At 57.5% G+C, this 98,382-nt stretch carries 86 protein-coding genes; 46 read left to right on the top strand and 40 right to left on the bottom strand.

Annotation, left to right across the window (positions count from 1 at the left end; translation table 11 throughout):
- Positions 1–132 precede the first annotated feature (132 nt).
- Complete coding sequence (locus tag JAO32_RS13170) at positions 133–621, top strand: hypothetical protein (protein ID WP_334241106.1); 489 nt, start codon at positions 133–135, stop codon at positions 619–621.
- A 6-nt stretch (positions 622–627) separates the two neighbouring features.
- On the opposite strand, the gene JAO32_RS13165 is transcribed toward JAO32_RS13170, so the two are convergent.
- Entirely contained in the window at positions 628–1,665 is a 1,038-nt protein-coding gene (locus JAO32_RS13165; protein ID WP_334241104.1) for a hypothetical protein, read from the bottom strand.
- On the opposite strand from JAO32_RS13165, the gene JAO32_RS13160 reads away from it, so the two are divergent.
- Genes JAO32_RS13160 through JAO32_RS13130 form a run of 7 tightly spaced genes read left to right on the top strand, consistent with a single transcriptional unit; the run spans position 1,664 to position 8,296 of the window.
- Positions 1,664–2,353: a response regulator gene (locus JAO32_RS13160; protein ID WP_334241103.1), complete on the top strand. Its 690-nt coding sequence runs from the start codon at positions 1,664–1,666 to the stop codon at positions 2,351–2,353. The genes JAO32_RS13165 and JAO32_RS13160 overlap by 2 nt on opposite strands.
- Before the next feature lie 41 nt (positions 2,354–2,394).
- A complete protein-coding gene (locus JAO32_RS13155; protein WP_334241100.1) occupies positions 2,395–3,108 on the top strand; it encodes a response regulator transcription factor in 714 nt (237 codons plus the stop codon).
- Between the two features lie 32 nt (positions 3,109–3,140).
- Positions 3,141–4,412 (top strand): signal recognition particle-docking protein FtsY, encoded by a 1,272-nt coding sequence (gene ftsY / locus JAO32_RS13150; RefSeq protein ID WP_334241098.1) that lies wholly within the window; start codon positions 3,141–3,143, stop codon positions 4,410–4,412.
- Positions 4,413–4,415: 3 nt separating this feature from the next.
- Positions 4,416–4,823: a hypothetical protein gene (locus JAO32_RS13145; RefSeq protein ID WP_334241095.1), complete on the top strand. Its 408-nt coding sequence runs from the start codon at positions 4,416–4,418 to the stop codon at positions 4,821–4,823.
- A gap of 36 nt (positions 4,824–4,859) precedes the next feature.
- Positions 4,860–6,080 carry a bifunctional diaminohydroxyphosphoribosylaminopyrimidine deaminase/5-amino-6-(5-phosphoribosylamino)uracil reductase RibD gene (ribD, locus tag JAO32_RS13140; protein WP_334241093.1) on the top strand — a complete coding sequence of 407 codons (1,221 nt, stop codon included), beginning with the start codon at positions 4,860–4,862 and terminating at the stop codon, positions 6,078–6,080.
- 9 nt (positions 6,081–6,089) lie between these two features.
- Positions 6,090–6,755: a riboflavin synthase gene (locus tag JAO32_RS13135; RefSeq protein WP_334241090.1), complete on the top strand. Its 666-nt coding sequence runs from the start codon at positions 6,090–6,092 to the stop codon at positions 6,753–6,755.
- Positions 6,756–6,805: 50 nt separating this feature from the next.
- On the top strand, positions 6,806–8,296 hold the full coding sequence (locus JAO32_RS13130; RefSeq protein ID WP_334241087.1) for an alginate export family protein: 1,491 nt from the start codon (positions 6,806–6,808) through the stop codon (positions 8,294–8,296).
- A gap of 54 nt (positions 8,297–8,350) precedes the next feature.
- Here JAO32_RS13130 and JAO32_RS13125 read toward each other — a convergent pair whose 3' ends face one another.
- From JAO32_RS13125 to JAO32_RS13105, 5 genes are read right to left on the bottom strand one after another with little or no spacing between them, the layout of a single operon-like run.
- Positions 8,351–9,679: a phosphatase PAP2 family protein gene (locus tag JAO32_RS13125; protein ID WP_334241085.1), complete on the bottom strand. Its 1,329-nt coding sequence runs from the start codon at positions 9,677–9,679 to the stop codon at positions 8,351–8,353.
- Positions 9,680–9,722: 43 nt separating this feature from the next.
- Positions 9,723–10,364, bottom strand: coding sequence for a thymidine kinase (locus JAO32_RS13120; protein WP_334241083.1), 642 nt, complete (start codon positions 10,362–10,364; stop codon positions 9,723–9,725).
- A 51-nt stretch (positions 10,365–10,415) separates the two neighbouring features.
- Complete coding sequence (locus tag JAO32_RS13115; protein WP_334241081.1) at positions 10,416–10,898, bottom strand: cupin domain-containing protein; 483 nt, start codon at positions 10,896–10,898, stop codon at positions 10,416–10,418.
- Between the two features lie 21 nt (positions 10,899–10,919).
- Entirely contained in the window at positions 10,920–11,321 is a 402-nt protein-coding gene (locus JAO32_RS13110; RefSeq protein WP_334241079.1) for a VOC family protein, read from the bottom strand.
- An 11-nt stretch (positions 11,322–11,332) separates the two neighbouring features.
- Positions 11,333–11,671, bottom strand: coding sequence for a YbjQ family protein (locus JAO32_RS13105; RefSeq protein ID WP_334241078.1), 339 nt, complete (start codon positions 11,669–11,671; stop codon positions 11,333–11,335).
- Between the two features lie 54 nt (positions 11,672–11,725).
- On the opposite strand from JAO32_RS13105, the gene JAO32_RS13100 reads away from it, so the two are divergent.
- Genes JAO32_RS13100 through JAO32_RS13090 form a run of 3 tightly spaced genes read left to right on the top strand, consistent with a single transcriptional unit; the run spans position 11,726 to position 14,781 of the window.
- Positions 11,726–12,073: a hypothetical protein gene (locus JAO32_RS13100; protein ID WP_334241076.1), complete on the top strand. Its 348-nt coding sequence runs from the start codon at positions 11,726–11,728 to the stop codon at positions 12,071–12,073.
- Positions 12,074–12,128: 55 nt separating this feature from the next.
- A complete protein-coding gene (locus JAO32_RS13095) occupies positions 12,129–14,279 on the top strand; it encodes an outer membrane protein assembly factor BamB family protein (RefSeq protein ID WP_334241074.1) in 2,151 nt (716 codons plus the stop codon).
- Positions 14,280–14,331: 52 nt separating this feature from the next.
- The gene (locus JAO32_RS13090) at positions 14,332–14,781 is read left to right on the top strand and encodes a hypothetical protein (RefSeq protein WP_334241072.1); all 450 of its coding nucleotides are present in this window, start codon (positions 14,332–14,334) and stop codon (positions 14,779–14,781) included.
- A gap of 36 nt (positions 14,782–14,817) precedes the next feature.
- On the opposite strand, the gene JAO32_RS13085 is transcribed toward JAO32_RS13090, so the two are convergent.
- The 3 genes from JAO32_RS13085 to JAO32_RS13075 form a co-directional block, all read right to left on the bottom strand.
- On the bottom strand, positions 14,818–16,236 hold the full coding sequence (locus JAO32_RS13085) for a PepSY-associated TM helix domain-containing protein (RefSeq protein ID WP_334241071.1): 1,419 nt from the start codon (positions 16,234–16,236) through the stop codon (positions 14,818–14,820).
- A 75-nt stretch (positions 16,237–16,311) separates the two neighbouring features.
- Positions 16,312–16,698 carry a DUF2946 family protein gene (locus JAO32_RS13080; RefSeq protein WP_334241070.1) on the bottom strand — a complete coding sequence of 129 codons (387 nt, stop codon included), beginning with the start codon at positions 16,696–16,698 and terminating at the stop codon, positions 16,312–16,314.
- A gap of 153 nt (positions 16,699–16,851) precedes the next feature.
- A complete protein-coding gene (locus JAO32_RS13075) occupies positions 16,852–18,297 on the bottom strand; it encodes a DEAD/DEAH box helicase (protein ID WP_334241068.1) in 1,446 nt (481 codons plus the stop codon).
- A gap of 122 nt (positions 18,298–18,419) precedes the next feature.
- Here JAO32_RS13075 and JAO32_RS13070 point away from each other — a divergent pair, with 122 nt between their 5' ends.
- Positions 18,420–18,659, top strand: coding sequence for a hypothetical protein (locus JAO32_RS13070; protein WP_334241066.1), 240 nt, complete (start codon positions 18,420–18,422; stop codon positions 18,657–18,659).
- Between the two features lie 315 nt (positions 18,660–18,974).
- Here the strand turns inward: JAO32_RS13070 and JAO32_RS13065 are convergent, their stop codons facing one another.
- The 8 genes from JAO32_RS13065 to JAO32_RS13030 all read right to left on the bottom strand — a co-directional run bounded on the left by JAO32_RS13065 (position 18,975) and on the right by JAO32_RS13030 (position 27,870).
- Entirely contained in the window at positions 18,975–19,877 is a 903-nt protein-coding gene (locus JAO32_RS13065) for a TIGR03435 family protein (RefSeq protein ID WP_334241064.1), read from the bottom strand.
- Positions 19,878–19,945: 68 nt separating this feature from the next.
- Positions 19,946–20,770 (bottom strand): glutamate racemase, encoded by an 825-nt coding sequence (murI, locus tag JAO32_RS13060; protein ID WP_334241062.1) that lies wholly within the window; start codon positions 20,768–20,770, stop codon positions 19,946–19,948.
- Between the two features lie 300 nt (positions 20,771–21,070).
- Entirely contained in the window at positions 21,071–21,742 is a 672-nt protein-coding gene (locus tag JAO32_RS13055) for a GerMN domain-containing protein (protein WP_334241060.1), read from the bottom strand.
- Positions 21,739–22,545: an N-acetylmuramoyl-L-alanine amidase family protein gene (locus tag JAO32_RS13050; protein ID WP_334241058.1), complete on the bottom strand. Its 807-nt coding sequence runs from the start codon at positions 22,543–22,545 to the stop codon at positions 21,739–21,741. The genes JAO32_RS13055 and JAO32_RS13050 overlap by 4 nt, the downstream gene beginning before the upstream one ends.
- Before the next feature lie 218 nt (positions 22,546–22,763).
- The gene (locus tag JAO32_RS13045) at positions 22,764–23,873 is read right to left on the bottom strand and encodes a VWA domain-containing protein (protein ID WP_334241056.1); all 1,110 of its coding nucleotides are present in this window, start codon (positions 23,871–23,873) and stop codon (positions 22,764–22,766) included.
- A complete protein-coding gene (locus tag JAO32_RS13040; RefSeq protein ID WP_334241053.1) occupies positions 23,857–24,888 on the bottom strand; it encodes a VWA domain-containing protein in 1,032 nt (343 codons plus the stop codon). The genes JAO32_RS13045 and JAO32_RS13040 overlap by 17 nt, the downstream gene beginning before the upstream one ends.
- A gap of 81 nt (positions 24,889–24,969) precedes the next feature.
- Positions 24,970–26,241, bottom strand: a complete 1,272-nt coding sequence (locus JAO32_RS13035; RefSeq protein WP_334241051.1) for a hypothetical protein — start codon at positions 26,239–26,241, stop codon at positions 24,970–24,972.
- A gap of 54 nt (positions 26,242–26,295) precedes the next feature.
- On the bottom strand, positions 26,296–27,870 hold the full coding sequence (locus JAO32_RS13030) for a DHA2 family efflux MFS transporter permease subunit (RefSeq protein ID WP_334241049.1): 1,575 nt from the start codon (positions 27,868–27,870) through the stop codon (positions 26,296–26,298).
- Positions 27,871–28,007: 137 nt separating this feature from the next.
- Here JAO32_RS13030 and JAO32_RS13025 point away from each other — a divergent pair, with 137 nt between their 5' ends.
- The 3 genes from JAO32_RS13025 to JAO32_RS13015 are packed head-to-tail and all read left to right on the top strand — an operon-like array spanning position 28,008 to position 31,744.
- Positions 28,008–29,450, top strand: coding sequence for a DUF1015 domain-containing protein (locus JAO32_RS13025; RefSeq protein ID WP_334241047.1), 1,443 nt, complete (start codon positions 28,008–28,010; stop codon positions 29,448–29,450).
- Between the two features lie 10 nt (positions 29,451–29,460).
- Positions 29,461–29,898, top strand: a complete 438-nt coding sequence (tsaE, locus tag JAO32_RS13020; protein ID WP_334241045.1) for a tRNA (adenosine(37)-N6)-threonylcarbamoyltransferase complex ATPase subunit type 1 TsaE — start codon at positions 29,461–29,463, stop codon at positions 29,896–29,898.
- A 40-nt stretch (positions 29,899–29,938) separates the two neighbouring features.
- Entirely contained in the window at positions 29,939–31,744 is a 1,806-nt protein-coding gene (locus tag JAO32_RS13015) for an ABC-F family ATP-binding cassette domain-containing protein (protein ID WP_334241042.1), read from the top strand.
- Positions 31,745–31,872: 128 nt separating this feature from the next.
- Here the strand turns inward: JAO32_RS13015 and JAO32_RS13010 are convergent, their stop codons facing one another.
- The 6 genes from JAO32_RS13010 to JAO32_RS12985 form a co-directional block, all read right to left on the bottom strand.
- Positions 31,873–32,088, bottom strand: coding sequence for a hypothetical protein (locus JAO32_RS13010; RefSeq protein WP_334241040.1), 216 nt, complete (start codon positions 32,086–32,088; stop codon positions 31,873–31,875).
- The gene (locus JAO32_RS13005) at positions 32,085–33,350 is read right to left on the bottom strand and encodes a metal-dependent hydrolase family protein (protein WP_334241038.1); all 1,266 of its coding nucleotides are present in this window, start codon (positions 33,348–33,350) and stop codon (positions 32,085–32,087) included. Before JAO32_RS13005 ends, JAO32_RS13010 begins: the two co-directional genes overlap by 4 nt.
- Positions 33,351–33,397: 47 nt before the next feature.
- A complete protein-coding gene (dgt, locus tag JAO32_RS13000; protein WP_334241036.1) occupies positions 33,398–34,501 on the bottom strand; it encodes a dGTP triphosphohydrolase in 1,104 nt (367 codons plus the stop codon).
- A gap of 56 nt (positions 34,502–34,557) precedes the next feature.
- The gene (locus tag JAO32_RS12995; protein ID WP_334241034.1) at positions 34,558–36,624 is read right to left on the bottom strand and encodes a tetratricopeptide repeat protein; all 2,067 of its coding nucleotides are present in this window, start codon (positions 36,622–36,624) and stop codon (positions 34,558–34,560) included.
- Positions 36,625–36,819: 195 nt separating this feature from the next.
- Positions 36,820–38,406: a bifunctional phosphoribosylaminoimidazolecarboxamide formyltransferase/IMP cyclohydrolase gene (gene purH, locus JAO32_RS12990; RefSeq protein ID WP_334241032.1), complete on the bottom strand. Its 1,587-nt coding sequence runs from the start codon at positions 38,404–38,406 to the stop codon at positions 36,820–36,822.
- A 2-nt stretch (positions 38,407–38,408) separates the two neighbouring features.
- Positions 38,409–38,597 carry a HepT-like ribonuclease domain-containing protein gene (locus JAO32_RS12985; protein WP_334241030.1) on the bottom strand — a complete coding sequence of 63 codons (189 nt, stop codon included), beginning with the start codon at positions 38,595–38,597 and terminating at the stop codon, positions 38,409–38,411.
- A gap of 284 nt (positions 38,598–38,881) precedes the next feature.
- Here JAO32_RS12985 and JAO32_RS12980 point away from each other — a divergent pair, with 284 nt between their 5' ends.
- Positions 38,882–39,118: a hypothetical protein gene (locus JAO32_RS12980; protein WP_334241028.1), complete on the top strand. Its 237-nt coding sequence runs from the start codon at positions 38,882–38,884 to the stop codon at positions 39,116–39,118.
- Here the strand turns inward: JAO32_RS12980 and JAO32_RS12975 are convergent.
- Together JAO32_RS12975 and JAO32_RS12970 are read right to left on the bottom strand one after the other, a co-directional pair.
- Positions 39,115–40,020 carry a dihydroorotate dehydrogenase gene (locus JAO32_RS12975; RefSeq protein WP_334241027.1) on the bottom strand — a complete coding sequence of 302 codons (906 nt, stop codon included), beginning with the start codon at positions 40,018–40,020 and terminating at the stop codon, positions 39,115–39,117. The two genes, JAO32_RS12980 and JAO32_RS12975, sit on opposite strands and share 4 nt — an antisense overlap.
- 11 nt (positions 40,021–40,031) lie before the next feature.
- Positions 40,032–41,711, bottom strand: coding sequence for an alkaline phosphatase family protein (locus JAO32_RS12970; protein WP_334241026.1), 1,680 nt, complete (start codon positions 41,709–41,711; stop codon positions 40,032–40,034).
- A 214-nt stretch (positions 41,712–41,925) separates the two neighbouring features.
- Between JAO32_RS12970 and serS the strand changes: the two genes are divergently transcribed.
- The 4 genes from serS (at position 41,926) to JAO32_RS12950 (ending at position 45,652) form a co-directional block, all read left to right on the top strand.
- Positions 41,926–43,245 carry a serine--tRNA ligase gene (gene serS, locus JAO32_RS12965; protein ID WP_334241024.1) on the top strand — a complete coding sequence of 440 codons (1,320 nt, stop codon included), beginning with the start codon at positions 41,926–41,928 and terminating at the stop codon, positions 43,243–43,245.
- Positions 43,246–43,249: 4 nt separating this feature from the next.
- Positions 43,250–43,630: a hypothetical protein gene (locus JAO32_RS12960; RefSeq protein ID WP_334241022.1), complete on the top strand. Its 381-nt coding sequence runs from the start codon at positions 43,250–43,252 to the stop codon at positions 43,628–43,630.
- A 158-nt stretch (positions 43,631–43,788) separates the two neighbouring features.
- Positions 43,789–44,457 (top strand): LolA family protein, encoded by a 669-nt coding sequence (locus tag JAO32_RS12955; protein WP_334241020.1) that lies wholly within the window; start codon positions 43,789–43,791, stop codon positions 44,455–44,457.
- Positions 44,458–44,542: 85 nt separating this feature from the next.
- Positions 44,543–45,652, top strand: coding sequence for a TIGR03435 family protein (locus tag JAO32_RS12950; protein ID WP_334241018.1), 1,110 nt, complete (start codon positions 44,543–44,545; stop codon positions 45,650–45,652).
- A 26-nt stretch (positions 45,653–45,678) separates the two neighbouring features.
- On the opposite strand, the gene JAO32_RS12945 is transcribed toward JAO32_RS12950, so the two are convergent.
- Positions 45,679–46,551 carry an amidohydrolase family protein gene (locus JAO32_RS12945; RefSeq protein WP_334241016.1) on the bottom strand — a complete coding sequence of 291 codons (873 nt, stop codon included), beginning with the start codon at positions 46,549–46,551 and terminating at the stop codon, positions 45,679–45,681.
- A gap of 143 nt (positions 46,552–46,694) precedes the next feature.
- Here JAO32_RS12945 and JAO32_RS12940 point away from each other — a divergent pair, with 143 nt between their 5' ends.
- From JAO32_RS12940 to JAO32_RS12930, 3 genes are all read left to right on the top strand, one after another.
- Positions 46,695–47,465 carry an RNA polymerase sigma factor gene (locus JAO32_RS12940; protein WP_334241014.1) on the top strand — a complete coding sequence of 257 codons (771 nt, stop codon included), beginning with the start codon at positions 46,695–46,697 and terminating at the stop codon, positions 47,463–47,465.
- Between the two features lie 165 nt (positions 47,466–47,630).
- On the top strand, positions 47,631–48,596 hold the full coding sequence (locus tag JAO32_RS12935) for an anti-sigma factor family protein (RefSeq protein WP_334241013.1): 966 nt from the start codon (positions 47,631–47,633) through the stop codon (positions 48,594–48,596).
- The gene (locus tag JAO32_RS12930; RefSeq protein WP_334241010.1) at positions 48,583–49,521 is read left to right on the top strand and encodes a PDZ domain-containing protein; all 939 of its coding nucleotides are present in this window, start codon (positions 48,583–48,585) and stop codon (positions 49,519–49,521) included. The genes JAO32_RS12935 and JAO32_RS12930 overlap by 14 nt, the downstream gene beginning before the upstream one ends.
- A gap of 72 nt (positions 49,522–49,593) precedes the next feature.
- Here JAO32_RS12930 and JAO32_RS12925 read toward each other — a convergent pair whose 3' ends face one another.
- Positions 49,594–51,186 carry a DHA2 family efflux MFS transporter permease subunit gene (locus JAO32_RS12925; protein ID WP_334241008.1) on the bottom strand — a complete coding sequence of 531 codons (1,593 nt, stop codon included), beginning with the start codon at positions 51,184–51,186 and terminating at the stop codon, positions 49,594–49,596.
- Positions 51,187–51,284: 98 nt separating this feature from the next.
- On the opposite strand from JAO32_RS12925, the gene JAO32_RS12920 reads away from it, so the two are divergent.
- Both JAO32_RS12920 and JAO32_RS12915 read left to right on the top strand, forming a co-directional pair.
- Positions 51,285–51,725, top strand: coding sequence for a MarR family winged helix-turn-helix transcriptional regulator (locus JAO32_RS12920; RefSeq protein WP_334241006.1), 441 nt, complete (start codon positions 51,285–51,287; stop codon positions 51,723–51,725).
- Positions 51,726–51,771: 46 nt separating this feature from the next.
- Positions 51,772–53,004 carry a threonine ammonia-lyase gene (locus JAO32_RS12915; protein WP_334241004.1) on the top strand — a complete coding sequence of 411 codons (1,233 nt, stop codon included), beginning with the start codon at positions 51,772–51,774 and terminating at the stop codon, positions 53,002–53,004.
- A gap of 100 nt (positions 53,005–53,104) precedes the next feature.
- On the opposite strand, the gene JAO32_RS12910 is transcribed toward JAO32_RS12915, so the two are convergent.
- Positions 53,105–53,905, bottom strand: a complete 801-nt coding sequence (locus JAO32_RS12910) for an SDR family oxidoreductase (RefSeq protein WP_334241002.1) — start codon at positions 53,903–53,905, stop codon at positions 53,105–53,107.
- A 26-nt stretch (positions 53,906–53,931) separates the two neighbouring features.
- A complete protein-coding gene (locus JAO32_RS12905) occupies positions 53,932–54,546 on the bottom strand; it encodes a MarR family winged helix-turn-helix transcriptional regulator (protein ID WP_334240998.1) in 615 nt (204 codons plus the stop codon).
- On the opposite strand from JAO32_RS12905, the gene JAO32_RS12900 reads away from it, so the two are divergent.
- The 3 genes from JAO32_RS12900 to JAO32_RS12890 all read left to right on the top strand — a co-directional run bounded on the left by JAO32_RS12900 (position 54,545) and on the right by JAO32_RS12890 (position 57,242).
- Positions 54,545–55,180 (top strand): RNA polymerase sigma factor, encoded by a 636-nt coding sequence (locus tag JAO32_RS12900; RefSeq protein WP_334240996.1) that lies wholly within the window; start codon positions 54,545–54,547, stop codon positions 55,178–55,180. The genes JAO32_RS12905 and JAO32_RS12900 overlap by 2 nt on opposite strands.
- Before the next feature lie 127 nt (positions 55,181–55,307).
- Positions 55,308–56,900, top strand: coding sequence for a phosphoglycerate dehydrogenase (gene serA, locus JAO32_RS12895; RefSeq protein ID WP_334240994.1), 1,593 nt, complete (start codon positions 55,308–55,310; stop codon positions 56,898–56,900).
- A gap of 24 nt (positions 56,901–56,924) precedes the next feature.
- Entirely contained in the window at positions 56,925–57,242 is a 318-nt protein-coding gene (locus JAO32_RS12890) for an FmdB family zinc ribbon protein (RefSeq protein ID WP_334240992.1), read from the top strand.
- 72 nt (positions 57,243–57,314) lie between these two features.
- Here JAO32_RS12890 and JAO32_RS12885 read toward each other — a convergent pair whose 3' ends face one another.
- The 3 genes from JAO32_RS12885 to gatB all read right to left on the bottom strand — a co-directional run bounded on the left by JAO32_RS12885 (position 57,315) and on the right by gatB (position 60,827).
- Positions 57,315–57,710: a DUF6496 domain-containing protein gene (locus JAO32_RS12885; RefSeq protein ID WP_334240991.1), complete on the bottom strand. Its 396-nt coding sequence runs from the start codon at positions 57,708–57,710 to the stop codon at positions 57,315–57,317.
- Between the two features lie 53 nt (positions 57,711–57,763).
- Positions 57,764–59,233, bottom strand: coding sequence for a hypothetical protein (locus tag JAO32_RS12880; protein ID WP_334240989.1), 1,470 nt, complete (start codon positions 59,231–59,233; stop codon positions 57,764–57,766).
- Positions 59,234–59,345: 112 nt separating this feature from the next.
- Positions 59,346–60,827 carry an Asp-tRNA(Asn)/Glu-tRNA(Gln) amidotransferase subunit GatB gene (gatB, locus tag JAO32_RS12875; RefSeq protein WP_334240987.1) on the bottom strand — a complete coding sequence of 494 codons (1,482 nt, stop codon included), beginning with the start codon at positions 60,825–60,827 and terminating at the stop codon, positions 59,346–59,348.
- A gap of 176 nt (positions 60,828–61,003) precedes the next feature.
- On the opposite strand from gatB, the gene JAO32_RS12870 reads away from it, so the two are divergent.
- The 3 genes from JAO32_RS12870 to JAO32_RS12860 are packed head-to-tail and all read left to right on the top strand — an operon-like array spanning position 61,004 to position 65,041.
- Positions 61,004–62,356, top strand: coding sequence for a DUF3857 domain-containing transglutaminase family protein (locus tag JAO32_RS12870; protein ID WP_334240985.1), 1,353 nt, complete (start codon positions 61,004–61,006; stop codon positions 62,354–62,356).
- Positions 62,290–62,997, top strand: a complete 708-nt coding sequence (locus JAO32_RS12865; RefSeq protein ID WP_334240983.1) for a hypothetical protein — start codon at positions 62,290–62,292, stop codon at positions 62,995–62,997. The genes JAO32_RS12870 and JAO32_RS12865 overlap by 67 nt, the downstream gene beginning before the upstream one ends.
- A gap of 34 nt (positions 62,998–63,031) precedes the next feature.
- Complete coding sequence (locus JAO32_RS12860; RefSeq protein WP_334240981.1) at positions 63,032–65,041, top strand: DUF3857 domain-containing transglutaminase family protein; 2,010 nt, start codon at positions 63,032–63,034, stop codon at positions 65,039–65,041.
- Positions 65,042–65,107: 66 nt separating this feature from the next.
- On the opposite strand, the gene JAO32_RS12855 is transcribed toward JAO32_RS12860, so the two are convergent.
- Complete coding sequence (locus JAO32_RS12855) at positions 65,108–65,971, bottom strand: TolB family protein (RefSeq protein ID WP_334240979.1); 864 nt, start codon at positions 65,969–65,971, stop codon at positions 65,108–65,110.
- A gap of 163 nt (positions 65,972–66,134) precedes the next feature.
- Between JAO32_RS12855 and mfd the strand changes: the two genes are divergently transcribed.
- The 4 genes from mfd to galU all read left to right on the top strand — a co-directional run bounded on the left by mfd (position 66,135) and on the right by galU (position 73,209).
- Positions 66,135–69,743, top strand: a complete 3,609-nt coding sequence (gene mfd, locus JAO32_RS12850; protein WP_334240977.1) for a transcription-repair coupling factor — start codon at positions 66,135–66,137, stop codon at positions 69,741–69,743.
- A 13-nt stretch (positions 69,744–69,756) separates the two neighbouring features.
- Entirely contained in the window at positions 69,757–70,425 is a 669-nt protein-coding gene (locus JAO32_RS12845; RefSeq protein WP_334240975.1) for a YdeI/OmpD-associated family protein, read from the top strand.
- 38 nt (positions 70,426–70,463) lie between these two features.
- The gene (locus tag JAO32_RS12840; protein ID WP_334240972.1) at positions 70,464–72,218 is read left to right on the top strand and encodes a DUF885 domain-containing protein; all 1,755 of its coding nucleotides are present in this window, start codon (positions 70,464–70,466) and stop codon (positions 72,216–72,218) included.
- Positions 72,219–72,333: 115 nt separating this feature from the next.
- Positions 72,334–73,209: a UTP--glucose-1-phosphate uridylyltransferase GalU gene (gene galU / locus JAO32_RS12835; protein ID WP_334240970.1), complete on the top strand. Its 876-nt coding sequence runs from the start codon at positions 72,334–72,336 to the stop codon at positions 73,207–73,209.
- A gap of 73 nt (positions 73,210–73,282) precedes the next feature.
- Here galU and JAO32_RS12830 read toward each other — a convergent pair whose 3' ends face one another.
- The 3 genes from JAO32_RS12830 to JAO32_RS12820 are packed head-to-tail and all read right to left on the bottom strand — an operon-like array spanning position 73,283 to position 76,269.
- Positions 73,283–74,248, bottom strand: coding sequence for a glycerophosphodiester phosphodiesterase family protein (locus JAO32_RS12830; protein ID WP_334240968.1), 966 nt, complete (start codon positions 74,246–74,248; stop codon positions 73,283–73,285).
- A gap of 17 nt (positions 74,249–74,265) precedes the next feature.
- Complete coding sequence (locus JAO32_RS12825) at positions 74,266–75,267, bottom strand: transglutaminase family protein (RefSeq protein ID WP_334240967.1); 1,002 nt, start codon at positions 75,265–75,267, stop codon at positions 74,266–74,268.
- Positions 75,268–75,282: 15 nt separating this feature from the next.
- Positions 75,283–76,269 (bottom strand): alpha-E domain-containing protein, encoded by a 987-nt coding sequence (locus tag JAO32_RS12820; RefSeq protein ID WP_334240965.1) that lies wholly within the window; start codon positions 76,267–76,269, stop codon positions 75,283–75,285.
- A 196-nt stretch (positions 76,270–76,465) separates the two neighbouring features.
- Here JAO32_RS12820 and JAO32_RS12815 point away from each other — a divergent pair, with 196 nt between their 5' ends.
- The 9 genes from JAO32_RS12815 (at position 76,466) to JAO32_RS12775 (ending at position 91,952) form a co-directional block, all read left to right on the top strand.
- Positions 76,466–77,725 (top strand): efflux RND transporter periplasmic adaptor subunit, encoded by a 1,260-nt coding sequence (locus JAO32_RS12815; RefSeq protein WP_334241109.1) that lies wholly within the window; start codon positions 76,466–76,468, stop codon positions 77,723–77,725.
- Between the two features lie 13 nt (positions 77,726–77,738).
- Positions 77,739–78,464, top strand: a complete 726-nt coding sequence (locus JAO32_RS12810; RefSeq protein WP_334240964.1) for an ABC transporter ATP-binding protein — start codon at positions 77,739–77,741, stop codon at positions 78,462–78,464.
- 49 nt (positions 78,465–78,513) lie between these two features.
- A complete protein-coding gene (locus tag JAO32_RS12805; RefSeq protein WP_334240961.1) occupies positions 78,514–81,009 on the top strand; it encodes an ABC transporter permease in 2,496 nt (831 codons plus the stop codon).
- A gap of 20 nt (positions 81,010–81,029) precedes the next feature.
- Complete coding sequence (locus JAO32_RS12800) at positions 81,030–83,489, top strand: ABC transporter permease (RefSeq protein ID WP_334240959.1); 2,460 nt, start codon at positions 81,030–81,032, stop codon at positions 83,487–83,489.
- Positions 83,490–83,537: 48 nt separating this feature from the next.
- Complete coding sequence (locus tag JAO32_RS12795) at positions 83,538–84,218, top strand: ABC transporter ATP-binding protein (protein ID WP_334240957.1); 681 nt, start codon at positions 83,538–83,540, stop codon at positions 84,216–84,218.
- A 50-nt stretch (positions 84,219–84,268) separates the two neighbouring features.
- Complete coding sequence (locus JAO32_RS12790; RefSeq protein WP_334240955.1) at positions 84,269–86,257, top strand: TolC family protein; 1,989 nt, start codon at positions 84,269–84,271, stop codon at positions 86,255–86,257.
- Positions 86,258–86,274: 17 nt separating this feature from the next.
- Positions 86,275–87,684 carry a sigma-54-dependent transcriptional regulator gene (locus JAO32_RS12785; RefSeq protein ID WP_334240953.1) on the top strand — a complete coding sequence of 470 codons (1,410 nt, stop codon included), beginning with the start codon at positions 86,275–86,277 and terminating at the stop codon, positions 87,682–87,684.
- Positions 87,685–87,723: 39 nt separating this feature from the next.
- Entirely contained in the window at positions 87,724–89,139 is a 1,416-nt protein-coding gene (locus JAO32_RS12780) for a sensor histidine kinase (RefSeq protein ID WP_334240951.1), read from the top strand.
- A 95-nt stretch (positions 89,140–89,234) separates the two neighbouring features.
- Positions 89,235–91,952 carry a glycoside hydrolase family 3 C-terminal domain-containing protein gene (locus JAO32_RS12775; RefSeq protein WP_334240949.1) on the top strand — a complete coding sequence of 906 codons (2,718 nt, stop codon included), beginning with the start codon at positions 89,235–89,237 and terminating at the stop codon, positions 91,950–91,952.
- Positions 91,953–92,196: 244 nt separating this feature from the next.
- On the opposite strand, the gene JAO32_RS12770 is transcribed toward JAO32_RS12775, so the two are convergent.
- Positions 92,197–92,946, bottom strand: a complete 750-nt coding sequence (locus JAO32_RS12770; protein ID WP_334240946.1) for a TIGR03435 family protein — start codon at positions 92,944–92,946, stop codon at positions 92,197–92,199.
- A gap of 116 nt (positions 92,947–93,062) precedes the next feature.
- On the opposite strand from JAO32_RS12770, the gene JAO32_RS12765 reads away from it, so the two are divergent.
- Positions 93,063–93,866, top strand: a complete 804-nt coding sequence (locus JAO32_RS12765) for a TIGR03435 family protein (RefSeq protein ID WP_334240944.1) — start codon at positions 93,063–93,065, stop codon at positions 93,864–93,866.
- Positions 93,867–93,925: 59 nt separating this feature from the next.
- Here the strand turns inward: JAO32_RS12765 and rpmA are convergent, their stop codons facing one another.
- The 3 genes from rpmA to JAO32_RS12750 all read right to left on the bottom strand — a co-directional run bounded on the left by rpmA (position 93,926) and on the right by JAO32_RS12750 (position 96,356).
- Positions 93,926–94,183 (bottom strand): 50S ribosomal protein L27, encoded by a 258-nt coding sequence (rpmA, locus tag JAO32_RS12760; RefSeq protein WP_047490196.1) that lies wholly within the window; start codon positions 94,181–94,183, stop codon positions 93,926–93,928.
- A 113-nt stretch (positions 94,184–94,296) separates the two neighbouring features.
- Positions 94,297–94,629, bottom strand: coding sequence for a 50S ribosomal protein L21 (rplU, locus tag JAO32_RS12755; RefSeq protein WP_083345799.1), 333 nt, complete (start codon positions 94,627–94,629; stop codon positions 94,297–94,299).
- A 239-nt stretch (positions 94,630–94,868) separates the two neighbouring features.
- Positions 94,869–96,356 carry an MHYT domain-containing protein gene (locus JAO32_RS12750; RefSeq protein WP_334240940.1) on the bottom strand — a complete coding sequence of 496 codons (1,488 nt, stop codon included), beginning with the start codon at positions 96,354–96,356 and terminating at the stop codon, positions 94,869–94,871.
- Positions 96,357–96,517: 161 nt separating this feature from the next.
- Between JAO32_RS12750 and ggt the strand changes: the two genes are divergently transcribed.
- Positions 96,518–98,299: a gamma-glutamyltransferase gene (gene ggt, locus JAO32_RS12745; protein WP_334240939.1), complete on the top strand. Its 1,782-nt coding sequence runs from the start codon at positions 96,518–96,520 to the stop codon at positions 98,297–98,299.
- The last annotated feature ends 83 nt before the right edge of the window (positions 98,300–98,382 follow it).

The raw sequence follows: 98,382 nt of genomic DNA, 5'->3' as shown, positions 1-98,382 counted from the left end.
GGGGGGTACCCCCTATCCCTGCCGACCACGAAACGAAAAAATCACGCAGAAGGCGTTGGAGAACAGTACGAAGTACTCGAGAGCGGAACGCAGTATTGAATCGTCTCAACTACCTGCTAGGATGTTCGCGCTATGCGATTCGCTTCCACCGCGCTCCTGATTCTCCTTGCCGCTCCTCTTCTCCATGCGCAGGGTCGCGGTGGTGACGACGACCACAAACCCGTCAACGACACCGCAACCATCCATTACACCTGCGCGGTCGACGGCGTCCAGATCGTCTCGGACAGCGACTCCGGTCAGCACTACACGGATACATCGCCTAAGGTGAAGTACATCCTGCCCATCGAAGGCGCACGCGCACGCGGCGAATGGAATGAGGTGGAACGTCTGGCGCAGATGTCCATCGTAGCCGCGCCCAAGTGCTACACACCCTACTTCAACCACGCGCAATACCTCATGCACCAGTGCAAGCTGCCCGAGGCCAAGACCGCACTGGAGACCTTCCTCCAGAAGGCCGAACACGCACCCGGATATGAGCAGTACGTCATCGTGGCGAAGAACGCCATGGAGACGCTGGATAGCGGACGCGATCCCACAGGCTGCACCGCACCACCGAAGTAGAGCCTCCTACTTCCGCCTTAGCTCCACGATGGCAAACGCCATGACCGCCAGCGACCCAAGTGCGATCACCAGCATGACTGCGGTACGCAAGCCTGCGCTTACCCGGAACACGGGTGCGGACGCCTGCTGCGGCTGGTAAGCCGGGTTCGGCGACATAGGCCCCATCGCAGCCAGCAGAGGCTGTGCGCTGGGCCGGAAGCGTAGCGCATAGTCGTATCGCGGAGGGTTGGCCGTAGCATCGCCCAGCAGCATATGCACCGGCGACATTGACCGCGGCTGGTAGCAGATCTCCCGCCGCCGCATCTCCAGCACAATGGCCTGCGGCGCGGCACCATGATCCACCACGCGCACCAGTATGTCCGCAGGCTCCTGCAGGTTGGCCCCAATGGTGAACGGCACCACCGGATGGTCGGCTGTAAGCACCGCACGCAACTCCTCCGCCTGCCCCAGGTTCATGCGGGCCGACGCACGTAGCTCCACCTTCGCCTCCACCTTGGGCGCAGGGACCAGCCGCACCCGTTCCACCGGCACATGCGCGGATAGCAGGGTCTCGTTGTAGTACGTGTCCGGCACGTCACCCATCTGAGCCCCCGCAATACCCGCCGCAGGCTGCGGCAGCAGCCGGATGGTCTGCACCGGCTCATACAGGGCGCGGTCGTCCGCAGGCGGCGCAGCAGCATCGCCCACGCGGGTGTCGAAGCTCACGTCCATGGCATACGGCAGTTCCTGCCCGTCCTGCACCAGCCGCACATCCCGCAGCCCCGGCGCGGCATGGGCATACAGATCGGCATCCACCACCGCGCACTGCTCCGCCATGGGAGTAGCAGCAGGCGGCAGCAACACCCGCTGCCACCGCGCAGACGTCCCATCCACCGGGCTTGACACCGATACCTCGGGGACAGCCCCATCCTGCGCCGTCACCCCCACCGCCCCCATCACAGCAGCGGAAGCAAAAACAATAGAAGCAAACAAACCGGTAATGGCAACGGAGAACTTCATCACAATCAATTCAGCCGATTGTAGAACCCTGTAGAGTGCTTGCATGGAACGCCTGCTCCTGATTGACGACGACGAGACCACAAGGGAAGTTCTGACACTGCTACTCGCCGCCGAAGGATGGACCGTCACCGAAGCCGCCAGCGGCGAGGAAGCCCTCGCATTAGCGCCGTCCATTGCACCCGAAGTCATCCTGAGCGACCTCCAGATGCCCGGACTGAGCGGCGAGGAACTAGCCGCCCATCTGCGCTCCGCCTGTCCCAACAGGCCCATCCTGCTCGCCATGACCGCCACCCCAAAGGGCAACATCTCCGGCTACGACGCACTACTGACCAAGCCCTTCGCCCCCTCCGAAGTGCGGCGCATGTCCAGAACCCCAACTACCCCGGAACAGGACCAGGCCATCGACCAGGCCACCTTCCAGCGCATACGGAAGGCCATGCCCACACCCCAACTCCGCTCCCTATACGACTTCGCCCTCACCGACGCGGAGCAGAGGGTACACCGCATGGAGGCCGCGGCCACCGCCAACGACCCCACCACCCTCCATAAGGAAGCCCACGCCATGAAGGGCTCCTGCGGCATGATCGGTGCCACCCGTCTGCGCACATTAGCATCCACGGTAGAAGACGCCGGATTGGCAAGTTCGATGCCACCCCCCGTCTTTCCCGAATTTCTTCGGGAAATCAATCATGTCCGCCGTATGCTGGATGAGCTTCTTTCGGGCGAATTTTAGCGCCACCGAAAGGCACGGCGATAACGTTGGAGACCAGGACTTTGCAGAAGAGCTCACCGAGCGGTAGTTTCCAGACGAGTTCCCGTTCCGGCAATTCCAGCATTCGGCTGGTGGTTGCGGACGATCATCCCGTAGTTCGGTTCGGCGTGAAGAACATGCTGATGACGGACCCGGGCTTTGAAGTGGTCGCCGAAGCAGAAGACGGCGAAGACGCCATTACCCAGACCCTGGAACATGAGCCCGACGTTCTGCTGCTGGATCTGCAGATGCCCAAACTTCCAGGCCTGGAAGCGATGCGCGCGATCATGTCGAAGTCGCCACGTGTCAAGATCATCCTGCTAACCAGCACTATCTCCACGCAACAGGTCATTGAAGCTCTGCAGATCGGCGCGCGCGGCATTGTGCTCAAAGACTCCGTTGCCGGCGATCTGAGTGAGGCCATCCGCGCTGTCGCCAGCGGAGACTACTGGATTGGTGGCGAACGCGTCGTAAACCTGCTGCAGGCGCTTCACGGCCTGATGATGCAGGCATCAGCCGCTCCGGAGAAGAAGACCTTTGGCCTGACACCGCGTGAATTGGAAGTGGTGCAGTGCATCGTGGAAGGCTGCTCCAACAAAGACATCGCAAAACAGTTCACCATCAGCGAAGAGACCGTGAAGCGCCATCTTTCGAACACGTTCGATAAGACTGGAGTATCCACGCGGCTGGAGTTGGCGCTGTTCGCCATCTCGCACAAGCTGGTGGAACCGGTTTAGCTCCGCCGTCCAACGGTCGTAGACTGGTAAGGATGCCGATTTCGCTTTTCAACTCGGACGACAAGCCGAGAAAGCCAAGTTTCTTTGAACGTGTCCGCTCTGCCGTAACTGGCGAGAGCGTTGAGTCTGCCGTGCCTGCTCAGCAAGTGCCTCCCGCAGCTCCGCAAAATGCGTTTGAGCTTCCACTACGCCAGGATGACGAGACACTACCAGTCGAAGCTTCAACTGAACCTGCTTCTGCGACGCTTAGCGAAACCGTCGAACGGATACCAGAACCGCAGGTAACGACACCTTCTCCTGTCCCCGCGCCCGATGCCCAGCGCAACGAATTCGGTTTGAAGCCGATGACCTCCGCATTCTCCTTCGGCGGCTATGCCAGCGAAGCGGAAGAGGACGCCAGCTTCATCGGTAAGATGCGCGACGCCGTGGAGCGCACGCGTTCACAGTTGGGAGCCGGACTGGATAGCGTTCTGGCGCTGGGCCGCACCGTCGATGAAGACACGCTGGATGAACTGGAAGCCGTTCTGCTCACCGCGGACATTGGCGCCACGACTACCAGTGAAATCATGCGCAATCTTCGTCAACGTGCTCTGCGCGAAAATGCCACCACGAATGAGTTGAAGCAGATGTTGAAGGAAGAGCTTCGCGCCATCCTCGATTCCGTGGCACAGCCGACGAACCATCCTGCGCAGGCGCCTGAAGTCATCATGATGGTGGGCGTAAATGGCACCGGCAAAACCACCACCAGCGGCAAACTGGCAGCACTCTACGGCACACACGGCCGCAAGGCGTTATTGTGCGCGGCGGATACCTTCCGTGCGGCAGCGATTGAACAGCTTGAAGTTTGGGCGCAACGGTCAGGTGTGGACATCATCAAGACGAAGCAGGGTGGAGATCCGTCCGCTGCGCTTTATGACTCGCTGACTGCGGGCAAAGCACGCGGCGCTGACATTGTCATCGTCGATACCGCCGGACGCCTGCACAACAAAGCTGGCCTGATGGCCGAGCTGGACAAAATGAGGCGCACCGCGCAGAAGCTGGTGCCGGGCGCTCCGCATCAAGTGTTCCTCGTGCTCGACGCGACGACCGGACAGAACGGTATGCAACAGGCGCGGTTGTTCACTGAGAGTGCTGGCGTCACAGGCATCGTTCTCACGAAGCTCGATGGCACGGCAAAGGGCGGTATTGTCATCGCCATTGCGCGCGAACTAAAGCTGCCTGTGGTCTTCGCCGGTGTGGGGGAAAAGATGGAAGACATTCTCCCCTTCAACAGCGACGCATTTCTTGATTCTCTGCTGGGGTAACATATGGCGCCTTTCACAATCAGTCTTCAGGTGCATCATGTGTCGCGCGACCTGCACTTTCTGACGGAAACACTCAACACGCAGCCGGTCTTTTGCATGACAGCGGGCCAGCAGGTGGGAAGCTCCGTCCGCAAGACGAGTGTTTGGCATGCTCCTCTGTTCCAGGGCGCAACCCAGCAGCACTTTGATCTGGCGCTGGAGGCGTTGCTTCACTTCGTGAAAGAGCACGAAGCAACACTCGCAGAATTTGCAGGTGAAGAGGGACTGCTGGAGATGATCTTCACCTTCAAGGTGGACGCATCCAATGCGAAGGCAGGCGACCTGGCCCATACCGTCAATCTGCTCCCTTTTCTGCTGTACGAGCTGTCTTCGCGGCAGATTGGCGTAAAGGTGCAGACGGCCTACGCATAAGCGTCGTTCCACTGTGCGATAGCATCACATGCACGGATGACTTTTTCTGCCACAGATAAAGCCCACATGCAGCGTGCGCTGGAACTGGCTCGCGCCACGCTGGGCCTCGCTTCACCGAACCCACAGGTGGGCTGCGTCATTGCGCACGGCAACGAAATCGTAGGCGAGGGCGCACACCGCTACGACCTGCGTGATCACGCAGAAATCGTTGCTATGAAGCAAGCCGGTGAGCGGGTACGCGGTGCAACGGCATACGTAACGCTGGAACCGTGTTCTCACCATGGACGCACGGGGCCATGCGCCAATGCACTGCTGGATGCTGGCATTGCGCGCGTCGTAGCCGCAACGCTTGACCCCAACCCGCTGGTCGCAGGCAAAGGCATGGCCATCCTGGAAGACGGCGGCGTCATTGCCGAACATGGTCTGCTGCATCGTGAAGCACGACGCATGAACGATGCGTTTGCACGACACATTCTTACCGGCATGCCGCTGGTTACGCTGAAGTCCGCATTAAGTGTGGACGGAATGCTGGCTCCGTTGCCTGTGCAACGTACCGCGAATGCTCCATTTTGGTTGACTGGCACAGCCGCACGCGAAGAGGTGCATCGCTTCCGTCATGCCAGCGATGCGATTCTCACCGGCATTGGCACCGTGCTCGCCGATGATCCTATGATGACGGACCGCAGCAACCTGCAACGGCGCAGACGCTTGCTGCGCGTGGTGCTGGACACTCATTGTCGTTTGCCGCTGTCATCACGCCTTGCAGAAAGCGTGAATGAAGACCTAATTGTCTTCTGTGCGAAGAGTGCACCCAATGATCGTCAACGAGCGTTACGACAACGTGGAGTCACAGTAGAAACCATTCCCACGCTCACTCCGGCCCAGCGCGGTACACAAGGACGCCGACTCGAGTTGGATCTGCGCGCGGTGCTGAAGCGACTTGGAGACCTGGACATTCTCAGCGTGCTTTTGGAAAGCGGCCCTGGATTGAATGGCGCGTTTCTAAATGCAGGACTGGTCGATAAAGCCGTGCTCTTTTTCTCTGAGACGGAACTCGGTAGCAATGCAATTCCGTTTGCGTCGCACGGGCCAACGGCGTTTGGTTTGATTGAACAACTTTCCGACATCGACCGTTGTGATTTTGTAAGCGATCTAAGCAGTGGCGCGCGGCAGGTGGACGCTTGTGTGCGCGGTACACTGCACGATCCGTGGGCGGAGACATTTACGCTCACACCTACTTCTGCCTCGAGTCGTTAAGATAGAGCTATGTTCACTGGGCTGATTGCAGAAACAGGCACCGTCGTTTCGCTGGAGAAAAAGGTTGGCGTCACACGCATTCGTGTTGCCGCTCCCACACTGGCCACGCAACTTGGCACAGGCGATTCGATTGCCGTGTCTGGCGTATGCCTGACTGCACTGAACATTACGCCTTCAAGTTTTGAAGCCGATCTTCTGGAAGAGACCATCCGCCGCACGTCGCTGACGCATCTTGCACCGGGAAGCCACGTGAATCTGGAACTGCCAACGCCGGCGGGAACACCACTGGGCGGCCATGTCGTGCAAGGACATGTGGATGGTGTTGGTTATCTGCTATCGCTAACAGCGGTGACTTCCGATGCGGACTACACCGACTGGACGCTGAAGATCGCCGCGCCTGCTGCGCTGTCGCCATACATTGTGGAAAAGGGATCGATTGCCATCAACGGTATCTCGCTCACGGTGGCGAAAGTAGAGCAGGCAGCAGATGGCGCCAAAGAAGTGACCGTTGCCCTCATTCCCCACACGTACGCAGTAACGAACATCCACACGCTGCAGCCCGGCGATCCAGTGAATCTGGAAGTGGATGTACTGGCAAAATATGCGGAGCAACGCGCGAAGAAGAACGAGTCCGAGTCGATTACCGAACTCTCACTAATCGCCGCGGGGTTCTGAAGTAGATTTTCTGCATTCACGAGGAGAGTCGCCTGCGTAACCAGTTTTTGATGACGCTACGATTCCCCGCTCTTGTCTCGTCCGCATTGTTTTTCTTCGCAGCCCCGGTCTCTGAAGCACAGATTCCTTCACCCGATATTTCCAAGCCCACACCGCTGACCGTCAGCGTGTGGGATCGCCAGCGCGTGAATGTAACGCAGTGGTTTTCTGCTACGCCTAATGCAGAACAATATGCCCACGTAGACAGCCTGTTGCGTATTGCGCTGCAGCAGCGCATTAAGCACATCGACTGGACTGCAGAGCTATCGCAAAACAGTGAATTGTGGCTTCCAGATGATGCTGTGTCACCCGTACCGGCGCAGGGGCATCTGGGCCTTGGTGGCACGTACTACGCGCACAACGGCAACAATCGTTTTCCCGCTGCCGCTTCATTCAAGCAAGGATGGTTGCGCTATCACTTTGCGCATGATTCCAACACGATCCGCGTGGGACGTTTTGAGTTCACCGATGGCACAGAGATCAAGCCGACCGATACATCGCTGCAGTGGCTTCAAAGCAACCGTATTGCGCAACGAGTAATCGGCTCCTTTGGCTTCTCCAACGGCCAACGTTCGCTGGACGGCGTTGAGGTGAAGGTCAACAAAGGTTCATGGGATGTCACTGCGATGGGAGCGCGAGCCGTGCAGGGCGTGTTCAACATGAACGCAAACCCAGAACTCGACGTTGACGCGCAGTATCTTGCATGGTCACGAACTGCCGCGAAGCAGCACGTATTGGTGCGCGCATTCGCGGTGGGTTATCACGATGGCCGCACTGGCATCGTGAAGGTAGACAATCGCTCGCAAGCCGCGCGCACCGCAGACCGCAATAACATTCGCATCGGTTCCTATGGAACCAGCATGATCGCGACTGTACCTGTATCGAAGAGCGTAAAACTCGATGGTCTGTTCTGGGGCGTGTTACAGAACGGGCGATGGGGTATACAGGATCATCGTGCGGGAGCCCTTGCATTGGAAGGTGGCGTACAGTTCACGCAGGTAAAGTCATCACCATGGATTCGCGGAGGTTTTTTGCGCACCACAGGCGATGAAAATCCCAATGACAACACGCACAACACTTACTTCCAGGTGCTGCCCACGCCGCGCAACTATGCACGCTTCCCTTTCTTCAACATGATGAATTCGAAGGAAGCATTCGTGCAGTTAATGGATAAGCCAACGCCCAAGCTGGACATTCGCACCGACCTGCATTTTCTTGGTCTGACAAGCCGCAACGACCTTTGGTATCTCGGCGGAGGTCCGCTGGACAAGACCACCTTCGGTTACACGGGGCGCCCTGCCAACGGGTATAGCAACTTGGCCACGCTGTATGACATCAGCGCCGATTACCAGGTAACACCACGCCTCTCACTTACTGCGTACTATGCGCACGTATGGGGCAAGGATGTCGTACGGGCCATTTACCCGGTAAATACTCACGCACAGTTTGGCTTTATTGAAATGAATTACCGATTCAGTCTTCCATTGCAACGCAGTCACTAGTGCATATGGTGGCGAATCTATTAATGCCCCGTTCGAAAGAACGGGGCGTATCTTTTAGCGGTTGGCTGCGATTTGTTGTGCTCGCATCGCGGCTTCGTAAAGATTGATGCGTGAATACAAACCAAAGGCAGAGCCGTCATCCAGAAAGCCACCACCGGGTCCTTCTGTTTCCGTAAGGATGTCATCCGCCTGCTTCAGCGTGAGCGACGGATAGGCAACCGTCAGAAGATAACCTGCTTCCGGTGCAACTGTTGCAACATCTTCTTTCGAAGCAGCCGTCTTGGCAAAAACAACAGGCAATCCGTACGTTTGCGTCACGGCATAGAAAGCAGAAACCGCTGCGGGATCACTGAAACGACTCGTGTCTTCCTTGGCACATTCGGCAACAGTCTTTCCGCAAGCGCTCTCAAGCACTTTGGTCATGTCGGCCTTCGCCTGCTCCATGGCTTTGCGGAATCCCGCAGCGTTCTTATACGCAGGATCTTCAGCCAGCAAATGGGCCGTGTCATAGAGCGCAAGCGTGCGGCCGCCGAGCACATCCATGGCGTAGTGGGCGCCAATGAGTATGCGACTGTTGCCATACTCCGCACCGCGCGCAATCATCTGCGGATAACGCTCAGGAACCAGCAGTCCAAGAATCAGCGTGGCCGTGTAACCAAATGTCGTATGACCACTGGGATAGGACGGGCTATTTGTTAAGTCCATCGCGGGTCCACGCAGATATTGCGTGTTGTCGATGAGCATGTTGAACGAGTCACGGCCTGTAAAGCGACGTAACTCCGGTGCGGTTTGAAACGGCCTGGAATCGCCGTAACGATCTGCATTCGGAGCTCCGGCAGGAAAGTGATAGGCACGCCCAAAGGGATCCATCTCACCGCTTTGCGACGTGATGATCTTCATCCACTCCGCCGACACCGGTGTGGTGCCGTTCGTGGTGCCATTCCCAAACAGATACTTGCCTTCGTTTGAGTGCGGGCCGCTGGTGCCCGTTGCGAGCCGCAACACACGCGTAATGCTTTCTGCAGCAACCGTGTAATGTTCACGATCAATGGAATGCGCGCGCGCAACATACGCCGCACCTAATGCCGTGCCAAGCGCGTCTGCCAATTGTGATGCGTTCGCGGAGGTTACATCCGCATCCCGCAGCGACTGGCCACGCTGCTCGCCATCAGGCAACAAAGTAGGCTGGGGAATAGCGCCCGTCTGGATACCACTGGTAACCGTCAGATTTGAGCTGAGCGCAGCGCGTCCGGAAGCCGTCCTGGAAAGAACCGTAACAGTCGAGAGACCGCGTAGCACCGTCTCCGAGGGCGCCTGCGAAGAAGCAGTAACAGTCGTAGCAAGGACCGCGAGCGCAGCGACGAAAATGCGTGTAGCAACCATGTCAACATGGTAACGAAGTCGAACATTTCGCCGTTTCCAACTTCTATTGAGCCGCAACCACCACAGGCAGATCCATCTGTTCGGCGGGTTCTTCCACGTACGGCTGGAAATGCGCTCGGCATCGCGCTTCATACATACCGACGGCACCAACCACAACCAACTCTTGTGAATGACCGAGCCGCTGCGTGTGAATGGCAGGTTGACCGCAAACCATGCACACGGCATTCAGTTTTGTGACCTTGTCCGCCAGCGCCATCAGGTTCGGTACGGGACCAAAAGGCTCGTTGGCAAAGGTAGTATCCAGCCCTGCAAGGATCACACGCTTGCCCAGATTGATCAATTCCATGGTGAGCGGCAGGATGCCTTCATCAAAAAACTGCACCTCATCCAGTCCCACAACCTCGATACGGTCCACCAGCCCCGTGGCAAACAGCTCTTCACGGAGACGGTCAGAATTCGGCGTCACCACGGAAGCTTCGTGCGTCTGTTCCGAATGCGATGCAATTGCCGTGCGGTGATAACGCAGGTCGATATCCGGCTTGAAGCAGCCTACGCGCTGCTTTGCAATGCGCGCACGCTTCAGCCGCCGGATAAGCTCTTCGCTCTTGCCGGAAAACATGGGTCCAACGATCACTTCCAGCACACCCGGCGTCGCCGGGCAGGGAGAACTGGTTTCAGCCTGCATTGGCCTATCGTACCGGCAAGCGGCTTGTGAAAAATTGGGTGAAAATCTTTGCTATTTCGCCCGCACCTTCACCACGAAATAACGGAAGCTGGAACCCGGCTTCAGGATCATCTGATGCGGCACGCCCGGCTCAATGCGAATGGCGTCACCCGCATGGAACGGCTGGCGTTTCCCACCACTTACGCCGTCGCCACGCTTTTCTCCCGGCGCGGTGTCCTTGCCGCTCACCAGCGTGCCCCCTGTCACCACTTCTGCTTCGCCTTCCAGCCCAATCAGGACGTCGGCAAAGTCGTGGTGCCATTCCCCTTGGCCACTCTTCACGCGGACAGCCAGTTGCTCCGCCCCATCAGGCCGTGTCAGCAGAACCTTAAATGCAATGCCGTCCTTCGACGCGAGCGACTGCTTTAACAAATCATCACCCGTGCTGCGGAGCGTGGCGGCGGTAATCATTTCACTGGCTGGCGTGGCGGTTTGCGCAACGAGCGGTGATGCAACAGCCGCAAGCGCAAATGCAGCACCGAAAAGATACTTCATTTCAGACTCCTATTTTCAAACCTATGACGAAGTGTGATCTGCAAGGGGCTGCCAGAGTTCCACACGATTGCCTTCCGGGTCAACAATCCATGCGAAGCGGCCATAGCTTGCATCGTCGCGATGCGGATCAATCTCCACGCCAGCTGCTTTCAACTTGTCCAGCAGAGCGTCCATATCGTCCACTCGATAGTTGATCATCACTGCCTGACGGCTGCCTTTGCCAAAGTATTCCGTGGTTTCCTTGAAGGCGCTCCACGCGGTCATACCGGTACCTTTGGGGACTTCATCAGTCCACATGAACGTGATGCCGTGGTCCGTCAGCGGAAAACCGAGGTGCTTGTGATACCAGTCTGTCAGTGCTTTCGGATCACGTGCACGAAGGAACACGCCGCCGATGCCAGTCACTCTACCCGCAGAAGCCATGTATACGTCTCCTAGGAAATTGGTTCCACAACGACTGCAGTGCCATACGCCAGTACTTCGGTGACGCCCTGCATCACTTCATTCGCGTCGTAACGGAAGGCGACAACAGCATTTGCGCCCATCGCAACGGCATGTTCTTCCATGCGCAGAAGAGCGTCCTGCCGCGTGCGTTCGCAAAGATTTGTGAAGAGTGTAATATCACCACCCACCAGCGTTTGGAAGCTGGCGCCGATGGTGCCAAATACGGAGCGCGACCGGACCACGATGCCCCGTACCAGCCCAAGGCTGCGGACAATGCGATAACCCGGAAGATCAAGAGCGGTGGTAACGAAAGCCGGATGAAGTGGCACGCGGGTTCCTCTCTGATTTGCACCGCAATTGTAGAGCAAACGCGTGATAGCGTAATGGGTACGCGTATGAAATCCCCTGCGACTCAACTTCGGAAACATCATTTTGTCACCGCCCTGGCAGTGTCTGGCATCGTTCTGCTGGGTTGCGCCAGCAAGGTACAGATACAGGTGCCTGCGAACTTTCACGGCCACGTACACATCGTTTGCACCGGCATGACAAAAGACGCTTCCTCGAAGATCGTGGTGGATAACAGCGGTGCAGTACAGGTGAATGATTGCCCGTTGCGGCAGACAGACGCAGTGGTGACAGAGCCTGGCACTGCCACTCCGGTCAGCACAGCCATCATGTGGACCACTACTGGCGACGGCCTGGTGCGCGAAATTAACTTCGACATTCGCTAACGGGCGAAAATGCAATGTTTCAGATAAGCAAGGGCAAGCTACAATTTTGCCCTCCATGAAACTGTTGCCTACATTGCTGCGAACCGGTGCAATCGCCTCCCTGGCGTGCGTTTTCCTTCTGCCCTACATGGTAGCCGTGCACGCCTCCAGTGATCCGCAATCGGCAGATTGGAATGTCTACGGCGGCAACAAGGCCGGCCAGCGCTATTCGCCTCTGACACAGATCAACCGAACCAATGTGAAGCAGCTTCGTGTGGCATGGACGTTTGACACAGGAGAATCGCGTGCGGGTTTGCAGACGCACCCCTTGATTGCTCAAGGAAGGATGTTCGTTTACTCACCGGAACAGATCGTATTCGGGCTGGATGCAGCCACGGGAAAGCAACTGTGGAAGTTCGATTCCGGCATTCACAGCGGCCAGCCCGCGCGAGGATTTGCTTATTGGAAAAGCCCGGACGGAACCCACGACATTCTCTTCGCGCAGACCCTCTACGCTATCTGGGCGCTGGATCCGAGCAGCGGAAAACCGATGCCGTCTTTCGGTAAAGATGGCCGCATTGATCTGCGCGATGATCTAGGTCCAGAGTCGCCACAAGGCACAGTCGCAATCACCACGCCGGGCACCATCTATAAAGACGTCCTCATTACTGGCTTCCGCACCGGCGAAACGGAACCGTCACCACACGGAGATATTCGCGCATACAACATCCACACTGGCGCGCTGGTGTGGAGCTTCCACACCATTCCTCATCCCGGCGAACCGGGCTACGAAACATGGCGGAAGGACGCATGGAAATACACCGGCGGCGCGAACAACTGGACAGGTGGAGTGCTGGATGAAGCGCGGGGCATCTTCTATGCACCAACAGGCTCCGCAGTCAGCGATTTCTACGGCGCAGATCGCGTCGGCAACGACCTGTACGCAAACTCTCTACTGGCGCTTGACGCCGCAACCGGCAAACTGCTGTGGCACTTTCAAGCCGTGCATCACGATATGTGGGATCGCGATTTCCCATCGCCGCCGGTGCTGTTAACACTGCATCGCAATGGCAAATCCATCGACGCAGTGGCACAAGTGACAAAGCATGGACAAGTCTTTGTCTTTGATCGAGTCACAGGCAAGCCGCTGTTTCCGATTGAAGAAAAACCCTTTTCCGCCAGCACTGTTCCGGGTGAAGTCGGATCTCCAACGCAGCCAATGTCCACGGCGATTGAACCCTTCGCACGCCAGCGTTTAACGGCAGAAATGTTGACCACGCGAACGCCAGAAGCGCATGCGTGGGCTGCTGAGAAATTCCGCACCTTCATCAGCGAGGGCCAGTTCGTCCCTTTCCGTGTGGATCAGGAAACGGTTGTGTTTCCCGGCTTCGATGGCGGTGCCGAGTGGGGTGGTGAAGCGGCCGATCCAAAAACCGGAGTGCTCTACATCAACGCGAACGATGTGGCCTGGACCGGTGGTTTGACAGCCGTGAAGAGCGGTGAAGGCGCAGGTGCAACGCTTTACAACGCACAGTGCGCCGTATGCCATGGAACCGATCGCAAAGGACAAGCAGATGTCTTTCCATCGCTGATTGAAGCAACAAAAAAACTCTCTGCACAGCAGATGACAGACGTGATCCACAACGGTCGCGGACGCATGCCAGGATTCACCAACCTCACAGGAGAGTCGCTAAGTTCACTCCTCGCTTATGTACGCAGCACCGACCTAAGTCCAACCGACCGCAGTGACAAGCAGGAAGCAACTGCAGGCAATGGCAAAAATGCTGCACCAGCAGCGAAGTATCGCTTCACGGGATACCACAAGTTCCTTGATCCCGATGGCTATCCTGCCATTCAGCCACCGTGGGGCACACTGAATGCACTCGACCTGAACACGGGCAAATATCTGTGGCGCGTGCCGCTGGGTGAATATCCGGAACTTGCCGCAAAGGGCATGAAAAACACCGGCAGTGAAAACTACGGCGGCCCTGTGCTCACAGCCGGTGGACTGCTATTCATTGGCGCAACCAACTTCGACAACAAGCTGCACTGCTTCGATGCAAAGACCGGCAAGCTGCTGTGGGAATACACCATGGAATACGCTGGTAACGCCACTCCCGCCACATACATGGTGAATGGCAAGCAGTACGTAGTCATCGCAAACAGCAGTGCGCGCAACAGCAAGGCGAAACACGGCACGAAGTACGTTGCGTTTGCGCTGCCATAAATCACCGGTCACGATTTGCCGATGGTTCCATCACGGTGTCATGCTGGTAGGCATGAAGCGTCTCGTCATCACCGCGATCGCCCTCCTGCTCTCCGTGTCGGCCGTGGCACAGGACAACGGCTACTGGAAGGCCACCAGCAACACCGCGCATTCCGTGACCGGAGATATCGTCATCTCTGGTGAGCGACTGTCAATCTACTTCCAGCCGTTCACCATCGCTGACCTGCGTGAACTAACTACGGAAGAGATCGCCGCAGTATTCAACTTCGACAGCACGGATGGAGTGCATGGCAAGCTCTACCGCTTAAGCATTGCAGGCGACCGCAAGTTTCTGCACAAGAACACAATCTGCGGCAACGAAGAGACGCAATACATGGCCACTGCCGTACAGGGCAAGACCATGCAGGTTGCCTTCTTCTCCGGTAGCAAGATGCCCAGCCTCAAAGCGGAGGACCTAAACAACTCCTCCGCATTGTGCGGCACATACACCTATTCGAAGTAACGGAAGAGCTGGAAAGTGATTCTCCAGCTCTTCTGCCTATGCAATAGCTGTAAGTCCAAGCCAGCGATTTACTGCAGGAACACGCGATAGCACTGCCCATTCCAATAGCATGACCGCGATCAGCGAGAACGCCATCGCAGGCAGGTAGACAGCAAGCGCAAGCACTGCAACTACTAGTGCAAAACTCCAGCGTGGACGTGCCAACGGTATCGGCGCACCCAACACACCGACATGTCGCCTTCTCCACCACAGAACGACTGCGCTCACGCAAAGCAGAAGTAATCCCATAGCCGTAACCAATCCCAGCAACTGATTCATCAGGCCGAAGAGCTGTCCTTCGTGTGCAGCAATACCAGTACCGACAACGCGATCCAGGATCATCCCTTGATCGAAGTTCTTCCGGCTGACAATCATTCCTGTCTCCGGATTGGCCTGCAGTACATCGCGCAACGTGCGGTTCTGTGCGTCGGACTTGATCGTCCATGTGCCACCGGCCTTCATGGCAGGCATGATCTCCACTGGAGCAGCCAGATGCAAAGTAGCTGCAACCGGAACGAGTACGTTGAAGGGCTGATATCGGTCTGCAGCCATCATCATTCCGCTCATGTCGTGCCCCATATGGCCGGAATGTTCCATACCCGGCATGTCGTCCATACTATTGCTCGTGCTGTTACTGTTCTGCGCCATGCGATCAGCGAGAGCATCAGCACGGCTTGTCGTCCAATCCTGCTTCGCGACGGATGTTCCTGTAACTTGGCGGACCTTCTTGAAGTATCCGCCCCAACCTTTGGCCCACGGAAGTCCGGTAAGGATGAGGAATAACGCGAAGGCTGAGATCCACACACCGGTTACAGCATGCAGGTCACGCCAGAAGAGGCGGCTGCCACTGCGTGTACGTATCCACAAAACACCAGCAAACTTCTCCGTCTGTCGCGGCCACCACAGATACAGGCCGGTCAGCAGCAGCACAATGGCCCACGATGCAGCCATCTCAACCAAATAGGATCCGAGTGTTCCAGCAAGCAGCTCTCCGTGCAGGTGAGAGATCACTGTCATCAACCGGCGGTCTTCACTGACTGTATGCAGGATGGCAAGCGTCTGCGGGTTCACATAAACGCGGTATTCCTTCTTGCCAATTCCCACGATCACACGCACCGCCGCGTCGCCACTCGGCGGTAGCTCGTAATAGTGCAGTGTTGAACCGGGAACTGCAATCACTGCGGTGCGAGCTATCTGCTCTGGTGTTGCGTGCGCACCGGTGAGATGCAGATGGTTATAAGGACGATCCATCCAGCGTTCGATCTGTGGCTTGAACAGATAGATCGAACCAGTAATCGATAACCAGATGACAAGAGGGATGCAGAAGATACCGGCATAGAAATGCCAGCGCCAGATGGTGCGATACAAACGACGCCCTTGTTCTTCGACAGAGATGTTCGCGGCAGTTGTTGCCATGAAAGTGTTTTCCTTCCTTTGCTGTAAACGGGACGAAGAATCTACCGCATTGCAATGCAGCAGAACTCGACAGCGTTACTGAATAAGGAAAGAAGGAGGACCGCGTTTTCCGCGGGCTCGGTCGTACGCAATGCGTTGACTGACCTCAACCTGCACAACAACTGCTGATTGTGTCTGCAAAGTGGTGAACAACATCGACGCAGAAGGAGATGCAAGCAGGTTGGTGACGTTGCCGAGGCTGAGCACCGCTGGGCAGCAGGGGCACTTCTCCTGTACTACGGAGACGTGGCGGTGATCCGCAGGCTGGGAGTCCTGTTCCGCCATCTGTGTGCAGTGATGCATGCCCGCGCGGCGGCAGCAAGCAGGCAGAGACGCCTCACTGCGCGGTGCAAGCGCGAAGAGCGAGGATGCCAACGGCAAGCCGAAGACAGCAAGCAACAGGATGGCGAGAAGCTTACGCAATACCGTTATTCAAGCACTGTGCGAAGATGCCCACAAGTCCAAAGGGACGCCCGAAGGCGTCCCTTTTTGCATGGAGAGAACAAAGGCTGGTTTGCGAGGAAGTGATGCGATCGTCGCCGCCCTTCGCAAGGGGTCCGCGCGTAAACAACCTTTTTACCGGCGACGACGGCGACGGAAACCGCCACCACCACCGTTTCCACCATTGCCGCTCTTGCGGCCGTTACCGTTGCCGCGGCCCGCGTGATGGCGGCCCTGCGGTACGGGTGCGTCTTCCAGGCTGGTGCCCTGCGGATTGGTCTTCCATGCGCGGGTCTCCAGTTGCATCAGGTCGCTGACGTTGTTCAGGTCAAGCGGCGCGTTGCGTTCTTCCTTGGCCAGGTTCTTATCGGCCTCACGCCAGATGAAGCTGATCTTCAGCTCTCGCTCAATGCGACGTGCGTCACTGCGCTCCTGCGGCATGACGAACGTGGTGGCGAAGCCTTCCTTGCCTGCTCGGCCGGTACGACCGATGCGGTGGACAAAGTCCTCGCTGGCGTTGGGAAGATCATAGTTCACAACGTGCGCAATGTGGGAAATATCTATTCCACGCGCTGCGACGTCCGTTGCGACCAGGATGCGGCTCTTGCCGGTAGCGAACGCCTTAAGGGCCGACGTGCGCTGGGACTGCGAGCGGTCGCCGTGGATGATGCTGGCGGTATAGCCCAGCTTCTCCAGCTTGCGACCGATGCGGTCTGCGCCGTGTTTGGTGCGGCTGAACACGAGGAACGTACCCTCTTCCTCATTCAGCATCTGTTCCAGCAGGCCCAGCTTCTGGTCCTGCATGACGGTGTAGGCACGGAGCTCCACGCGCTCGTTGGGCTTGGAGGTGGTGCCGATCTCGATGCGGACAGGCTTCTGCACGTAGTCGCGTACGATCTCGGCGATGTTGGCGTCGAGCGTGGCGGAGTAGCACATGGTCTGGCGGGTCTTGGGCAGTGCGCCGACGATGCGGCGGATGGCCGGGAGGAAGCCCATGTCCAGCATGCGGTCCACTTCGTCCAGTACGAGCATCTCCACGTTGCGGATGCTGATCTCGCCGCGCTTCAGGTAGTCCTCAAGGCGTCCGGGCGTGGCGACGACGAGACGCGGGCCACGGCGGAGTGCGTCAAGCTGAGCACCTTCCGAGAGGCCGCCGCAGACGAGTACGGCATCGTTCTTCTGGCCGGGCATCAGCTTGGCGTAGTTCTCAAGCACCTGCATGGCCAGCTCGCGCGTGGGCAGCAGGATGAGAGCGCGGATGGGCTTCGCCTGGCGCTTGCCGCCCTTTGCGTCCGGAGCGGGCGCCTGGAGCGGGTTCGCATCCATACGCTCGATCATCGGGATGAGGAAGCTCAGGGTCTTGCCTGTGCCTGTGGCGGCGGTGGCGAGTACGTCACGGCCTTCCAGAGCGGGAGCAATTGCCTTTGCCTGCACGGGCGTGGGCGTAACGTAGCCTGCCGCAGCGAGGCGGTCCTGCAGACGCTGGGAGAGAGCAAAGTCGGTGAAGAGGGGGGAAGATGTGGTTGCAGTGGTGGTTGCCGGAGCAGTCTGCTCGGCGATTGCGGTATTGCCAGTATTCAAGAGGTATCTTTCTCTGTATGTGTGCGGCGGCGCCTCTGTGTCAGATGGAGGTCGGCCTGCCTGCCAGATGGTTATGGTGATGCAGGTGTGTCATTCGCTCCTTAGGCGTGGAGCAAAGCACCATGGATCGCTTCTATCAGCATTGGTTTGATGAGCCACTGCTGCTGCACGGCGAGATCGTTATCCCTGCTTCCATGCAGGGTGATCTTTCAAGCCAGAGCAACCAACGCTTCCCTCTCACTCGTTCAAGGGATGGCATACAGCGGTGGGACAGAACATCGCGGTCTCTGGCCAGCCCCAATCCACTTCGGGCCGTTCCCTGCGACGTACAGAGCGATAAGAACGCTCTGTGGAAATTGTAGCACGAATGCCCGGGTACCCTCCCCCTCCCCCCTTGTTTTCTAAAATCGTCTTTCTATTGGGTTTACGGCGCTAGTGGCTGTAAAATCGTCTATTCATTGGGGCTAGAGGCAAAATCTTCTTTCTAAAAGAGTTAGCTAATTAGGTTCAGCTCTTTGTTTTGTCCTCTGTTTCTATTCTAGAGGTTTCGGGGAAATACCATGCCAACTGTATTTCCCTTGGTTTGTTGGGGTTGGGTGGTTTGAGGGCTTGACAGCACTTGGTGCCCGTTCTCGACGCCTTCGGCGTGGGACCAACATGACCATTAGGCTTCGAGTCTAGTTCTCGGAGGGTCGTTCGATGTGATCGATGACCAGCGTCTCCACTTGCTCTTTCGCGGAGACCAGCTTGAGTCCGAACTTTTCCTGCAGCATGGTGAAGATGTAGGATCCGGTCTCGTCGGTGTGTGGCTCCGGAGCGTCAAGGTGGATGTCATACAGGCCTGTGAGCCCGGTCTTGTCGACGACCAGCCGTCCGGCTCTGTTGGACAGGACGGTCGAGAGCGTCCGCATGGAAACTCCATAGAGAGCCATGCTGCCGCCCGCGCCAACTGCAAACATGCCGCCACTGCCGGGAACGACGCCCACGCCCGGATGTTTCGCGAGGATGTCAGCAGGCAGGGTGGATTCTGCAGATGACAGCTTCGGCCCGTTCTTTGCGATCACCAGATCGTATACAGGCCGTTCCCGCAGTTCGCGGTGGACAGCGAGTTTGCAGCGTTCCTCCAAGAGAGCGTGCAGAAGCGTAGGAAACATCTTTTTCTGCGCGGTGGGATTCTGCCATGCCGCACGATCAGCCTCTTCCAGGCGCGCTTCGATGTCGTACTTCTCGGATGACATCCATTCTGGAGCGCCGACGGTGCGGCCACTGGTCGAAAAGCCAAGCGTGGTGCCGTCGGATGGAACCTCGGCAAAGAACAGGACAGCCAGCAACGGGCAGTTGGCCATGTGGAAGCCGTCGGGCAAGATCATGAAATGCTCTGGATCACAGGACCCTGTGCCGGTGATGTTTCGGCGTACCGATGCAACGGCAAAAGTCAGCGGCGTGCCGTTCTCACGGACGGCTGGATTTTGGGATTCCACTGGAGCGGCGAGAGTTTGGGCGTGGACAGACAACGATGGAGTAACAGCTATGCCCATTGCTACAGCGAAAAACAGACTCCTGATAGCAGAAGCGCTCATGCCCGATCCTCCCTCTGGATTATGTCTTGTACGGAAAATCTGGTGCGACAGTTCCGGATACCGCTCGGTCAGTCTTCGAGGGTGATGAGTTCTACTGTGGGGATTTCGCGGCCCAGGAAGCGAGGGGCGAAGCGCTGGAATTTTGCGGCTGCGTCTGTGGCCAGGAAGTGCAGTTTGGGTTCCGCGGTTCCGGGGGTTACTGCATTGGGTAGCAGGGTGACGGTGTGGCGGGCGGTGGCTTCCGCGGAGTCGACGATGGGGATGTTGCCGTCAAGCCTGGCGATTTCCCTTTGCAGCATCGGACGCAGTAACGGGTAATGGGTGCAGCCGAGGACGATGGCCTGTGGCGGCTGGGTTGCTGCGGCCAACGCCTCCTGCAGGTAAACGTCTGCGATCTGTTCCGTGATGGGACCGTCTGTCCAGCCTTCTTCTACCAGTGGGACGAAGAGTGGACAGGGTTTCTCTACAGCTTGAAGACCGTGGGTAGCGCAGGCCTCTGCGTAGGCGTGGGAGTTGCAGGTGCCCTCTGTGGCCAGAACGAGGACGGTGGAACCCGATGGGGCAATGGTCGCTGCTGCTTCTGCTCCGGGGCCGACGACGCCGACGAGTGGTACGGGGGCGTTTTCCTGGAGCGATGGCAGGGCGAGGGCTGACGCTGTGTTGCAGGCGATGACGACGAGTTCTGCGCCACGACTTACGAGTTCGCGGATGGCTGCTCGGGTGTAGCGGGTGATGGCTGCCTGGGATTTGGACCCGTAGGGCAAGTGGGCGGTGTCGCCGAGATACACAAAGTCTGCGCCGGGTAGATGGTGCAGGAGTTCGCGCAGCACGGTGAGGCCGCCGAAGCCGGAATCGAAGACGCCGATGAGTGGGCGCGAGGAGTTCGTGGTCATTGCCATCCTTCGAAGGGTCTCGCTTGGCGCGATACCCAGGTTAGCTTTGCGAACCTGGTTTTGTGGCCGGAAGGTATGAGCTGCATTGGTGCTGCCAGCGTCCGTTGGGATTCTTCGCTTCGCTCAGAATGAACGCTTGAACAGGTCAGCTTTCGGGAAATGTCCGAGTGGCGTGAGAGGAATGCAGGTCCTTCGGCTTCGCTCAGGATGACGAACTTCGTTCGTTTGAGCTTCGTTTGGCGAAGCAGGTTTGGTCGGTTGCTTTTTCCCGACGACTTCTCGGTTGGGACGATTACGAGCCTAGTCATGTGTGGCTGTCTGCACCGGGGCGGTGATGGAGGCTTCTGCGTCGAAGATGCGGTCAAACTCTACGCTGCCTGCGAGGGTATCGCGCGGTTTGCCATCGACCAGAAACTTCACTTTCGTGACTTCCGGCAGGTTGGCACGCAGCGTGCCGACGATGGACTGGATGGTGAGCGTCTCCGAGGTGATGCCGGCGGGGTGGCCGTCAACCCAGGAGGAGCGCAGGTTCACCACAGCGAGTTCGCCGTTGGCCTGTGTGAGCGGGTCGGCCTGAGCGTCTTTTGAGAGTGGCGCGTTTTGCGCTCCAGAACCCAGCGGCAGCGGCACCAGAAAGACATCGTCCACAGCGATGCCGCCGTCGAGCGGATGCGTGGAGCGCGGCAAGGAGTATTCCGCCAGCAGATGCTCCACCAGAGCGCGTGCGCGGACCGCAGCGGTCTGCGGCAGGGCGATGGAGCGCGTGGTGGGTGTGAGGGTGAAGTCGGCGTCGTCTGCGATGTCCAGCGTTACCTGTTCTGACGCGGAGTAGACGGGCGCTTCAATGGGCGTGTTGTCCGCGTTCTTAACCTCTGCGAAGTTTTTCCGGTGCATGTAGACGAGAAAGATCGCCATGAAAACCGACGCGCTCAACAACACGATGAACAGGATGCGCTGGTAACGAGGGATCATTGCTGCGCTGCTCCTGTGGGTTTGGGTGTTGTTGGTTTTGGCTGTGCGGGGGCTGCGGGCTTTGGCGCAGGCGATGGCGTTGCCGGTTTTGGCTGCGTCGGCATTGCTGGCTTTGGCGCGGACGATGGTGTTGTGGCAGTGGGCTCCGGCTTGGGTGGTGCGGGCGGTGTCATGCTGCCGACCTTGTTCTTCCAGAACAGCAGCACGCCTGCGATGGTTTCAGCGACGCGGTTTTGATAGGGCGGATCGTCGGCTGCGGTGCCGTCTTTTTGCGGTCCCATTTCAATGGCGACGGCCGGGCACTGCATGTTGTCGAGCGGGCGCATCCATGTGGTTCCGCTGGCGATGGGAATGCGCGTGCGACCAAAGGCTTCGCGCATGCCGCTGGCCAGTGCCTGCGAACGTGCGGCGTAGGCGGATTGTGCTTCGTCCCACACAACGGGCGCGGCGGGGTCAACCATGGATGGCTGCGGCAGAGTTGTGGTGAAGAGATGAACGCCATTGCCTGTGCTGGACGCGTAAAGCAATATGCAGGCGATGGGATGCGTGGTGTTGGCGATGGCTGCGCGCTGGTCGTTGGTGGTGTCGACGTCAGAGTCGCGGGTCACTTGGACGGCGAAGCCGCGAGCGCGCAGGAGATTGCCAAGATGCTGCGCCACCTGCAGAGTGACCTGCTTTTCTTCGACACGGTCAGCGATGTGCGCACCGCCTTTGGAACCGCCGCGCGCGGGGTCAATGAGCACTAATGGCTGCTGCGCAGCGGCGCTGATGGCGAGCAGGAGAGATGGGATGAGCAGCTTCACGTCGATGGCTATGTGATTGTAGCTGGTGGCTCTTAGGCTGGTACTTCGTACCGTTCTCGACGCTTCGCGAGGTCGCACTTCGTGCGATGATCGCTGCGCGATACCCAGGTTCCGTGACTGGAAGGAATTGGCGGTGGTGCTGCGGGGGAATGTGTTGGGATTCTTCGCTTTGCTCAGAATGACGATCTTGGGTGCCTTTAGAAAGTTAGGATGGCAAATTATTTTGCGTTTTCCGGTTTCAGGCCGGGCGCGGGGCCGGTGGGCTGGGAGCCCTTGGGGAAGTAGCCGCTGCGGGTGCGGACGGTGAGTTTGCCGAAGCCCTTGGCCTGCGCCGTGACGTGGACCGTGCGGTAGCCGCCGAGGCGTGCCGGTTTGGTGGAGCTGTAAGAGATGGTGTACTGCTGGCGGATGTCTGCCGCGACCTGCGCGGCGATGGCGTCCACGTCTTCCAGTTTCTTGGGGAAGTAGGCTACGCCGCCGGTTTGTTCGGCAAGCGTTTCGAGAACACGGCGAGCGTGGCGGCTTTCACGCTTGTCTTCGTCAGGGCCGAAGAGCAGGCCGACCGCGTAGATGACAGGGCCGTCGAGTTCCTGCACGCGACGGATGGTTTCTTCCAGCGTGCTGGATGACGCGTTGTCATCGCCGTCAGTGATGAGCAGGATGACCTGCTTGGGTTCTTTGGCGTTGCGCGAGAGATAGTCAGCCGAGGCGATGACGGCGTCGTAGAGCGCGGTGCCGCCGCTGGCTTTGACGTAGTTCAGGCCCTCTTCCAGCTTCTTGATGTCGTGGGTGAAGTCGGTGTCGATGTAGGGATCGAACGAGAAGTCGACGAGGAAGGCTTCGTCCCTAGGGTTGGAGAGCTTGATGAGGTCGAGCGAGGCTTTGCCGACGGCTGCGCGCTTGTCGTACATGGAGCCGGAGGAGTCAATGAGGAGGCCGAGTGAGACGGGCAGATCTTCATGGCGCAGGCTGGCGACGGTTTGCTGGACGCCATCTTCAAACACGGTGAAGGCGGAGGGCGGGAGCGTTTGCACGGAACGGCCACTGCCATCGACGACGCTGGCGTTGAGGCGAACTTCACCGACCTCAGTGTGAAGCGTATAGGTGCCGCCGGCGCGCTGAATCTGATCGGTGGAGGACTGCTGTCCGTTCGCGTCTGTACCGGCAGCGGTGGGCGCTGTCTCAGCGTCGGGCGATGGGACGGGGTCGCGATCCACGCTAAGGGATGGAACTGAGGGCGCGGGCGTTTGCTGCGCAGAGAGCGCGGGGGAAATCGTCAGAGAGAGAGCGAACAGAAGCGGTGCAAAAAAGTTAATCCGACGGTGCATAGTATCCCTGGCGATTGTGTACGGAGAGCTGTGGCAATCCAGGCGGCGGATTCAGCTTCACCTTCAGCTTACGCCAGTTGCCATCGTGATGAAGGTCCGTTGGCTTGTATCCGATGACGTATTCGTTTCGAAGTTCTGCCGAAATGCGCGACGCGATGTCTCCCAGCTCTGCTACATCTGTGACGTGAAAAAGGCGTCCACCGGTTTGATCGCACATGTCCATTAACAGCGCAGGGCCGTTGCGTTCTTCTTCGGTTGGCGCGTTTTGTTCAAAGATGCCGATGGCGTACATCTGCACATCACTTTCCCGGACGGCTTTGCGGAGTTCGCCTTCGGTGTACCGCGAGCGATTGTCGCCGCCGTCGGAAATGATGAGCAGCGCCTTGCGCTCGTATTTGGCGTCTTTCAGCTTGTCCAGGCCGAGATAGACGGCATCGATGAGCGCGGTCCGGTTCGCCGGCTTGAGCATGACCATGCGGGCGTCCACGTCGTCAACGTTGTTGGTGTAGTCGACAACGATGTTGGGCCGGTCATTGAAGGCAACGACGAAGAACTCGTCCTGCGGATTGCTGGTGCGCATGAATTCGCTGAGGGCGCGGCGGGAGCGCGTGTACTTGTTGTTCATGCTGCCGCTGAGATCGAAGATGATGCCAATGGAGATGGGTGCGTCGTCTGTGGAGAAAGTGCGGATGGTCTGCGGCTGGTTGTTCTCGTAGACGTAGAAGTTTTCGCGTTCCAGGCCGGTGACGAGGCGATTCTGATCGTCAGTGACGGTCATGGGGACGAGGACGAGGTTCGCTTCGACTCGCAGCGTGGCTCCCGGGCGGAGCGCGCCCTTGGCTGTCACGTCTTTGCCCGTGATGACTTCGCCTGCAGGCTGCTTGGGCGGCTCTGGCTTGGTTGGAGTGTGCGGGTTTTGCAACGGATTTTCCTGCGCACGCAGTTTCGCAGCCGCAACGAACAGCAGCAGGAAGACAAACAGTGACGCAACAACATTACGGCCACGTGTCGACATATATCGCCCCCGGCTGTCCCTTTACAGCGCTCGGCAAACCGTCTCGTCATTACTTGGACGGTTTTGACCCGCAGAGGTTTTCTACGCCTCCGTGGGAAGACGATTGTACGCGATGGAGTTGCCGCCTTTGTCACAGTATTTCTCTGCCATGTTGACGGATGAGGTGACGAAGAGTTGCCATGCTCCGGCGATGTAAAGTGCCGTCAAAATGCAGCCAGCAAGGGGTTTCCATACGGCCGCGTCGTTGCCGGAGAGGAATTGGAGCGACAGAAAGAAGAGCAGGAACTCGATGGCGATGTGCGGCGGCCTGTTTTTCCATGCAAAGAGACGCCAGGCGATCAGCGCCATGGGAAGGGTCAGTGGCGCTACGTCGTATTCCTTGATGCGCGGGTTCAACAACACCACGCCAAGCAGCAGGACGGGAGCCCACTGTTCCAGGGAAATGTCGCCTTTGCTGTAGCGCTTTGCGAGAAGGAAGAGTGACAGCAGCACGGGGATGGCGTAGGCGATGTAGAAAGCGGTGCTGCCAGCGGTGTAAGGCCAGTGATGTGCGTAGAGCCATTCGCCGAATAAGCCTGCGGGGCTCAGGCCGAAGTCGTGGTTGTATTCAAACTGCAATGAGACGGCGCGGAGGTAATTCAAAAATTCACCAGGCCACAGGAATCGCTGCATGAAGAACAGCAACAGTCCTACGAATGCAGCGATGCCGACGGGCATCCATTGCTTTCGTGCGGAGAATACGGGGATGCAGAGCAGTGTGAGGAGTGGCGCTTTGATACAGGATGCAGCGACAACAGCGAGATAAAACGGCCACCATAGACCACGTTGCCAACCGAGCCATGCAACGGCGAGGATGATGGCGTACAGGATGTACGCGAGGTTGCCGCTGAGGATGACGTTGTTACTTAGTAATCCTGGAAAGTGCATGGCGAGCGGCGCCATGAGAAGCATTGCGACGTGTTCGCTATTGCGAAAGAGACGCGTTCCCAGCCACACCATGAGTAGCACTGCGGATGCGTATACGGCCCAGTAGATACCGCCTGAAACAGTAAGTGGGAGATGCGACACAAGTCGCATAAAAGGCAGTGTGATGGGTGAGTACACGTAGGTGTACGGCGGCATGATGGATGCATCGTTTGCCTGCGGCGATGCGTGAAAAGCCTGCTGCACGGCGATGCCGTCGGCGTAAGGATCGTGTCCGTCGCGGAGTGAGTGGATAGCATTCGTGTACACGTGAAGATCCCATCCCCATGCGGATTCTCCGGTGAGGACAAGTGCCGGGAGGCTGACGATGGCTCCGATCCAAAAAAGAACGGCAAGAATATGGATCACACGCAGACCGGCAAACGTCATGCTCCTTTTGGACGGCGCAGTGAATACGCATGTTTACCTGACATGCAGGTAGAGCTAGTGCACAGCGCCTTCTGGCGCCTTTTCGCCACCCTTGGGCTTGCTTAACAGGAAGGCGAGGAAGAACATGCCCGCAGTCATCCACGCCAACATGCGATAGACATCGGCGTAGCCCATGACGGCGGCCTGCTGGTTCAACTGCTGATAGATGTTTGCCTGGGCGGCGTATTGGCCCTGCGCCTGCCCTGCGGTGCTGCCGATAAAGCGACCGATCTGCTGAACGCTCTGGTTGAACTGGTCGTTGGCGTAGTTCATGTAGTTCTGCAGACGGGCTTCATGAAACAGTGTGCGGTTGGTGACCTGTGCGCCAGAAAGCGAAATGAGAATGGAGCCGCCGATGTTGCGCGCGAAATTGATGAGACCGCTGACCTGATTCGATGCTTCACGCGGCAGGCCGACGTATGCCGCGTTGGTAATGGCGATGAAGCAGAACGGGATGGGCATGACCTGAATGACGCGCAGGAATGAGTTCTGGCCGAAGCTGATGCCCAGCGTGATGTGGTTGGACACGTACCAATACGCGCAGGAGAAAAACACAAAGGCGCAGGCGACCAATGTTCGTGCAGGAAGTTTGTCGGAGAGGATGCCTGCGATTGGAGCGCACACGAGGAGAACGCATCCGCCAGCAGTGAGCGCGAGGCCCGCGGTTGTGGCGTCGTAACCGAGCAGTTGTTGCGTGAACTGCGGCTGCAGCACTGTTCCTGCATTGAGAATGCCACCCACTAACAGCATGAGAAAGCAGCAGATGGAGAAGTTGCGGAAACGGAAGAGACGCAGATTCATGATGGGATTTTTTGCACGCAGTTCCCACCAGATGAGCGCGATCATGCCGAAGACGAACATGGCAGCGAAGGTGCGGATGAAGTTGGAGGAGAACCAGTCGTTTTCTTCGCCTTTGTCCAATGCGATTTGCAAACCGGCCATGGCGATGGTGAGGAACGCAAGGCCGATGTAGTCCACCTTCAGCAGGTTTTTTCTGTCGCCTTTGATCCATGGCGGATCGTCCACGAGTCGCGAAACGAGTACGAATGCGAGGATGCCGACGGGGATGTTGATGTAAAAGATCCAGCGCCAGGAGTAGTTGTCGGTAATCCAGCCGCCAAGTGTGGGACCGATGGAGGGCGCGAGCACCGCCACTAGCGCATACAGCGAGAATGCCGTGCCGCGCTGTTTGGGGTCGAACGAGTCGGCCATGATGGCCTGGGCCATGGGTTGAAGGCCTCCGCCGCCGGCACCCTGCAATATGCGGAAAAGCAGCAACAGGGGTAGCGATGGGGCGATGCCGCAGAGGAAGCTGGCGATGGTAAAGATGGTGATGCAGAGCAAGAAAAAGTTCTTGCGACCGAAGACGCTGGAGGCCCACCCGCCCAAGGGCAAGACGATGGCGTTGGAGACAAGATAGCTGGTAAGGACCCATGTTCCCTGGTCCTGGCTGGCGGCCAGGGAGCCGGAAATGTGGGGCAAAGCCACGTTGGCAATGGAGGTATCCAGAACCTCCATAAAGGCGGCCAGCGCCACAGTACCAGCAATAAGCCAGGGGTTGACCCTCGGTTTCCACTGCTCATTCGCCATGATGTTTAGGTAGATGCAGAATTTTTCCCCGAGTATTTACGGCTTTTATGAACAGACCGAAACAGGGAAGATTTCCGGCCCGATAGAATGGAGTGGCACCGAATTATCGCAAGGAGCACCCTCCTCAAAAGGCACGCATGCGTATATATCCTTTTCGCGCCCTCCGTTACAACACGCAAAAAGTACAGTTGGAAGACGTGGTTACCCAGCCGTACGACAAGATTTCGCCTGCGATGCAGGAAGCGTATTACGAAAAAAGCCCCTATAACCTGATCCGCGTGATCCTGGGCAAGCGCTTCCCTGCCGATACGGAGACGGAGAATGTGTACAGCCGCGCGGCGAAGACGCTGCAGGACTGGCGCAAGGAAGCCGTGCTGGTGGAAGAGCGTGAGCCCGCACTGTTTGGCTATGCGCAGCGTTACACCGTTCCGGGCACCAACGAAGTGCGCGAGCGCCGCGGACTGATCTGCCTGGGGCACCTGTACGACTACGCCGAGCAGGTGGTGTATCGCCACGAACAGACGCTGGCCAAGCCGAAGAGCGATCGCCTGTCGCTGTTTAAGGCGACACGCACCTATTGCGAACAGATTTACATGCTGTACAGCGATCCTTCATTCACGGTGGAGAGCCTGGTGTTTGGCAATCGTACGGGTGAACCGACGATTCCTGCGGACGAGACTGTTACCGATGAATACGGCGTTGTGCACAGCGTTTGGAAGGTGACCGATCCGCATGTGCTGAACCTGCTGGTGGGCGCGCTGTCAGACAAGAAGCTGATCATTGCCGATGGTCACCATCGCTATGAAACGTCGACCGCGTATGCACGCGAGCGCGCTGCAGAGCTGGGCGTTGCGGATTCGACGCGTCAGCACGAACACAGCGAGAAGCAGGTGGGCAATTCCGACGAATCGCCGTCGAACGATGCGGACCTGAAGGTGGGACCGCAGTTGCCGGTGCCCCCGTTCCCGGAAGCCGCGATGATGATGACGCTGGTGAACACAGATGCGCCGGGCATTACGATTCTGCCGACGCACCGCATTGTGTATGGACTGAAGGATTTCTCTTCGCAGGCGTTCCTGGATAAGGCGAAAGAGTTCTTCGATGTGAGCAAGGTGGAAGCGAAGGCTGTGGCTGCTGGATCCGATGCGGAAGGTGTTGAGTCTGCCGCAGAACGTCTTGCTCCGCTGAATGCTACGGAAGGCGTTGCGTTCCTGGCTGTTATGGCCGATGGCACGTGGCTGCTGAAGGCGAAGAAGGCCGCCGTGGAAGGCGCGCTGCAGCATGTGCCACCGCGTCAGCGTGTGATGGATGTGGTGCAGTTGCATGCGCTGGTACTGGAGCAGTTGCTGGAGTTGACGCCCGAATCGATTCGTCAGCAGGAGAACCTGCGTTATCTGCGTAGTGCAGAAGATGCAGCAGCACAGGTTTCGCGCGGCGAGGCGGATATTGCGTTCCTGATCAAGCCCGTGACGCTGGACCAGATGAAGGAAGTGTCGCTGGGCGGTGAAGTGATGCCGCAGAAGTCGACCGACTTTTATCCGAAGCTGCTGAGTGGACTTGCTTTCTACGCATTGGACTAATCGAAAATAGATGATTGAAAAACGGCTGAAAACACGCAGCGTGAATGGCACGATGGCGCTGGCGCAGAACATCATGGAATTGATGTTGCCTGCGCCGCGCCTCGTGATTCTGAAGGGCGATCTGGGCGCGGGTAAAACCACGCTGGTGAAAGGCATTGCGCAGTGCATTGGTGCGAATGCTGAAGATGTCACGAGCCCCACGTTCACGCTGGTGCATGAGTATCAAGGCACAAAACTGAAGCTGTATCACCTGGATCTTTATCGTCTTGAGAAGGACGAGGAACTGCTTTCGCTTGGCATTGAGGAGATGGAAACTGATCCGAATGCGCTGGTGCTGGTGGAGTGGGGTGATAAATTTCCATCGCTGCTGCAACGCGCGCGTGGGCAGGTGGTAATTCAGCCCGGCGATGAGCCGGATGAACGCTGGTTCTTTGTGCAGATGTTGTAGGTTCTCTCCCTTCCCTTTGTAAAACCGATAAACTAAGACGATGCCGCCGATTCTTAACGCGCAATCCGTCTCGAAGCGCTATGGCGCACGTGTCCTGTTTCAGAATGTTTCGCTGGTTGTTTCCGATGGCGAACGACTTGGCCTGGTGGGGCCGAATGGCGCGGGTAAATCCACGCTGCTGAACATTCTTGCTGGACGCGAAGATGCCGACAGCGGCGAAGTGGCAGTTCGCAAACGTGCGCGTGTTGGCGTGATTCACCAGATCAGCGAGTTCCCTGCAGGCCTGACGGTGCGCGGCGTTCTGGAGCGTGCACTGTTGGACGGCAACGTGCCGGAAAACGAGCATGAACAGCGCTTGCGCGAGCTGATGGGCCGGACTGGATTTCCTGACGAAGATGCGGAAGCACGAAGCCTGTCAGGCGGCTGGCGCAAGCGGCTGGCCATCTGCGAAGGCGTCATCGTTGAGCCCGACGTATTGCTTCTGGACGAGCCTACCAACCATCTTGATCTGGGTGGCATTGAGTGGCTGGAAGAACTGCTCAACTACATCCCCAGCGCGTGCGTGATTATTTCGCATGACCGCTTCTTTCTGGAAGCTGTCAGCAACGAAACGGCAGAGTTGAACCGTGTGTATCCTGACGGCATCTTCCGCGTGCATGGTGCGTATTCCAAGTTTTTGGAAGAGCGTGAGCTTTACCTGGCCGCGCAGGCCAAGCAAACGGAAAGCCTGAAAAATCAGGTGAAGACGGAGATTGAATGGCTGCGGCGCGGGCCGAAGGCGCGTACCACCAAGAGCAAGGCACGCATTGATAAAGCGCACGAGATGATTGGCGAACTCGCGGACCGCAACTCGCGTGCGCAGAGGTCTTCCGCGAATATCGATTTTGTTGCCACGGATCGTCAGACGAAGCGGCTGATTGAAGCAGAGAATGTTTCGCTGGAGCTGGGCGGCAGGACGATTGTTAACAATCTGAACTATGTAATGACGGCGCGGACACGCGTTGGTCTGGTTGGGCCGAACGGCAGCGGTAAGACGACGATTCTGCGTTTGCTGACGGGCGATCTGGAACCGACGACCGGCACCATCAAACGCGCGCATCAGTTGCGCGTGGTGTATTTCTCGCAGGCGCGTGAGATTGATACGAAGCTGACGCTGCGACAGGCGCTTTCGCCCGAGGGCGATTCCGTTGTTCACAATGGACAGCAGATTCATGTGGCGAGTTGGGCAGCGCGTTTCCTGTTTACAGGCGAGCAGTTGAATCAGCCGGTGGAGCGGTTGAGCGGGGGTGAGAGAGCGCGTGTGTTGATTGCGCGGCTGATGCTGCAACCTGCGGATTTGTTGCTGCTGGATGAGCCGACGAACGATCTGGATATTCCTACGCTGGAGATTCTGGAAGAGAGCCTGCTTGAGTATCCCGGCGCGTTGGTGCTGGTGACACATGATCGTTACATGTTGAATCGCGTGGCCACGACGGTGCTGGGACTGGATGGCAAGGGCAACACAGAACAGTTTGCCGACTTTGCGCAGTGGGAAGACTGGATGAATTCGAAGCCGGTGGTGGCTGCACCGGTGGCAGAAGTTGCGAAGGTCGCAGAACCTGTCGCGGCTGCTCCTGTTGCGAAGAAGAAGCTGAGCTTCAACGAGCAGCGTGAGTGGTCGACACTGGAAGAGCGCATTGCTACTGCGGAATCGCGTGTAGCGGCAGCAGAGCTTATATTGGCAACCCCTGCGATTGCAGTGGATGCTGCGGCGCTGCAGGATGCGCTGTTGGAGCAGACGAATGCGCAGGGTGAGTTGGCAGAGCTTTATGCGCGATGGGAAGTGCTAGCCGAACGCGCGATGTAATGGTTCGTGGATGAAAGAGTTTCACAGCATTGCTGCGATGAAAGGCTGCGGGGATCCTTCGCTTCGCTCAGGATGACCTGTCAGTATTTTCTGCCACAACAACATGATGGATCACTGCGAAAGCTGCGTCAGCGCCACTCGGCGGGGTCTTCTGCATTGCGGCGCAACGGGCGGTAGAAGGTCAGATTGCAGATGACGCAACGCCAGGGATACTGGTGGAAGAACGGCATGATGTGCGTTTGCAGAATGCCTTCGCGAAGAACACGCTCAAAGCGATCACTGCCACAACGAGCGCAGATGCGCTTTCCGTTCTTGTCATAACGTGCACGGGTGAAGATGCTCATCGTTTGATCACCTCGCCGTTTTTCATTACGAATTGCACATGTTCGAGCGCGGTGATGTCTTTGACCGGATCACCGGGAACCGCGATGACATCGGCGAAGAAACCAGGTTTCAACTGGCCGATGCTGTTTTCCCAATCGAGAAGTTTTGCGCCGTTGATGAGGTCCGCACGCAGTACGTCTGCGGATGGCATGCCGTACTTCACCATGAGTTCCATCTCGCGCGCCTGTGTGCCGTGCGGGAATGGGCCCACGTCAGAACCTACGGCGAAGGGTACGCCTGCAGCGAGTTGCTTCTTGAACTCCGCAGCATGGAAGGCCTCGCTTTCGCGGCGACGCTGCGTGGCGGCGGGTGATTCCGCGTGCTCCGCGAAGTATTCGCTGATGGCGAAGGTGGGCACAGCGAAGATGTCCTTCTCCTTCATCTGCTTCATGGTTTCAGCCGAGAGGAAATCTGCGTGATCGACGGATGCTACGCCTGCCGCTGCGGCATAGCCCGTACCAGGTTCCGCTGTGGCGTGGACGGCGACTCGACTACCGGTGCGCTTTGCTTCTGCAACGGCCGCTGCGAGTTGTTCCTGCGTGTATTGATACGGCGATGAGAAGACGCCATCGTGCAGGCTGTCGCGGCCGGTTTCGTACATCTTTACGAAGTCCGCACCCTGCTTGCGCTGTTCGCGGATGGCGCGCAGGATCTCGTCTGTGCTATCAGCACGGTCCGCGTTGCTTAACAGATGTTGCTCAGGGTTCTTGCCGCTGTTGTCTTCGTGGCCACCAGTGATATCGATGGCGTTGCAGGAGACGCGCATGCGCGGGCCGGGGATGAGGCCGCGGTTGATGGCATTACGCACTGCGACGTCGGCACAGCCTGCGCCTTCGGTTCCCATGTCGCGTTCGGCGGTGAAGCCAGCGAGGAGGTCGTGCTTTGCGGCGTCGGCTGCGATGAGGGTGCGCTCCGGCACGCCTTCATCCACGGTTTGGTTCGCTTCGTTACCTACATGAAGAAAGAGATGCGTGTGCGCGTCAATGAGCCCGGGCATGAGCGTTGTATCTCCCAGGTCAATGACTTCTGCACCGGCAGGATGCGTTACGTGCGTTCCTGCTTCCCTGATTTTGTTGCCTTCTACGAGCACTTCACCGGGAGAGAGTGTCTTCCCTGCTGTTACGTCAAGGATGCGAGCCGCGTGGAGCACTACAGTGTGGGACTGCTGCGCGAGCAGTGCGGCAGGACAGAGCAGAACGAAGGCTAGCGATGCGATCTTCATGCTTGTTTTCGCAGCATACCTGAGGTGATATCAGTTTGCTATGAAAGTTAGCGGCGATGCTTGGAGGCCGTCCAGAACTGCTGCAGGATGAAGTTGTCTGTCATGCCTGCGATGTAGTCCGCGACGATACGCGGGAGGCCGTCAACTGCGCTTTCTTCCACGTAGCCTGCAGGCATGCGTGAGGGATCCTGCATGTAAAAGTGGAACAGCGTGGAGACGACGTGTTCGGCCTTGGCGTGCTCTGCTTCGAGGAAGTCGCAGGTGTAAAGCTTGCCGTAAAGATAGGCCTTTTCTTCCTGCCGTTGCGCTTCCATGGCAGGCGAGAATGTGGCTACGCGGTCAGGGCAGTTACGCACATCGTCCAGCGAACGCAGACGATGCTGCATAACGTTGGCCGCGGTGGTTTCAATGAGGTCGCAGGTGAGTTCACTCTGCATGAGTTGCAGCGCCTCGTGAAAGTGAAACTTCTGCGAGACACCGGGATGCATCTCCTGCACCTTTTCGTAAGCGCGGCCCATGATGCCGATGTTGGCACAGATGTGTTCGATTTCGAGGAGGCCACTCTCTACGCCATCATCAAGATCGGCAGTGAGGTATGCGATCTCATCTGCAAGGTCAATCACCTGCGCTTCCAGCGGCGGACGCTGATCGAGAAAGTACGGCTGCAGCGCGGGATAGTCGATGGGGCTGTAGTCGCGCGAGTGCTTCACGATACCTTCGCGTACACCGAGAGTCAGGTTCAATCCGCGATGTGCGGCATACCAGTCTTCAAAGTGTTCGACGATGCGGAGCGCGTGGAGATTGTGATCGAAGCGAAGACCGTGTTTTCGCAGGCATTGATCCAGCGCACGTTCGCCTGCGTGACCGAAAGGTGGATGGCCGATGTCATGAACGAGTGCGAGGGTCTCGACGAGTTCTTCGTTCAGGCCGAGGGAACGCGCTACTTCGCGCGCGATCTGCACCACTTCAATGGTGTGCGTGAGACGTGAACGGAAGTGGTCCGATTCGCGGCTGGTGAAGACCTGTGTTTTGCCTGCGAGACGGCGAAAAGCACGCGCCTGTACTACACGTTCGCGGTCGCGCTCGAAACCGGGAGCGCGAAGCTCCGCAGTTTCAGACCACTCACGCTGCAGCAGTGCCTGCTCTGCCACGCCGCGCACGCTGCATGCGCGCAGGTCGTAGCAGGCGTCGATTGGAGCGACTGTGCCTACGGCATCACCTTCGTTCCCGCTGCGTTCTTAGCGAGCTTTACCTTGGCGGAATCCAGACGCTTGTGCAGGTTGCTGACATCATCCGGTTCAATGTCCGCAGGCAACGAGCGGCTGTATTCCACCAGCGCACGTTCCCACTGCGCGACAGCGGGCTTCAGTTTGCCCTGCTTTTCCAGCGCCTGGCCGAGATGATCGTGCACGGTGGGGTCAGTGGCGTTGCGTTCCACGGCCTTCTGCAAGAGGTCTTCGGCCATGGCGTATTCGCCCATCTTGAAGTAGACCCAGCCTTCGGTATCGAGATAGGCGTAGTTCTGCGGATCAAGCTCCACGGCCTTCTTGATCATGGTCAGCGCTTCCGGTAGCTTTACGCCACGCTCTGCAAACATGTACGCGAGATAGTTGAGTGTCTGCGCGTTATTGGGATCGACGTCGAGTGCCTTGCGGAACCATGTTTCCGCTTCGTCCTTCTTGTTCTCTTTGTCGTCAATGGTGCCACGCAGGAACCAGAGATAAAGCTTGTCTTCGTTGCGCGCGGAAAGCGGCTCAGCCTTATCCAGCGCGGCGTTTGCATCGTCATACTTGCGCAGACGAAGGTATGCCTGCGCCAGCGTGAGATAGGTGATGCGATCGTCCGGCCCCTTGCCATTCAATTGCTTCTTGAGCAGCGCAATGCCTTCCTCTGCCTTGCCGGTATCCGCAAGCTGACCGGCCCAGAGCATCTGTGCATCCCGATCCTGCGGTGCTGCCTTAGCGGCTACCGCAGCAACTGCTTCTGCCTTGTCCCACTCATGCGCGTCGCGATAGGCATCGACTGCGCCACCCACGCCGCGCGATTTGAACTCGCCGCCGAGTGCCGTCATCTGCTTGTATGCGTCGACGGCAAGGTCAATCTTGTTCTCTTCGCGATAGAGCGTGGCGAGACGGTCGAGGAAGATGGCACGATTGTTGCGCTCGCCATCGGTATAGCTGTTGTCTGACTTCGCGGTGGTTTGGAGAACGCCCTTTAGTGCGGCCTCTGCGTCGGCGTAGCGACCAAGAGCGTCGTACAGCAGAGCTTCGTTGAAGATGAGTTCTTCATTGTCTGGAATGGAGGCTTTCGCCTTCTGGAGCGTGGCAAGCGCGGTATCGTAATGGCCCTGTCGACGCTGGATTTCCGAGATCTTGATGTAGGTCTGCGCATCCTGCGGTTCAGCGGCGAGGATGTTGTTGTATGCCTTCAGAGCGTCGTCCAGCTTGTCCTGCGTGAGCAACGCGTTCGCAAGACCGTGCATGGCATCCGTGTTGTCGCTTTCGATGTCCAACGCGCGCTGGTAGGCTGCGGCTGCTTCCTTCGGCTTGTGCAACTGGTCGTAGCTGGCGCCGATGGCCAGTTCAATGCGTGCTGTGCGATCTTCTTCTGGGAGTGCGGTGAGCGTGTTGACCACGCGCTGCGTATCACCCTGTTCGCTGTATAGGCGTGCGAGGTTCAGCAACGATTCTTCTGTACCACCGTCAAGGTTTTGCGCGGCTTTGAACTGTTCTTCAGCCTTGGCGGAGTCGTGGCTCACTTCATACAACTGGCCCAGCAGAAGATGATTCTCCGCTACGTTCGGCTCGAGTTTGACGAGCATCTCGTATTCCGCTCGTGCGAGTTCCACCATCTGTTGCTGCTGTGGACCCTGCGCGTCGCCGAGTGAACGATAGTAGATGCGACCGAGAAGGCGATGCGCTTCCAGATCGTCGTTGTTCTTCTTGATCTGGTCCTGCGAAACCTGCACGGCTTCGCGGATACGGCCCAGCTTGAAGTAGAGACCAGCGAGGCCATCCTGCAGATATGTGGAGGTGGGATCCGCATCGAGCGCGAGCTTGTACTGCTCAATGGCCTGCGTTGCGTAATCGCTACGCCCCTGCGTGGTGGCAAGGTCTTCGTAGATGTGCGCCAGGCCGTAGTGATAGTACGCAGCGCTGGAGCCTGAGGCGTTTTGCGACGCTGTAACCGGGGGCAGCGGCGCGGGGGCGTTCGTGTTCTTCTGGGCAGACAGCGGCGCCGCGGACACGATAAGTGCCGCGGCGGCCAGAGGCATCCAGCGGGCTACGCTTCGAGAAGCAAGGCGCCGGAGGGAAGACGATAAAACAGCGTTCTGCGGACCAATCATCAGAAGAACCAATCCTTCTGCCCGGCGTCCGCTCGCTCGCGCGACCAGGCTTGCAACAGATGTGTGCTAGCAGGTTAGACGAAGACGGGGCTCCGGTGGATGCTGCACTGCAAATACAGAACCTCATCCGTGACGGAAGTGTCGCATTCCAGTGAAAATCATTGCAATCCCCAATTTATCCGCCGCTTCAATGACTTCATTGTCGCGCACGCTGCCGCCCGGCTGAATGATGGCCGTTGCGCCAGCCTGTGCCACGGTTTCCAGACCGTCAGGGAACGGGAAGAACGCATCCGATGCGGCGACCGTACCGGTGAGCGGCAGAACTGCCTTCTGCGCGCCGAACTTTGCGGCGTCCACGCGGCTCATCTGACCGGCGCCGATGCCGACGGACTGGCCGTGGCGCTCATGTGTGCGAGCGTAGACGATGGCGTTTGATTTCACATACTTGCAGACCGTCCACGCGAACTTGAGCGCGGTCAGTTCTTCGGGCGTGGGTTGGCGCTTGGTGACAACTTTCAGTTCCACGTCGGCCAGCGAGCCGCGATCCGCGTCCTGCAGCAGCATGCCGCCGGAGATCTGCTTGAGCGCGATCTTTGCGGGAGCAGGATCGATTTCGATGAGACGAAGATTTTTCTTCTTAGCGAAAACTTCGACCGCTTCTGCCGTGAACCTGGGAGCGACGATGGCTTCCACGAAGAGCTTGGCGATCTCTTCCGCCGCGTCTGCACCGACTTCGCGATTGATGCCGATGACACCACCGAAGGCCGAGATGGGATCCGCGGCGAGCGCGTTGCGGTATGCGTCCGCTACTGTGTCGCCCGTGGCCACGCCGCAGGGGTTGGTGTGCTTGATGATGGCGACGGCGGGTTCGGTGAACTCGCTGGCGAGATCCCAGCAGGCGTCTAGATCGACGAGGTTGTTGAAGGAGAGTTCCTTACCCTGGAGCTGCTTCGCATTGGCGATGCCCTTGTCCGTACCGTCGGTGTAGACGGCGGCCTTCTGGTGCGGGTTCTCGCCGTAACGCAGGGTTCCCTTCAGCGGCAGGTTCAGGCGGAGGGACTTGGGCAGCACGTCTTCAAACGTTGCAGCCTGCTCGTGGGTGCCGTCCGGCTCGGGGAGCTTTTCCAGCGAGTTGGCGATGGCGGTGTCATACGCCGCGGTGGTGGCGAAGGCCGCCTTGGCGAGACGCCACTTGGTGGCCAGCGAGAGTGAGCCGCCGTTGGCTTCCATCTCGTCGGCAATGGCGGTGTAGTCTGCCGCGTCGGTGACGATGGCGACGTCCTGGTAGTTCTTGGCGGCGCTGCGCACCATGCTGGGGCCGCCGATGTCGATGTTTTCGACGATCTCCGCGAGCTTGACGCCGGGCTTCGATGCGGTCTTCTCGAATGCGTAGAGGTTGACCACGACCATGTCGATGGGCTGGATGGCGTGCTCGTTCACCGCGGCAACGTGCTCCGCGTTGGAACGGATGTGGAGGATGCCGCCGTGGACCTTGGGGTGCAGAGTCTTCACGCGGCCGTCGAGCATTTCAGGGAAGCCGGTGAGGTCGCTGATGTCGCGGACTGCGAGGCCACCGTCGCGCAGCATCTTTGCGGTGCCGCCAGTGGAAACCAGCTCCACGCCCTGCGCGTCGAGGCGCTTTGCAAACTCCAGAAGTCCTGTCTTGTCCGTAACGCTCAGCAGTGCGCGCTTAATTCCGGAAGTAGCCATAGTTATTGTTCCGCTCCATCTTCACTGAACTCAGTCGAGTAGGTTTCGCGCAATGCTTTTATTTCCAAATCGAGCACTGGCAGATGTTGTTGAATCACACCCCACACGATGGCTTCCGAGATGTCGTAGTAGCCATGAATAAGGCGATGTCGAAGGCTGATAATTCTTGGCCCATCGGTGATGGACGCCAAAATAAGTGGGTCTTGCTTTACTGCCTGCGATAAAGCTTCGCCGACGATACCCAGGCAGCTGCTCTACAGCAGCTTGTAAACGATCATCGTTCGCAAACGCGAGATAGGTCTTGCCGGAGGTATAACGGAAACATAGTTCCGCATAATCGTTAATGTTTTTCAGAAGAACGGAAACCCTACGAGGCATGGAGTAGTTCCACTTCCGCTTCTTTCAACCGTTTGCGGAGCGGGTTTCTCCGAGCCGCCGCCTCAACACCTTCTTCATCAATAAGGTGCACACGGCGATGGAATATCCGCAAGAGTCCCTCTTCCAGATCAAAGAAGCGACCGGCGTATCCATCAATTTTTGCAACATCAATGTCGCCGATGAATGTCACGCCTCCCCAGGTATCGGCATCTACACGAACCCGCAAACCGGGCACGCCAATGCGATGACACAGTTCCTGAAGCTCTGGCCGATGCTGCTCGATTTCCTGGAGAACCGACATACCAATAGTTTAGCAAGCGAACATTGCGATTAAACCCGCAGTCCGCCCGTTAAATCGGCTGCGTTGGCTACGCCGTTGGCGGCGCACCAGTGCTCGAGGCCGGTGCTGATTTTTTCTACGGCGCGGGGGTCGGCGTAGCTGGCGGTGCCTACTTCCACGGCGGTTGCGCCTGCGAGCAGGAACTCTACCGCGTCCTCCGGCTTGACGATGCCTCCCATACCCACGATGGGGATGCTGACGGAGCGCGCTACCTCCCACACCATGCGGACGGCGATGGGCTTGATGGCCGGGCCGCTGAGACCAGCAGTAACGTTGGCGATGCGTGGTTTGCGTGTCTTTACATCAATGGCCAGCGAGAGGAAGGTGTTCACCAGCGATACCGCGTTTGCACCTGCAGCCTGGGCTACGCGCGCCATGCCACCAATGTTGGTGACGTTGGGCGAGAGCTTCACCATGAGCGGACGCTTTGCGATGTTCTTGCAGGCATGGACGAGTTCGCCGAGCGAATCGGGGTCTGTGCCGAAGACCATGCCGCCGTGTTTCGTGTTGGGGCAACTTGCGTTCAGCTCGTACATGGCGATGCCTTCGGCGTCGTTCAGGCGTTCGATGACGCCGAGGCAGTCTTCGATGGTGTAGCCGAAAACATTGGCGATGCAGACCACGCCGGGCATGCGGCGGATGCCGGGCATCTTGTCTTTAATGAACGCGTCAACACCGATGTTCTGCAGGCCGATGGCATTCATCATGCCAGAGGAAGTTTCGATGATGCGGGGCGCCTTGTTGCCGTCCATGGGTTGGAGGGAAAGGCCTTTGGTGACGAAGGCGCCGATCTTTGCGAGGTCGAGGATTTCCTCAAACTCCACGCCGTAGCCGAAGGTTCCACTTGCAGCGATGACCGGCGATCGCATGGATACGCCGGCCACCTCGACTGTCATGTTGGGCTTGCTCACTTCTTCAGTGTAGTAGCTGGCACCGCGGTTCGTTCAGGCTTCAATGCTTCCGTACGCACCGTTCCCACCGCCGCGGACGGGCGGTTGATGCGCAGGATGGATGCGAAAGTGGCGGCGATGTCCACCGGCTGCACCATGTTGTGATACGTGCCGGGTTGGAAGGCTGCACCGTAGAAATCCAACGGCACGTGGCGGTCGTAAGAGTTCTGCGAGTAATGCGTGGTGCCGGTTTCTGAACCGTAGTACTGGTAGGCGCCGAAATTCAGATGTACTGCCCAACGGACCACGGGCGAGTAGCTGTGCAGTTCGCGGCGGCCCTGGTCGGTGTTGGGCACCTGGCCATTGCGAAGCTGCGTGGCGGTGTAGACGTACTGCACACGCATGGGTTCAGGCAGGCGTCCGCCGACGGCTCCGGCGTGCTGCGTGGTGTCGAGCGGCTGGCTGGCGAAGTAGCCGTAAACGGCCTTGGCGGTGGCTTCTTCTGCCTGCTCTTCCGTGATGCCCTGAGCCTCAAACGGTTCGGGATCAATCTGCAGCCAAGGCGATTCGCCGCCGAGGACGTACTTCACGTTGCCCTTGGGCTTGAACTTGTCGTGCAGAGCCTTTTCTACGAAGTCATACAGCGGCTTTGTCGGAATGCCGCGTGCGGGCATGCCCATGCCAATGGCCGCGTTGACGCTGGCAGAAACGCCGTGGTCGCCCGTGAGAGAGACGAAGACGTTCTTCAGGCCGACGGTCTGGTCGATCCATGTGAAGAAGCGGTCGAGTTCGATGTCTGTTGCGTCGACCAGCGCGCGCTGGTGGCCTTCGTCCGGGCCGTAGCGGTGACCAGCAATGTCAGTGGACGAGATGGAGATGGTGATGAGGTCCGTGACGCCATCGGGATTGTGGCCCAAGTGCTCGTTCTGGATGAGCGCCTTGGCGAAATCAAGCTGGTAGGCGACGCCCTGCTGCGTGGCTCCCACGAGTTCGTAGAAACTGCCACCCGGGATGTGGGAGGCGGCGCGCGCCTTGGCGACTTCATCGCCCTTGTTGAAATCGTCTACCCACGAGGGGAGCTGGTTCATCCAGTAGGTGGAGGTGATCCAGCGGCCGGATTCGTGGTCGGTCCAGAAAGCTGCCTTGGTTGCGTGGCCACTGGTGAGGATGGCTGCGCGGTCCTTCAGCGAGACGCCGTAGACGCGGGCTTTGCCGCCGGTCGCCAGAACGAGTTCATCGCCAAGTGTGGAAGCCACCTGGAAGTGCGGCGAGGCTCCGGGAGACACCTTTACGCCGGGTGCTTCGCCCACGAGGGTGTAGCGGTCGTCGTCAATGGACTGGACGGAGCGGATTTTGCCGTCGGGGCCTTTTTCATACCAGTCATTGACCGGGATGCCGTGGCCGTCCGAGTATGCGCCGGTGCCGATGGTGGAGTGGCCGGGGCCGGTGACGAGGTTTGCATAGTCGTAATAACAATCGGTGTAATGCGCGCCCTGCTTCAGAAACAGGTTCCAGCCGTTCTTTGCCTTGAAGTCGGTGCGCCAGCGATCCAGATAGTCGCCGCGGAACTGGTCAAAGACAAGTTCAACAACGAGTTTGGGCGAACCGGTGTATGCCTGCGCATGAAGCGCGGGGATGGCCGCAGCAGCAAGGGCAGCGACAAGCAGAGAGGCAGCAAAAGATCGGAACGAACGCATGCAGCCATGGTACTGCGGTGCGCGCGACGAATCCTTACAGGATTCTGACAATTGGGTAAGACAAGGGGTTAGGGGCTTGCGGCAGAAAACTTTGAACCGTTGTGCTCGTGAGAAGTCGTTGGGATTTTTCGCTGCGCTCAGAATGACCCTGCGATTAAAGCAACAGGAAGATGGCGGATGCCGGAAATCCTTCGGAACCGATACCATAGAGGACATGCTTGATCTCGCATACGTCCGGGGCAATCTCCCGGAGGTGGAAGCCGCACTTCGCCGCCGCAACGCCGACCCCGCCGCCCTGTTGGGCGATTTTGCCGCCATCGACTCCGCCCGCCGCGAAGCCATTACTGCCGTGGAGCAGTTGAAGGCGAAGCGCAACCGCCTGTCCGAAGAGATTGGCAAGCTGAAGCGCACGGGTGGCGATGCCACCGCGCTGACCGAGGAAGTCCGTGCTCTGCGCGAGGAATCGGAGTCGCTGGAAGCCGCCGCCGCCATCCATGATGCGAAGCTGCGTTCGATACTTGAGGCAATCCCGAACATCCCCGACGCCAGCGTTCCCGATGGCAAGGATGAGACTGGCAACAAGCTGGAAAAGAGCTGGGGCGAGCCGAAGGCGCTTGCCCATGCGAAGCCGCATTGGGAGATTGGTGAGGCGCTGGGCGTGTTGGATTTTCAGCGTGCCGCGAAGATCTCTGGCTCACGTTTTGTAGTGCAGGTTGGTGCTGGTGCGCGACTGGAGCGTGCGCTGGCGAACTTCATGCTGGATCTGCACATCAACGAGCATGGCTACACGGAAGTGATGCCACCGGTGATGGTGAATTCACAATCGTTGTTTGGGACGGGCCAGTTGCCGAAGTTTGCGGAAGACCTGTTCCATTGCGATGACAAGGGAGCGTACGTTCCCGGCGAGTTGCAGGACAACGATCACTGGCTGATTCCGACTGCAGAAGTGCCGGTGACGAACCTGTATCGCGACGAGACGATTGAGCTGAATCCGACGATCAGTTATTGCGCCTATACTCCTTGCTTCCGCAGCGAAGCGGGAAGCTATGGACGCGATGTGCGTGGCATGATTCGCCAGCATCAGTTTCAGAAAGTGGAACTGGTAAAGTTCACCACGCCAGACAACAGCATGGCCGAACTGGACAAGCTGACGCTGAATGCTGAGGCTGTTCTGGAAAAACTGGGACTTCCCTATCGCCGCATGCTGCTGTGCACTGGCGACATGGGCTTTGGGTCGATGAAGACCTATGACCTGGAAGTGTGGCTGCCGAGCCAGAACACTTATCGCGAGATTTCGTCGTGCAGCAACATGGGCAGTTTCCAGGCGCGGCGCGCGAACATTCGCTATCGTCCTGCGGGACAGAAGAAGACGGAATATGTGCACACGCTGAACGGCAGCGGTCTGGCTGTGGGACGCACGTATCTTGCGATTCTGGAAAACTACCTGCAGGAAGATGGCTCTGTCCGTGTGCCGGATGTGCTGGTGCCGTACATGGGTGGATTGACCGTAATTAAAAAGCAGGCAGGGCTATAAGACGATGCTGAAGACACTGCGCAGCTACCTGTTCTGGACCTACGAGCGCGGCAGCTTTCACTATGACGTGATGGTGACGCTGATCCTGTTGTTCATCTTCGTGTCGCCGCACTTCATCAATTACCGTGATCGCCCTGTGTACAACCTGCCATCGCAGATTATGGTTCAGAACGACGGCACGGGAAGCATCACCTATGAAGTAAAGCAGTCTGACGTACAGCAGAGTTTGCAGCACGTTTCCAGCAACGACCCCGAGAAGCGTATGCGTAAGGCGCTTCGACGGCTGATTGAGCCAATTGCGGGCGATGTGTTGATTGAGCGCTATGAGCCCGTTACTGGCGCGGATGGGCAGACTACGGCGTACCGTGTGTGGGCACATCGCTAGGCTTTTCGCGAGAAACATGAAGCGGCATTCATAGAACCAACACCCTCGGGATTCTTCGCTGCGCTCGGGATGACGGCACAAACAATCTGAACAAGGACGCAGCCATCCCGCTCAAACCTGTGTCTAAATGAATTGGTTTGGGAGTTCACAGGAGCACGATGACTTTTTTTGCACGCACAACAGCCGCAGCCATTGTTTTGAGTGTTGCTACCGCAGCGCATGCTGCTACAGACCCTGCCTTAGATAAGACGCTGCGCGCGCTGGATGCCGCGTCTGCAAAGTTCCAAAGCGCCGAGGCCGACCTGCGCTGGGACCAGTTCGAAAAGGTTGTGCGCGAAACGACTTCGCAGTTCGGTTCGGTCTACGTGATCCGCAAGTCGGGTTGGACGGAATACGGCGCCACATTGGCCACGAAGCAGGGCGCCGCTCCAACCAAGTACCTGCACTTTGCCAACGGCAAGGGTGACATGTATGACACCATCGCCAAGAAGGACACGCCCTTAAACGCCGGACAGGACAAAGCTCGCGTCGAAAGCTTTATCACGCTGGGCTTTGGTGGCAGCGGCAAGGACCTGGAGAAGCAGTGGACCATCACCCAGCAGGGCACGGAGACGATTGACAACGTGCCGACAGTGAAGCTGGATTTGGTGCCCAAGGACCCGTCCGTGGCAAACATGTTTACGCATGTGACCATTTGGATCGACACCACGCGCGGCATCTCGCTGAAGCAGCTTTCGTACACGCCTGAGGGTGATACTCGTACGGCGTATTACACGAACATCCGCTACAACACTAAGGTGGATACGAAGAAGTACGCGAAGAAGTAATGGTGGCGTGATTCCGGTATTTAATTTCGAGCGTAAGCCGATGCAAAACGTCCTTTCTGTTGAACAAACAGAAAGGACGTTTTGCTTGGCGCTAAGACACCGCTGCTCTGCCCTATGCCTGCTTCTTCTGCTGTTGACTTCAAGTGCACTTGCGCAAACGCTGGATGGCGTATGGCAAGGGACGCTGCCTGTCGCCCGCAACGGACGCGTTGTCGTCCGACTGACTGCCAGCGAGGCGGGAGGATTGCGCGGCACCTTTCAACGAGTGGACGGCGATACGGCGGGTATCCCCTTTTCCTCGCTCAAGGTACCAGCGGGGGAACTGGTGGCGGAATCCGATCTCTTCCATGTCGCATTCCTCGGGAAGATGTCGAGCGATGGGCAAACGCTGGTGGGGACATGGACGCAGGACCAGCGGAGTTATCCCCTGACGCTGATGCGAACCGCGCCGGAACAGGCCTGGCAACATGGAGGCACGTCTGTTGCGGCTATGGCTACCACCGTCGACCCGAGCTTTGAGGTGGCGAGCATTCGTCCCAGCACGCCGAGTACGAAAGGGCACCAATACGATCTACGAACGCGCGATTTTGGTGCACACGACGCTTCTGTCGCCGACCTGTTGAAGTTTGCGTTTCAACTGAGGGATCGCCAGATTTCCGGTGCGCCAGCGTGGATAGATGAAGACAAATTCGATATTGCCGCAAAGCCAGACGGTCCCGGTCAACCCAGCGTGGACCAATATCGCCTAATGGTTCAGAAATTATTGGCGGAACGGTTTCATCTTCGCTTTCACACGGTGCAACAAAACTTTCCAGTCTATGCGCTTACGCTGACCGGAACTCAGCCTGCACTGAACAAAAGCAATCCTGGTCTGAACAGCTATGGTATTTCGCTAAAGCAAGATCCCGGCGGCGATACCACGCAGGTTCGTTTTACATACGAAAGCATGCCAGAGTTCGTGGATATCCTGATGAACTTCATCGAGGAACGACAGATCGTGGATGAAACAGGCTTGAGTGGGCGATTCGATTTCGCAATGGTTCTGCCTACTTCGGCTCTACAAAGCACGGATAATGGAGAACGTTCGACGGCATTTCTTCGCGCGGTGCAACCGTTGGGCTTCCAGTTGGTGCCAAAGTCTGCGCCGGTCCCGGTGATGGTCATTGACCGGTTGGAAAGTCCTTCGCCTAACTAACTTCCTCGCATGCGAATGCGTTTACGCTATTTCAACCCCAATAATTTGGCGGCGTTGTCGTGCAGGATGGCTTGTTCTTCCTGCGCGGTGAAGCCCATGGAGCGCACTGCTTTGAGTGCGTCGCCGGGGTTGTCGACGGGCCAGTCTGAGCCGAAGAGGAAGTGATCGACGCCGATCTTTCGAATTGTCCAGACGAGTTCCGGCACTACAGGAGACCCCTGGTAGGCGGCGGCGATGGCGGACAGGTCGAACGAGACATTTGTGGCCATGCCGAGCTTGCTCATCTGCGCGAAGGTGAGCGCTTCGCGGAATTGCGAGAAAAACATGTGCGCCAGAACGATGTGTGTCTGCGGATGCTGCACGGCCAGAAGCAAGAATTTGCCCGGCTGGCTGGGATCCCAGGGCTTGTAGGAATCAAACAGGATGGCAATGCCGAGCTTGCCGCATTCGTCGGCGACTGTGCCGATGGCGGGATCTGATACGTCGAAGTTCTGCGAGTTGGGGTGAAGTTTGATTTCGTGAACCCCTAATTTGGCAAGGCGGCGCAGTTCTTCCAGAGCAGCCTCGCCGTCCAGCGGATGCACGGATGGAACCGCGTAGAACCTTCCCTGCGAGGCGGCTGCTACTGCTAATACCTTGTCATTGTTGGCGCGGGTTTGCTCCGGTTGGCCTTTGGCTGCGATGACGATCAAGGCGCTTTGCCCGATGCCAGCCTGAGCATCCAGTTGGCGTAGCTTTTCCGTGCCGATGGGCTGGTCCGACTTCAGCGCGTCCGTGTCACCGAAGCGGATGTGGGCGTGGGCGTCGATCACCGGCCCTTTGTACTGTTGCGCGAATCCTTGACCACTGGAAACACCGAATAGAAGAAGCGCACATGCTGCGGGAAGGATTCGTTTCATAGCTCGCGGATACGTTTGGGATGGTGATGCGGTTCCTGATTTTTCTTCTGATGTGCTGGTATGCGGGCTGGAACTAACCTTTTTTCGGTTGGGGTGTCTATCACTACAAGATCGGATCTTCTGGCTTCCGGAGTCAGCGCACGATGGGTACACAGATTGTTGGTAGTGGTTTGGCGGCGGGTACTTTGAACGACCCGACCGCGGGAAGCGTTTTCAATGCGGGTGGTGCATTCGGACCGGGCGTTGTCGCGGTAGAATCGCCAGCAGTGGCGAAAGTAGCGGCAGGTCGGGCAGGACGAGCGGCGCTGACACCGGCGCAGATCGAAGCGCGGGCGCAGCAACGTCTGGAAGATGACGAATTGATCCGTCAGGCGCAGAGGGGTCAGCGCGGTGCGTTTGACCAACTTGTGCGTCGCTATGACGGGGCGGTGCTTCGGCTGGCGCTGCATATGCTTGGAAATGAACAAGATGCGCAGGACGTGCATCAGGAAGCGTTCCTGAAGGCGTACCGGCATCTGCAGAATTTCCGGTTTGAGTGCTCGTTTTATACGTGGCTGTATCGGATTGTGACGAACCTTTGCCTGGACGCGCTGCGTCGGCGTAAGAGCCGCCGCGAAGATCCGAGCATCGTCACCGACAGTTCGGGCGACACGATTGACCTGATGAGCAGCGTGAGTGACGACCGCGCCGGGGCCAATCCGGACCTGGAGCTGCGGCGCAAGACTTTGAACCGGCGCATTGAAGAAGCGCTGGACCAACTGACACCGCGCGAGCGGACGGTGTTTGAACTGAAGCACTACCAGGGCCTGAAGCTTCGCGCCATTGGCGAGATGCTGCAGACCACGGAAGAGACGGCGAAGAACACACTCTTCCGAGCAACACGTAAATTGCGCGCCAATCTGGCAGACGCATAAAAGCAACAAAGAACGCACAAGACGTTCCCTAGAACGACGCAGCATCACCCCACCGGCAAAGCCGGGGGTCAATCAGACGGAAGGCGATAACGTTCTCGAAACGTTACGACCGGCCGCCGCCAAGCAACAACTTTCAGGAAGCCATACACAAGGAACACAAGCGTCATGAAGTGCGATGAGGTAAAAGATCGACTGATTCTGCTGGCTTACGACGAGATCCCCGAAGAGGATCACGCGGAGCTTCAGCTGCATCTGCGGAATTGCGGCGATTGCCAGGCCGAGGCGGATGCCATGGCCGAGCTGACCGCCCTTCTTTCCGAACAGACTCGACCCGAGATTTCTGCCAACCTACTGGCAGCCAGCCGAGTGCGACTGGACGAAGCACTGGATGAAGCCAGCCAGAGCACCTGGCGGATGCGCCTTCGAAATACCCTGGTGGGCACATGGCAGCACCTGTACGCCGCGCCCGCGCTGGCGACTCTGCTCATCGGTGTTGGATTTCTAAGCGGCAATTTGCTGACACGTTATCAACTGGCCAGCACCCCGATTCCGCAGCCCGCCGTGATTTCTATGAATGACACGGAAGGTGCTGTCAGCAATATCAGCGGCATTCTTCCCTTGCCTGATGCTGACCGCGTGGAAGTGCGTTACAACCGCGTTGTCCCTATGACCATTCAGGGCCGTCTGGATGACCCGCAGGTGCGTCAACTGCTGACGCTGGCGGCGCAGAAGGGCCTGAACAACGATGTACGCGAAACCAGCGTGGATCTGCTGGCGAAGGAATGTGTTGCCGGACACCGCTGTGAACATGGGGATGGCGACCGTACCGGTGTGCGCGATGCGCTGCTGGTGAGCCTGCGCTATGACAAGAGCGCGACAGTTCGTCTGCGCGCACTGGAAGGTCTACAGCGCTTTATTGGCGAAGATCAGCGTGTACGCGATGCTGTGCTGGAAAGCCTGATGCACGACTCCAATGCCGATGTGCGCACACGCGCCATTGCGATGCTGGAGCCGGTGGAAGGTGATACCAGTGTGCGGCAGGTTCTGCACACGGTTTCGACGCAGGACGATAACCCGTACATCCGCAATGCATCGATGCAGGCGTTGGGTAACATCGATGGCATTCAGTAATCTGGCTGCGGCTGCGATTTCCCTCACGTTGCTTGCAACACCAGTTGCACAAGCGCAGCAAGTACTGGTGTGCGCGTTAGAAGCACCCCCCATGTACGGCGCCGGAACGGGCGGACACAGCGCACCTGTGCAAGGCTACCTGGGCATCATGTTTCATGATGTTTCGGATGCCACCTATAACTCGCAACACCTGAAAGACAAACGTGGCGCTGAGATCGTGATGGTGGATCATGATGGTCCTGCCGGTAAGGCTGGCCTCCGCGAGCATGACGTTGTTCTGAGCCTGAACGGCACCGCGATTGAAGGCGAAGAGCAGCTGAGGAAGCTGTTGCACGATATGCCGCCGGGCAAAATCATTTTGCTTTCCGTCTGGCGCGATGGCATGGAACGCTCGATGTCCGCCACGCTTTCAACACGCGAAGAAGTGGATCGCCAGGCACGTTTGCAACGCTGGACAGTGCCGAATCCAGACGAAAGCACCGCTTCCACGGAGCCTGCTCCTCCGCCGGCACCGCCAAAGAGCAGTGGCGTGTTTGGGCACTCGTTCATGTCCAGCCACCTGCTGCCGATGTTGCCGGTGTACACGGGCGCCACGGTGGACACGATGGGGCCGCAGCTTGCGGATTACTTTGGCGTGAAGGACGGCAACGGTTTGCTGGTGCATGCCGTGGAAGGCAACAGCCCTGCTGCCTCTGCGGGACTTCATGCGGGTGATGTGATTACGCGCATGAATGGCAACCGCGTGAATACCGAGAAGGATTGGACCCGCGCGCTGCATGAGGGCAAAGGCAAACCCATCACCATGATCGTTGTGCGTGATCGTAAGGAACAGACGCTGACGATGATTCCCGATGGGAAGAAACGCAGCGAAGTGTCTGAACCCAAGTTTGGCGCGGAGAACGAGCCGATGCTCATGATGCGGTGAGTGAGTAATCGCAAACAGTAAGAGGGGCGCGGAAATTCTCCGCGCCCCTTCTCTTTTTCTTTCGCCACAACGCTAGTGACCGGCCATCTGCTCCGGATCCACCTTGGCGTTCTTCGGTGGCAGACGCATCAACCAGACCAGCGGTGACAGTCCCATGACCACCCAGGCCAAAATCGCGAAGGCATTCTTGTACGCGATCATGGTGGCCTGCTGCGCCATCTGCCCGAAGGCAGATGCCATGGCCAGCGGCTGTGCCTGCGCATAGGTCGTGTGCGTGGCCGCGGCGAAGCGGCTGATGTAAGCCTGCATCGCGTAGCTGCCTGCCGTGATGTTCGCGCTCAGGTTGCTCATGTGTACCTGTGCGGAGCGCGCCAGGAATGTGGTGAGCAGCGCGGTTCCCGCCGATCCTCCCATGTTTCGCGCAAAGTTTGAGAGCGATGAAATCTGGTTGCTCTTTTCGCGCGGCACACCTACGTAGTTCAGCGTGGAGATGGGAATGAAGATGAATGGCAGGCCGACGACCTGCAGCATGCGCCACAGCGTGACCGTTCCGAAGGAAGAGTACAGATCGAGTCGTGTCAGGTTATACAAACCTGCAGCCACAGCGAGGTAGCCAAGCATTACGGTGAGGCGTGGATCGCCTTTACCCAATGTCTTGCCTGCAACCGCCATCATGACCATCATGACCAGACCGGCTGGACTGAGAACTTTACCCGCGAGTTCCGCAGTGTAGCCAAGCATCGTTTGCAGATACTGCGGGATCAACACCGTCGATCCGAACAGCACCATGCCTAGCACCAGTTGCAGGAAGACGGCTGTGCCAAAGTTGCGGTTCTTCAGCAGCTTCAAGTCCACGATGGGATCGGGGTGGTTCCACTCCCAGAAGACGAAGAAGATGAGGGTGATCACCGCGAGCGCGGCAGTGAGCTGAATCTCGCCGGAGCCGAACCAATCTTTTTCCTGGCCCTTATCGAGCGTGAACTCCAACAGGCCAACGCCCACAGCAACGCTGATGAGGCCGATGAAGTCCACAGGATCCTTGCGCTTGGTGCGCTCGACCAACTCTGGTGGATCTTCAACCATGCGGTTCGACAGATACAGCGACAGCAGGCCGAATGGCAGATTGATGAAGAAGATCCAGTGCCAGTTGTAGTTGTCAGTGAGCCATCCGCCGAGCGTGGGGCCAATGGCGGGCGCAACGACGACGGCCGCACCGTACATGGCGAAGGCCTGTCCGCGCTTTTCAATGGGGAAGGTGTCAGCCAGAATGGCCTGTTCACTGGGGGCAAGGCCGCCACCACCAAGTCCCTGAAGAATACGAGCGAGAATCAGGAACGGCAGCGTGGGTGCGAGTCCGCACAACAACGAACATGCCGTGAACATGACCACGCAGGTCATATAAAAGCGCTTGCGGCCGATGCGGTTGGAGATCCAGCCGGAAATAGGCAGAATGATGGCCGACGCTACCAGATAGCTGGTGAGCACCCACGTTGCTTCATCCTGCGAGGCACCCACGGAGCCAGCAATATGCGGCAGCGCGACGTTTGCAATGGAGGTATCCAGCACTTCCATGAACGTGGCAATGGTCACGGTCATGGCCACGAGCCAGGGATTGTGCTTCGGCTTCCAGACAGCTTCGTGATGGGTTGTGGTCGTTGCAGCCATATCAGGTTACTGATATATAGAGTATCAGGGACCTGATATCGATGCGGAAATCGAAACAGGAAATTCGGGACGAGGCGGCACTTCGGATTTCGCTTGCGATGAAGCGGCTGGTCAGCACAGGGCGCCTGTTGCTTGAGGCGGAACTGGAGCCCGATGGCATTACGCTGGCACAGTTGCGCATGCTGAAGACGCTGGAGGAGACCGCGGAGCTGTCGTCCGCGGAGCTGTCTCGCGCCTGTTTTGTGACGCCGCAGAGCATGCAGACGCTGGTTGCCCGTGCCGAGCGCGAAGGATGGATCAAGCGCTCCCCTTCTCCGCAGAACCGCCGCATCCTTACCACTACGCTTACGGCGAAGGGGCGGGGTGTGCTGGAACGCGGTATGGGGCTATGGACCAGCATTAGCAGGGAGATGTGGGGCGGAATTCAGCTCTCTGAGATGGAAGAGCTACACCGGATTCTGAATCTGGCCGTGGAACACCTACAGCCTCGTCTGAATAGCCTGCATGACCGGCCCATGCTGAAACATGGTCCTGTTTAAGTTCCCCCTGTCTGCATAGGCGATTTACCCTAGTAGTCAGACGCAAATGCCATCCGTGAAAACTGAACTCGCCATTACACTTGCCGACGTGGAGGCAGCGCGTGAACGTGTACGCGATGCTGTGTACTACACGCCCTGCGCCTTTTCTCACACACTGACAGAACTGACCGGCCAGCAGGTCCACCTGAAACTGGAAAACCTGCAGATGACCGGCGCGTTCAAAGAACGCGGTGCACTGAATCGAATTAGCCTGTTGACACCGGAACAGTCGCAGCGCGGCGTGATTGCCGCATCCGCCGGAAACCATGCGCAGGGCGTGGCGTATCATGCGACGCGGCGCGGCATTCGTTCCACCATTGTGATGCCCGAGCCGACGCCGATGGTGAAGGTGAATGCCACACGCCGATTTGGCGCGAACGTGATTCTGCATGGACCAAATTACGACGCTGCTTACGCCGAAGCGCGCAGGCTGTGCGATGCCGAGGGCCTTACTTTTATTCATCCTTTCGATGATCCAGATGTCATCGCCGGGCAAGGCACCATTGGCCTGGAGCTGCTGGAACAGGTGGATGGGCTGGAAGCCGTGGTCGTCCCCATTGGTGGCGGCGGATTGATTGGCGGCATTGCCTGCGCGGTGAAATCGCGCAACCCGAACATTCGCGTGGTGGGTGTGCAGACGTCGCGGCTGCCCAGCATGAAGGCTGCTGTAGAAGCTGGTCATCCTGTAACGATTGACGCTGCGACCACCATTGGCGACGGCATTGCCGTGCGTCGCAGCGGCGACATCACACTGCCGCTGGTGCAACGGTATGTGGATGAGATTGTCACCGTGGATGAGGACGAGATTGCTGCGGCGATCCTTGTCCTTCTGGAACGTGAAAAGACATTGGCGGAAGGTGCCGGTGCTGCCGCACTCGCTGCCCTGCTGCAGAAACGGACGTCGCTGAAAAATGCGCGTACGGCAGTGCTGGTGTGCGGTGGCAACATTGACGTTACTTTGCTGAGCCGCATTATTGAACGCGGTCTGGTGCAGGATGGACGTCTGATCCGGCTGCGTATTCATCTTCTGGATCGTGCGGGTGCGCTGCAGGATCTGACCACGCTGATTGCGAAACATGGCGTCAACATTGTGGATACGCTCTACAACCGCGCATATTACGGCGTGAACCTGGGCGACACTACCATCGACATCACGATGGAAACGCGAGGACGTGACCAGGTGGAAGAGTTGCTGAATGCGTTGACCGAGGGTGGCTATCGACACTCGCGGGTGCTGTGAGTACTTCGTACCGTTCTCGACGCCTTCGGCGTGGAAGCAACTGAAAGGGATGCGATCAGATCGCATCCCTTTTCAGTTTGTAATGATTTAACGCTGCTGATTACAGGTTCAGCTTCTTGAAGACGGAGTCCGGGATCGCACGGACAACGGCCATGATGGGACGCCACTTGGCGGGGACATACATCACGCCACCTTCGCCCTTGGCGATGGCATTGGCAATGTCCTTTGCCACAGCATTTACGTCCGCGAACTTTTCACTGCCGGGCATGCCTGCCGTCATCGCTGTCTTTACCGGGCCGGGCTTGATGGTGAGCACTGCCACACCTTCGCGGTCGATGCGGTTGCGGAGGCCGTCTACAAAGGCTGTCAGACCAGCTTTCGACGCGCCGTAGACGTAGTTGCTCTTACGGCCACGGTCACCTGCCACGGAGGATAGAACCGCAAGCGTGCCACGGCCCTGTTTCAGGCAGAAGTTCGCCAGCCAGGTGAGCATGCTTACCGGAGCTGTGAGATTGGTATGCAGAATCTGTTCGGCGTGTGCCACATCCGTCTCAGCCTTGGGCTGTTCGCCCAAGATGCCGAAGGCGAGATACGCCACATCGAGGCCGCCGAGTTGGGTGATGGCATGGGCCAGCAGGTTCGGATGGTCTTCGAGGCGATCCAGGTCGGCGGCTGCGATATCGACAAAAGCGGCGCCGCGCACGCGGAGATCGCCCGCCATGGCGCGCAGTTTCTCTTCAGAACGGCCTACGAGGAAGATGTTGGCTCCCTCTGCAGCCCAGATGCGGCAAGTGGCTTCTGCGATGCCACTTGTGGCACCTAAAACCAGGTAACGCTTGGGGTTATGCGAAAGGTCGCGCGTTGGTAGGGGTGTTTCCAATGCGGTTGCTGTATCAGCCATCGTTCGTCGTCCCTCTAAAGAGGAGACTAACAAACGTCCTTTGCGGGCGGGTTATAACCAGCCTTGCGCAGCAGCGCGATCAGGGTTTGCTGCTCGTCGCGGCCGAGCTTTTCCATTAATAATTTGCTGGCTTCCAGATGGACTTCCAGCATGCGCTGGCTGAGGCGTTGGCCGGCAGGAGTGAGGTGAACGCGCACGATGCGGCGATCCTCTTCCGAACGTTGGCGAACGACCTGCTTCTTTTCCACAAGACGGTTCACCAGGCTGGTGGCCGTGCTGAGTGGAATGTCCATGAAGTCCGCCAGCTCTGACATGAGAGCAGGGCCATGCTGATTGAGCCAGCCAAGAGCGCGGCCTTCCTGCGGCGTGGTCTTGATCTTTTGCAGCGAACGCGACCCGGGCGCCATCGACATTTGCCGAAACATGCCGTACAGGGCGACCAGGAACTCCATGGGAGTTTTATCTTCAACGGGCGGTGTTTTCGGCGTTCGCGACATCTCTTGGCTCAGCATAAGCGCACTTCTCCCTGCTTGAAAAGGTTCGATGCCGTAATGACACAAAATTTTCCAAAATAATACGGAACCGGGATACTTCGATTGTCGTACTATTGAAAAATCGAAGTACCGGAGTTGCTTCGCCATGGCCCAAACGGAAACAATTCTTTCCCCCGCCGAAACTCTTATCGAACGCCGCCGCATTGCTGCAGGTCTCCGCCGTCAGGATCCGGACCTGCTGCAAGAATTGATTGACCGCTACAAACATCGCCTGCTGCGCTACCTGTGCAGCCTGACCGGACGCACCGATCTGGCCGAAGACCTGTTTCAGGAAACGTGGATTCGCGTGCTGGAGCGCGGTCACCTGTACGACGATCGCGGCGACTTTGATGCGTGGCTGTTTACGGTGGCCCGCAACCGCGCTCTGGATCATTTCCGCCGTCGCAGCACGGTTTCGCTGGACGAAATGATGCATCCGGACGAGGAAGGTTCAGCCGCATTTGACCCGCCCGCCGCCGATCTGTCGCCGCTGGAGGCCTTCCGGCTGGCCGAGCAGGCCTGCCTGCTGCATGCCACGATGGATCGGTTGCAGCCCATCCACCGCGAAGTGTTGCAGATGCATTTTTACGAAGACCTGACGATGCGTGAAATCGCCGAAAAGACCGGCATTCACATGCCGACAGTGAAGTCGCGCCTGTACCGGGCAATCGGATTCTTTGAGCAGTTTTTGCGGGAAGCGCTGACCGGCAGCAGCGTCCCGGTGGCGGCTGCGCAGCACTAAATGTGCGTCCTTCGGACAAGACGGAACGGTTGGCTACAATGAAGGGGAACCTGTTTCATTCCGGACCGGCGATTTCCGCCACGTCCATGCACCCGTTCCGTCATCCAAGAAGGAAAATATTGCAGCGATGAAGATCGTACTTGCCGAGAAGGTTTCGCCCGCCACCCTAGCCGTCTTCCAGGAGGAACCAAGCTGGAAGATTGTCACCGCAGACAAGATCACCAACCTGGAAGCTGAATTGGCCGATGCGGATGCGCTCGTTGTCCGCTCTGCGGTACAGGTGACGGCGGAACTGCTGGAGCACGCGCCGAAGCTGCGTGTGATTGGTCGCGCGGGTGTTGGCGTGGACAATATTGATGCGGACGCTGCTACCAAGCGCGGCATTGTGGTGATGAACACGCCGGGCGCAAACGCTGTGGCCGTGGCGGAGTTGACGCTGGGCCTGATGATCACGATGGCGCGCCAGATCCCCAAGGCAAATGCTGCGCTGCACAACGGCAAGTGGGAAAAGAAGTCGCTGCAGGGTACCGAACTGCGCGGCAAGACGCTGGGCATTGTGGGCCTGGGCCGCATTGGTCTGGAGGTGGCTCGCCGTGCACGCTCGTTCGGCATGGACCTGATTGGCTACGACCCGTTTGTTGCGCCAGTGATTGCGCGCGAAAACGGCGTGACGCTGGTCGACATTGACACCATCTTCAAAGGCAGCGACTACCTGACGCTGCATGTGGGTCTGACGCCGCAGACGGAAGGCCTGATCAACAAGCACTCCATCGCCATCATGAAGAAGGGCATCCGCATTGTGAACTGCGCACGCGGTGAACTGATTGTGGATGAGGCGCTGGCAGAAGGTCTGCAGAATGGGACCGTGGGCGGCGCTGCTCTGGACGTCTTCCGGCAGGAACCGCTGAAGGAATCTTCGTACTTCGGTATCGAAAACATTATTCTGACGCCGCATCTGGGCGGATCGACCGATGAAGCGCAGGAAGCCATCGGCATCCAGTTGGCGCAGCAAGTGAGCGCGTATCTTAAGGATGGCGTGGTGCAGAACGCAGTCAACGTGCCGTCGCTGTCGCGTGAGGAATACGTTGAAGTGGCGCCGTACATTGATCTGGCGCAGCGTCTTGGCACCTTCCTTGGTCTTGCTACACCCGGCAACCTGGAGAACATGGACATTGCCTATTCGGGGCGCATTGCCAGCGGCAAGACGGATCTGATTCGCAACGCCGTCATCAGCGGTGTACTGAACGATTCCGATGTGAACACCATCAACGCGACTGCTGTTGCCAACGAGCGCGGCATCCGCGTGCAGGAAGACAAGAAGGAGTTCGCCAGCGGCGGTGCGGGTTCCGTGCTGAAGCTGACGCTGCACTCGGCTGAGGGCGATGCATCTGCCTCTGCTACTGTGCTGCATGGCAATGCTCCGCGCCTGTTGTCACTGGACGGCATTGACATTGAAGCACCGCTCACCGGCACGCTGCTGGTGTTCCGCAACCACGATGTTCCCGGCGTGATTGGCCGCATTGGCACCGTCATTGGCGAACACGGCGTGAACATTGCCAACTTTGCCCTGGGCAAGAGCGTTCGTTCGCAGCGCGTGCCGCAGGGACAGGCGATGGCCGTGGTGCAGATTGAAGCCTCTCCGGCGAAGGTGACGGAACTGATCCATGCGCTGCGCAAAGTGGACGCGATTGCCAGCGTTCGCGCGGTAGAACTCTCGTAAGGCATTTCAGGAAAGGAGATATCGATGCCACTGTACGAATACCAATGCCAGAACTGCGGCCGCACGTTGGAAAAGCGGCAGAAGTTCTCTGATCCGGAATTGACGGAATGCCCGCACTGCGGCGGCAAACTGGAAAAGCTGCTGTCCGCACCAGCGGTGCAGTTCAAGGGCGGCGGATGGTACGCCGATCTGTACTCATCGTCGAAGGGTGGAACGAAATCTGGCGGTGATAAGGCTGCTGCAGCAAGCAGTACTTCTTCGTCGGATTCGTCCTCATCGTCAAGTAGCAGCAGTGCTTCTACTTCGACGCCGAGCACCCCATCCACCACCCCGACGAAGTAACAGACTTAAGACCAACGAACGACAGAAGGCCGCAGGCGAATGCTTGCGGCCTTCATCATTTGAAACAGGAAGCTACTTCTTCTTTGGGGCGGGCGGGACCTTCTTACCCGCCTTGCGAGCTTCGCTGAGGCCGATGGCGATGGCCTGCTTGCGGCTGGTCACTTTCTTGCCGCTGCGACCGCTCTTCAGCGTCCCCTTCTTCATTTCGCGCATCTCGGTCTGCACCTGCTTACCCGCTGCGGACGAATACTTGCGCGTGCTGCTCTTCTTCGCAGCTTTCTTTGCCGTGGTCTTCTTTGCAGAAGCCTTCTTCGCGGCTGTTTTCTTCGCAGGAGCCTTCTTGCTTGCGGTCTTCTTTGCAGGAGCCTTCTTTGTTGCAGACTTCTTCACGGATGACTTCTTGACCGTGGTCTTCTTTGCGGGGGATTTCTTTGTTGCAGATTTCTTGCTTGCCTTTTTCGTTGCCATAACTACTTCTCCCTGACTGCGGTGGTGCATTTTCTTGCGGTGACTTTACTGCGTTATGGTTTGGCACTGCGCCTTCTGCGCAGCACCCAGAAAACAAATCCTGTTGCAGCGACGATGCCGAGGATCGTCATCTGTTCGCCGGTGAGTACCAGGCGGCGAGAGAGCGTTCCGTTCTGCCATGCGGCATAGCTTCGCTGCACATCGTCACGCAGACCGGGAACAGTGAGCGATGCATAGTCTGTTGTGGGAAGCGAGCCGAAGATGCGCGCCGGATCCGGTGGTGCGCCGCCTGTGTCTTTCGGCACAGCCTCCATTAGCTTTGTGATTTCACCGTCGGGCTGATCTCGGAATAATTCGCTTTGCGCTGTGCTGGGAAAGAGTGTGGTCTTCCCTGTCATCTTGAATTCAATCGCGTTGACTACGTCCTGGCAGACGCCAAGGGTGTAATAGCCACCGAAGGGCAGTTGCGCGTGCGCGGCGTGGAGATACGCGTAGGCGCGCAGCATGTTGCCCGTGAGTCGCGTGACTTCCACCGCATCCGCGCCGTTGTATTCATGCGCGTGGCGGCCCATTACCCACGGTTGATTTTGTTCGTCGTTTGTACGGAACTCGGCGCGACCATCAATGCCGAAGTAGAACGCAACGTTCGCATTGATCTTCGGTCCGCTGACAAGCCACTCATATTCAGCGTGCGCTACAGGGATCAGCAAGCGGCGCTTTGGCTGCCACCAATGGTCGCGTGGCACCAGCAACTGGCTGTCGAGAAAGAATGGCATCTCAACGTCTTTGCCGTTGTAGTGGAAGTGGCCGAAGTTTGCGAAGTAGCGTGCGTCCGCCACAGTGACGGTATGGCCTGTGGCCACGAGGGCCTGCACCAATTCCTGTGGCGAGTGCGCAGTGTGCTCCTGCAGTGTGACGGTAAAGGGAGCCGCGTTGCGATAGCCGTTCAGCGACAGCCGATTCATCGCTTCAGCTAGACGTGCGCTTTCACTGTGCAGTGGCGCAATCTTCGGGTCGGGGCCGTCGCCGTGCGTTACACCCGCCAGAAGAGGTGTAATGTCTGCCTTAAATTCAGGACGATCACTGGGAACATCCAGCGACTCTGTCTGTGGCTGTTGCAGATTGTACGGGCCGATGTTCACACCAGAGGCAACGTCATACGACTGATTGTCCGTTTTGATCAGCCGGCTTCCGACATCGACCGTTTGGGTTACGTGATGAATTGTCCATCCCGGAAAACGATCGAGGCCGGTCCAGTCCTTGCCCAGGATCATCTCTCGTAGCGTGTCGAAGAGTTGCGGCGTCAGATACGCGCCGTTCTTACCGCCCTTGTTCAGGTAATCCAGCAGCTGTTCTGTGAAGCCGGGCTGCGCCGAAAGCTCGCGCATCATCTGCGAGAGCGCGACGGTGTTCGGCGGCAACGCTGCCTGGTCGTTGGCGATGTTCCGCGCAACATCTGCCTTCGTCGCACATCCGGCGAGAAGCAAGAGAGTGGAGAGTCGTAAAACGTTCCATGCGCGCATGCAACTAAATACGATGCACCAGAACATTGCTGAGGTGATCCAGAGGTGCACCAAAAATACAACGGGCAGAGCAATTGCTCTGCCCGTTGTACTGATTCGTTGTTGCGAATCGTTAGGCTGCGTTGAGCTTCTTCACGACGAGATCGTTCAACAGCGCGGGGTTGGCCTGCCCCTTGGACAGACGCATAACCTGTCCGACAAAGAACGCGCTGACCGTAGTCTTGCCGCCCTTGTACTGCTCGACCTGTTTCGGATTTGCGGCGATGACTTCGTCGATCATCTTTTCAATCGCGCTGGAATCGCTGATCTGCTCCGGCTTTTCGCGATCGTAGACGGTGGCGAAATCTTCGTTCTTCTCAAAGCTGATATCGAAGAGTCCCTTCAACTGCTTGGATGAGAGCTTGCCTTCTTCAAGAAGATCCGCAGCCTGCACAATGCCCTTCATCGATACGGGCGACTGCGAAAGTTCAAGGCCTGCGGCGTTAAGACGTCCGACCAACTCACCGAGCAGAAGGTTCGCAACACGCTTCGGGCTCTTTGCCGTCCTAGCCGCAACTTCAAACTGATCTGCGAAATCGCGCGACGCTGCAAACGTTGCCGCGTCCTGTGCCGTGAGCTCATACTCCGCAACAAGGCGTGCACGCTTGGCTTCCGGAAGCTCCGGAAGATTCTTTAGGATGGCTTCTTTCCACGCGTTATCTACGATGAGTGCAGGTAGATCAGGCTCAGGAAAGTAGCGGTAATCATGCGCGGCTTCCTTGCTGCGCATGGAGTACGTGCGGCCCTCTGCAGAGTTATACAAACGCGATTCCTGCACGACACGCGCGCCGCTCTCCACGACTTCCACCTGGCGCTCAATCTCGTAATGGATCGCATCGCGAATGAAGCGGAAGCTGTTGACATTCTTTACTTCGGCCTTGGTGCCGTACTCAGCCGCGCCCTTCAGCATCACGGATACGTTGGCATCACAACGCAGCGAACCCTCTTCCATGTTGCAGTCAGAGACGCCCGTGTACAGAAGAATTTCCTTCAGCTTGGTCAGATACTCGTACGCTTCTTCCGGCGTGCGAATGTCGGGTTCGCTGACGATTTCCACCAACGGCGTGCCGCAGCGGTTCAGATCAATGTAGGTGCGGTTGGCACTGTCAGCGAATCCGTCATGAATGCTCTTACCTGCGTCCTCTTCCATATGCAGACGCGTGATGCCAATGCGGCGCGTGCCGCCCTTGCCATCGCTGACGTCCAGCCATCCGTTCTCTGCAATCGGCTTATCGAACTGCGAGATCTGGTAGCCCTTGGGCGAATCGGGATAGAAGTAGTTTTTGCGCGCGAAGATGCTCTCTTCATTAATGGTGAGGTTCAGCGCACGCGACGCCAGCACGGCAAACTCCACCGCCTGCCGGTTCAACACAGGCAGCGCGCCGGGCAGGCCCAGGCATACGGGGCAGACGTGTGTGTTCGGGTCACCACCGTACTTGTTAATGCAACCGCAGAAAGCTTTCGTCTGCGTCAGCAACTGTACGTGGACCTCCAACCCGATCACGGGCTGGTACTTAGCGAGAACCTCAGGAGAAACACCGGCAACGAGCGACATATCTATCTTTCATTCTAGCGAAGGCTCGTGGAGGACCATTTTGGGAATCCTGAAATCACCTTCATCCGACCGCTTGCGCGTTGGCGCGGTGTGGCGTATTACTCCTGTATCCCGAATTTCGATTGCCCTGCCGTACGATTTCCTCGCTCGGTAGGTAGTTTGAGGTACTTCTTCCCATGTCGCCCGTTGCCCTGCCTGGCAGCCTGCTTCGTGCCGTCGCCGCGTCCTGGCTGATGGCAACATGCTGCATTCCCGCGTTTGCAAAAGACCAGGTTCCAGATTGGGTGAAAACTGCCTCCCAGACATCTACGGATAAGGTGTCGAAAGACGTCGATGCTGCTGTCCTTATGGAGGACGTCACGTACACCGTTTCGCCGAACGGCGTTCTGGTGAAGCACGTACGCCGGGTTATGAAGGTTCTGCGCCCACAGGGTCGCAAACAGATGGAGATGTTCGCGTACTACAGCAGCTCGCGGGAAAAGCTGAATTACCTCCACATCTGGAGCATTGGACCCGACGGCAAGGAATATGTCGTCAAGGATAAAGAACAGAGCGACCTGGCTACCGATGCCGGATTCGAACTGTACAGCGACTCGCGTGTCCGCGGTTTGACGCCGCCCGCCATGGACGTAGGTGCAATTGCCGCCATGGAATATGAGCGCCAGGAACAGCCTTACGAAAACGACATCATCTGGATGCCAGGCGAGGATATTCCGGTGTTACGGGAACGCCTTACCCTGAATCTGCCAGAGGGCTATACCTACAAAGCCTCATGGAAAGGCAAACCCAAGGCACAGCCCGTGGATGCCGAACATGGAAAGACTCTTTGGGAGGTCGAGAACCAGGAATCGCTGGTAACGCGCGACCGGGTTCCACTATCCCCCAGTCAGCTTTCCGTAGCACCGCGTATGGACATCTTCTACCAAGGCCCAGTCACGACTCCGTATGGGGCCATGACTGGTGATTGGAAGAGCATTGGCGAATGGTATGAACGGCTCGCAAAGGACCGTAACAAGCCAGACCCCGCGATCACGGCAAAAGCGCAGGAGTTGGTCGCCGGGAAGAATGACTTCCGCGATCGGGTGGCAGCCGTATCCAATTTTGTGCAGAGCGATATTCGCTATGTAGCCATTGAGATTGGCGTGGGCGGAAATCAGCCACACCCCGCCGCTGATATCTTTCGCGCAGGTTATGGAGACTGTAAAGACAAGGCCACGTTGCTGAGTGCCATGCTGGATGCAGTCGGCGTGCGTTCCACATGGGTCATGGTGGATACGCATCGTGGCATGATCAGCAGCGATGCTCCTTCTCTTATGGGCAATCACATGATTGCTGCCATTGAATTGCCTGCGAATTACACGCCGAAAGAGATGTACAGCGTCGTCACCGCGAAGAGCGGCAAGCGCTTTCTTATTTTCGATCCCACGTGGAGAAGACTCCCTTTGGCCAGCTTGAACATGAATTGCAAGGCAGCGATGCATTGCTGGTGGATGGCTCCGATAGCCAGGCCATCCGGCTACCGATACTGAAGCCTGAACAAAACCATATTCAACGCAAAGCCAGCTTCCAGCTCGCAGCAGACGGCACGCTTTCCGGGACGGTCACGCAGGAAGAGGGAGGCGATATTGCGCGCACCCTGCGCGCGCTTTCTCTCAATGACGAAAAGACACAGCAGCAGGCGTTGGATCGCTCGCTGGCCAGAGATCTTCGCGCTTTCCATGTGGAGGGTATGAAGATGGCGAACACTGCGGCACTGGATCGTAACCTGGAGCTTCAATACACCGTCAAGGCAGAACACTTCGCAGAACCCGTCGGCAATCTTTTCGCAATTCGTCCACGGGTGCTGGGAACAGAGGCAATGAAGGTGGACGAGAAGCCTCGCATTCTGCCCATTGATCTGGGGCAGACGCGCCTTATCGATGACGACTTCACCATCGCACTTCCAGCGGGATTCTCCGTAGATGAACTGCCGCCGCCAGTACATCTTGATCTTGGCTTTGCCTCTTATACCAGCGAGAGCAAGGTGGTGGATCATGCGATTCATTACAGCCGGACCTATACCGTGCGTGAAGTCAGCCTGCCTGCCGAACGTTATGCCGATGTGCAAAAGCTGGCACGCACGATTGAAGCCGACGAGCAGAGTAGCGCTGTATTAAAGCGCGCCAATTAGTTTCTCAGTACGACCAACTTAGGAGTTCCACGTGATGAAGTTCCGCCTTATCGCAGCCGCAACACTTGCCTTTGCGATCACCCCGCTCATCCATGCACAACAATGGACGGCACCTACGCAAGAAGAGCTGAAGATGACCTCGTTTCCGGAAGTACCGGGCGCCGATGCCATCGTGTTGAACAAGGAAGAGATCGACGATGACGATATGCATGTGCAGTACCACTACATGCGTATCAAAGTGCTGACGGAGAAAGGGCTGAAGTACGCCGACATCGAAGTTGATTTCAACAAGAAATCCGATTTGTCTGGTTACACCATTGGCGAATTCTTTGCGCGCACAGTGCAGCCTGACGGCACGATTGTTCCATTCACAGGCAAGGGCATGGACAAAGTCCTGGAAAAGGATTCCATCAATAACTACACGCGACGCGCTTATTCACTGCCCGCAGCGAAGGTGGGAAGCATCCTGGAATATCGCTACACCATCCGGCGCGACGATCATTGGTTTGCACCGGCACGGTGGAGCATGCAGGGTGACCTCTATATTAAGAACGAGCATTTCCTATGGAAGCCCACGGATAAAGAACTCGTTGGCACCACACGTGGCGGTCGCGAGAATATTTCGCAGCGTCTGACCTGGGCAAAATCGCTTCCGGCCGGCGTGGATGTTGTCCAACACAAGACACCTACTGGCCGCGTTCAGATGGAAGCGACTGTGTCTGACGTGATGCCGTTTGCCAATGAACAGTACATGCCTCCCATTTATTCTTCGCGTTACCACGTGTTTTTCTATTACACGCCTTACTACAACGCAAAAGATTACTGGGATACGGAAATTAAGTACTGGAACTCAGACACGAATAAGTTCACCGGAAACAATGGGACCGTTTCATCCATTGCGCACGAGGTCACCACGGGCGCAACCTCTGACGAAGATAAAGCGCGAAAGCTCTATGCCTACGTGATGAGACTGGAAAACACGGACTATACGCGTGAGCGCACGTCGCAGGAAGAAAAGAAGGAGATTAAGTCTGCAGAAGATGTTCTGAAGCGCAAGCACGGCTCCGCCAACCAGATTGCAATGACGTATGTTGCACTGGCACGTGCTGCTGGTTTGAAAGCAGATTCTATGCTCGTCGCCGACCGCTCTTATCTGATCCTGGATGTAAATTGGCAGGATATTTCGCAGCTTACGGATACCATTGCGATCGTGAATTATGGTGGTCAGGATCACTACCTGGATCCCGGAAGCCGTTACAACCCCTTCGGCCATCTGGAATGGGACCACACTATTTCTGGTGGCATTCGCCAGGACAATAAGAACCCAGCGCAGCAGTTCTCTATGACTCCAGGTGAACCCTATAAGTTCTCGCACACATCGCGCGTGGGTGATGTGAAGATTACCGATGATGGCCACATGACCGGAAAGGTGACGTTAACTTTTGAGGGCAGCCCGGCACTCCGCTGGCGCCATGTCGCATTGAAAAACGATGACGCGGAATTGAAAGACAGATTAAAGAAAGAGATCGAGTCGATGCTGCCCGGTGGTTCAGACGTCACTGTCGGATCCATTGCAAACCTTGATGACGGGGACCTTCCGCTGAAGGTAGAAGCCACTGTAAATGGTCGTATCGGCAACAGCGTCGGCTCACGCGTAATGCTTCCCAGCGTTCTGTTTGAGAGCAACAACAATCCACGCTTCCCACACGAAAAGCGCGATCTGGGCGTCTATTTCCCTTACTCCGAGATCAGCCAGGATGCCGTCCGTTACACGTTGCCTGCTGGCTGGACCGTGGATTCCGCCCCTGTAAACCAGGGGGCGTCGTATGAGAAGCTGGCGGCCTACTCGCTCACCTCACAGCAGAAGTCCAATACCATCACTCTGCGCCGCGACTTCATCATGGGCGATATCTATTTCCCAAACGACAAGTACAAAGAACTCCGCACGTTCTACAACGACTTTGAGGCAAAGGATCATAGCAACGTTGTGATCAAACGTAGCCCTACCACTGCCTCGACGTCAGCTCCGGCAGGCGCACAATAAATCGCACATCCATAACTAAGAGAGGCGCTCCTTCCGGGCGCCTCTTTTAGTTACGTGTTGTTATGTTCAGGGAATTGGTTCGTAAGTCACATAGGCAAACGAACGGGAATCAGGCGACCATGAATTTACATTGATCGTTCCCTGGCCGCCAGTGACCGTTACCAAGGCCTTCGGCAGCGAAGTGGATGTTCCTTTGTGCAGGGGCACCCCCATAATTTGCACCTGCAGCGTTCGTGGATTGTGCGTAGCCGTTCCCTTTGGGTATGCAATGTAAATCAGTATCTTTCCATCTGGAGAAAGATGTGGAAACCAGTCCTCATTCCCGTCCGCAATTATCTTCTCTGCGCGTTCATCTCCCGGTCCCGCACCGGTAATTGGCATGCGCCAGATGGCTTCCTGTCCCGTTCGATCGCTGTTGAAATAGATCATGTGCCCATCGGGGGTAACGTCCGGCCCGTCGTCATGATGTTCATCCGTCGTCAGTCTTGTCTCTGGACCACCATCCAACGGCAGACTGTATAGGTCAAATTGCTTTGAACCGTTGCGTTGCGCAACAAACAGAATCGCTTTGCCATTCGGTGTGAAGCCGTGAAAGTAGCTGTTCCACTCCGTTGTCAATGGACGGATGTTCGTCCCATCTGCATTTGCGAGATACACGTTCGATCCCTTTGCGGGTGCTTTCGTCGCTGAGAAAGCCAACAGCTTGCCGTCTGGCGAAAGGCCCTTGTCGTTATTGCAGCGATATTCCGGGGGAATCTGAAGGCGTTGCGGCTTGAGCGTTCCATCCGGCTGCAGGTCCATGCGGTAGATCGTCCCGCCAGAATTTGCGATAAGGTATTTGCCACCGGGCGACCACGTGGGAGCTTCCCAGACGGCGTCCGCCTGAAAGACCTGACGCGCATGGTGGTCGCTCAAGCGATAGATCCACATGTGGCTGCGTAATGGCTGAGGCGGCGGCGTTGCTGTCTGCTGTGCTACCGCTGCGACTGTAAGAAGACATCCTAGAATTACCCTGTATCCAGCCATCGCCCTGCCCTCCGCGGCACAACCTGAAACCATTTCCCGAACGACGGAAGACTACACTGAAAAGGCAATGATTCTCCCCTTTGTCCGCGACATGATAGCGGACCTGGAACATACGGAACCGTTCGAGCGCCTGCGCCGCCATCTTTCCGGCGGTTCGGGTCGACGCCGCGTCTCTGGACTGACGGCGACAGCCCGCGCTATTTATTTGCCCCTGATGATTCGCGCCAGCAATGCTCCCGCGCTGATTCTGGTCAGCGACAACAAGGCTGCAGAAGCGCTGCATGAGCACCTGAACGCCACTTGCGAATTAACCGGCGCGCTGAAGTGCGAAGAGGTGCTGCGACTACCCGCGCATGATGTTCTGCCGTTTGAGAATCTGTCGCCTCACGCCGAGATTGCGGAGCAACGCGCGAGCACCTTATGGAAGATCTGCACCGGCGCTGCGCGCGTGGTAATTGCACCTCTGGAAGCTGCGTGCATGATCCTGTTTGGTCGTGATTACTATGCGGCACTCACGATTGAACTGAAACGCGGCGAAGAGCATGACACGACAATGCTGCTGGAGCATTTGCTGACAGTTGGCTATACACGCGTGGACGTTGTTGAAATGCCCGGACAGGTGACACTGCGTGGCGGCATTATGGATGTCTACTCACCAGAGATGGACCGCCCCGTCCGCATTGATTTCTTCGGCGATGAGATCGACACCATGCGTAAGTTCGATCCGGAGACGCAACGCTCGTCGTCGCCTGTGGATGAGATCACGCTGCTGCCACTGACAGAAACGCCTGTCACAGAAAAGCTGTTAGGCGCTGTGCATGCGCGGCTTGTACGTGGTGGAGTTGCGGGTGCAGAACTGGAAGGTGGCGACGAACCGCGTGAAATCGCTTCAAGTGTAGGGAATGTCTCGGTCTTTCCAGGATGGGAGTTCTTCGCGCCTGTTGCGGGTGCGGCCAGCACGCTGCTGGACCTGATGGGCCCGAAGACGCGCGTGTACGTGGAAGAGCCCGCCATGGTGAAGAATCAGGGCGAACGCTGGTGGAACAAGATTGAGCAGCGGCATGATCGCAGCGGCATTGGAAACCTTGTTAAACCGGGCGATATCTATATTTCGCCGTGGGATCTTGAAGATCGTATCCGCCGTTATCCCGGAGTGGAACTCGATCAGCTTGGCGCTGTTGATGTTCTTGAAGTGGACACGTCTTCACAAACAGAGATTGAATTTGCATCGCGTCCTACGATGCGTTTTCACGGCTCCATTCCTGCTTTCACAGAACATCTGAAATCGCTGCAACAGACCGATGCACGTGTGATGATCGCAGCGCCCAATCAAGGCGAAGTGGAGCGTCTTGCAAGCCTATTGCAGGAATACGGATTGGCTTACCGCATTGGCTCACGCGTACAGCAGCAGAGTGGTTCTGCAACCGTGTACGAAGAGAGCAGCTACCTTACCGGCGACATTCGCACGCCGGTCATCGTGCGTACACCACTTGCCGCGGGTGTGCAGTTTCTTGATCTGGATAAAGCAACAGCGCGGCAGCTCATCATCTTCGGCGCGCAGGACCTGAACGACGAAGCAGACGTGCATGCGCGGCCCGTGCAGCGCAAATCGAAGACATCGGCTTTCATCAGTGATTTCCGCGACCTGACCGTGGGCGACTACGTTGTCCATGTTGAGCATGGCATTGCCAAGTACATGGGCCTGCGCACCATTGAGCAGGAAGGCGCGCCGCTTGAGTTGATGATCCTGGAGTTTGCTGACGAGGCGAAGCTCTATGTTCCACTGACGCGTCTTGATCTGATTCAGAAGTACCGCAGCAGCGAAGCCGGGCCTGCACCTGAGCTGAACAAACTTGGCGGACAGGCGTGGGCAAAGACGAAGGCCCGCGTGAAGAAGGCCATGCAGGACATGACGGAGGAGTTGCTCAAGCTGTATGCACAGCGGCAAGCCGCCATGGGTTTTGCATACACGCAGGACACGCAGATGATGCGTGAGTTTGAAGACGCATTCGACTACAACGAAACTGACGACCAGATTGCCGCCATCGCTGACATCAAGAACGACATGGAATCGAATCAGCCGATGGATCGGCTGCTGTGCGGTGACGTTGGCTATGGCAAGACGGAAGTAGCCATGCGTGCAGCGTTCAAAGCTGTGCAGGATTCAAAACAGGTCGCAATCCTTACGCCGACTACAGTGCTCGCCTTCCAGCACTTTCAATCGTTCAAGAAACGCTTTGCGCGTTTCCCTGTGAACGTGGAACTGGTTTCGCGATTCCGCACGCCGAAAGAACAGAAGAGGATTCTGGAAGATACAGCAGAAGGTAAGGTCGATATCCTCATCGGCACGCACCGCCTGCTGTCGAAAGACATTGTCTTTCAGGATCTGGGGCTGCTGATTGTGGATGAGGAGCAGCGTTTTGGCGTGCGTCATAAAGAGCGCCTGAAGCAGATGCGTGCGCACATTGATGTTCTTGCAATGAGTGCCACGCCGATTCCGCGCACACTGCACATGAGCTTGCTGGGCTTGCGCGATATGAGCGTAATTGAAACGCCGCCCAAGGATCGCATGGCCATTCAAACCATCGTGGCAAAGTTTGATGAGAAGCTGCTGCGTACCGCGATTGAACTGGAACTGGAACGCAACGGCCAATGCTACTTTGTACACAATCGCGTGGAGACCATCTACGAGCTTGCATCGAAGATTCGTGAACTTGTGCCGCAGGCGCGGGTGATTACAGCACATGGACAGATGGGAGAGGGTGAACTGGAAAAGGCCATGCTCGCTTTCATGAATGGCGAGTATGACGTGCTGTGTGCTACCAGCATTATTGAAAACGGCCTGGACATTTCGCGCGCGAACACGATCATTATTAACCGCGCGGATCGCCATGGTTTGAGCGAGCTGTATCAGCTTCGTGGCCGTGTAGGTCGTAGCGATCGCCGCGCTTATGCCTACTTGCTGATTCCGCCAGAGAACGAGCTTACCGAGATTGCACGCAGACGCCTTGCCGCATTGAAAGAGTTCAGCGATCTTGGCGCCGGCTTCAAGATTGCCGCGCTCGATCTGGAATTGCGCGGTGCTGGCAACATGCTGGGCGGTGAGCAGAGCGGCCACATTGAGGCGATCGGCTTTGAGATGTACACGTCAATGCTGCAGGAAGCTGTGAGCCGCATTAAGGGCGAGCTGAAGGATGAGCGGCCGGGCATGGTGCTGAACCTTGGCATCTCGCTGCGCATTGATCCAACGTACATTGCGGAAGAGAATCAGCGCCTGCGCATGTACAAACGCATTGCCGGCGCAACGGATACAGGTGTTCTTGCAGATGTTCGCTCCGAGATGATCGACCGCTATGGCGAGCTTCCGGACTCTGTTGCGAACCTGCTTGCAGCAGCTGAGATTCGACTGCAGAGCGAACACATCAACATTGCGCAGCTTGATCGCAAGCGTGTGCAGATGGAAGAGAACAAGCAAAAGGTCTTCCGCGAGATGATCATCATCAAGTTTGATCCGAAGGCGAAGATTGATCCCGGTATGTTGATGAAGCTGGTTTCGCGCAACACGAAAAAGGGTGCGAAGTTTACGCCGCAGGGTGTACTGTACTGGCCTCTGAGCAGTGCGCAATCCGCCGACGTGATTGCAGAGACTAAGGCGTTGCTGGAACAGCTTGTCTGACTCCGGTGAATGCATGAAAACAAAGCCGCAATCTTTTAACGCCACTCTCGAAAAAATGCCGGATACGCTCGGCTGGACGATTGCACACGTGCCGTTTGATCCTGCAAAAGTGTGGCAGGAGAAGATTCGCCAGCGCGTCAAAGGTACCGTCAATGGTTTTGCATTTCGCACTTCGCTCTTCCCTGTCACTGGCAAGACCAACACCTACTTTTTGCTGGTGAATCGTGCGATGCAGCAGGGCGGCAAAGTATCTGTGGGACAGGTGGCTTCCTTCACACTGGAGCCAGATATGGAACCACGTACTGCGGAGCTACCCGAAGAACTGGATGCTCTGCTGGATGACGAACCTGGCTTGCGCGCGTTCTACGAATCCTTTACGGAATACATGCGGCGCGAGATTGGCAAATGGGTCTTGGGCGTGAAGAGCGACGAAGCTCGCATGCGCCGCGCTCAACAGATGGCGGAACGTCTGCTGTTTGCCATGGAAGGCGAGCAGGAGCTTCCTCCTGCAATTGCGAAAGCGCTGAACGCTCGGCCCAAGGCGAAAGCTGGCTGGGCGAAGATGACAGAGTTGCAGCGCCGCAATGAATTGTTGGCCGTAGGCTATTACCAAACACCGGAATCGCGCTCCAAACGCATCCAGAAATTGTGCGACGAAGCGGAAAAACGCGCCGGAAAATAATCCACACCGCAAACTGCGCAGTAATATGTTCGCAAGCCATGCGACTGCTTCTACGCACTCTTACCGCTTCCCTTCTCGCCCTCGCCGCGTGCAACCTGCAAGCGCAACGCATCTCTGCCGATGGCGCCATGCAAACCTTTGATGTGCTGTCGAACCAGTACTTTGATGAGTTTTATTTTCCGAATGCTCCGACATCGGGAACAGCAGTTGGCTATCACCAGTTTGATACGCGTCTGGAAGATTACTCTGCCGCGGCCCGCACAAAGCAGGTTGCTGAATTGCATGACTGGGAAAAGAAGTTTGAAGAGATTCCGGCAGACGGGCTGGACGCCTCCGTTGCTGCTGACCGCGAGATTCTGCTGAATTCCATTCGGTCGCAACTCCTCACGCTGGAAGTGATTCGCCCCTTGGACAAGAACCCGGACGCTTATTCCTCTGGCGTTACGAGCAGCATCTTTGTGTTGATGGAGCGGCCCTTCGCGCCTGCGAATGTGCGTCTGCGCGATGTGATTGCGCGCGAGCGGTTGATTCCGCAGGTGTTTGAAGAAGCAAAGAAGAACCTGCAAAATCCTGCCAAGATTTCCACGGAAATCGCGCTGGAACAGATTGATGGCATTGTCAGCTTCTTCCAGAATGACGTGCCATCCGCATTCAACGATGCGACAGATCGAATTGCCAAAGTGCAGTTTGCAAAGACGAATGCTGCGGTAATTCAGGCGTTGAAGGATTATGGAGCATGGATGAAATCCGACCTGCTGCCACGCTCCAACGGCGACTTCCGACTGGGCGCTGATACCTATCGTAAGAAGTTGCTGTACGACGAGATGGTGGACGCGCCGCTTGACAGACTGTTGGCAGTGAATGAAACCAACATGCGGCAGAATCAGGCAGATTTTGCACGCATTGCTAAAGAGCTTGATCCGAACAAGACACCTGCGCAGGTGCTGGCAGAACTCGCCACCATTCATCCGACCCCGGATAAGCTGCTGGATGCCTTCCGCGACAGTTTTGCTGCGGAGATTGCTTTCATCAAGGACCATCACATCATCACGCTGCCAAACGATGAGCGACCAGTGCTGCAGGAGACCCCGCCGTTCATGCGCGCCACCACGTCGGCCAGCATGGATCCTCCAGGGCCATTTGAAACGCGCTCCACCAAGGCTTATTTCAACGTTACGTTGCCAGAAAAGAACTGGACGCCAGAACACATTGCCGAGCACATGGCAGAGTTCAACGTGGGCACGATCGTGAGCACCAGCGTGCACGAGGCCTATCCCGGCCACTTCACACAGTTCCTGTGGCAAAACCAGTTCCCATCGCGTGTTCGCAAGCTGGTTGGAGCGAATACAAATATCGAAGGCTGGGCGCACTACACCGAACAGATGATGCTGGATGAAGGTTTCCAGACACCCGGCGCGGATGCTCGTACGCAGAAGCTGATTCGCCTGGGACAAATTCAAGATGCGCTACTACGCAACGCGCGGTTCACAGTTGGCATCAAGATGCATACCGAAGGTTGGAGCACGGAACAGGCTGAGCAGTACTTCGTTACTGAGGGATACCAATCTCCTTCTGTTGCGAAGATGGAGACCAAGCGAGGCACATCCGACCCCACCTATCTGTACTACACGCTGGGCAAGCTGGAGATTTTAAAATTGCGCGCCGATCTGAAAGCAAAACAGGGCGCGGCGTTTAATCTGCAACAATTTCACGACAACTTTATGCGACAGGGACCTGTGCCGATCAAGATCATGCGCCAGGCCATGCTCAAAGAAGATTCGCCCGTTCTGTAAACCAGGAACACTTACAAGTTTTCATAAAGTCCTATTTGGTTAACGCACTCAAATCCGATAGCATGACGAAATCGCCCCCAGCGTCTTGTACGAAAACTTCATGGATAAGCCAGAGATGACCAAGACCATTCGTAAAGCTGTTTTTCCCGCTGCCGGCATGGGCACACGTTTTTTGCCTGCAACCAAGGCAACACCGAAGGAAATGCTTCCCCTGGTGGACAAGCCCCTGATCCAGTACGGCGTGGAAGAAGCCGTGGCTGCGGGATGCACTGAAATCATTATTGTGACCGGCCGCGGCAAAGGCACAATGGAAGATCACTTTGATCGTGCCCCGGAGCTTGAGGCGTCGCTGGAAAAGCGCGGCAAGCACGCGCTGTTGGACATAGCGCTCTCCACCACGAAACTGGCAAAGATCACTTACGTGCGACAGCCTGAGGCTCTTGGCCTGGGTCATGCTGTGCTGATGGCAAAGGAACTTGTTGGTGATGAGCCTTTCGCCGTTCTGTTGCCGGATGACATCGTCGACGCGAAGACGCCCTGCATGAAACAGATGGTGGAAGCCTTCGCAAAGACTGGCTCATCCATCCTGGGCAGCGAAGTAGTGGAAGGCGACGCTATCCAGAACTATGGCTGCCTTGCGTGCGCGCCAGATGCTTCTGATTCACGTCTGCTGAAGGTTTCCGACATGGTGGAGAAGCCGAAGCCGAGCGAAGCTCCGAGCCAGAATGCGATCATCGGTCGCTATATCTTGACGCCGCGCATCTTTGAGATGCTGGAGACGATCACGCCCGGTGCGGGCGGCGAATTGCAGCTTACGGATGGCATCAAGGCACTGCTGCAGTATGAAAACGTCTATGGCTTCACCTACGAAGGCAAGCGCCATGATGCGGGCGATAAGCTCGGTTTCCTGAAGGCTACGGTGGAGTTTGCTCTGCAGCGGCCTGATCTGGGACCCAAGTTCCGCGAATGGCTGAAGAGCTTTCCGCTGTAGTCAGCACTTCATAACAGAATAAATGGGATGCGATGATCGCATCCCATTTGTCTTTTTTATCTGTGCATATCTCTTACGGATGCAGCGGCGGCGTCTGCTTACGCAGCCAGTTCCGCAGTGCCTCAGGATCGTCTGTGATAATGCCATCGACGTGTGCGTCTGTCAGACGCTTCCATTCTTCCGGAGTATTGGGTGTATATGGCAGCACCTGCAGACCCAGCTTGTGCGCCACGGCAACTTCTTCTGGCGTGACGAGACTGGCATCAGGACTGAGAATATTCGCGCCAGATACCTTCGCCATATTCGCAAAGCTCTTGTCTGGCTCGTTGATGCCCATCAGCTTGTCATACTTTGCTTGGCCAAAGAGTGCAGAGCGGCGAATCGCTGGATCAAGCGTCTGCATGGCGTGAAGCGTGCGAAAGTCAAAGCTCTGAAGAATGACACGCTGCTGAAGATGATGCTTGCGCACAGCCGTATCGATCATCTGCACGAAGACCTCAGGCGAGGGCGTCATCTCTGGATGCAGCGGAAAGATCTTTGTCTCCACGTTGAATTGAAAGTTACCCTGCGGTGCCAGATCCAGTACCTCATCAAAGGTTGGGATATGCGTGTTCGGTACGGCTACCTGATTGGGAAATGCTGTCAATGTCTTCGCACCACAGTCATATTGCTGCAACTGCTGAAGTGTCAGCGTGTGAATCGGCGTGTCTTTTGCCAACGGTGGGCCGACACATTCACGCTCGCCGGGAAAGCTTGAATTCAGAACAGGCGAGTGCGACACCACCAGAACATTGTCTTTGGTGACTGCGAGATCCAACTCCAGAACATCGGCGCCGTGGCCAATGGCGTACTCAAAGGCCGGGATGGTGTTCTCAGGCCGCGTGGCACGCGAGCCGCGATGGCCGTGCACCACGACCATTTGCGCGCTGCATGCAGCGGTGCATAGCAGCAGGGTGAAGACGTATTTGATTCGCATCCATGCAGCATTCACCACGGCAATCAACGTACGATGAACCGCTTGGAAATTGCTTCCAAACATTCCTGCTGCGAACAGCCTTACTGCTGCTGTGCCTGTTGCATCTGCTGCATATGTTTGATGTGATCTGCTACGGGATTCGGTGCCGCAGGAAGCTGCTGCGCTTTCTCCACCAGCATGGACCAGTCCTCAGGCACCGGCATCTCCTGATCCAGTAGCGGCGTTCCTTCACTGGGACTGACTCGCACCGCCACGCTCAATTTCGAAGCAGCGGAGCCGCGGAAGATGCCGTGCGTGGGCGGAACGTCCGCATAGTCGCGGCCAACGGCCGTACGGATGTGACGGTCACTTTCCACAAGCCAGTTTGTGGGATCGAATCCAACCCATCCAAGCTGTGGCAGATAACACTCCACCCACGCGTGCGTTGCCGAGTTGATACTGCGGTCGTTATCGCGTTCGCCATGATACAGATAGCCGCTCACATAACGGCAAGGAATCTTCAGGTACTCACGCACCAGCGCGATCATCACGTGTGAGAAATCCTGGCACACACCGCACTTCTGCGTCAGCGCTACGTCAATCGGAGAATCCACGTCAGTGGATTGGGGAACGTAATCGAAGTAGCGATAGAGTTTCTCGTTCAAGTCATGCAACACCATCAATGGATCGTCGCGGCGACGCACGTCCAGAGTCTTTGCCAGCTCTGCCAACAATGGAGATGGTTTCGCAAATTCACTGGGGAAAAGAAACTCCCAAAAGTCTCCGGCTTGCACATCGGCATCGAGAGCGGCCCAGGCGTCAGGCGACAGAAACGCTGGCACAGGCGCGACTTCTTCCATCTCCACAAGGCTTTCCGCAACAATCACAAGCTGCTCATGCCCACCCGGAATATCGAAGTGATGCACATGATTGCCGAGGTGATCGCGGTACGAGAACACACGGCAACGAGGCGACACCGAAAGCTGAAAGTTCAGGCAGCGCTGGATAGTATCCGAGCGCGGATGCATGCGCGTCTCCATAATGCTCTCGCTTACAGAGCTGGAATACACGAACTTGGTCAGATGACGCACGGTGTAATACATAGTTCGCTTTCCTCACTAACCTGCGAGAGCAGCCTGAATAGAGTAGTCCACATACAGTTCATAGATGGCGTTATGAATTTCTCGACACTGCCTCTGAATATCGTGCAGATACGTCACCACACCACCGCTCATAATCTCTTCCACACTGGAGTAACTCAATGTGGATCGCAACCTGCCTGAGATACGCGTTAACTTATCGCCGCGTGCCCCGCCACTTAGCCCCTGAACCACTTCCAATGCCTGCTGCATGGCATCAATGGAGAAGCGCAGCGAATGCGGAAAATCTGCATCCAGCAACAGGAACTCCAGAATCCAATCCGGTGACAGATCGGCTGTGTATACCTTGCAGTAGGCCTCAAACGCCGTTGCACTGCGAAGCAGTCCCATCCATTCCAGGTACTCATTCGAATCAGGCAACGCATCCGTATTGGCCCACAGTTCCGGCTGATATGCCTCCAGCAACATGGCCGTTGCGGACGCGCGTTCCATGAATCGACCCACCTGGATGAACTGCCATCCTTCTCCGTGGCTCATGGTGGAATCGGTCACACCCTGAAACTGGTGAACACCTTCCATCACCTGTCCAAGAAACTCAGTAGGACCCTCGTTCTGCTGCAGCGTTGAATCGGCATGCGTATCGCTCTGCATCTCAGGCCGCGTCACCTGCAAATACAGTGAGTTCAGCCGTTGCCACATCTCCGTGGAAATCTGCTCGCGCACATGCCGCGCATTTTCGCGGGCGCCAATAATGCACCCCAGCACACTGGAACTGTTGGAAGCATCGAACGTAAGCCTGCGCGCAAGGGCAATGGCGTCGCCTTCAAACTGCACATCGCGCGGCGCACCCAACGCCTGCAGTACCCGTTGCCAACGCCGATCAGCCACGTTGGTGGGCTCATCCAGCATCAGGTTCAGGTTTACGTCCAGCAGACGTGTCGTGTGTTCGGCCCGCTCCAGGTAGCGGCTCATCCAATAAAGGCTGTCGGCGACTCGTGAAAGCATTTGAGCTACAACTCCTGCAGAGAGTGGAGTCTAGAGTATCAATACCTGACCGAATCGCTAGTGTTTTCGTCCGTTAGTGGACACTATATCCATTTATGGACACGCTTCGTCTTCGGTGATTACCGTAACTTCTCTGAAAACAGCATTTTAATTTTGCTGCGGGATGGTGCATGGCATGCGTATTCATTACGTAACCATGGACATCGCAAGGCCAGATCTAAAGCGCACAAAAGCTCGCCGCCGGTTGGTAATCGGCATCGTTGCGGCGATTGCCGTTGCTGTCACTGTTTACTTCGTCTCTCGCCTTAAGCCCGGAGCTCCTGAGGTGGACCGTGCGTCCATCTGGACGGACACCGTGAAGAACGGCCCACTGCTGAGGCAGGTGCGCGGACCGGGAACACTGACGCCCCGTGAAGATAAGCTGCGGCTGATCCCGTCGCAAACAGAAGCGACCGTGGTGCGCATCCTGGTGCTGCCGGGCGCGCACGTATCGCAGGACACACCGCTGATGGAGCTGGTGGACCCGCAATTGTCACAGGAGCTTATGGACGCGCGGCTGCAACTGAAAGCTGCAGAAGCGGACATGGTAAACACCAAAGCGAAGTTGCAGAGCGACCTGATGACACAGCGTGGCGCCGCCGCAACCGTTACCCAGGATGAAAAGCAGGCCAAGCTACAAGCGGAAACGGACAAACACCTCTACGATCTTGGCGTGATCAGCGGTCTGACCTATTCCGCCTCCAAGGGCAAGGCCGAAGAGTTGAACACACGCAACGGTATTGAAGGCCAGCGCCTGACGCTGAATGAGCGCGCCATCCAAACACAGCTTGCCGTCCAGCAGACCAAGGTAGACCAGGCGCGTGCCCTGCTCGACCTAAAAGAGAAGCAGGGAGCCGCATTGACGGTTCGCGCAGGGATTGACGGCGTTCTGGTCGATCTGCCGCACCAGGTGGGCGAACACGTTGCCGTGGGCACCACACTGGCCAAGGTGGTTCAGCCAGACCAGTTGAAGGCCAGCCTCAAGATTCCAGAGACGCAGGCACGCGACATCCAGATTGGTCAGCCTGCGGAAGTAGACACGCATAACGGCGTGATTGGCGGCAAGGTGATGCGTATTGATCCCGCAGTTGTAAATGGCACGGTCACCGTCGACGTGGAACTGGCAGGCGATCTGCCGCAGGGCGCACGGCCTGACCTGAGCGTAGACGGCACCATCAACCTAGAGAACATGGGTAACGTTCTGCAGATTGGCCGACCGGCAAACGGCGCAGAAAACAGCACCATCAGCCTCTTTAAATTGAACTCCGACGGCAAAACCGCCGTAAGAGTCCCTGTACAGGTAGGACGGGGCTCGGTAAACAACCTTCGGGTTCTGAACGGACTTCAGGCTGGCGACACCGTCATCCTGTCGGACATGTCCAAATACGACAACACGGACCGCATTCGCCTGGAATAAGGAGAAGAAACGCATGTCAAGCACGCAACCCGTCATCCACATTGATGGACTCACGAAGGTCTTCTATACCGATGAAGTGGAGACGCATGCACTTAGCGGCGTCCAGCTTGAGATTGGCCGCGGCGAATATGTGGCCATGAGCGGACCTTCCGGATGCGGCAAATCCACACTGCTGTCCATTGTGGGCTTGCTGGATACCGCTACCGCCGGCAGCTACTTGCTGAACGGCCGCGAAGTTGCCGGACTGGATTTTGCCGAGCGTTCGCGCATTCGCAATCAGGAGATCGGCTTCATCTTCCAGAGCTTCAACCTGATCGGCGATCTGACCGTTGCAGAAAACGTGGAGCTGCCGCTCACCTATCGTGCTGGTATGTCTTCCACGGAACGCAAGCGTCGTGCACAGGAAGCGTTGGAACGCGTAAACATGGCGCACCGTATGCGTCATTACCCTGCGCAACTTTCCGGTGGTCAGCAACAGCGTGTGGCTGTGGCACGTGCGCTGGCTGGTTCACCCAGCATCCTGCTGGCTGACGAACCGACCGGAAACCTTGACTCAAAGAATGGCGAAGCAGTGATGACGCTGCTGAAGGAATTGCACTCCGACGGCGCGACCATCTGCATGGTGACGCATGATCCGCGTTTTGCGGCGCATGCAGAACGTCAGATTCATCTCTTTGATGGACGCGTGGTCAGCGAAGGCGAATTGAACGCACTGCTAAGCGAAGCCGCACTGGCATAAACCACTGCAGCTTTCGTTCGGCGCCAGTTGCCCTGAAGGAGCGACAAGGATGATGCTCGGTCAAAATTTCCGGTATGCCTTTCGGCAGTTGCGGCGCAGCCCCGTGTTTACAGCCACTGCGCTGCTCACGCTGGCGCTTGGCATCGGTGTCACCACGGCTATGTATAGCGTGGTGCGATCGCTGCTGCTGGAGCCGTTGCCTTACGCGCAGCCGGATCGTCTTGTCGCCATCGCGTGGCAATTCCCGAAGGAAAAACCTTCCACATCACAGGTAGGTTCGGTTGCTGACTTCCTGATGGAACACGCACACTCCTTCTCCTCCTTCGGCATTGCGGATGGTGGCACGACGGGTGTGAACCTTGCCCCGTCTGCTACTGGCGACCGCCCATACCAGGTACAGCAACTGCGCGTATCGGGTGACTTCCTCCCCACGCTCGGACTACATCCTGCGCTGGGTCGCTTCTTCACCGCGGAAGAAGACCGCAGTGGCGGACCTCGCGCAGCACTGATGAGTTATCGCCTCTGGCAGACCACGTTTCAGGGCGATCCCACCATTGTGGGCCGCACAGTTCGGATCAATGGTGATGCGGTTCCAGTTGTCGGCGTTCTGCCCGATGGCGCGCTCGGCGATCTTTATGGTGGGAGCACGCAATCGCCTGCGGCGGGTCTATGGCAGCCGCTGCAACTGGGAGCAAAAGACCCGGGATACGACGGCGACAACTACCAGATGATTGCACGCCTGCGCGATGGTGTAACGCTTTCACAGGCACAGGCAGAGATGCAGTCACTGTTACCAGTGTTTGCGCAGCAGCATGCATGGTATTACCAGTGGAAAGCCCGCAATGGCGCATTAAACGAGTTCCATCTATGGCCACTGCAGACGGCGCTTGTGGGCGATGTTCGCAGTAGCCTTATCGTTCTGATGTTCGCGGTCGCAGCGGTACTCCTTGTGGCATGTCTCAACCTCGCGGGTCTTTCGATCGCGCGCAGCACGGCACGGACAAGGGAACTTGCAGTGCGCACCGCGCTGGGTGCCAGCCGTTCTGATCTGTTGCGCCTGATGATTTCAGAGAGCATTCTGCTTGCATTGGGTGGCGCGCTGCTTGGTCTCTTTGTTGCGCGTACGTCTGCTATTGCACTTGTTGCTTATGCTCCTATAGCGCTTCCCCATTTCCATGCCTCAGCCAATCTATGGCCAATGGTGTTGGCAACGTGCGCGTTGGCGATGTTCGCCACAATCTTCTTTGGCTTACTGCCCGCAGTTGTAGTGCTTCGCCGCGGCGTAAATGACAACCTGCGCGATGCCGGCTCACAGGGCCATTCTGCAAGCCATGGTCGCTCTGGGCGCGTGCTCGTTGTGGCGCAGGTGGCCCTTGCATTCACACTGCTCTCGGCAGCATCGCTCACGCTGCACGCGTTCCTCAATATGCGTTCCATTGCTCCGGGATTTGATACAAAGCAAATCTCCATTGCACAGGTCACATTGAAAGGCGACGCATACGCCAACGCGCAGCACACAGTGCAGTTTGTCCAGAGCGTATTGCAGAACCTTCAGCACCAACCAGGAGTCAGCCAGGTCGGCGCAGTCAATGGCCTTCCTTTGGATCGTGGCCTGAATATGGGTGGAGCCCCTGCTGACCGCAAAGAGCAACATCAAGTGGTGGAAGCACGTTTCATTACGCCGCACTATATGCAGGCGCTGGGCATTGCCCTGCTGCAGGGTCGCGACGTGACAGACGCAGACCGCTCTGACACACCACACATTGCCATTGCAAGCGAAACGGCGGCCAAGAAGTGGTGGCCTGGAAAATCCGCAATCGGGCAGCGCATCAGCATTGGCTCCGCTGGCGAATTTGAAATTGTCGGCGTTGCCCACGATACGCATGAGCAGTCGCTAATCGACCGGCCACGCGTCCTTTTCTATCTCCCGCTAACCCAGATCGATGACAAGTTCATGACGATGATCAACGGTTGGTTCCCCACGACATTCGTCATTCGGCAAGCGGGTGGCGTAGATCTATCGGTGGCCGTGACTCATGCGATTCAGCAGGCAGATCCAGAGCTTCCTGTTGCAAAGTTTGAACGCATGCAATCCGTGGTGGATAAAACCATTGCCGCGCCGCGTTTCTTCTCCTGGATGTCCAGCGCCTTCGCTTCGTTCACTCTCTTGCTGACTTCCATTGGAGTCTTCGGATTGCTGAGTTACCAGGTTGTGCAGCGCACGCGCGAAATCGGGGTTCGCATGGCGTTGGGAGCCAGCCGCAGCCGCGTACTAACTGACGTGCTGTTGCAGGGCATGGGTCTTACAGCTATTGGCCTTTGCATTGGTGCTCTTGCCGCCACTTATATGCCGCGGCTTATTGATCGCATCCTGTCGGACTTTATTTTCACAACGGATAGCAGCCTGCACATGCCGTTTCTGCAACAAGTCAACGCAGCCGCCATTGCGTTGGCGCTGATGCTTTTGATTGCCGCAATAGCAAGTATGCTTCCCGCACGTCGTGCTGCTTCCATTGATCCCATGCGGGCACTTCGCAGCGAATAACAGCGAAAGAAAGGGTAAGGATGAACAAGCTTCTCCAAGACATCCGCTACGCATGGCGCAGCCTGCGCAACGCTCCTCTGTTCACTATTACGGTGATCCTTACCCTCGCCGTAGGTGTAGGTCTGAACACGGCCATCTTTACCATGGTCGATTCTGTTCTGCTGCGCCCGTTGGGCTATCACGATGCCAATCGCATCGTCGCCCTGGGTACGCTCAAACTACAGAGTGGCCACTTAAATCCGCGCGTTGGTGGTGCTGACTACACAGACCTGCAACAGGTACAGGGCCTGGAGTCCGTTGCCTACTATTACCTCTACGGCAAGTCCGGCATCTCCGTAGGAGGGCAGGCATTCTACCTGCCCATCGGTGGAGTGAGCCCTTCCTTTCCAACAGTCATGGGCGTTATCCCAGTAGCAGGAACAACCTTCCGCGAAGATGACAACGCAGCCGACAAGGCCATGGTCAGCGAGTCTTTCGCACGCGACCATTTTGGTTCAGCGCAGAACGCTCTGGGACAAACCGTTAAAGCTGCTCGCGCCTACACCATTGTTGGCGTGCTTCCTGCCGGATTCAATTTTCCACGGCAAAGTGAAATCTGGCTGGAAGAACTTGCCAAACCAGAAAATCAAAACCGCACAGCCTTCAACCAGTGGGCCGTAGGTAAGCGGCGTGAAGGCGTCTCGCAACAGCAGCTTGATGCAGAACTCGATAGCCTCTCACATCGTCTGCAGGCCACCTATCCCGAAGAGAAGGCAAGCGCACTTGTCGCGCGTTCTCTGCAGGAATCCATTGTGGGCAATCTGCGTCCCACGCTGCGCCTGCTGATGGGTTCGGTTGGAGTAGTGCTGCTTATCGTCTGTGCCAACGTTACGCATCTGCAACTGGTGCGCTCCACGCGCATGCGTCGCGCCATCAGTGTTCGTTCTGCGCTTGGAGCTACACGCAAAGATCTCCTCATGCGTGCCGTGATGGAATCGCTTCTACTGGCCGTCGCCGGCGGTGTCGCCGCGCTTGGCGTTGCTGCCGTTGGACTGCGTGCGCTCACACGCATGGCTCCTCCGGACACACCGCGCCTCGCGGATATTCATCTGAATCGCGATGTCTTTCTCTTTTCTCTTGCTGTCAGTGCTGCACTGATGCTGCTTACATCGATCCTGCCCGTGTGGCGCTCATGGCGACTTGATCCTGCCACCGTTCTGCGTGCCGACTCGGAACGCACCAGCGAAAGCCGTCGCTCCGTGCGTTTGCGCGATGGACTCATCGTCGCAGAAGTCGCTTTCACTCTCGCGCTCTCTGTCACTGCTGTCGCACTCACGCGACAGCTCATCCAGGATGCACAGCAGGAACTTGGCTTTCAACCGCAACACTTGCTCACAGTGGACACGCATCAGGTCTCCAGCGATGCTTATCCCGGTCTCAGCAGTGAAGGCGATGCTACACCGGAATTGCTCGCTGAACGTCAGGCATGGCGTCTTCGTCGCATGGCACGCCTGGATGCTCTGCTAACCTCCGTTCGCAAAACACCCGGCGTAGAGGCAGCAGCTGCAATTGACGGCGCACCGATGGGAGGTGGCAGCCCGGATGTTGGCTACGCTATCCGTGGCCGCACCGTCTTCGCACCCGGTGTGACGTTGCCTTATGCAGACATACACGCAAGCACTCCAGAGGTCTTTGCGACAATGAGCGTTCCCGTTCTGCGCGGACGCAACCTCACCGACGCCGACAACTTTGGTGCCGCAAGAGTTCTTGTGATCAACAAAGCACTCGCAGACGAGCAATTCCCCCACACCGATCCCATTGGCCAACAGATTATGTGTGGCTATGACAGCAAGGGTGAGTGGTGGACCATCGTCGGCGTTGTGGGCAATATCCGCCACGATGCACCTGGCACGCCTGCAGGCACCGCGTTCTATATTCCCCTGGCACAGCATCCCGCACGCGCCTCAGACATTCAGCTCATTGCTCGCACCAAGGCCGATCCCGCAGTCATGACGCAAGAGCTGCGCACTTCCATCCAGCGTAACTTTCCGGATGTTGCCGCCACAACGTCCACGTTGAAGGAAAACATCGGAGAAAGCCAGCGCACCGATCGCTTCCGCAGCACGTTGCTTGCCTCGTTTGCAGCAGTCAGTCTGTTACTGGCAGCCGTCGGCATGTATGGCGTCACAGCTTACACCGTGGCACAGCGACGCTTTGAGTTTGCTTTGCGATTCGCACTCGGCGCACAGCGCGAGCAACTTGCAGGAATGGTACTGCTTCATGCCGCAATTGTTACAGCACTCGGCATTGCCGTTGGAATCATTGGCAGCGTAGCTCTGATGCGCATCGTCAGCGCGAACCTAGGCAAGCTGCCACCGGTCGATACCATTTCCTTTGTCATTGCTGCAGCGCTGGTCTTTGTTCTAGCCGTTGCAGCCACAGTCATCCCCAGCCAACGCGCTGCATCCACAGAACTGATGCAGGCGTTACGCGCAGAATAGCGCACCCGTATTTACGACGTATCGAAGAAGAGCCCGATTGAGCAAACAATGATTGAACTAAAGAACATTGAACGAAGCTACAAACACGCCGTCGGCGAGACATGGGTTCTACGCCGTATCAACATCACCGTCCGTCCCGGAGAGTTCATCACATTGATGGGTCCCAGTGGTGCTGGCAAGTCCACACTGCTGAATGTACTCGCCATGCTTGACGATGGCTGGCGCGGCGAATACTGGCTGGACCACGAGCCTATCCACACGATGAATCGCAAGCAGCGCGCAGAAGTGGCACGCCGCAAGATCGGCATGGTCTTTCAGAGCTTTCATCTTCTGGATGACCTTACCGTAGCGGAAAACATTGAGCTTCCGCTCAGCTACAAGAACATGCCGCGCGGCGAACGTCAAGCGCTGGTCGCTGACACACTCGATCGTTTCCAGATTGTCGGTAAGAAGGATTTGTACCCTTCGCAACTATCCGGCGGCCAGCAACAGATCGTGGGTGTTGCGCGCGCCGTCATTCACAAGCCTGAGCTTCTGCTTGCCGATGAGCCCACGGGCAACCTGCATTCGGCGCAGGCCGCAGAGGTTATGCAGCTCTTTACAGAACTAAATCGTGCAGGCACCACCATCGTCCAGGTAAGCCATTCCATTGAAAATGCGCGCTTCGGTTCACGCATCATCGAACTGCGCGACGGCTGGATGACTCCAGAAGACGAAACACCTGCATGACACACTTTTCTTCCCCAACGGAACAATCGCAATCGATGAAGGATCAACTGATGGCATCTGCAAAACACGACCGATACCGCGAGCTTCTCCACACGGCATGCCTGGGAACGCTGGCGCTCGCGTTCTCTGCTGTGCATCTGCATGCACAGGACGCCGCTGCTCCGCTGCCGCAGAATCCTGCGCCTGCAACGGTTCCATTGAAAAGCACTGCGGCAACGCTACCACCACCGGTGCCAGTTACTGTGCCACACTCGTGGAATCCTTTCCGCGCCTACATGCCCAGCTCTGTGGCACCGGCAAGCATTGCAAATTCACCGCGCCTGGACACGCTAACGCATAACGGCAAGATTGAACTGCATCTCCGCGATGCGATCGAACTCGCGCTGGAAAACAATCTTGACCTTGCGATTGCGCGATACAACCTGCCCATCGCGGAAGCTGACGTGATGCGTACGCGCGCTGGCGGATCAACACGCGGTGTAAATACGGGCATCGTTTCGAACACACCCAGTGGTGGCTCCGCAGGTTCCGGCAACTCTGGCGGCGGTGGCGCCGGTGGTACGAGCGCAGGCGCAGGTGGTGCGGGCGCAGGCGCATCCGGTCTTGTGCAATCCACACTCGGCACGGGCACGACGGTGTCTTCGTATGACCCCATGTTCGTTGGGGATTTCAACGTGCACCACTATGCAGAGCCACTTTCGAACCTGCTGCTCAACGGCGTCCCCATTCTGCAATCCAATACCGTTTCAGGTGACATGAGCCTGCAACAAGCCTTTGCAACCGGAACCAGCGTGAAAGTCAGCTTCTCCGGTGACCGTGTGGCCACGAATAGTAAGGGCAACTTCCTCAATCCGCAGCTTGACAGCTACTTCCGCGTGCTCGTCCAACAACAACTGCTTGCAGGTTTCGGCCTTGGCCCAAACCTTCGTTATCTGCGTATCGCAAAGAACAACCAGAAGATTTCTGATGCAGCGTTCCGCCTGCAGATCATCGCCACCGTCTCGCAGATTGAAAACATGTATTGGGATCTCGTCAGCGCATGGCAGGATGAACGCGTAAAGCAGGAATCTCTAGACTTCGCACAGAAGACGCTCGATATGGGTCGCCAGCAGCTTGCTCTGCAGGCCATCCCCGCGATGGATGTTCTCAAGGATGAAGCAGAAGTCGCTAAGCGTGAGCAGGACCTGAGCATTGCAAAGTCCACGCTGGAGTTTCAGTCGCTGCTACTGAAGAACGCATTGACACGCAATCTGGACGATCCCACTCTGGAAGCCATGCCTGTGGTTCCGATGGATGTGTCACGTCCTCTGCAACCCATGCCCAGCGGCGATGAACTTGTCACGCGTGCATTGGCCTCGCGATTGGAAATGGAAGAGCAACAGTTGGATCTGACAAACCGCCAGATCAGCCGCAAGGCAGCCAACAACGCGCTGCTGCCAAGCGTTGCACTTACCGGATACTGGGCGGGCACAGGTCTTGCTGGTGTGAACAATCCGCTTGCCGGTGTCACTTCCACTGTTCCGTCAGAGTATGGCGGCGCGCTGCGCAACGCTTTCAACGGCAGTGCACCGGATTACTACGTGGGCGTCAACGTCAACATCCCCATCCGCAACCGCGTCAACAAGAGCGACCAATATCGCTCGGAGCTTGAATATCGCCAGGCGGAACTTCTACTGCAGCAGTTGAAGAAGCAGATCCGCATTGAAGTCCGTAACGCTGAGTACGCCCTGCGACAAGCGGAAGCCCGCGTTGTCTCCGCAGACAAGGCCCGGGATCTGGCGCGTCGCACCTTTGACATCATGCAGCAGGAGCAAAGCTTCGGCGCTGGCAGCGCCGTGCAAACACTTACAGCACGCAATGACCTTACGACGGCCGAGTCCGCTTACTTTGCGGCCGTGGATGCACGCGAAAAAGCACGCGTCGAACTGGAACGAGCCAGCGGAATGACGTTGGAAAACAACGGCATCTCGATAGAATCGGCTAAGCAAGGACAGGCGCAGCTCTCAGCCACGGCAGCGCCGCAACCACCAACCCCCTAGCAGCATCGGAAACACCATTGGACACTGCATCGAACTCGTCGAATCACGCTGCTGCATTGGCAACGCAGCAGCGCCCTTGCCGTCTATTGCTGGCTGATGATCAGCCGCACATTCTGGATGCGCTGGAGCTTCTTCTGGAACCGGAAGGATATGTGCTGGAACGCGCTGGCACCCCCGCGTTGCTGATGTCTGCGCTGTCCAGCGAAGACTTTGACGGCATCCTGATGGACCTGAACTACACCCGGGATACCACCAGCGGTGAAGAAGGCCTTGCACTCATCGAACGCATCCGCGGACACCACGCGCATCTTCCCATCATTGTGATGACGGCATGGGGCAACATTGACCTTGCCGTAAAAGCCATGCACAGCGGTGCGAGTGATTTCATTCAAAAGCCATGGGACAATACACGGCTTCTAACCGTGCTGCGCACGCAGCTTGAGCTGTATCGCATGCAGCGCTCTGCGGCTCTGCTGGAAGCAGAGAACAAGATGCTTCATGCAGAAGGCGCGCCGGTCATGATTGCGACCGCGCCGTCCATGCAGCGGGTGGTGGAACTGATCTCGCGTGTTGGCCCATCGGATGCCAACGTTCTCATCACCGGCGAACATGGCAGCGGCAAAGAAGTTGTCGCGCAGGCACTGCATCGTATCTCGCTCCGTTCGCAACGCACCATGGTTGCCGTCAATACTGGCGCACTCTCTGAAGGCACCTTTGAAAGCGAACTCTTCGGCCACGTCAAAGGCGCATTCACAGATGCTCGTTCAGAACGTGTTGGCCGCTTTGAACTCGCGCATGCCTCCACACTCTTTCTGGATGAAATCGCGAATGTCCCACTGCGTCAGCAGGCCAAGCTGTTGCGAGTACTGGAAACCGGAGAGTTTGAACGTCTGGGTTCTTCTCGTACGCAAAAGGCAGATGTTCGCGTGCTCTCTGCCACCAACGCCGATCTGCGTACCGCTGCAGCCGCTGGCACCTTCCGCCCTGATCTTCTCTTTCGCCTCAATACGGTAGAAATCAGCCTGCCACCTTTGCGCGAACGGCGTGAAGACATTCCTTTGCTGGCAGCGCATTTTCTTTCGCGCTATGCAGCGCAGTATCGTCGTCCTGTTCACGGCTTTGAACCCGCTGCGCTGGAACGCATGTTGCATTACGCATGGCCCGGCAACGTACGCGAACTGGATCACACACTGGAACGCGCAGTTCTAATGGCACGCTCTGAATACATCTCGCTCTCAGACCTGGCGCTTCAGGCTGACGGTCCTGCGACAGGAAACTCCCTGGACGAGATGGACCTGGAGGCGGTGGAAGCACACCTGGTTCGCAAAGCGCTCAACCGCTACCAGGGCAATGTGAGCGCCGCAGCAGAAGCTTTGGGACTAAGCCGTGGCGCTTTGTATCGCCGCATGGAAAAATATGGCCTTTAGCAGCAGCATGCTTTTTGCGCTGCTTGCTGGAGTGACTCCATGAAAGAAGAAGAACGCTCCGAAGTCTTTCTGGACTCCGCGCCATGGAAGCCCGGACAGTCCGGCACAGAAGCCTCGCGCAGCGTGAGCTACGAATTGCGCATGCGCCTGTGGCTTGCCGCAATCGGGACAATTCTTCTTGTGCTCTGTGGCACGTTGTTCCACACGTGGGGCGTCGATACCTTCACCAACGTCATCGCCCTTCTGATCTTCGCCGTTCTTTGGCTCATCCTTGCAGAACGCACTCTGCACCGCATCGTCACACCATTGCAAACGCTCACGAATGTCATCGCAGCTATCCGCAGCGAAGACTTTTCATTCCGTGTGCGTGGAGCGCGTCGCGGCGATGCGGCAGGTGATCTTGCCATGGAGATCAATCTGCTCTCGGAGTCGTTGCAGGCGCAGAAGCGTGATGCAACCGAAGCACGCGCCTTGGTGGATCGTGTTCTTTCCACCATGGATGCGCCAGTGCTCGCGTTCGCAGAAGACGGTGCATTGGCCATGGTCAATCGCGCAGCACGCACCGCGCTTGGATTGCAACTGACAGATATGGGAAGTTCTGCGGAGGCGCTCGGAGTAGAGTCTCTTCTTGAGTTGGAGGATGGCACGCTGATGCCTCAGCCGCCTCGCGGTCTTGCCGGAAGGTGGATGCTGCGACGCAGCGCCTTCCGCCTGCAAGGACGCCGGCATTGGCTTGTCATGTTGACGGAGATCGGATCAGCACTCCGCGAAGAAGAGCGTCAGGCATGGCAACGTCTCATCCGCGTTCTAGGGCACGAGATCAACAATTCGCTTGCACCCATCAAGTCCATTGCAGGAACATTGCAATTGCGTCTCGCACCCGAAACAGATTCAGAAAACAACTCATCGCGCGACGCGCAGTTACGCAAAGGCCTAGCCATCATTGAGTCGCGTGCTGACTCATTAAATCGATTTCTTCAGGGCTATCGCAAACTCTCAGCACTGCCTGCATTGCAACGCCAGCCGGTTGCAATTTTTCCCTTCATGCAGCAGGTCACGGCATTGGATCATGGTGCCCCTGTAACAATCTTCGAATCCGAAAACCATGTTGCGCTGATTGATCCGGTACTGATGGAACAGGCAATGATTAACCTTCTTAAGAATGCAGCAGAGGCCACACTAGAGCGTTCTGTTCAAGAAGGCAGCGCTGTCCGCCCGATCGAAGTCATGTGGCGCGTAGCAGGCAATGATCTCGTCATTGAGATTCGCGATTATGGTTTGGGCGTGTTGAACGAATCGAACCTGTTCGTGCCCTTCTACACCACCAAACCTCAAGGAAGCGGCATCGGCCTGTTGTTGACACAGCACATCGTAGAGGCGCACGGCGGCACCGTTCAGCTTGGGAACCATCCCTCCGGCGAAGGCTGTCTCGTCAGCATCACCGTTCCAGCATGACTTCGTTCGCACCGCGAAGTAATTGCCACAGCCATCCCCTTCCCGCTATGCTTCATTCGGACCTTACCCACATCTGAATTTTCGGAGCAGATCCAATGCGACGCCTCATCGCGGCACTTCTTTTCACCACCGTACTTTCTGCAAAAGCGCAGCAGCCTGCTTATCAGAACACGTCGCTTTCGCCGGAACAGCGTGCCGCAGACCTGGTAGGCCGCATGACGTTGGAAGAGAAGGCAGCGCAGATGGTCAACGGTGCCGCCGCCATTCCTCGCTTAAATGTTCCTGCATACGACTACTGGAACGAAGCTCTGCACGGCGTCGCTCGCTCCGGTTACGCGACCATGTTTCCGCAGGCCATCGGCATGGCCGCCACATGGGATGCACCGCTGCTGAAGACCATTGGCGACGTCATCTCCACAGAGGCGCGTGCCAAGAACAACGAAGCCCTGCGACACAACAATCACGACATCTACTTCGGTCTTACATTCTGGTCGCCGAACATCAATATCTTTCGTGATCCCCGGTGGGGCCGTGGACAGGAGACATACGGTGAAGACCCGCACCTGACCGCGCAGTTAGGCGTGAACTTCATCGAGGGCCTGCAGGGGACCAACCCCAAGTACTACAAGGTGATCGCCACACCGAAGCATTTTGCCGTGCACTCTGGACCGGAAGAGAGCCGCCACCGCTTTGACGTGCAGCCCTCGCCGCATGATCTGTGGGATACCTATCTGCCGCAGTTCCGCGCGGCCATTGTGGATGCCAAGGCCGATTCCATCATGTGCGCGTACAACCGCATTGACGGCGCGCCCGCATGCGGCAGCAAGCTGCTGCTGGTAGACATCCTGCGCAACGACTGGAAGTTCCAGGGCTTCGTCACCTCTGACTGCGGCGCCATCGACGACTTCTATCGCAGCTACGGCCACAAGACCGATCCCGATGCTGAACATGCGGATAAGACGGCTCTGCTTGCAGGCACCGATACCAACTGCGGCGGCACATACAAGAAGCTGGACGCCGCAGTGAAGGCCGGACTCATCAAGGAGTCAGACATCGACGTAAGCCTGCGTCGACTCTTTGAGGCACGCATTCGTCTGGGACTCTTCGATCCTCCGTCGATGGTTCCCTACGCGCAGATTCCCTTCAGCGCTGTGAACTCGCCCGCGAATGCTGCTGTGGCAAAGCGCGCTGCAGAAGAGTCCATGGTGTTGCTGAAGAACGATGGCATTCTGCCCCTCCGTGCGGGTAAGTACAAGACGGTTGCCGTCATTGGTCCCAATGCTGCCTCGCTGTCCTCACTGGAGGGCAACTACAACGGTCAGCCGCATGATCCGGTGATGCCGGTGGATGCTCTGAGTAACTCGTTGGCGGGTAGCCGCGTGCTGTATGCGCCGGGCTCGCCCTATGTCGCGGGCTTTGCCATGCCGGTCTCACGTGCGATGCTGCATCCCGCCAAGGGTTCGCAGGAGCATGGCCTGAAGGCGGAGTACTTCACCTCTGCCAGCTTCAGCGGCTCGCCCGTCATCACGCGCATTGATCCAGAGCTGAACTTCGACTGGTCGGGCGTCAGCCCGTTGCGCGCTGCTCCTAATGGCCCCTTCGCTGTGCGGTGGAGTGGCACCATCAGCGCACCGGCGGCGGGTACGTATGAGTTCCTGGTGAAGACCGGGCGTTGCCGTGGCTGCGGTCCGGCACAGGGATACACCGTTACGGTGGATGGCAAGCAGGTGACCGAGCTGAAGCGGCAGGCCCCTGTTGCTCCGGGTGGACGGATCAACGGCACGACCGGATTGCCGGAAGTGGATCGTCCGAATCGTCCCGGCGCATTCCAGATCACCTTCGACGACTCCAGGCAGGAACACGCGATCATGGTCGAGTTCTCCCGTGACTCCGCATCTGCTGGTTCCGGCATTCGCCTGGAGTGGACACCTACGCCTGAGACGCTGCTACCCGAGGCTGTCGCCACGGCGAAGCAGGCTGACCTCGTGGTCGCCATGCTGGGTCTGTCGCCCGACTTGGAAGGTGAGGAGATGCCCGTAAAGCTTCCCGGCTTTGTGGGTGGTGACCGCTCCGATATCAACCTGCCCGCCGCGCAGGAGGAGTTGCTGAGGCAGATCGTCGCTACCGGCAAACCGACCATCGTCGTGCTGCTGAATGGCTCCGCACTTGCCGTGAACTTCGCCGATGAGCATGCCAACGCCGTGCTGGAAGCCTGGTATCCGGGCGAGGCGGGTGCTCAGGCCATTGCCGATACGCTGCTGGGTAAGAACAATCCCAGCGGTCGTCTGCCGGTGACCTTCTACAAGGCAGAGAGCGATCTGCCGGACTTCGACGACTACTCCATGAAGAACCGGACCTACCGGTACTTCTCGGGGACGCCGCTGTATGGCTTTGGTTATGGTCTGAGCTACACACGCTTTGCCTATTCCGGGTTGAAGCTGTCGACCGCGAAGCTGAAGGCAGGTGAACCGCTGACCGCTGAAGTGACGGTAAAGAACACTGGCAAAGTGGCCGGCGAGGAAGTGGCTCAGCTTTACCTTCTGCCGCCTGCGGAGGGCAACGGTGGACTCTCGCCGAAGCAGCAACTCGAAGGCTTCCAGCGCGTTTCCCTGAAGCCGGGTGAAGCGAAGAAAATCACCTTCACGCTTTCGCCGCGCCAGCTTTCCGAAGTGGACGCGCAGGGCGTCCGGGCAGCGCAGCCGGGCAGCTACTCCCTTGTCGTTGGTGGAGCGCAGCCGAAGGACGCGCGCACTGCGGCGGCAGCACAGACCGCAGCCTTCACCATTGATGGAACGCAGGAGATGCCGCGCTAGATAGGGGTCCCCCCTCCCCCCGTTTTCCTAAAATCGTCTTTTGATTGGGATTACGGCTCCCGGTGTCGCTAAAATCGTCTCCCTATTGGAGTTAGAGGCAAAATCGTCTTTCTAAAAGAGTTAGGGCCGCGCTTAAGCGCGGCCCTTTCCGTCTATTTCTATTTTAGTGAATTGGTGGAAATACCATGCCAACTCTATTTCTTTTAGATTGTTGGTGTTATCCGCATCAGTGGCTTGACAGCATCTATTCGGCTGCTGGCTGGGTCACGTCATCGACGACGATGATGTCGATGGGGCCTTTTGCAGATTGCAGCCGGAGGCCGAGTTGTTCTCGGATGACGGAGAACAGGGTGGAGTCGTCGGATTCGGGTGAGGGATCGGTGGCCCAGCGGATTTGGAAATCGTACTTGCCGGTGAGGCCGGTGTGGTCTTCAATGTTGCGGCCTGCTTGCTTCTGGATGGATTTGGCGAAGTCCGTCATGGAGACGTTGGCAACGCGCATTTCAGTACGGTGGCCCCCGTTCATGCTGATGTTCATGCGTGTGCCGGGTTTGGTTTCCTTCAGCGCTGGGCCAATTTTGCCTGGCTTGTCAACGACAAGCCAGTAGACGGGGCTTTCGTGCTGATCGCGGTGAAAGCGGAAGCCGAACTGATCCTGCAGTAACGAGAGGATCAGTTCCTGGAACTGTTCCGGGTTAGTGATCTCTGCGTGGTCGGCGATCGTGGCCTGCATGTCAAAGAGTTCGCTTTCCGTCCACGCGGGTGCGTTCACGATGGCTTTCGTGTCGATGCCGAAGGCCGTGCGGATAAGCGTTTGCACCGTGGTTGCAGTGGCAACGAAGCGTCCGCCAATGACCTGGCGGCTGGATGGATCGTCGCCGGTAGGTTTGTGTGGGTGAACTACGGCAACTTCAACACGGACGGGCTTTGTCTGCGCGTGCAGTGCAGGAACGATGAGCGCAAGCAAGAGCGCGCAGATGGCGGGAAGTCGCATGGTTGGGCAGCCTCCGTATGCGGTACGCGGAGCAAGGGGCTACGGTTCCGAAAATCATCGATCAGCGACTGGAACACAACACGCCGTGCGTATATCGTTCCCTCAGGGAGCGTCCGTTGCGATCTTTATTGACCGTACTGCTGTTACTTGTAGCGCTGCCATGCTCTGCACAGAACACCTTTGAAGCCGCCTCGATTCGCCCACTTCAGGAAGGCGCAAAGCCCGACTACACGCAGATCGACGCCCTCGATGCTGCGCACCCCGCAACATGGAAAGCCCCATCCTTACTTACCGTTGACCTCAATCTCTTCGAGATGATCGTCACTGCCTATGCCGTGTCGAACAGCGGCATGCACGATGCTCTTATGGCTCAGCTTCCGCTATGGGGAATGACACAACACTTCCACATCACCGCCCGCATCCACGAAGGAGCAACGCTAGGTGACATGCGCCTGATGCTGCAGGCCCTCCTGAAAGAACGCTTCGCTCTTGCCGCCCACTGGGAAAACCGCACCATGCCAGTCCTGCTGTTGCAGCAAGCCAATGGACCAACCAAACTGCAGGCATTCACTGGCATCTGCGAACAACAGCCCGCGAACTGCACCAGTGACTTCCGCTGGAAAGACGGCATAGTCCATATGAGTTTTATCGGGTACACCATGCCCCAGATAGCCGATACTCTCAGCGGCCTCGCTCATTACATGGGTGGACAAAAGCGAGGCCCCGTCGTGGACGACACTTCCCTATCCGGCCAATGGAACGCGGCTATCGACTTCGCTCCACTCATGGGCACCAATGAAACCCAGGGCGACACCTTCACCACGGCCCTGAAGAAGCAGATGGGCCTACAGTTGAAGCCCGACGAGCGCGCCATCCCTACCCTCATCGTTGACCACGTGGATCATCCCGTCACTGATTGAGAGGCAAACGCAGAAAGCCCTGCCGAAGCAGGGCTTTCTCAAACTGAGGTAAGACGAGCTTACGCAGCCGGTTCGATGGAGACGAAGCGGCCGTGGTTGCCGCGATCGGAGAAGATCACGCGTCCGCCGACCTTGGCGAAGAGGGTGTCATCCTTGCCGCGACCAACGTTCAGACCAGCCTTGAGCGGTGTGCCACGCTGACGAACGATGATGCTGCCGCCCGTGACCAGTTCACCAGCGAAGGCCTTTACGCCCAGGCGCTGTGCATTTGAGTCACGTCCGTTGGAAGAGGAACCGCCACCTTTTTTATGTGCCATTGCTTTGCCTCGTTGCGGTTGCCATCGTCATTCAGCGACGTGGTCCGCGAATATTCAGAAATAGGTGCCGCAGATGCGGCGGAACAACAAAATCAAAAACGCAGAGATGCGAGTTACTTGCTCTCAGCCTTGAAGCTCTTGCCGTTGACCAGGATTTCGTTGATCTTGACTTCAACGAAGTTCTGGCGGTGGCCCTGCAGCTTCTTGTACTGCTTCTTGCGCTTGTAGTGGAAGACCAGGATCTTGTCGCCGCGGCCTTCGCCCACGACGGAGGCGAGCACCTTGGCTCCGCCCAGTTCCTGCTCAAACTTGCCTTCTTCGGCGCTGACAGCCAGGACGTCTGCGAACTCGATCGCGCCGTCGTTGTGTGCTGCCGTTTCAATCTTCAGGGTGTCGCCGGGGGCGACACGGTACTGCTTTCCACCGGTACGGATCACTGCGTACATCACAAACCTCCACGCCCGGCCGTGTTGCCGGTGCGCCTGAAACACCATGAGCTCAAAATGAGAGGCGATGCGGAGTGGTCCTGGTTCCCTTTCGGTCCCCCAGACCCACCACGACGCGGCCGGATGCCCCACAGCCATGCGCCTGATGCGCCAAACCTGACAAGAATATCGTGAATCGGGGATGGGGTCAAGGGTGATTGCGACCTGAAATTCCCTCAGGAGCTAAAGCCCCTTTCTCATTATGGTTGTGCGGCTTGTGCGCCCATCGGCAGATCGGGCTGTGACGGGATTGGAGGCATCTTCGCGGGCAGCACAATGTGGAAAGTGGTGCCGCTGTGACCAGATGTGGTGCTGGTTTCAAAGGTCATGGTTCCGCCGTGGCGCTGGATGATTTCCGCGCATATGGAAAGTCCGAGGCCTGTGCCGGCTTCTCCCTTGGTCGTAAAGAAAGGTTCCAGGATACGTCTCTGGTTCTCTGCGGAAATACCGCCGCCGGTGTCGGAAACGAAGATTTCGCCACCGCCGGAAGCGGTTGGGGCGATTTTCAGGGTGAGTGTGCCGCCGCGCGTACTCATGCTGTCAATGGCATTTCCAACCAGGTTCGCCAGAACCTGGCGGATTTCACCTGAGCGGCAATACACGGATGGCGTGGCGGGGTCCCAGTCGCGTACGAGCGCAATGCGATGCTTGTCCAACCGGCCCTGGAAGACAGTCAGCGTGGATTCCATAAGTTCAGCTAACGATGTCTGGGCAGCGCTGGAGGGTTGGCGATAGAACGTCAGAGTGTGCGTGGTGATTTCGGCGATGCGACGCAGTTCGTCCTGCGCGGTTTGCAGAAGTCTGCGCTCCTCGGGGCCGATGGTTCCGTTTTCCGCGAGATAGAGGAGATTGGTCACGGCTTCGAGCGGGTTATTGATCTCATGCGCGATGGACGCGGCGACGCGACCGGCTGCCCCCATACGCTCTACTCCCCGCAGCGCTTCCGTAGCTTTCCGCTGCGCGGCGGAGGCGTTTTCGAGGAGTCGGACCTTGTCGCGATAGAAGACGACCAACAGGCACGCCATGAAAATCAACGCATTGCCCACGCCGACGCGAGCGAGCAAGGCTCCTGAAAAGTCGTGCGATTGCTGGACGGAGACGGCTCCGGCGGGCAGCATCATGGCGAGCATGCCGGTGTAATGCATGCCGCAGATGGCAATGCCGATCACCAGCGATGCCGCTATCTGTCGACGAATACTGAATGCGCCGCTGTGACGCAGCATGGCCATGGCGCCCAGCGAAGCGAAGATGGCAACCACAAAAGACAAAGCCACGCCGGGCATGCTCCACATGACGGGCTCTGAAAACTTCAGGGCGTCCATGCCGATGTAATGCATGGCACAAATGCCTGCGCCAACCACGAACGATCCCAGAATGATGTTGCGGGAGCTGGTGCGATGGCTGACGGTGAGATACATGGCCAGCCACGACGAAACGATCGCCACCAAAACGCTGAGAACAGTGGGCGCGACGGCGTAATAGAGCGGAAAGGGCGGCTGCCATGCCAACATGCCGACAAAGTGCATGGACCAGATGCCGAGGCCCAGGGTGATACCGCTCACCAGCGTCCAGACCGCGGGCCGCGGACTGTAACGGGTGTGCTCCATAGATTCAAACGCCACAAACCCCGCAAGCGAGGCAATGGTGAACGAGAACAATACAGTCCAGAGATCAAATGTACCGGGCACGAAACAGTAACTTTCCTTCCAGACGTTTCTACGGACGACGTTTCCGCTTCCCTACTGTATGCGCAGAGGCGTTATGTTTTGCCATCAAAATGCGCGGCCCCTGTGTACTCGCGATATGCTCAGAACCAATCCCACCCATTGCTGAGGTGTTTCCCAGACCGATGAAGACTCGTTGGCTTGCCGCATATGTCTCTCTGGCTGTTGCCGTTTCGCCGTTTTCCGCTCTCGTGGCACAGGTTTCGCCCACACCGCCGCCCGTCCGCACGCAACACGCCATGGTGGTGAGTATTCATCATCTGGCAACCGATGCCGGAGTGGAGGTACTGAAGCAGGGCGGCAACGCCGTGGATGCCGCTGTGGCCGTGGCGTTTGCCCTGGCCGTGGTGTATCCGCAGGCAGGCAACATTGGCGGCGGCGGATTCATGCTGATTCGTCCGGCGCACAAGCATGGCAAGAAGAAGTTGGGCGACGGCAAGGCTCACTTCATTGACTATCGCGAAGAGGCTCCGGCGGCAGCGTTTCGAGATATGTACCTGGACAAAGATGGCAATGTGATTCCGGGTATGAGCCGCCAGGGATACAAAGCCAGCGGAGTTCCGGGGACCGTGGCAGGCATGGCGTATGCGGAAAAGCATTACGGCAAGTTGGGTCTGAAGGCCGCAATGCAGCCAGCAATCCGATACGCCCGCGATGGGTATGTCGCGACCGAGGAAGAGTTGAGCACATGGAAGAGCAAGGTGCTGGCTGCGAACCCGGAAGGCCGCAGAATCTATCAGCGCGATGGCAACTTCTATAAGGGTGGCGAGACGGTAAAGCTACCGGAGTTGGCTGCGACGCTGGAACGCATCTCCAACGACCCCGAGGATTTTTATAAGGGCAGCATTGCCGATGCGATTGCCGCAGATATGGCCGCGCATGGTGGCGACATTACGAAGGCCGATCTGGCTGCGTACCAGGTGAAGGATCGTGTGCCGCTGGAAGGCAAGTATCACGGCTACAAGTTCTTGACGGCTCCGCCTCCCTCTTCCGGCGGCATTGTGCTGCAGGAAGTGCTGAACATCCTCACCGGCTATGACCTGAAGAAGCTGGGTGCGGATCGTTCACCGGGACAGGTACACATCATCACAGAGGCATATCGCCGCGCATTTATGGATCGCAGCGACTATCTTGGCGATCCGGATTTCACGACCATGCCGCTGAAGCAGATGGCGGATATGAAGTATGCCAAGGCGTGGCGCAAGACGATTGATCCGATGAAGCCGACAGCTTCGAAAGACCTCGTCCGTCCTGCGGGATTTATGCCGGAACCGCCAAAGCAAACCGACAAGCACGAGAGCACGCAGACAACGCACTTCAGCGTGGTGGATGCCGATGGCAACGCTGTGAGCAACACCTACACGTTGAACTTTCTGTTTGGTTCCGGCGTCGTGATCAAGGGTGCGGGATTCGCCATGAACGACGAGATGGATGACTTCACCGGCAAGGTGGGTGTGCCCAATGGATTTGGCCTGATTCAGGGGCCGAATAACTCCATCGCGCCGTATAAGCGTCCGCTGTCTGCAATGACACCGACGATTGTGACCAAGCGTGGCAAGGTGCGTCTGGTGTTGGGATCGCCGGGTGGACCAACGATCATCACTACCGTTGCGAACGACATGATCAGCGTGCTGGATAACGGACTGAATATTCAGGAAGCGGCGGATGCTCCGCGATTCCACCATCAGTATTTGCCTGATGAACTGCAGGTGGAGAAGAAGTTCTCTACGGCCACTGCGGATGCCTTGAAGGCAAGCGGATATGTCATCAAGCGTTCCGGCGAATTCGATGAGAAGAATCCTGGCGTTTGGGGCGATAGCGAGTTGATTGCTGTCGATCCGAAGACGGGTGAACTGCTGGGTGGACACGACACACGCAAGCCTTATGGCAAGGCGGATGGATATTGATGCAGCTTCGCACCACCGCTCGTATCTAAGTGCAACTTGTACGCATAAAGCGCGTCATCCTGAGCGAAACGAAGTGAAGTCGA

Origin of the sequence: Terriglobus sp. ADX1 (assembly GCF_036877645.1) — a bacterium.
GTDB lineage: Bacteria > Acidobacteriota > Terriglobia > Terriglobales > Acidobacteriaceae > Terriglobus.
The sequence above is the reverse complement of the archived record's forward strand: the minus strand, read 5'-3'. Positions and strand labels throughout refer to the sequence as shown.

Coding starts and splice junctions, on each gene's coding strand:
- JAO32_RS13170 (WP_334241106.1), top strand. CDS start 133: ATGCGATTCGCTTCCACCGCGCTCCTGATTCTCCTTGCCGCTCCTCTT.
- JAO32_RS13160 (WP_334241103.1), top strand. CDS start 1,664: ATGGAACGCCTGCTCCTGATTGACGACGACGAGACCACAAGGGAAGTT.
- JAO32_RS13165 (WP_334241104.1), bottom strand. CDS start 1,665: ATGCAAGCACTCTACAGGGTTCTACAATCGGCTGAATTGATTGTGATG.
- ftsY (WP_334241098.1), top strand. CDS start 3,141: ATGCCGATTTCGCTTTTCAACTCGGACGACAAGCCGAGAAAGCCAAGT.
- JAO32_RS13145 (WP_334241095.1), top strand. CDS start 4,416: ATGGCGCCTTTCACAATCAGTCTTCAGGTGCATCATGTGTCGCGCGAC.
- ribD (WP_334241093.1), top strand. CDS start 4,860: ATGACTTTTTCTGCCACAGATAAAGCCCACATGCAGCGTGCGCTGGAA.
- JAO32_RS13135 (WP_334241090.1), top strand. CDS start 6,090: ATGTTCACTGGGCTGATTGCAGAAACAGGCACCGTCGTTTCGCTGGAG.
- JAO32_RS13130 (WP_334241087.1), top strand. CDS start 6,806: ATGACGCTACGATTCCCCGCTCTTGTCTCGTCCGCATTGTTTTTCTTC.
- JAO32_RS13125 (WP_334241085.1), bottom strand. CDS start 9,679: ATGGTTGCTACACGCATTTTCGTCGCTGCGCTCGCGGTCCTTGCTACG.
- JAO32_RS13120 (WP_334241083.1), bottom strand. CDS start 10,364: ATGCAGGCTGAAACCAGTTCTCCCTGCCCGGCGACGCCGGGTGTGCTG.
- JAO32_RS13115 (WP_334241081.1), bottom strand. CDS start 10,898: ATGAAGTATCTTTTCGGTGCTGCATTTGCGCTTGCGGCTGTTGCATCA.
- JAO32_RS13110 (WP_334241079.1), bottom strand. CDS start 11,321: ATGGCTTCTGCGGGTAGAGTGACTGGCATCGGCGGCGTGTTCCTTCGT.
- JAO32_RS13100 (WP_334241076.1), top strand. CDS start 11,726: ATGGGTACGCGTATGAAATCCCCTGCGACTCAACTTCGGAAACATCAT.
- JAO32_RS13095 (WP_334241074.1), top strand. CDS start 12,129: ATGAAACTGTTGCCTACATTGCTGCGAACCGGTGCAATCGCCTCCCTG.
- JAO32_RS13090 (WP_334241072.1), top strand. CDS start 14,332: ATGAAGCGTCTCGTCATCACCGCGATCGCCCTCCTGCTCTCCGTGTCG.
- JAO32_RS13085 (WP_334241071.1), bottom strand. CDS start 16,236: ATGGCAACAACTGCCGCGAACATCTCTGTCGAAGAACAAGGGCGTCGT.
- JAO32_RS13070 (WP_334241066.1), top strand. CDS start 18,420: ATGGATCGCTTCTATCAGCATTGGTTTGATGAGCCACTGCTGCTGCAC.
- JAO32_RS13065 (WP_334241064.1), bottom strand. CDS start 19,877: ATGAGCGCTTCTGCTATCAGGAGTCTGTTTTTCGCTGTAGCAATGGGC.
- murI (WP_334241062.1), bottom strand. CDS start 20,770: ATGACCACGAACTCCTCGCGCCCACTCATCGGCGTCTTCGATTCCGGC.
- JAO32_RS13055 (WP_334241060.1), bottom strand. CDS start 21,742: ATGATCCCTCGTTACCAGCGCATCCTGTTCATCGTGTTGTTGAGCGCG.
- JAO32_RS13045 (WP_334241056.1), bottom strand. CDS start 23,873: ATGCACCGTCGGATTAACTTTTTTGCACCGCTTCTGTTCGCTCTCTCT.
- JAO32_RS13040 (WP_334241053.1), bottom strand. CDS start 24,888: ATGTCGACACGTGGCCGTAATGTTGTTGCGTCACTGTTTGTCTTCCTG.
- JAO32_RS13035 (WP_334241051.1), bottom strand. CDS start 26,241: ATGACGTTTGCCGGTCTGCGTGTGATCCATATTCTTGCCGTTCTTTTT.
- JAO32_RS13030 (WP_334241049.1), bottom strand. CDS start 27,870: ATGGCGAATGAGCAGTGGAAACCGAGGGTCAACCCCTGGCTTATTGCT.
- JAO32_RS13025 (WP_334241047.1), top strand. CDS start 28,008: ATGCGTATATATCCTTTTCGCGCCCTCCGTTACAACACGCAAAAAGTA.
- tsaE (WP_334241045.1), top strand. CDS start 29,461: ATGATTGAAAAACGGCTGAAAACACGCAGCGTGAATGGCACGATGGCG.
- JAO32_RS13015 (WP_334241042.1), top strand. CDS start 29,939: ATGCCGCCGATTCTTAACGCGCAATCCGTCTCGAAGCGCTATGGCGCA.
- JAO32_RS13010 (WP_334241040.1), bottom strand. CDS start 32,088: ATGAGCATCTTCACCCGTGCACGTTATGACAAGAACGGAAAGCGCATC.
- JAO32_RS13005 (WP_334241038.1), bottom strand. CDS start 33,350: ATGAAGATCGCATCGCTAGCCTTCGTTCTGCTCTGTCCTGCCGCACTG.
- JAO32_RS12995 (WP_334241034.1), bottom strand. CDS start 36,624: ATGCCTCTGGCCGCCGCGGCACTTATCGTGTCCGCGGCGCCGCTGTCT.
- purH (WP_334241032.1), bottom strand. CDS start 38,406: ATGGCTACTTCCGGAATTAAGCGCGCACTGCTGAGCGTTACGGACAAG.
- JAO32_RS12980 (WP_334241028.1), top strand. CDS start 38,882: ATGGAATATCCGCAAGAGTCCCTCTTCCAGATCAAAGAAGCGACCGGC.
- JAO32_RS12975 (WP_334241027.1), bottom strand. CDS start 40,020: ATGACAGTCGAGGTGGCCGGCGTATCCATGCGATCGCCGGTCATCGCT.
- JAO32_RS12970 (WP_334241026.1), bottom strand. CDS start 41,711: ATGCGTTCGTTCCGATCTTTTGCTGCCTCTCTGCTTGTCGCTGCCCTT.
- serS (WP_334241024.1), top strand. CDS start 41,926: ATGCTTGATCTCGCATACGTCCGGGGCAATCTCCCGGAGGTGGAAGCC.
- JAO32_RS12960 (WP_334241022.1), top strand. CDS start 43,250: ATGCTGAAGACACTGCGCAGCTACCTGTTCTGGACCTACGAGCGCGGC.
- JAO32_RS12955 (WP_334241020.1), top strand. CDS start 43,789: ATGACTTTTTTTGCACGCACAACAGCCGCAGCCATTGTTTTGAGTGTT.
- JAO32_RS12945 (WP_334241016.1), bottom strand. CDS start 46,551: ATGAAACGAATCCTTCCCGCAGCATGTGCGCTTCTTCTATTCGGTGTT.
- JAO32_RS12940 (WP_334241014.1), top strand. CDS start 46,695: ATGGGTACACAGATTGTTGGTAGTGGTTTGGCGGCGGGTACTTTGAAC.
- JAO32_RS12935 (WP_334241013.1), top strand. CDS start 47,631: ATGAAGTGCGATGAGGTAAAAGATCGACTGATTCTGCTGGCTTACGAC.
- JAO32_RS12930 (WP_334241010.1), top strand. CDS start 48,583: ATGGCATTCAGTAATCTGGCTGCGGCTGCGATTTCCCTCACGTTGCTT.
- JAO32_RS12925 (WP_334241008.1), bottom strand. CDS start 51,186: ATGGCTGCAACGACCACAACCCATCACGAAGCTGTCTGGAAGCCGAAG.
- JAO32_RS12920 (WP_334241006.1), top strand. CDS start 51,285: ATGAAGCGGCTGGTCAGCACAGGGCGCCTGTTGCTTGAGGCGGAACTG.
- JAO32_RS12915 (WP_334241004.1), top strand. CDS start 51,772: ATGCCATCCGTGAAAACTGAACTCGCCATTACACTTGCCGACGTGGAG.
- JAO32_RS12910 (WP_334241002.1), bottom strand. CDS start 53,905: ATGGCTGATACAGCAACCGCATTGGAAACACCCCTACCAACGCGCGAC.
- JAO32_RS12900 (WP_334240996.1), top strand. CDS start 54,545: ATGGCCCAAACGGAAACAATTCTTTCCCCCGCCGAAACTCTTATCGAA.
- JAO32_RS12905 (WP_334240998.1), bottom strand. CDS start 54,546: ATGGCGAAGCAACTCCGGTACTTCGATTTTTCAATAGTACGACAATCG.
- serA (WP_334240994.1), top strand. CDS start 55,308: ATGAAGATCGTACTTGCCGAGAAGGTTTCGCCCGCCACCCTAGCCGTC.
- JAO32_RS12890 (WP_334240992.1), top strand. CDS start 56,925: ATGCCACTGTACGAATACCAATGCCAGAACTGCGGCCGCACGTTGGAA.
- JAO32_RS12885 (WP_334240991.1), bottom strand. CDS start 57,710: ATGGCAACGAAAAAGGCAAGCAAGAAATCTGCAACAAAGAAATCCCCC.
- JAO32_RS12880 (WP_334240989.1), bottom strand. CDS start 59,233: ATGCGCGCATGGAACGTTTTACGACTCTCCACTCTCTTGCTTCTCGCC.
- gatB (WP_334240987.1), bottom strand. CDS start 60,827: ATGTCGCTCGTTGCCGGTGTTTCTCCTGAGGTTCTCGCTAAGTACCAG.
- JAO32_RS12870 (WP_334240985.1), top strand. CDS start 61,004: ATGTCGCCCGTTGCCCTGCCTGGCAGCCTGCTTCGTGCCGTCGCCGCG.
- JAO32_RS12860 (WP_334240981.1), top strand. CDS start 63,032: ATGAAGTTCCGCCTTATCGCAGCCGCAACACTTGCCTTTGCGATCACC.
- JAO32_RS12855 (WP_334240979.1), bottom strand. CDS start 65,971: ATGTGGATCTATCGCTTGAGCGACCACCATGCGCGTCAGGTCTTTCAG.
- mfd (WP_334240977.1), top strand. CDS start 66,135: ATGATTCTCCCCTTTGTCCGCGACATGATAGCGGACCTGGAACATACG.
- JAO32_RS12845 (WP_334240975.1), top strand. CDS start 69,757: ATGAAAACAAAGCCGCAATCTTTTAACGCCACTCTCGAAAAAATGCCG.
- JAO32_RS12840 (WP_334240972.1), top strand. CDS start 70,464: ATGCGACTGCTTCTACGCACTCTTACCGCTTCCCTTCTCGCCCTCGCC.
- galU (WP_334240970.1), top strand. CDS start 72,334: ATGACCAAGACCATTCGTAAAGCTGTTTTTCCCGCTGCCGGCATGGGC.
- JAO32_RS12830 (WP_334240968.1), bottom strand. CDS start 74,248: ATGTTTGGAAGCAATTTCCAAGCGGTTCATCGTACGTTGATTGCCGTG.
- JAO32_RS12825 (WP_334240967.1), bottom strand. CDS start 75,267: ATGTATTACACCGTGCGTCATCTGACCAAGTTCGTGTATTCCAGCTCT.
- JAO32_RS12820 (WP_334240965.1), bottom strand. CDS start 76,269: ATGCTTTCACGAGTCGCCGACAGCCTTTATTGGATGAGCCGCTACCTG.
- JAO32_RS12815 (WP_334241109.1), top strand. CDS start 76,466: ATGGACATCGCAAGGCCAGATCTAAAGCGCACAAAAGCTCGCCGCCGG.
- JAO32_RS12810 (WP_334240964.1), top strand. CDS start 77,739: ATGTCAAGCACGCAACCCGTCATCCACATTGATGGACTCACGAAGGTC.
- JAO32_RS12805 (WP_334240961.1), top strand. CDS start 78,514: ATGATGCTCGGTCAAAATTTCCGGTATGCCTTTCGGCAGTTGCGGCGC.
- JAO32_RS12800 (WP_334240959.1), top strand. CDS start 81,030: ATGAACAAGCTTCTCCAAGACATCCGCTACGCATGGCGCAGCCTGCGC.
- JAO32_RS12795 (WP_334240957.1), top strand. CDS start 83,538: ATGATTGAACTAAAGAACATTGAACGAAGCTACAAACACGCCGTCGGC.
- JAO32_RS12790 (WP_334240955.1), top strand. CDS start 84,269: ATGGCATCTGCAAAACACGACCGATACCGCGAGCTTCTCCACACGGCA.
- JAO32_RS12780 (WP_334240951.1), top strand. CDS start 87,724: ATGAAAGAAGAAGAACGCTCCGAAGTCTTTCTGGACTCCGCGCCATGG.
- JAO32_RS12775 (WP_334240949.1), top strand. CDS start 89,235: ATGCGACGCCTCATCGCGGCACTTCTTTTCACCACCGTACTTTCTGCA.
- JAO32_RS12770 (WP_334240946.1), bottom strand. CDS start 92,946: ATGCGACTTCCCGCCATCTGCGCGCTCTTGCTTGCGCTCATCGTTCCT.
- rpmA (WP_047490196.1), bottom strand. CDS start 94,183: ATGGCACATAAAAAAGGTGGCGGTTCCTCTTCCAACGGACGTGACTCA.
- rplU (WP_083345799.1), bottom strand. CDS start 94,629: ATGTACGCAGTGATCCGTACCGGTGGAAAGCAGTACCGTGTCGCCCCC.
- ggt (WP_334240939.1), top strand. CDS start 96,518: ATGAAGACTCGTTGGCTTGCCGCATATGTCTCTCTGGCTGTTGCCGTT.